Source organism: Aeromonas sp. 96A (assembly GCF_051919165.1).
GTDB classification, from domain to species: domain Bacteria; phylum Pseudomonadota; class Gammaproteobacteria; order Enterobacterales; family Aeromonadaceae; genus Aeromonas; species Aeromonas veronii.
This window is the reverse complement of record NZ_JBQBFE010000001.1, coordinates 3,830,343-3,945,685: the sequence shown is the minus strand read 5'-3', so window position 1 is coordinate 3,945,685 and position 115,343 is coordinate 3,830,343. Positions and strand designations below refer to the sequence as shown.

The window sequence follows — 115,343 nt, the reverse complement described above, 5'->3', positions numbered from 1 at the left end:
GGTGCTGGTGGCCGAAGCGGCCCGCGCCGATGGCTCGCTGGTCAAGGCGCGCAAGGGGATGGCCCGTTATCGCATCGATTTCACTGGCAAGGCGGCTCACGCGGGCAACGAACCGCAGAAGGGGCGCAGCGCCATCACCGAGCTGGGCCACTGGATCCTGGCCATCAACGCCCTGACCAACTTCGAGAGCGGCACCACCCTCAACATCGGCATTGTCGAGGGGGGCAACGGCGCCAACATAGTGCCGGCCCATGCCAGCGCCGTGGTAGACGTCCGCTTCTGGGACAATCAGGAGTACCACCAGATCGACGATCATCTGCTGACCCTGGCCGAGCGGCCCCATCTGGACGGTGTCACCATCCAGCTGACCCGCGAGGCCCACAAACCGGCCATGGTGCCGTCCGAGGGTACTCAGGCACTGATGCTGCTGGTGGAAGAGTGTGGCGCCGAACTGGGACTGCCGATCAGCTGGCAAGAGGTGGGGGGCGGCTCTGATGCCAACCTGACCGCTGCCCTCGGCATCCCTACTCTGGATGGTCTGGGCCCCATCGGTGCCGGTTTCCACAGTGACGAGGAGTATCTGGATCTGACCAGCATTGCCCCGCGCATCGAGCTGCTGGTGAAGGTACTGACCCGTCTGGCGGCCTGACAGCCTCTCACGTAAAAAAGGGCCAGCCGGTTTGCTCCGGCTGGCCCTCTGTGTATCTGCCCCCTCCCCCCCCCCCAGAATGACAGCAACCCTTCGCTATTACTCCATCGTTGGCAAGAAGCGGCGCATCACCTCATCCGTATGCCCCCCTTCCTGAAATGCCACCAGCGACTGATTGAGGATGTTCACCAGCTCGTGACCGCGGGGAGAGCCCTTGCTCACCAGCAGATAGAATCCCTTGCGGCTGGGCAGGGCGAGATTGAGCAACCCGCTCTCGCTGCGGTAGATGCCAAGGCTGATGCCTGCCACCAGAGGTTCGATTTCGCTTGGCAGAAAGTCGCAGCGATCCCGCTCCAGCATGTCGAGCGCCTGCTGCAACTGTTTGACCCGGCGTGGCTCCTGCGCAAGCCCGTAGGGGGTGTAGTTGTAGCCTATCACCCCGCACACCCGGGAGCGATTGACCGTCTGCAGATCCGGCGGTTCAGGGTAGCGGCGCTTGAGATAGAAGAAACCGAGGTGGGTGTAATAGAGGGGAACGCTGTAGAAGGCAAACTCGGCCCGCTCCGGCTTGTAGCTGGCATCCCAGGTCAGCTCGCACAGACCATTCTGGCGATAATCCGCCAGCTCCTGCTGCACCCGCGCCCAGGGCAGATAGCGGATCTGGTGCGAGAGCCCGCTCTGTTGCAGGGCATCGAGCACCAGCGTCGTCGCCGAACCTGTCAGGCGGCTGGTATCGGGCACACCGTCCTTGCGCTCCCAGTAGGTAAAGGGGGCCCACTCGTTGCCCTCCCCCAGACAGATCTTCACTGGCGGCTCTTGCCCCCATAGCGCGGGGGACAAGATGGCCATCGCCAATCCCGCCCACCATGTTGCCACTCGTTTCATCTCCCGCTCCCGGACTGTTTATCCCTCTTGCAGCTTAGCCCAGAAGGGATTTTGCTCACTTTGCAGGGGCGCTTTCATGCCACAACGTCAGCAAGTTGGCCGGAATGGCACCATAACGAAGCTGCGGTGTCTGGTGCCAGTCAGCCAGCTTTTGCAGGGCTTTCGCCAGATCCTGCGCAAGCTGACAGGTCACTCTCACCCCGGCCTCCAGATAGAGGCTCTTGATCTCGAAGATCCCCTGCTGACGATGAGCCTTGGCATCCATCCTGCCCACCAGCTTGCCGCGATGGAGCAAGGGCAACACGAAGTAGCCATACTGGCGCTTGGGGGCCGGGGTATAGCATTCGATGCGATAGTCGAAGTTGAACAGCTCACTGGCCCGTTTGCGATCCCACACCAGCGGATCGAACGGCGACAAAACGGTGGTATGGGTAGCCTTGAGACGGCCCTTCTTGGCTTGCACCAGCTCATCAGCCAGCGAGGCGTGCACAAAAGCGCCGTGCTGCCATCCCTCCACTCGTACCTGCAACAGCTCCCCCTCGTCCGCCAGTTGATGGAGCAGGGCGTCATATTTGCCGCGCCGCAGCCGGTAGTAGTCCGCCACCCAACCAGTTTTGACCAGCCCCAGCGCCCGGCAGCTGGCGCGCACCATATCCCGCTGCGCATGCTCGACGCTTGGCAGATCCCGCTGGTCGCTCCACTCGGGGATGACCCGCTCGGCAAGGTCATAGACCCGCTGAAAGTTGCGCCGCTCCCGCACCATCAGCTGACCGGTGGTAAACAATACCTCCAGATGGCGCTTCTCCGGCTTCCAGTCCCACCAGCCATTCCCCTTGCCGGTTGTGCGTTCAAAGTCAGCCGCCCGCACCGGGCCATGGTGGCGAATGCGTTCGATAAGCTGGCCAATCTCCTGCTGATGGGTAGCGAGCCAGTTGGCCGAAAACTTCCAGCCCATGGCGACGGGGTCGAGCATCCGGTGGCGCAACAGCCGATAATCCTCGCGGGGCACAAAGCAGGCCTCGTGGGCCCAATATTCGAAGATCTCGCCGTCGGCCAGCAGCTGCTCCAGCCAACGCGGTTCGTACTGGCCAAGGCGGCTAAAGAGCACCAGATAGGGGCTGCGCGCCACCACCGAGATGGTATCGATCTGCAGCAGCGCCATGCGGCGAATGGTGGCCAACAGATCGGCCGGAGTCGCCTTGCTGCGACGGGGGGCGAGCAGCCCTTGCGCCGCCAGTTGCAGATGACGGGCATCTTGCAGTGACAAATGGGTAATCGACATCAACAACCGCTCCCTGCTATCTGGCCATCGCACGCCCGGCGGATAGCCAACAAAACCGGGGGAGGCACCACGCTGGTATGCCTCCCCTCCCTGTGTGCCAGCGCCGCTATGAATGGGCCGGGGGCAAGACCAGCTGATTGACCACCAGCATGATCTCTTGATAAGTGGCCTCTACCGTCTCGGGGGTCGGCTCCAGAATGAGGTCATCGGCATAGCCGTTGATGAGGGAGGTGATCTGGCGCGCCAGTCGCCGGGCATCGCCCGCCACAAACTCGCCACTGTCGATCCCCTTTTGCAGGATCTGCTCCAGCACCTCGCGCCAGGCCAGAATGATTTTGCGGTAGCTCTCGGCAAACACAGGGTCGCGCAGTGACTCGTTCCAGGCATCCAGATAGATGGCCCAAGAGGCATCCTGACTGGTCGGCAGGTTGTCCCGTACAAAGAGCGGCAACGCTTCGCGGGCCGGCAGCGGCAACAGCCACTCCCGCTGCTCGGCTATCTCCTGATAGGTGAAACGCTCCACGGCACAGAGGCAGAGCTCCTTCCAATCCTTGAAGTAGTGGTAGACGTGACTGCGCGCCAGACCGGTGCGCTCGGCAATATCACGGGTTGACGATGCCGCCATCCCCTTCTCTCGAAACAGGGCCAATACGGCCTCGATGATCATCTCTTTGCGCTGTTCTGCTGATGGGCGTGCCATCTGACCTCCTGCGATATCAATCGATCTGCTTGACTTTGAGCAGTCGCTCAAACAAACTTTGAGCACTCGCTCAAACTTAGCGTTTCCGACATCTTAGGAGATAACCCATGACAACACCAACCACTTCGGCAGCCAGTTGCGACGAGCAGGCCACGCCGTTGCCACACTCGGCCGGTCGTTCGCTGGGGGCGATTGCGCGGGCCAATCCCCTCAAGCTGGCAGGCACCTTCTCGCTGGTGGCCCTCGAAAACATCCTGCTGGTGGTCTATCCCCTGTTTGCCGGCTTTGCCATCGACGCCATCGTCAAGGGCCAGTGGCTGCAGGCTTCAAGCTACGCCCTGATCGTGCTGCTGTTCTGGCTCATCGGCGCCCTGCGCCGGGCGGTCGATACCCGCACCTTTACCCATATCTATGCGGCACTGGCGGTGCCGGTGATCCTGACCCAGCGCCAGCAGCAGGAGGGGCAATCCACTATAGTGGCGCGGGTTACCCTGGCGCGGGAGTTTGTCGACTTCTTCGAGAAACATATCCCGATCCTGGCTACCAGCCTGATCTCCATCGTCGGGGCGGCCGTGATGCTGATGGTGATCGAGTTCTGGGTCGGCATCGCCTGCATGGGGATATTGCTGCTGTTCGGCCTGCTGCTGCCCGGCTTTTCGCGCAAGAACCAGCTGCTGCACGAGCGGCTCAACGATCGGCTGGAACACGAGGTCAAGCTGGTCACTCATGCCCAGTCAGCCAGCCTCGCCCGCCACTACCGCGCGCTGGCCTGGATCCGCATCCGGATTTCGGATCGGGAGGCGCTCGCCTTTCTGGCAGTCGGCGTCAGCGCCTCCCTGCTGTTCCTGCTGGCCATCACCATGCTGATGGCCCAGCCCCAGGTCTCCGCAGGCCATGTCTATGCTGTGATGACCTACCTCTGGAACTTTGTCACCAGCCTGGATGAGGGGCCCGGTCTTGCCGATCAGCTGGCCCGGCTGAGAGACATAGGCCGCCGGGTCAACACCGCCCAACCCGATGAAATGATTTGATATTTTGTATCTGTAACCGGAGTAGAAGATGAATCCGACCACCCTTTGCCAACGAGCGTTGACCATGTGCATCAGCTGTTTTTTCCTCGCCGCCTGCGGCCCCAAGATGAGCGACTTTGAGCCCAACACCAGCTACTGGTTCAAGGAGAAACCGACAGAGGAGAGCGCCCCGCTGGCACAAGACCTGAAGGTCGATATCGCCATCATAGGTGGCGGCTACAGCGGCCTCTCCAGCGCCTGGCATCTGGCCAAGGCCAATCCGTCGCTCAAGATCGCCATCTTCGAAGCCAAACAGGTGGGCAGCGGCGCCTCGGGCCGCAACGGCGGCATGGTGTTGCCGGGCTCAGAGGTGATGGATCTCTACGAGGAGGGGGAGGCGAGCAAGCGCCACTACGATCTCACCGTCGCCAGCATGCGCAAGCTGCAGGCGTTGGTCGCCTCAACCGGCGTCGAGGCCGACCTCAAGCTCGATGGCTATGTGGAGGCGATCCTCGATGAGGAGGATATCGCCGAGTACCGCAACTATGTGAAAACCGCCAATCGCCTCGGCATCCCGCTCCAGTACTGGAACGCCGATACCACAGAGGAAAAACTCGGCACCGATCGCTACGTGGGGGCGGTCTACGACCCCAATGGTGGTCAGGTTCACGCAATGAAACTGGTCAATGCCTTGCGCAAGGCGGTGGAGCAGGCGGGCGTCACCATCTATGAGCAGAGCCCGGTGCTGGGGATCAAGGAGGGCAAGCAGATCGAGCTCAATGTGGCCGAAAAATACAAGGTGGCCGCCGACAGCATAGTGCTGGCGACAAACGGCTATACCTCAAAACTTGGCTACTTCAGCGGCCGGGTCTTTCCGGTGCACGCCCAGAGCGCCGTCACCGAGCCGCTCAGCAAAAAGCAGCTGGCCGCCATCCAGTGGCAGAGTCGGGTGCCCTACTACGACACCCGCAACATCCTGTTCCATCTGGTGTTGACCCCGGATAACCGCATCGTCATCGGTGGCGGCAATGCCGAGTACGTCTTCAACGACGGCCTCAACTACAAGGGCGATCTTAACCGGGTCAGCGAAATGATGATGACCGAGCTGGTGACCCTCTATCCGGCCCTCAAGGGGATCAAATTTGAACAGGTATGGGATGGGGTGCTCGGCATGACCGGCGACAGCACCGAAGCGGTGGGGGTAATGGGGGAGCACAAGAACATCTACTACGCCCTCGGCTACAACGGCCACGGCATCAACCTCTCCTTCCTGTTTGGCGACATCGTGGCCAGCCTCTATCAAGGCAAGGAGCACCCCTGGTTCAACCACGCGGAGCAGAGTCTGCCGATGTGGCTGCCACCAGAGCCGTTCAAGTCAATTGGCGTCAAATCTGCCCTGATGTACTACCAGTGGCAGGACAAGGGCTACAAGGAGTAGCGCCGGGCGAACCCGACGAGTAACAGACGAAGGCACGCCTCAGGGCGTGCCTTTTTGCAATACCGCCACATCGGCGTGGGGGAAGCTGAGCTCGGCCTGCCAGCGGGCGGCCAACACCTGAAACGATGCCTCGGCAAAGAAGACGATGTGGGTCGGGTCGTGGCGATAGCGCCAGTTTTTAAACCGCTCGTCACCGAGCACCCGCTGGGTCTGCAGCACCAGCAGGCCGCCGGGCTTGAGGCAATCCCACAACTGCGCCAGCACCGTGCGCGGCTCGGCGATATGCTCGATCACCTCGGTACTGGTGATGAAGTCGTACTGGCGCGTCAGCAACTCGGGAAAGTCGGCATAGAACTTGTCATATCCAACCATGTCGTAACCCGCCTCACGCCCCATCGCCACCAGCGCCGGCCCCGGGCCACAGCCAAAATCGAGGCCACTGGCAGGTAGCGGCACTCGCGCTAGTACCTCACCAAATGCCCGCATCAGAAAGCTGCGATAACGGGGATCATCCACCTGGTTGTCGTGACCGTCATAGACCGCCTTCTCCGCCGCCTCATCCAGATGATCCGCCTCATCCAGCCAGACCAGCTCGCACGCGAGGCAGCGATGATAGCGTTTGCCCGCCACCGGCAGGGGATAACTGCGATGGCTGGCACACAGGGGGCAGCTGACGGTGGATGACATGGCGATTCCTCTTGGGGGATTCCTGTTGGATAACAGCGGCGCAGATTGCCTGCCCGTCGCGTCGCTGACAACTTTTTTTGCTCCTTAAGGGTTTCTTAAGTTTGCCCTTTTACTCTCAAACCATCGCAAGAGAAGGAGTCACCCATGACCATCGAGATCCAAGCCCCCTACCGATTGCTGCTAGCCAAGTCCCCGCAGCAGGTCATGGCGCTGCAAACCTATATCCAGGCCGCCTACACCCTCGAGTTCAACGCCCGCATCCCCCATTTCCTCCCCTGTCTGCTGGGGCTATATCGGGCGGACGGGACGCTGGTCGGTGCCTGTGGTCTCAATCATGCCAGTGAGGGGCCTCTCTATCTGGAACAGTATCTGGAGCAACCCATCGAGGCCGCCATCAACACCCGCCTCGGGGTCTACCCGGCACGCAATCGGATTATCGAAGTGGGCAATCTGGCCTGCAGCGAACCGGGCAATGCCCGCCTGATGTTCGCGGCCCTGTGTCGTCTGCTGTGTGAAAACGCCCTCGACTACGTGGTCTTTACCGGCACGGCCAAGCTGCGCAACAGCTTTGCCCGGCTGCAACTCAATCCGGTGGAGCTGGCCCCCGCCCAGGCCCATCAGGTGGGGGCCGACGCCGATGCCTGGGGCGAGTACTACCGTTGCCAACCCAAGGTGATGGTGGGCGACATCAATCAGGGGCGCGAGGTGCTGGCCCAGAGCAGCCTGCTGCTCAATCTGCTGGCCCCCATGCCAACCCTGTTTGAGGATGCCGGCAAAAGCAGTGATAACCAGACCCATCAAAAAAGGTGCGCCCAATGAGCCTGTTCGACGCCATCGCCAAACATGCCCACGAGGATCCGCAATCTCCTGCGTTGCTGAGCAGCCAGCAGCGCCTCGATTACCAGACCCTGTGGCAACAGATCCAGCGTCTGGCCAGCCAGCTGCAACAGCTCGACATCAGCCGTCTGGCGCTGCAACTGGACAACGGCCTGCCCTGGGCGCTGCTGGATCTCGCCTGCACCAAAGCCGGGATCGTGGTCATACCGGTGCCCCACTTCTTCAGCCTTGAGCAGCAAGAGTGGCTGCTGGAGAGCAGCGGTGCCGATGCGCTGGTTGGCCCGGCCCATCAGGGATGGCACTCTGCCGAGCAGCTCTTGCTAGTCAGCGGCGAACTGCCGCTCTGGCGCCGCAAACCGGCAAACCTCCCGGCATTGCCACAGGGCACGGCCAAGATCACCTACACCTCCGGCACCACGGGCCAGCCCAAAGGGGTCTGCCTCTCGCTGGCCAGCATGATGGCGGTGTGCGAATCGCTGGCCGAGCGAGTCGCGCCAGCCAAGGTAGAAAAACACCTGACCCTGCTGCCGCTGGCGACCCTGCTTGAGAACATCACCGGCCTCTATGTGCCACTGCTGACCGGCGCCTGCAGCCGCATTCCGTCCCTCGGGGAGATCGGTTTCAGCGGCTCCAGTTCGCTCAATGCAGCCATGCTGGGGGAAGCGCTGCTGCGCTGGTCGACCCACAGTCTGGTGCTGGTGCCCGAACTGCTGCGTTTGTTGCTAGCGCTCTGCACCAGCACCCCGACGCTGGCCCAGCAGCTCAAGAGCCTGCGCTTTATTGCCGTCGGTGGCGGCAAAGTAGCACCCGACCTGATCAAACATGCCCGCCAGCTCGGCATGCCGGTATACGAAGGTTATGGCCTCTCGGAGTGTGGCTCCGTGGTGGCGCTCAACAGCCTGGATGCTGACAAGCCCGGCAGCGTCGGCCGCCCCCTGCCCCACTGTCAGGTCACCATCGCCAGCGATGGCGAAATTATGGTGAGCGGCAGTGCCATGCTGGGCTATCTCGGCAGCAACGAACCGACTCCCGAACAGATCGCCACCGGCGATCTGGGTCATCTCGATGAAGAAGGCTACCTCCATATCACCGGGCGCAAGAAGAATGTCCAGATCACCGCTTTTGGCCGCAACTTCTCCCCCGAGTGGGTGGAAGCCGAAGCACTGCTCTGCCCCGCCATCGCCCGCATCGTGGTCTTTGGCGATGGTCAGCCCGCCAACGTGGCGCTGATCCAGCCCCTGCCGGGCAAAGAGGCGGATCTGCCCCGCCAGATCGCCGGTCTGAACCTGCGACTGCCCGATTATGCCCGGCTGCACCACTGGTTGCCGGTGGCACTCGACCAGCATCCCGGCCTGCTGACCGCCAACGGGCGCCCCCGTCGCAACGAGATTTACCAACACTTTTCCCGGCAAATCAGCCAATGCCTTACAGGAGAATCGTCATGAGCTTCTATCAGACTCTGCAACAAGCCACTGCCAGTGAGCGTGAACATCTGTTCAACGCCCCCATCATCGAAGCCTGTCGCCGTGGCGATATCAGCCGTGACACCTATCTCGCCTTTCTGGCGCAGGCTTACTACCACGTGCGCCACACAGTTCCGCTGCTGATGGCAACCGGCGGCAAGCTGGGTCAGGAGTACGAGTGGGTGCGCGGCGCCATTGCCGAGTACATCGACGAGGAGTATGGCCATCAGGAGTGGATCTTAAGCGATATCCGCGCCTGTGGCGGTGATGCCGAGGCGGTGCGCCACGGCCAGCCAGGGCTGCCCATCGAGCTGATGGTCGCCTTCCTCTACGACCAGATCCAGCGCGGCAACCCCATGGGCTTCTTCGGCATGGTACAGGTGCTGGAAGGCACCAGCGTGGCCATCGCCCTCACCGTCGCCGACCAGCTGAAAAAGGGTCTCGGCCTGCCACCGCAGGCGATGAGCTACCTGAGTTCCCACGGCGCCCTGGATCAGGAGCACCTCAAGTTCTTTGAATCCTTGATGGATAAGGTCGAAAGCCCGGCGGATCAGGCCGCCATCATCCACGGGGCCAAGGTGGTTTATCGCCTCTATGGCGAGATGCTCTACAACCTCACCGCCACACCGTAAGTCGGCAGCAGACAGCAAAAAGGGAATCCATACCATGAACCTTGAAGGGAAACTCGTGCTGCTCACCGGCGCCAGCGGTGGCATAGGTGAGGAGCTGGCGCAGGAGCTGGCCGCCCAGGGAGCACACCTGCTGCTGCACGGTCGTCGCGGCCCCGCACTGGAGCGGCTGTGCAAGTCACTGCCCCACCCCGAGCGCCATCAGGTGGTGCTCGCCGACCTCGGCTCTGCGCAGGAGCGGGCCAAGCTGTTGCAACACCCTGCGCTGGAGGACGGGATCGACATCCTGATCAACAACGCTGGCTGCAACCAGTTTGCCTGGCTGGAAGATCAGAGCTTCGAACAGGTGGAGCGCCAGCTGCTGCTCAATATCGAGGCGCCCATCCAGCTCACCCGTGCCCTGCTGCCAACCATGCGCAAGCCGGGGATCATCATGAACATGGGCTCGAGCCTGGGCAGCATCGGCTACCCCGGTTACAGCGTCTACTGCGCCAGCAAATTTGCCCTGCGCGGCTTTAGCGAAGCGCTGGGACGGGAGCTGGAGGGGAGTGGCATCAAGGTGCTGCATTTTTCCCCCGCGCCACCCGTACCAAGCTCAACTCCGAGGCCGCCTACGAGATGAATGCAGCGCTCGGCACCCAGACCGACAGCCCGCAGGAGGTGGCCGAAGAGGCGGTCATCGCCCTGTGCAACGAAACCCGCCGCAGCTGGCTCGGCTGGCCGGAAAAACTGTTCGTGCGGCTCAATGCCCTGCTGCCCGGCATCGTCGACAAGGCGCTGGCCAGACAGCTGCCGATCATCAAACGTTATGCCCGTCATCTTCAGCCAGGGACGGCTGATGCCGGCACAAACAGTGCGCCACAACCAGACTTGTCCCGCCCGATCCCGACCAAGAAGGAGCATTAATATGAATTTTGTCCGTCAATCAGTGACCTCTTGTGCCATCGCCATCCTGCTGGGGTCCTCCTCGGTCATGGCCGCGGGTGATGCCCTCGTCCCCATCCAGCAACAGTGGGCGGTCTGCCAGTATCAACAGACCGGCAAGGCGAAAGAGAGCTGCCTCGAAACCCTGAGCACCCAGGCCGAAGCGGCCAGCGCCAAGGAGCCCTTTCGCGCCGATCTGCTGATCTGGTCGGCCATCGTCAAGAGCACCTGGGCGGGGGCCAAAGGGGGTCTGGGGGCACTGAGTCTGGTGAAAGAGGCCAAGGCCAAGCTGGAGCTGGCGCTCAAGCAGGATCCCAAAGCGCTGGACGGCTCTGCCTACACCAGTCTGGGCTCCCTCTACTATCAGGTGCCCGGGTGGCCGGTCGGCTTTGGCGATGACGAAAAGGCAGAGCAGCTGCTCAAGCAGGCGCTGGCCATCAATCCCGATGGCATCGATCCCAACTTCTTCTACGGTGACTTCCTGCTGGATCAGGGTCGCAAGGCCGAGGCCAAAACCTACCTCGACAAGGCGCTGGCCGCCCCGGCCCGCCCGGGTCGCGAAGTGGCCGACGAAGGGCGCAGAATGGAGATCCGCGATCGGCTGACCAAGCTATAAAACCCTGATGGATCAAAGAACTATTTAAACTCTGCCCACCAGCTTGCATACTGGTGGGCAGGGTTGTTTATGCCACGGCACGCCCTGGCGCTGAGCCAGATCGCCACACCCAACAAACAGGGAGAAAAGAATGCGGATCCTGCTGGTGGAAGATGATGTGATGCTGGGGGATGGTATGCAGGATGCACTGCGCCATAGCGGCTACACGGTGGACTGGCTGCAACAGGGGTTGCCCGCTCTGGCAGCCCTCAAGAGCGACGAGTTCGCCGCCCTGATCCTCGATCTCAACCTGCCCGACATCGATGGCCTCAGCCTGCTGCGCAAGTTGCGGCGTGAAGGACACCAGCTGCCGGTGCTGATCCTCACCGCCCGCGATGCGCTGGACGATCGAGTGGTCGGCCTCGATGCCGGCTCCGACGACTACATGGTCAAGCCCTTCGCCCTGCAGGAGCTCAACGCCCGCCTGCGCGCCCTGGTTCGCCGCAGCAAGGGGCAGGCTCAGGCGGTGCTGGAGTATGGCGATATCCTCATCTATCCAGAATCCCAGCAGGTCACCTATCAGGGCGAGGCGGTCAAACTCACCCCCCATGAATACAAGTTGCTGCAGGAGCTGATCAGCCAGAGCGGCCGGGTGCTGAGCAAGGATCAGCTGCAACAGAGCCTCTACGGCTGGGATGAAGGGGCCGAGAGCAACGCGGTAGAGGTGCATATCCACCATCTGCGCAAGAAGTTCTACAGCGACCTCATCCGCAATATTCGCGGGGTCGGCTACATCATTCCCCAGCTCGAACAGCCAAGCCGGACATCCGCACGATGAAACGTCCGCGCTCCATTCGCCGCTTTCTGCTCACCGGCATTCTCACGCTGGTGAGCCTGAGTCTCACCATCAGCGCCTTTATCGGCTACATGGAGGCGAGCCACGAAATGGAGGAGCTGTTTGATGCCCGCCTCGCCCAGTCGGCGCGCATCACCAACCAGCTGCTGGCCCGCTATATGGCCCAGCAGGGGCAGCTGCCCGCCAACGGCACCGTCTATCAGGAGTGGGAAGCGAAAAATCCCGATGAGTGGCAAAAAGACCCCAGCCTCAACCTGACCGGCGAGGATCGGGAGATCACCCCCTACGGCCACGAGTTCGAACGCAATCTCTACTTCCAGCTGCTCGATGAAAAGGGCGGCTTGCTGCTGCGCGCCCCCAGCGCCCCGGATCAGCCGCTGGTCACCCTGGCCATCGGCTTCGACACGGTCGAAAAAGATAATCACCAGTGGCGCACCTTCACTCTCTACAACCCGCAGGAGCAGACCTGGCTGGTGGTGGCCGAGCGGGACGACGAGCGCAGCGAACTGGCCAGCAAGATGGCCACCCTCACCATGCTGCCGCTGCTGATCACCCTCCCCTTCCTGCTGGCCCTGCTCTGGTGGCTCATCACCCGCGGGCTGGCCCCCCTGCGTCAGCTGGCCCAGGCCATCAGTGAACGTCACCCCGCCAACCTGAGCCCCCTCAGCCTCAAGATAAGCGCTCAGGAGCTGACCCCCCTCACCAACGAGATCAACCGGCTGATGCAGGCGCTGGCGGAGACCATAGAGCGGGAGAAACAGTTCACCAACGAGGCGGCCCACGAGCTGCGCACCCCGCTGGCGGTGCTGCGGATCCACAGTGAAAATGCCCTTGCGGCCGATGATGACGCCAACCGCCAGCAATCCCTGCACAAGATGCTGCAGGCCCTCGACCGCAGCGATCGGCTGATCCGCCAACTGCTGACCCAGGCCCGTATCGACAACCAACAGGGGCTGGTATTGACCGAGCTGGAGATAGGCCACCTGCTGCAAGGCACCCTGGCGACGCTGGCTCCCATCGCGCTCAAGAAGGATCAGCAGCTGTCGCTGGAGTGTGAATTGCCACTGCTGGTGATGGGGCAGGCCACCCTGCTCGAACTGCTGTTCAGTAATCTCATCGACAATGCGCTGCGCTACACCCAGCCGGAGGGCGAGATCAGGGTGCGGGTTCAGCGAGAGGGCAACCGGGTGAGGGTGGATGTGAGCGACAATGGCCCCGGCATTCCCGCCAGCGCCTTGCCCCGGCTGTATGAACGCTTCTTTCGGGTCAATCCCCAGCAGGGGGATGGCGTCGGCCTTGGCATGGCCATCGTCTCGCGCATCGCCCAGTTGCACGGCGCCGATCTCGATGTCCACAACAGGCCGGAAGGGGGGCTGGAGGTGAGCGTCTGGCTACCGACCCACACCCACTCCCTGCCCTGATCCGAAAATAACAACGCCTCCCGAGGGAGGCGTTGTTTATAGATAATTAGCACGCTGACGCTACGCGACTTGTCGCCGCGCCATCACCGGCAGATCAGGCAAGCAGAGCATCCAGACCTGCAGTCACCGCCTCCATGCGATGCCCGCCAGAGTGTTCAATCACATAACGCTTGCCCACCTGGGAAGAGGCATCCAGCCCGAACACACCATGTTCCACCTTCTGGCTCAGCGGATCCCCGCTGGTGTTGACGTGGGTGACATTGGCATCGTCCAGCTTGTGAGCGAGGCGATCCCGCAACCCGACATGCAGCCCCATGCTGTTGAACGCCGTGACCTTGAGCCCGTGCTTGATGCCGGCATATTGCGCCAGACCGCCCCCCAATGAGTGGCCCAGCACCTCGACCTTGCCGCCATACTGCTGGGCAAAGGCCTTGACCAGCCGGTCGGCATCTTGAAACGCGCTGTCCTTGATGCCAAGGGCCGCGCCAGCATCGCTCTTCAGGGTGCCGGGACGTTTGGCAGGTTGAGTACCCACAAACGAGAGCACCATGGTATCGCCACGCTTGTAAACGGCGACCTTGAGCGCAGACCAGGCATCACCTGTCAGGATCAAGGGGTCATTCTCGTTCTTGCCCGGGGTGACATGAAGCGTCAAGGTACTCCCGGTGCCACCGGAACCATCTTCACGGCGGGCCAATATCGAAGGGGGAATATCTGCCAGCGTGGCGTGACTGTAGCCTGCCGGCATCTCCCGATAGCTGCTGGAGCAACTGACCCGCGCCAGCTGGGCCGCATCCACCACAGCTCTCGCCCCCTCGGCAGTCAGCGGCTCCTGCTGCGCCTTCGCCACGAAGGCCGGTTTGATGATCCCCTTGGCGGCACTCAAGGCCTGCTGTGAACCTTGTTGCAACCGCTCTGACATACCGAGCGGCAGATGGGAGGCCCCCTTCATCACGCTACCCGCCAACCCCAGAGAGGAGGAAGCCACCAGACGCGCCGCTGACTCGCCAAGGTTTTTCACCCCGGCCACCCCGGTCGTCACCGCACCGCTGGCCACGCTGCTGACACCACCGGTGATATTGGCCAGCCCTTTGATGATGGCGCCCGTCCAGTAACGGGCTTTGCCCTTGGCACTCTGGGCATGGGAATCATGGCCGCCCTGGATGGCGATGCCAATCTTGCGAGCCGGGGCACTGAGGGTCAACCACTTGAGCGAGGTATTCAAGACCTTGCCCGGCTGAACCCGGGAGCCGAAGCCGAGACTGGTATAGTGAGAGGCCAGATTGTGATGAACCGAGTGCTGGCGAGATGAGGATTGCACCTCGCCATGCTCATGAGAGGCCACAGCGGTAGTGCGCTGGGGTTGTCCAATGCTTTGAATAGACATCTTCTGCTCCTGATTAATACCAATAACGATCCATCAACACGGGATCATGACGCCAGATAACGGGGAGGGAATGGCAGCAGCCTCCTGCCGGGCGTTCAACGCCTGCAATTGCGTCTGCAAGGTGACGCCGAGATCAAGAAATTCGCCCAAGGCCTGCATAAACAGAGTTTTATCGAGCATTTCGATAAGAGAGGAAAAGGTCAGCACCAGATGGTTGCTGCGACTGTCCAGACTGATCTGGCTTCCCCCCGTGGTCAAACCAAACATGTTCAGCTCAAGGGCCGAGCGGGTCAGCTGCAACTGACTGGCCGCATCGTCAGGCAGACGCAGCAAGGGGATATAGAGGTAGCATGCCTGCAGATTATCGTTATCGGGCACTTCGACCAGGCACTCGCCATCCAGACCGAATGGCACACTGCAGTGGCCATCGCTGCCCAGACTCAAGGCTACGCCCTGCTGTTCGCCCGCGAGCAATAGCCATTCAGATACGATTTGTTGATAGGGTTTCACTATGATGCACTCCACGCTCAAGCCCTTGCTGGCGAACGAGCTCGCACGCTTCAGGGTTTGGTGGAGATGCTACCTCTGGCAGAGGGGCGGGGATTTAGCTGTGAAACGGCGTTTTTTAGATTCACGCCGAAATTGCCCCTAACGGCAGGCGTGCTGCACGGTAAAGGTTCGACTGGCATCCACCGGGCCCAGCTCCGCCAGCAGGCGGCGGCCCAGCAGCACCGGATAGATCATCTTGCTGCGATCCCGCAGGGTAAACCACTCCTCATACACCTTGTCCCCCAGACAGATGGACATGGTCACCGTTGGCCGCTGCTCCATGCCGCCCGCCCCGCGCACCGTCACGCTGCGCTCGACCCGCCGCTCGAACTGCTGTTTGACCAGCTTGCCGCTGTCGGCATCGGTCACCACCAGCATGAAGCGCACCCAGGGCTTGCCATCCCGTTTGAATCTGGTGATGGAGCGTGCATCGAGGGAAGAGGTGAGCGCCCCGGTGTCGAGCTTCATCTTCACCGCCACGCCGGTGGGCAAAATAAGCCCCTTCTCGATCCAGCCATAGCTGGTCGGGGTCTCAGCCAGCGCACTGCCACACAGTGCCAGCATCAGGGTGATCCCCACCATCATCTTGCTCATTTTACGGCCCTGCCTTGTCAATCCTGCGCCCAGATCTACCACAGTCCCATTGTGGGTCAATCCGATTTATTTCAGCTACTTGGATAATATCTGGCGGGTCAGGAGAGAGACGACAAATAGTGGCCGAACGGCGGCCCAAGCGGGCGGGAATATCGTAGGAGAGCAAGGCACCGAACGGTGCTGGATGAAACTGGTGGTTAACCTCAGGTTGTGACGCCAAAGGCTACCACAAGGATTTACAAATTATCAGTCTTGTTCTGAAGGGATTTTTGCCTACACTGTTGTAAACCGGAGGGCCTGAAAACCACCGGTTTTTTTGCGCCTGCCGAAAATTTGCCACTGCAAAAGTGACTTTCAACAAGGCTCAATAAGGAATTTGTAATGCGTATCGAAGAAGACTTGAAGCTCGGTTTCAAGGATGTCCTGTTCCGCCCCAAGCGCTCTACTCTCAAGAGCCGTTCCCAAGTAAGCCTGACCCGTCAGTTCACCTTTAAACACACTCAGACCCAATGGCAAGGCGTACCCGTCATCGCCGCCAACATGGATACCGTCGGCAGCTTCGCCATGGCGCGCACGCTGGCCGGTTTCGAGATGATGACCGCGGTACACAAGCACTACAGCCTTGAGCAGTGGCAAGCTTTCGTCAACGAGACCGACCCGGCGCTGCTGGGCCATGTGATGGTCTCCACCGGCACCTCGGCTGAAGATTTCGCCAAGACCCGCCAAATCCTCGCCATGTCCGAAGCGCTGCGCTTCATCTGTGTCGACGTGGCCAACGGCTACTCCGAACACTTCGTCGAGTTCGTGCGCAAAATTCGTGAAGCCTGCCCCAACCACGTCATTCTGGCGGGCAACGTGGTGACCGGCGAGATGGTCGAAGAGCTGATCCTCTCCGGCGCCGACATCGTCAAGGTCGGCATCGGCCCGGGCTCGGTCTGCACAACTCGCGTCAAGACCGGTGTCGGTTATCCGCAGCTCTCCGCCATCATCGAGTGTGCCGATGCGGCCCACGGCCTCGGCGGCCAGATCGTCGGTGACGGCGGTTGCACCTGCCCGGGCGACGTCGCCAAAGCATTCGGCGGCGGCGCCGACTTCGTCATGCTGGGCGGCATGTTGGCAGCCCACGAGGAGTGCGGTGGCGAGATCGTCGATGTAGACGGCGAACCCTTCATGAAGTTCTACGGCATGAGCTCCTCCAGCGCCATGGACAAGCACGCCGGTGGCGTCGCCGAGTACCGCGCCTCCGAGGGTAAAACAGTGCTGCTGCCCTATCGCGGCCCGGTCGAGAACGCCGTGCGCGACATTCTGGGCGGCGTGCGCTCCACCTGTACCTACGTGGGTGCCAGCCAGCTGAAAGAGCTCACCAAGCGCACCACCTTTATCCGGGTACGCGAGCAAGAGAACAACGTCTACGGCAAGGAGTAACCTGCCACAGACCGCCGTCACGCGCTGACGGTTAGAAGCCAGTCAACCGGTGTGCTACCCTGCGCACCGGTTTTTTTGCATCTGGGATCCCGAGCCATGACCACTCACCTGCCCCCGTTTGACTGGGATATCTTCTGTTGCGTCGTCGACAACTTCGGCGACATCGGTGTCACCTGGCGACTCGCCCGCCAGCTAAAGCGGGAGGGGAATATAGCGGCACATGGCGATGCGGTTCAGGTGCGGCTCTGGGTGGACGATCTGGCAAGTTTCGCCCGCATCTGCCCCGGGATCAACCCGGCACAGGATGGTCAGTGGGTCGATGGGATCTATATCCAGCATTGGCATGAGACCCTGCCGACCGACATGACACCGGCCAGGGTGGTGATCGAGGCCTTTGCCTGCGAACTGCCCGCCCCCTTTATAGAACTGATGGCGAGCCAACCCAAGCCCCCCTGCTGGATCAATCTGGAGTACCTCTCGGCAGAGAGCTGGGTCGAGGATTGCCACGCCCTCGCCTCGCCCCAGCGGGTTGGCAATAAAAGCCTCAATAAATATTTCTTCTTCCCGGGCTTTACGGCTAAAACCGGCGGCCTTTTGTGCGAACACGACCTCATCACCGAACGGGAGCAGTGGCAACAAGATGAAGCGGGACTGGCAGCCTACTGGGCCAGTCTCGGTTTGCCGCCCAGACAAGAGCACGAGCTGCGGGTCAGCCTCTTTACCTACGAGAGCGATGCACTGCAAAGCCTGGTCGAGAGCTGGTGCCAGAGCGCCACGCCCGTCACCCTGCTGCTGCCGCTGGGGCGCTCGCTGCAAGATGTGCTGCGCGGCGCGAGCCTTGAAGGGGCCATCACCACCGCCCAAGCGGGGGATCTGCTCCACTCGGGCAACCTCACCATCAAGCTGCTGCCGATGACCGATCAGGCCGGTTACGATCGACTGCTTTGGAGCTGCGGTCTCAATCTGGTGCGCGGGGAGGACTCCTTCGTGCGGGCCCAGTGGGCCGCCCGTCCTTTCCTCTGGCATATCTACCAACAGGAGGAGGAGGCCCATCTGATCAAGCTGGAGCAGTTCCTCGACCACTATCTTGCTGATCTGCCTGCCGATTGCGGCCAATGGCTGCGCCGCTTCAATCTGGCTCTCAACCGTGGTGAAAATTGCCGCGAACTCTGGGCCCAATGGCCGCAATACAGCGCGATTTGGCTGCAACATGGGCGACTCTGGTCACAGAAGCTGCTCCGGGATGGGGATCTCGTCACGAGGTTGGTGAAATTTTTGGAAAGCCGTATATAATCTGGCAGTTTTTATCCGTCCGTTTCACGAACAGGAATTTTTTACATGAAAACCGCTCAGGAAATCCGCGCTGGTAACGTAGTCATGATCGGCACCGAGCCGATGGTGGTTCAGAAGGCTGAATTCAACAAATCCGGCCGTAACTCCGCCGTGGTCAAAATGAAGCTGAAGGGCCTGCTGAACGGCAGCGCTACCGAGACCGTCTTCAAGGCCGACGACAAGCTGGACGTTGTTCAGCTGGAACGTAAAGAGTGCACCTACTCCTACTTCTCCGATCCCCTGTATGTCTTTATGGACACCGAGTACAACCAGTACGACGTAGAGAAAGACAACCTGGGTGACGTGCTGAACTACCTGGTAGACGGCATGGAAGACATCTGCGAAGTGACTTTCTACAACGAGAAAGCCATCTCCGTAGAACTGCCGACCACCATCGTGCGCGAAGTTGAGTACACCGAACCGGCTGCCCGTGGCGACACCTCCGGTAAAGTAACCAAGCCTGCCCGTCTGAAAGGCACTACCTACGAGCTGGCTGTTGCCGCTTTCGTAGAGATCGGTGACAAGATCGAAATCGATACCCGCACCGGTGAATTCAAGCGTCGCGTCAACTAATTGACCACGTTGAATTGATTGCAAAAAAGCGAGCCTTCGGCTCGCTTTTTTATTGCCTGTTCGCGGCCACAACGCCGCCTCCCCCTTCAGAAAACCCCACCGCCGCCGCTAACCCAGATAACCGGGGGAGCACACTATGGCCAGATTATCCTTATCACTGCTGTTATTGACCATGCTGGCTGGCCATGTCGCGCAGGCGAGCGACGTTGCACCGCCCATCGCGGAGCCACTCCCCCTCGATCACTGGCAAGCGAGCGACTGGAAAGGGCTGCCCGATGTAACCCGGATCGACAAGCAGACGGTGCTGTTCGCCAAACACGACAGTGAAAACTATCTGGGGCTCGCCATTTTACTGCCCGACTGGCAGCGCAGCGGCCAGCTGTGGCAACTGACTCGCGCCCTCAGCCAGCTGGGCTTTGATACCCTGCTGCTGCTCCCCTCTCCCCAGCAAACCGAGCTCGACCCTGCCGCCGAGAAGAAAGCCAAGGAGAGCGATGCCTTTCGCAAGCAACTGGCTGAGCGGATCAGCAAGCTAGCTGATGCCAAGCTGCAGGAGGGGGGCTTCAAGCTGATCCTGGCGCAAGGTACCGGCGCCGCCTGGACTGCCAACCTCATCGCCAGCGAACAGTTGCCCGCCCCCGACGCGCTGGTGCTGCTCGATGGCTTTTTCCCCAATCAGCAGAGTAACCAGACCCTGGCCAAACAGGTGGCTCAGGCGGCCATCCCCACACTCGATCTCTATCAGGAGGATGGCGGTCGCTGGCCCCTGCTGGCCGCCGAGGCCCGCAAAAGCGAGAGCCGGCGCAGCAACAAGCTCAACTATCGCCCCTACGCCCTGATGGAGCTGGAGGAGACCCCCACCCGCATTCAGGGCTGGCTCAACCATCTGGGCTGGCTCTAAACCGGCCGCTAGCGTGGCGCAATAAAGCGCGCAAGCTCACATCTGCCGGATAAAGCCCCGCCATGACATAGCGGCAGGCTGGCCCTGACTGCATCCTCTTTGGCATCATGGCCTCTCGAACCTGAACAATGGCAGGAAGGTCCATGCAGCAAATCGTATTTCTCGACAGCGATACCCTGGATGCGGGCATCACCCTGCATCACCCCGACTTCCCCCACCACTGGCAGAGCTACCCAAGTACTACCCCGGAACAGGTGGTCGAGCGGCTGAAAGATGCCAGCATCGCCATCATCAACAAAGTACGGATCGGCGCCGCCGAGCTGGCCCAGCTACCGGAGCTCAAACTCATCGCCCTGGCCGCCACCGGCAGTGACAACGTGGATCTGGAAGCGTGCCGCGCCGCCAACGTCGGGGTGTGCAACATCCGCAACTACTCGGGCCCCTCGGTGCCGGAGCACGCCATGGCGCTGATGCTGGCCCTGTCGCGCAACCTCTTCTGCTGGCGCCAGTCGCTGCTGGAGGGGCGCTGGCAACAGAGCGGCCAATTCTGCTTTTTCGACCACAACATCATGGATCTGCACGGCAAGCAGCTTGGCATCATCGGCAAAGGGACACTCGGTCAGGCGCTCGGCGAGCGGGCCAAAGGGATGGGGATGACAGTGCGTTACGCCCAGAGCCAGGTCGGCACCAGTCACGACGAGGATCGCCTCCCCCTCGACGAGTTGCTGCAAAGTTCGGACGTCATCAGCCTGCACTGCCCGCTCACCCCCTACACCCGCAACCTCATTGGCGAGCGGGAGCTGGATCTGATGAAACCGGGCGCCCTGCTGATCAACGTCGGCCGTGGCGGGCTGGTGGATGAGGAGGCGCTGCTGCAAGCGCTGGCCAACGGCCGCCTCGGTGGCGCCGGTTTCGATGTGGCGAGCGTCGAACCGCCGCCTCCCGACCATCCCTTGATGAAGGCGCTGCAATACCCCCACTTCATTCTGACCCCCCATGTGGCCTGGGCCAGCGAGGAGTCGATGCAGCGTCTCGCCGATCAGCTGATCGACAACATCAACGCCTTTGCCGCCGGTCGCCGCCAGCACCGGCTGGTGTAACCGCACGAGCGAGTCACCGCAAAATCGAGTGACCACACCATGCAAAACGGGACCAACAGGCCCCGTTTTGCATCTTCCGCACTCACTGCACACGCATCAATCGTCGTCATGCCATCTGTGCTTCTTATGCTTTTTGTACTTCTTGTGGTGCTTGTGATGGTGATGATCATCGTCATCATCGTAATAGCGATCCTGGCTCTTGTGGCCATCGCCGGTCTTGGCACCGATGGCCGAACCACTCGCCCCGCCGACCCCGGCGCCGATCAGCTGACCGGTATCGCCACCAACACTCTTGCCGATGGCGGCACCGCCCAGCGCCCCCACCGCGCCGCCAAGGGCCGCTTCATTCTTGTTGCCCTTGTTGGCCGTCGCAGCCCCACCGGCCGCACCGCCCAACGCAGCCCCCACCAGCGCACCAGTATCGCCACCCAGCTCCTTGCCGATCATGGTGCCCGCTACCCCGCCTGCACCGCCACCCAGAATGGTATTGAGGGTCTCGGAAGCATGCACGGCGGCGCTGCCAGCCAGCAAGGCGCCCAGCAGTGCCAGTGCGCGAAAAGCACGCGAATTCATCTCCATGGGTACTCCTGTCCAATCTGATTAATTTCCTCTGCACTATACAAACCGGCAGGCAGCAAACCAGTGGGTGACTAGCGGCAAGTAGATTTTCACTTGAAACCCGGCAATAGGCGTGACCGGCAAGCCCGAATTCAATCTCTTGAATAACCACAAGAAATTTTTTATTTCACAGGTATGGCGTGTCCCTCGGCAGGGGCGGGAGGCTGTTGCAGCCCCACCCCAACTACTGGCGATCGGACAGCTCCTGTCACCTGCGCAGGGTTGGGTGGCGCAATCTCAGCTGGGCTGGCAGTTCAGCGCGCCTCAACCCCGTTCACTGGGGAGCAACAGGATCGCCTATGTGCGGGGTGTTAACCCTCAGTTGAAAGTGTCACCACTGCATGTAAACGCCCGGAAGATAATCGGGTGGTATAGTCTATAGCTTGAACAACAGGGGATGGCTGGCCACAAGGCTGGCGCCCGGTGACTATCAAGCAAAGGAGATGTTATGAGCAGTCCGTTTATCGAGCAGATCAAAGCACGTCGTACCATCTATGCCCTGAGTGACCAGGTCTCCCATACGTCTGAGCAGCTGACGGCCCTGATCCAGGATGCCATCAGGCACAGCCCCTCCTCCTTCAACTCCCAGAGCTCCCGCGCCGTCATCCTGTTTGGCGCCCAGCACCACAAGCTGTGGGATATCGTCAAAGCCGAGCTGAAAAAAATCGTGCCGCCGGAGGCCTACGCCCAGAGTGAGGCCAAGGTGGATGGCAGCTTCCGCGCAGGCTTTGGCACAGTGCTGTTCTTTGAGGACACCGACGTCATCAAGGATCTGCAGCAAAAGTTCGCCCTCTATGCCGACAACTTCCCCATCTGGTCGGAACATGCCACCGGCATCGCCCAGTTTGCGGTCTGGACGACGCTGGCGCAGGAGAAGGTCGGCGCCTCCCTGCAACACTACAACCCGCTTATCGACGAGGCGGTACGCAAGGAGTGGAACCTGCCCGCCAGCTGGCTGCTGCGCGCCCAGATGCCTTTTGGCAGTATCAAGCAACCGGCCGGCGACAAGACCTTTATCGACGACGCCACCCGTTTCCGCGTCTTCAAATAACGGTCAGATAGCAAAACGCCCCCGCATCTCGGGGGCGTTTTTATTGCGGCATAGAGTGCGGATGGCGATGGTTCATAGCGCATATGCGGCCACAACCCCTTATCTCCATCGATCAGGCGGGCAGTGTCACCAGCAGGGAGTCATCTTCCCCCAACTCCACCTTCACCTCGCGCCAGTCGCGGATCACCGCCACCACTGCCGGATTAAGCGGCGCATCGCCCCCCACCTGCACCACCGCGGCGCAGCCTGCGTTCAGGGCGCTCTCGATACCGGCCGGGGCATCCTCGAACACCAGACAACGAGCGGGCGAGACACCAAGCCGTTCTGCCCCCAGCAGATAGGGCTCGGGATCGGGTTTGCCATTGACCACAGCTTCGGCCCCCACCAGCATGGCGGGCAGCGGCAAACCGGCACAATGCAGGCGGTGACGGGCAACCCGCTCACTGGCGGAGGTCACGATGGCCCAGCGCTCTGGCGGCAAGCGGCGCAGCAACTCGCCACATCCGGCGATGGCATCGCCGCCGGTATGCAGCATCTCCAGCTCGTCGAGCCGCGCCGCCTCCCGCTCCACATCCAGTTGCAGGGCCAGCGCCCGGATCACCTCCCGCGAGCGCATGCCGTGGCACATCGCCAGCACCGGCTCGGGATCAAGCAGCTGTTCACGACACCAGATCCGCCATACCTGCTCCACATCGTCGGTCGAGCAGACCAAGGTGCCATCCATATCGAGCAGCAGGGCGGATACCGACAGGGTGATCGTGTTCATGCCAGCACTCATACAGACTCTCATACAGGCACCCCGGCCAGCTCGGGCAGAGAGCCAGAGAGTGCATCGGCAAAAGCCTGCTGCTGGGCGGTACGCTCATAACAGGCGAGCGCCTGTTCGGCGCTGCCTGCCCACACCTGCAGCGGGCCGACCACAAACCCCTGTTGCAGCAGGCTGGCGAGCAGCTCCCCCGTTTCTGGCGCGGCCAGCGGTTGGGCCAGCACCAGAGAGCCTTTGATCAAAAAGAGATAGCGTTGGGTCGACATGATATGACTCCTTGTTCCAGACCGGAGGGGACTCGACTCCCCTTTCAGTGCCATTAGAACAGGGCGTTTAGATAATTTATAATGAGTAAATGGCCACTTTCGATAATCAAACGGAATGAAATTCGACCTCAAACAACTGCAGGCGTTCGTGATGCTGGCCGAGACCGCTAACTACCGGGAAGCGGCCAGCCGCCTCTTTATCACCCAGCCGGCCCTCACCAAGCAGATCCAGGGGCTGGAGCAGACGCTGGGCTGCACCCTGTTCAAACGGGGCCGCCACGGTGCCGAGCTGACAGCACTCAGTGCCCAGCTGCTCACTCAGGCGAGTGCGCTGGTCGAGCACGGTCGGGAGTTCGAAAGCCATGCGCTGGCGGTGGCGAGCGGCGTGGCCGGTCGACTCAAAATTGGCTTCGGTCTGTCGAGTTTCGCACTGGCCCCTGCGCTGGTGGCCCGCTTCAAACAGCAGGTCACGGACGTGATGGTCCATCTGCAGGATATGCCCTCCGCCATCCAGCAGGAGCAGTTGCTCTCCGGCCAGTTGCAGCTTGGCTTTATGCGCAGACCTCAGATGCCGCAGTTACAGGAGCACAGACTGCTGATCGACCGGCTGGTGCTGGCGGTGCCGACACGGATGACAGAGCCAGACCCGGCCGCATTCGACGTCCAGCAGGCACTGACCAGTCAACCCCTGTTGCAGATGGTGGGCCACCGCTGCCCTGGGCTCAGCCAGCAGATCGCCGGTTTTCTCGGCGCCAATCGGCTGACCGGCATGGTTCAGGAGGCCGAAGATATCCAGACACTGGTGGCGCTGGTCGCGGCGGGCATCGGCAACGCCATCCCGCCACGCAGCGTCAGCTTTATCGCAGGGCCCGATGTCACCCTCTATCCCCTCTCAGGCCCCAGCTCCGAGTGGGAGGTCAGCATGGTATGGAATCCGGACTTTGCCGACCCCATCCGGGATCACTTCGTCAGGCAGGTGATCGCCAGCCATCCCCTGACGGTGTCGGCCACGCCCGAACGCTGAAACCAACCCTTGCTGGTGACTAACAAATGGCCAGCCAAAACAGTGCGCCCCCATCAAGGGGGCGCATGCAGGACAAAAGCGGCAATGCGGCTCAACAGCTGGCGCAGTGACTACGGTTTTTACCCGCCCCCTTGGCGCAATAAAGCGCCGCATCGGCCGCGGCCAGCAACGCCCCTTCACCCTCCAGCAGTTGCTCTGCCGTGTAGGTGGCAATGCCAATGCTGGCGCTAAGCTGAATATTATTTGCCACCACGATGTCGAGATCGTTGATGGCCTGGCGGATCTCCTCTCCAATCCGCTGGGCCGCATCTCGATCAGTATTGCCGAGGATCAGGGCAAACTCGTCACCACCAAAACGGCAGGGCAGATCCGCCGGACGCTGGCAGAAGGATTGCAGAAGATGGCCCACCAGCTGGAGGGAGCCATCCCCCATCTGATGACCAAGATGGTCATTGCACGCCTTGAAGTTATCCAGATCCAGCATGATGAGGGAGAGGGGAGTATGTTCACGCATGCTGCGCCGCCACTCGTTATGCAAAAAGCTGTTGAACAGCCGCCGATTGGCCAGTCCGGTCAGGGGATCATGTTGGGAGAGGCTGGCAACTTCCAGCTCCAGCAGCTTGCGCTCGGTGATATTGATATGGGCGATGGAAAAATACTCGGCGTCAAGCCCGGGTACCGGCGCTACTCGCATCATAAACCAGCGCTGGGTGTCGGGGCTGTGGCAGGGGTATTCCAGATAGAACTTCTCCTGCTGATGACGGATAACCCGAAGGATCCCCTCCACGGCAGCCAATCCCGAGGGCTCGGCTTCAGCGTCACAAGCCCCCATGTAATTGACCCCAATCCAGTTATATCCCTTGGGCATGCCGTTTTGCTCGGCAAACAGATCCCAGGCGAGATTGGTGTAATGGATCACGCCATCCCGATCTATCACCGATATCTGGTCTTCCAGCGAATCCAGCAGCGCAGCCAGATAATGAGCCCGCTCGGAGAAGTGACTTCGCGGCCTCTGTATATCATCCACCATAATGGCCATCCTGTGGCAAAAGTGGCATACCGCCATCTATTAACAATTAAGTCAGCAGATAGAGTAAAGCACCCAATTTCCACTTGGCCAACTGAGACCAAATTTCACCATCGAACACTATCCGGCAAGGTTTCAGGCCAGTTTCCCTGTTCCGGATAACAAGAGCGCATCATGAGCATATGTATCTGATAAGTCACATTTAATGACCACACCACTGATTTTCACAGGGGATGCCATCTCCTTCCCCATCCATCTTGGTACCAGGGCAGTTTTGTAAAAACCAGGTTGCCTCCTCGCAGGAGGTCATCTGGGAGCAATGCTGCCGACCATCACACTGACGAATAAAGGTCGTTGTCTGTGGCGTGCTGACCGAGGTGCTGATCTCCTCCTGATTGAAAGAGGAGACCGACAATGGCGCCATCGACTCGGCCGAGAAACGGGAATAGATGGAAAAGAGGCCGACGAGCACCAGCAGAGGGATCAATTTGCCACTCCAGCTGCTCTTGCGACGTCGATAGGGGTTACTTCTCTCTCTGGTCGAGGTGGATCGTGGCGGCTGACTTGCCGCCCGAAAGGATGGCGCCGCTGATGATGCGGATGAAGGCTCGGCATCCGCCAACGTGAGCGGGCGATCGGGGAAAAAGACCTGTAACGCCCTTGGTTTGCCATCCTGGCCACTGCCGATCAGATAGGTGACACGCTCCCCTGGCACTGGCACGCGGCCATCTGATTGCAGCGCCGTAACATGCACAAACAGCCCTGCACTGCGTGCTCCATTGATTGCCTGCTCGGCGCCATTTTGCTCCGGCGTAATAAATCCAAAGCCGCGCGCCTCGTTCCAGCTCGCGATCCGTCCCTGATAACGCATCTGTCCATCCTTGTTGTTATCCATGTGAGCACTATATTGCCCGACAATCATGTTGCCCAAAAGTGCTGCGGCCCGACAGGGAGCCGCAGAGTCAATCTCAAAACAGTGATCGGGCGCAGCCTGCGTTAAGGATCAAGCCAACTGGGACACCTTGATGATCTCGGCGATGCGACCCAGCATGCGCAGCGAGGTGTGATGCTCGGTGGCATCTGCGGCGGCGCAGGCATCCTCCAGAATGGTGATGGCGTAGTCGCGATCGTGACCATCCCGCGCTGCCGCCTGAATGGCCCAGCTAGTGCTCACCCCACACAGATAGAGGTGGTCGATGTGATTGGCCCGCAGCGCAGGCTCCAGCGCCGTGCCATAGAAGGGGCTGACCCTGGGCTTGGCCAGCACCAGATCGCCGGGCTGCACATCCAGATCAGGATGAAAGTCGGTGCCGCTGTCAGCCAAAGAGAGCGCCCCCAACTGGTGAGCGCGACCAAACATGGGAGACCCCTTGGGCTGCAGCTGATAGCCGCCGTCAAAGCCCACCTTGATCAGCACCACCAGCCAGCGGTGGGCGCGGGCATGGGCCAGCGCCTGATTGGCATGCGCGATGGCATCCTGCTCCAGCACATGGGCAGCCGAGGCGGCAATGCGCCCATCGGGATGGGCAATATCGTTGATAAAATCGATCACCAGCAGTGCCTTGTTCATCACCTTTGCTCCTTCGCGCATTCAGCCCGTGTTATCTGGTTCCTACCTGTCAAACCAGCCCCAGTGCATAGCGCAGCGCCATCTCTTTGAGCGGGCCCGCCTTGTCCGCCAGATTGAGGGCCAGATTGCGGGCCAGCTTGAGGGGGCCAATCTCGTTGCTGAACACCCCGTAGAAGAGATCCATCCCCGACTGCATCAGCAGGTTGTCAGGACGACGGCGCCGCTCGTAACGCTCGGCCAACGCCAGTTGATGCCAGTCGGCGCCAGCTCCTTGCAGCAGATCAGTCCAGCAGGCCACATCCTTGAAGCCAAGGTTGACCCCCTGCCCCGCCAGCGGGTTGATGGTGTGGGCAGCATCGCCAAGCAGCACCACCCGACCGGCGTGATAGTCGTTGGCGTGGCGGCGCACCAGCGGGAAGCTCCCCTTGCCGATGACGGTGAACCCGCCGAGCCGACTCGGGAAGTGGCGGCGCACTTCGGCGGCAAGCCCTTCGTTGCTCATGGCCGCCAGCGCCCGGATCCGAGCCGGGCTGTCATACCACACCAGAGAGCCGTGCTGGCCTGGTAGTGGCAGGAAGGCGTGCGGGCCGCTCGGGGTGAACTGCTGCCAAGTGATATCTTCCTGCGCAAAGTCGGTGTCGATATTGATCAGCATGCAGTGCTGGCGGTACTCGAAGCGCGATACGCCGATACCCGCCAGCTTGCGGGTGTGGGATTCGGCACCATCGCAAGCCAGCACCCAGCGCGCGGCCAGTTCAGTGCCGTCATCCAGAGTCAGCACAGCTTCATCTGCACTCTGGCGCAGGCTGGTCACCGCCGCCGGGGTATGGGTCTGGATGGTGGGGAAATCCTCCATCCGTTTGAGCAGGGCGAGCTGCACCAACCGGTTTTCGATGATGTAGCCGAGCTGGGGCAGACCGAGATCGGCGGCATTGAAGCGGGTGGCAAAACCGTCCAGCTCCCAGGTCTCCAGTCGGCGGTAGGGGCAGAGCCGCATCTGCTGCAGATGGTGCCAGGCACCGGCCTGCTCCAGCAGCGCCACCGAGGCCTGACTGATGGCAGAGACCCGCAGATCCAGCGGCTGCTCCGGCGCGTAATGCTCCGGCAGTTGGGTCTCGATGACCCGCACCGAGAGGCCCTGAGCCGCCAGCAGACAGGCTGTGGCGGCGCCCACCATGCCGGCGCCGACGATGGCGATATCACACTGTTCCATACATTTATTCCTGAAAGGGTACGTCCGGCGACAGCGCCCGGACGTGAACCGGATGGCAACATGATAGCGCAAGGGCGGCTGATAAACAGTGAGACAAACGGGGAATTGCTGCGTCAAATCAAGGAGAAAGCTTATTGAGCTTGCTGGCAACAGGTATCGGGTGAGCACCATTGCCAGCTGGATATTAGCTAGGCAGTATCCAGATTGCGGAGTAAAATGCGCGGTCCTTTGACCATGCCGATTTCAAAACAAGTCAAGAGAAGCAATGAGCAAGAAACTTCACATTAAAACCTGGGGTTGCCAGATGAACGAGTATGACTCGTCCAAAATGGCCGACCTGTTGGATGCCAGCAATGGCTACACCCTTACCGAAGAGCCCGAAGAGGCAGATGTCTTGCTGCTGAATACCTGCTCCATCCGCGAAAAGGCGCAGGAGAAGGTGTTCCACCAGCTGGGACGCTGGAAAAAGCTCAAGGCCAACAAGCCCGGTCTGGTGATCGGCGTGGGTGGCTGCGTTGCCTCTCAGGAGGGCGATGCGATTCGCCAACGCGCTCCCTATGTGGATATCGTGTTCGGCCCGCAGACCCTGCATCGCCTGCCCGCCATGATCAAGGAAGTGCAAGAGGGCCGTGGTGCCCAGGTTGATATCGCCTTCCCCGAGATCGAAAAATTCGACAGCCTGCCCGAACCGCGCGCCGAAGGGGCCACCGCGTTCGTCTCCATCATGGAAGGCTGCTCAAAATACTGTACTTACTGCGTGGTACCCTACACACGCGGTGAAGAGGTGAGCCGTCCGCTCGACGACGTGCTCTACGAAATCGCCCAGCTCGCCCAGCAGGGCGTGCGCGAAGTGAATCTGCTCGGCCAGAACGTCAACGCTTACCGCGGCCCGACCTTTGATGGCGGCATCTGTACCTTCGCCGAGTTGCTGCGTCTGGTAGCCGCCATCGACGGTATCGATCGCATTCGCTACACCACCAGCCACCCGATCGAGTTCACCGACGACATCATCGAGGTCTACAAAGACACCCCGGAAGTGGTCAGCTTCCTGCACTTGCCGGTGCAGAGCGGCTCCGACCGTATTCTGACCATGATGAAGCGCCCGCACACCATCCTGGAGTACAAATCCAAGATCCGTCGCCTGCGTGCCGCCCGTCCCGACATCACCATCAGCTCCGACTTCATCGTTGGCTTCCCGAACGAGACGGACGAAGACTTTGAAGCGACCATGAAGCTGATCGAGGATGTGGGTTTCGACATGAGCTTCAGCTTCATCTTCAGCCCGCGCCCGGGCACCCCGGCCGCCGACATGCCCGACGATGTCGACATGGAAGTGAAGAAAGCCCGTCTGGCCCGCCTGCAGCACGTCATCAACAACCAGGCGATGCAGATTGGCCGTGCCATGCTGGGCACCACCCAGCGCATCCTGGTGGAAGGGCCCTCCAAGCTCGACCCGATGCAGCTGTGTGGCCGCACCGAAAACAACCGGGTGGTCAACTTCGAAGGCCAGCACACCCTGATCGGCGGCTTTGCCGACGTGGAGATCACCGAGGTACGTCCCAACTCCCTGCGCGGCAAGTTCATCCGCGGCGAGAGCGAGATGAACCTGCGGATCGCCACAGCACCGAGCGAAATCCTGGCCCGTCGCCCGGATAACGTACCGGACGAGCTGGGCGTTGCCGCCTTCACTCCCCATTAATCCCCTCCTCCCCATTCGCCCGACGGATGGGGAGCGCCTTGAGACGAGGATATTTTGAGCCGACACATCTCGACCCTGAATCTGCATCTGGAGCCCGCCGACAACCAGCGCCTTGCCAGCCTGTGCGGTCCCTTCGATGACAACATCAAGCAGCTGGAGCGCCGCCTCGGCGTCGAGATCAGCTACCGTGACAGCCACTTCCAGTTGGTGGGCAAACCGGCCCAGCTGGATGCCGCCGCCGTCATCCTCAAGCACCTCTATGTGGAAACCCAGCCCCTCAAGGGTGGCAAGGTGACCGACATCACCCCCGACATGGTCCATCTGGCCATTCAGGAGTCGCGGGTGCTGGAGCAGGATGACGAACCTGCGCCGAGCATCCCCTATGGCAAGGAAGTGACGGTCAAGACCAAGCGCGGTCTCATCAAGCCACGCAGCCCAAATCAGGCCCAGTACATTGCCAATATCGTGCGCCACGATATCTGCTTCGGCATAGGCCCGGCCGGTACCGGCAAGACCTATCTGGCGGTCGCGGCAGCAGTGGATGCGCTGGAGCGTCAGGAAATTCGCCGCATTCTGCTGACTCGTCCGGCGGTGGAAGCGGGCGAGAAGCTCGGCTTCCTGCCCGGGGACCTCTCCCAGAAGGTGGACCCTTACCTGCGCCCGCTCTACGACGCCCTGTTCGAGATGCTGGGCTTTGAGCGGGTCGAGAAGCTTATGGAGCGCAACATCATCGAAGTGGCGCCGCTCGCCTATATGCGCGGAAGAACCCTCAATGACGCCTTTATCATTCTCGATGAGGCCCAGAACACCACCACCGAGCAGATGAAGATGTTCCTCACCCGCATCGGCTTCAACTCCAAGGCAGTGGTCACCGGTGACATCACCCAGGTAGACCTGCCGCGCAACGCCAAATCCGGCCTGCGTCACGCGCTGGAAGTGCTGCCAGGGGTCGATGGTCTGTCGTTCAACTTCTTCGAGTCCAAAGACGTGGTGCGCCACCCGGTGGTGGCCCGCATCGTGCAGGCCTATGAGGCCTTCGACGCCAAGCAGGCAGCCGAGAAGGTGGCCAGCCAAGCAAACACCAGCAAAGAGAGCGAGCAATGAGCGTAACCCTGGATCTGCAACTGGCCAGTGCCAGCACCGACGGCCTGCCGAGCGAGGCCCAGCTGCAGGGCTGGCTCGACGGCACCATTCTCGGCTTCCAGCAGGAGGCTGAAGTGACGGTGCGCATCGTCGACGAGGCGGAGAGCAACGAGCTCAACCTCACCTATCGCGGCAAGGACAAGCCCACCAACGTGCTCTCCTTCCCGTTCGAGGCACCACCCGGTCTGGAGCTGCCGCTGCTGGGCGATCTGGTGATCTGCCGTCAGGTGGTAGAGCGCGAGGCCGAGGAGCAGGGCAAGCCCCTCATGGCCCACTGGGCCCACATGGTTGTGCATGGCAGTCTGCATCTGCTAGGTTATGACCATATCGAGGATGAGGAAGCCGAAGAGATGGAAGCGCTTGAGCGCGACATCATGCAGGAGCTCGGTTTTGCCGATCCTTATCTGAACGACGAAGAGTAAAGAACCGGATGGTCATCGTCTTGAAACAGCAGATGACCATCCTTATATAACCCGAACTATTTCAAGTGTGTTCATACGAGTAACCAAGAGAGAAAATGACCGACGATCACCCTAGTACCGGCTCGCCGAAGAAAACCTGGCTCGACAAACTCAGCCAACTCTTCCAGGGCGAGCCAAAAGACCGCAATGATTTGGTAGACGTGATAGCCGATGCCGAAGAGCGCGACCTCATCGATCAGGACACCAAGGACATGATCGAGGGGGTGCTGGAGATCGCCGATCTTCGCGTGCGCGATATCATGATCCCCCGCTCCCAGATGGTGACCATCGAGAAGTCCCAACCGGTGGATGCAATCCTGCCGGTGATCATCGAGTCCGGCCACTCCCGCTTCCCGGTGATCAACGAGGACAAGGATCATGTGGAGGGCATTCTGCTCGCCAAGGATCTGCTCCCCTTCGGGTTTGGCGGCCATCACGCCAGCGAGCCGCTGCAGCTCGAGAAAATCTTGCGCCCCACGGTGATCGTGCCGGAAAGCAAACGGGTTGACCGTCTGCTCAAGGAGTTCCGTGAAGAGCGCTACCACATGGCCATCGTGGTCGACGAATTTGGTGGCGTCTCCGGTCTGGTGACCATCGAAGACATACTGGAACTGATCGTTGGCGAGATCGACGACGAGTTTGACGACATCGAGGATGAACCGGACGAAATCCGCCGCCTCAGCAAGCGGGTCTTCTCCATCAGCGCCCTGACCGAGATCGAGGATTTCAACGACTTCTTCGGCACCAAATTCAGCGATGAAGAGGTGGATACGGTAGGTGGTCTGGTAATGCACGCCTTCAGCCACCTGCCCAAGAAGGGCGAGGAGATCGAGCTGGACGGCTACCTGTTCAAGGTGATGCATGCCGACCGGCGCCGTCTGCAGCAGCTGCAGGTGAAGATCCCCGAGCACCACGCGGCAGCGCAATCCGAGCCGCAATAAGCAGATCCGCTCGATGTGTGAAACAACGCCCCGACCTCGGGGCGTTGTGCTCTCTGCCACCGGCATCGAGGCTCGCCGTTGTCCCGCTTACAGGTTAAGATACCGGCCATTCGACCCCAGTTGCACACCAAGACGAGCACCATCGCCCGTGAGATTATCCCCTGTTACTTCCAAAATTCTGTTAAGCCTCAGTGCATTGGCCTCTGGTGCCATCGCCGTGCTGGCCTTCTCCCCCTTCGGCTACTGGCCGCTGGTGATCCCCTCCCTGCTTGGCCTCTACGCCCTGCTGGACAAAGCAACGCCGAAACAGGCCGCCTGGCGCGGTTTTGGCTACGCCATGGGACTCTTTTTACCGGGGCTGTGGTGGATCCATGTCAGCATGACCGAGTTTGGCGGCATCCCGCTGCCGGTCGCCTTCGTGCTGCTGGCCGGGCTCTCCGCCTATCTGGCCCTCTACCCGACGCTCGCATGCTGGATCTTTGCCCGCTTCTTTGGCGGCCGTCACTGGAGCCGCTGGCTGCTCGCCTTCCCGGCTCTGTGGTTAGTGGCTGACTGGCTACGTGGCTGGGTGATGACCGGTTTCCCCTGGCTCTGGTTTGGTTACAGCCAGATCGACGGCCCGCTCAAGGGATTTGCCCCCATTCTCGGGGTGCAGGGCATCACCCTCGCCCTGTTGCTGTCCGCCTCCGCTATCTGGCTGGTGTGGAAGTCCCGCTCCCCGCTCTGGCTGGCGGTGCCTGCCCTGCTGGTGGCCGGTGCCCACGGTCTGATGCAGCTCAACTGGGTGACCCGTGGCGAGCCGGTCAAGGTGGCACTGGTGCAGGGTAATATTGCCCAGTCCATCAAGTGGGATCCGGAGGCCCTGGCCCCCACGGTGCGCACCTATCAGGACTTGAGCCGCGAGAATCAGGATGCCGACATCATCATCTGGCCGGAATCGGCGATCCCGGCCATCGAGAAGGCGATGGGCCCCTATCTGGAGAATCTGGACAAGGCGATGAAGGTGAACGATACCGGCCTGCTGGCTGGGATTATTCACTACGACGAGCAGCAACAGCGCTTCTACAATACCGTGCTCGGCATGGGGGTGCAGGATGCGGATGGCAAGGAGTCCTACTTCTACAACCACTCCAACCGCTACAACAAGTACCACCTGCTGCCCATCGGCGAGTTCGTGCCGTTTGAAGATCTGTTGCGCCCCATCGCCCCCTTCTTCAACCTGCCGATGTCCTCCTTCAGCCGGGGTGACGAGGTGCAGCCCAACCTGATCGCCAAGGGGCTCAAGTTTGCCGCCGCCATCTGCTACGAGATCATCTTCCCGGAGGAAGTGCGCCGCAACGTCAATGCCGATACCGACTTCCTGCTGACCGTCTCCAACGATGCCTGGTTCGGCACCAGCATCGGCCCGTGGCAACATATGGAGATCGCTCGGATGCGCGCGCTGGAGCTGGCTCGTCCGCTGCTGCGCGACACCAACACCGGCATCACCATCGTGACCGAGATCGATGGCAGCATCATCGGCCAAATCCCGCAGTTTGAAGCGGGCGTGCTGCGCAGCGAGGTACGTCCCGCCCACGGCGAGACCCCCTACATGCGCTTTGGCAGCTGGCCCCTCTACGGTCTGACCGTGCTGCTGCTGGGTCTGGCGCTGGCGCTGCGCCCCAAGGCTCACCCCTGGGCCCGCGAGCTGTAACGCCAATCCGCAATCCCTGATAAACAACGAGGCGCCCGCAGGCGCCTCGTTTTTTTACGACAGCTAATTACGCATCTTTTTGCAGGCAGCAGATCACATAGCCGTAACTGCCCAGATATTGGCGGTGGATGGCCACTTCCCGGCTCAAGTCCTGCCAGGCGGCACTCTCCCCCAGCTCGTCTCGATAGCGCACCAGATTGACCTCGATAGGGTCCAGATAGTTGTTCCAGGCGCTCATCGGCAAGGGAGTGTGTGACAGGCAGCGGTAGCCTGCCGCTTGTACCGTCTCAAGCAGGCCCGCCAGCGTCTGCATGGCGGGATAATCCTGCTGCCAGAATGCCAATGCCTCCTCGGGCGGGTTATCGGTCAGCCAGACCGCATCACTCAGCACGATGCAAGCCTGCGGGCTCGCGAGCAGCGGGCGCCACGCCTTCAGCGCATTGGCAACCCCCATCACGTAAGCGCTCCCCTCTGCCCAGATGAGGTCGGCCGGGGCCAGATCGTCCGGCAGTGCCGCCATGTTGGCGCAGAGGGTGGAAACATGCTCAAAACCCGCCGCGCGGGCAGAGTGAGCCACGGCGGCCAGTGCCTCCTCTTCCAGATCGATGGCCACAATGTCAGCATCGGTCACCTGAGCCAGCGCCATGGTTGACGCCCCACGCCCGCAGCCCATGTCGAGGATCCGGCGCGGCCGAATGGGCAAGGCGGCAAACTGCTGCTGGGTGAAGGCGCGATCCCCCGGCCCCCAGTAACTCATGCCATCCAGCAGCTGGATAAAGTCCTTGATGTAACGCTCATGTTCATTCATGTCTTTGCTCAACCATTGCAAGTGGTAGCGATCTTTCTCGCTAAAACCCTGTTTCATCACCCACGCGAAGTAGGCCTCCGGTGCCTCGCGCTGCAGTTGCAGCTGCCAGGCCTTGAATTCCTCACCGGAGCGCGGGCGCAGCCCTGCCAGATCCGCCAACAGATCCCGGGCGCGCTGCATCCGCGCCAGCTCCTCATCCAGCTCCCTGACCCGGGCCTGCAATGCCGCCTGATCTATCTCGCCAGCCAGACAGGCGAGGCACTGCTTGAGGCTGAGGCCACCTGCCTGCAGGGCCTGCACCATCTGCAGTCGCTGCAGATCCCCCTCGTCATAGTGGCGATAGCCGTTGGCGGCCCGGGTACCGGCAATCACCCCCAGCTTCTCGTAATAGAGCAGGGTGGAGCGGGCGAGGCCGCAGCGGCGGGCCAGTTCGGATATTTTCATGGCAATCACTCACGGTGCGGGCCCTCAGGTGACCCGATAGAGACGAGCTTAAACTGTAAAGCTATAGACAGGTCAACGCCCTTTTCCAGAGATCTGCCAACAAAAACGGCCACCCGAGGGTGGCCGTTGTCAGCGATAGGGCTGCGATGCTATTGACTCAGAGACCGGCTGCCTCCAGATGCTCCACCAGCAGCTGCACGCTGCGGTTGCCGCGCCACTCGTTGACGTCAAGCCGGTAGACAAGCCGCACCCGCTTGACCGAGGCATCGGGCCAGCGCTTGAGATCGACGCCAAAGGCGATGGCATCCACCGCATGACCGGAATCGGTTGTCAGCATCATCTTGAGGTGCTTCTCCCCCACCAGCCGCTGCTGCACCAGCACGAACTCGCCGTCGAACAGCGGCTCGGGGAAGGCCTGACCCCAGGGGCCGGAGGCGCGAATAAGCTCCGCTAGCTCGAGGTTGAGCTCATCCGGCAACAACTCGCCATCAGTGAGCAGCACCCCGGTCAAAAGCTCCGGTGTCACCAGCTCGCTGATGACCGCCTCAAAGGCGCGGCTGAAAGCCTCGATATTGGCCTTGGGCAGGGTCAGCCCCGCCGCCATGGCGTGGCCGCCAAACTTGCCCATCAGCCCCGGATGGCGGGTATCGAGCAGTTCCAGTGCATCGCGCAGGTGCACGCCGGGGATGGAGCGGCCGGAGCCCTTGATCTCGGTCTCGCTGCTCTCGGCAAAGGCGATGACCGGGCGGTAGTACTTCTCCTTCACCTTGGAGGCCACCAGCCCCACCACCCCCTGATGCCACTCATTGCGGTGCAGCACTATGCCCGACGGCACCTCTCCATCGCGAAACCGGATCTGCTCAAGGGTGGCGAGGGCCTCCTGCTGCATCCCCTGCTCGATCTCCTTGCGCTCCTGATTGAGGCTGTCCATCTCGGCCGCAAGCTGGCGCGCCAGATTGAGATCATCACAGAGCAGACAGGCGACCCCGAGGGACATGTCATCGAGACGGCCCACCGCATTGAGGCGTGGCCCCAGTGCAAAACCGAGGTCGGCGGCGGTGAGGCGACGACCATCGCGGCCCGACACATCCACCAGCGCCTGAATGCCGGGGCGACAGCGCCCGGCACGGATCCGCTGCAAGCCCTGATGGACCAGAATGCGGTTGTTGCCATCGAGCGCCACCACATCGGCGACCGTGCCGAGGGCCACCAGATCGAGGTAATCCGCCACATTGGGGGCGCGCAACCCTTGCCGCTCGTACCAGCCGAGCTGACGCAGATGGGTATTGAGGGCCGCCATCAGGTAGAAGGCTACCCCGACCCCGGCCAGCGACTTGGAGGGGAAATCGCAACCGCGCTGGTTCGGGTTGACGATGGCATCGGCGTCAGGCAGTTCCTGACCCGGCAAATGGTGATCGGTAACCAGTACCTGCATGCCGGCCGCCTTGGCAGCCGCCACCCCGGCGATGCTGGAGATGCCGTTATCCACCGTGATCAGGAACTCGGCGCCGCGGGCCACCGCCAGCTCGACAATCTCGGGGGTGAGGCCGTAGCCAAACTCGAAGCGGTTGGGCACCAGAAAATCGATGTGGCGACCGCCCATGGCGCGCAGGGCCAGCACACACAGGGCCGAACTGGTGGCACCATCGCAGTCGAAGTCGCCGACAATCAGGAGCCGTTTCTGGGCGGTCAGGGCATCCGCCAGCAGCGGCACCGCCTGCTCCATGCCATAGAGGCGCTGGGGCGGCAACAGCTGGCTGGCGCTGCGCTCCAGCAGGGCGGGATCCTCTACGCCACGGCTGGCGAAGATTTGGCGAAGCAGGGGATGCAGGGTGGCAGGCAGATGGGAATCATCAACTCGCGGACGACGACGGATTTGCAGGGACATCAATATGATCCAGTATCTTGAGCAGCTGTTCGGGGCTCTGATACCCGCGCACCAGATCCCCGTCGGAGGAGACCCAGGCCGGCAGTACCTTGACCCCCAACCATTGGCTCAGGCCAATATTTTGGATAAGGGTCTCACTACATGCCGTTTGAGGCAAATAGGCTTTTAACGGATCATTTTGCAGCAGGGGATCGCTGCACCAGTCGGCGGCCCGCTCGGCGTGATCAATCACCGGATAGAGTGCCACGCTCACCCCGGATGCCTGCAAGTGTTGCAAGGTGCCGGAGAGCTGACGACGTTTGGCATCCTGCTCGCCGAGAAACAGTGCAACCCGGTGACGCTCATCACGGGCCTTGAGCACGATGGGGGCATGAGCCACCTGCGCCAGCCCAAGTCGGCGCTGCTCGCGCATACCCGAGATGGTCAGGTTCTTCATGTCGCGAGTCATATCCAGCATGACCCCCTGCACCACATAATCCCCTTTGGCATCGCTGTAGAGCACCCCCTGTGAGGTGCCCAGCATATACAACCCCGCAATCGGGGTCGGTTCAACCAGATAGACGGGAACCCCCAGCCGGGCCGTGATGGTCTGTTTCAAGGCTTGGGTATCCATCCCCGCTCTGGCAGCAAATGTGCACAAAAGCATCATTCCCAGTAGTAAATACTTCACTTGTTTACTCACGTGGTATGAATGAATCGACCCAGCAAACTACAGCAGCACAGCTCATCATTCAACCAGCTACTTACCAAAAAATTAATATCACTTTGTACCAAAAAAATGGCTCCCCCCGATTGCCAAGGACTCATAACGCCCGCAAGCTAGTCAGGACGACAGGAACAACGCGGCTTAGCCTCTGTTTTTCCTGACAAGAGTTCGCCCTTTGGCAAGGGTAATCAACGCGCTATCTTGTTTAATTTCGGAGGAAATAATGAGTCTGATTCAAGAGTTCAAAGCCTTTGCCGCCCGCGGCAACGTCATCGATATGGCGGTCGGTATCATCATTGGTGCCGCCTTCGGCAAAATTGTCTCCTCTTTTGTCGGTGACGTGATCATGCCGCCCATCGGCCTGATCCTGGGCGGCGTGGACTTCAGCGACCTGGCGGTCACCCTGAAGGCCGCAGAAGGTACAACACCCGCCGTAGTTATCGCCTATGGCAAGTTCATCCAGACCATCATCGACTTTCTGATCATCTCTTTTGCCATCTTCATGGGACTGAAGGCCATCAACACCCTGAAGAAGAAGCAGGAAGAGGAAGCCGCCGCCCCGGCAGGCCCGACCAAGGATCAGGAGCTGTTGACCGAGATCCGCGACCTGCTGAAATCCCAGCAAGGGAAGTAAGCGCCATCTCCTGTCGTGTAGAGATAAAAAAACCGCCTGCTGGCGGTTTTTTGTTTTGGGAGGCCAAGCCACTCAGGCTCTGGGGTGGTGCTCACCGTGCAGCGCCTTGAGCCGCTCGTTGGCCACATGGGTGTAGATCTGGGTGGTGGAGAGATCCGCATGGCCCAGCAGCATCTGTACCACTCGCAGATCTGCGCCGTGATTGAGCAGATGGGTGGCGAAGGCGTGGCGCAAGGTATGGGGGGATAGCTCGCAGTTAATCCCGGCCCGCTGCGCATAAAGCTTGATGCGATGCCAGAAGGTCTGGCGAGTCATCATACGGGCCTGCTTGGAGGGAAACACCACATCCGAGCTGGTGCCCCCCAGCAGCAGGGTGCGGGCCTCCCGGTAGTAACGCTCCAGCCAGTGCATCGCCTCCTCGCCCATCGGCACCAACCGCTCCTTGTTGCCCTTGCCCACAACCCGCACCAAGCCCTGACGCAAACTGACATGCTCGGCAGTGAGCCCCACCAGCTCGGAAACCCGCAAGCCGGTAGCGTAGAGCAGCTCCAGCATTGCCTTGTCCCGCAACTCCAGCGGGTCATCCACCAGCGGCGCACTCAGCAACGCATCCACCTCCGTTTCGCTTAAATCGGAGGGGAGTTTTTTCGGCAACTTGGGCCCCTCCAGCAGCACGGTCGGATCATCGCTGCGCAGCTTCTCACGGTTGAGATACTGATAGAAACGGCGCAGGGCTGAGAGAAAACGGGCGGTGCTGCTGGCCGCAAACTGGTGATCGACCCGCCAGGCGAGGTAGTGCTGGATCTCGTCCATCCCCGCCAGCAGCAGCGAGCTCCCCTGCTCGTCGAGCCAGAGGGAGAACTTCTCCAGATCGCTGCGATAGGAGCTGACCGTGTTGTCAGACAATCCCCGCTCCAGCCAGAGGGCATCGAGAAAGGGTTCAATCAGGGGGTGGGGGTCGGGCTTGCTCATGGTGCGCTGCAATCAGGGGAAAGATGGCCCATTGTAACGCGCCAACTCCTTGGAAAGACATGGCACTTTCATTGGAAAGATAAGGCTCGTTTGCCACGCCCCTTGCCGGGCGGTGAAGGTCGAATGGCAATCTGCTAGACTGGCGCCCTCCCCTTACGTTACCCATCGTGTTGCCAACATGGCGCAGCCCACACGAGCATGCGAGAACGCGCCAAAAGCAAGCGAGAAAGCGCCAACAGAGAGTAGAGCGATGAAGATTGGTCTGTTTTACGGTTCCACCACCTGCTACACCGAGATGGCTGCCGAGAAGATCCGCGCCCTCATCGGCCCCGAGCTGGTGGATATTCACAATATCAAGGATGTCTCCCTGCGCCGGATGGAGGATTACGAGATCCTGATCCTCGGCATCTCCACCTGGGATTTTGGCGAACTGCAGGAGGACTGGGAGTCCCGCTGGGAAGATATCGCCGATCTCCATCTGGAGGGACGCATCGTGGCCCTGTTTGGCCTCGGCGATCAGCTCGGTTATGGCGAATGGTTCCAGGACGCCCTCGGCATGCTGCACGATCAGCTGGTGCCAAAAGGGGTCAAGCTGGTGGGCTACTGGCCCAACGAAGGGTACGAATTCGATGCCTCCAAGGCACTGATCGACGATGGCCGTCACTTCGTCGGGCTGGCCCTTGATGATGCCAACCAATATGACCAGACCGATCCGCGCATCGAGCAGTGGGTCGAGCAGATCCTGAGCGAAATCCACGCCCTGCTCTGATCTTTCCCACGTTTTGGCAAAACGACCCTGAGCGCCTGGCCCTGGCCGCCGGGCGCAGTTATCGCACCGATTTTCTCAATCGGTATCATCGCATGACGCTATAGCGACTTTTTTGTGCTGGTCTGCAACAATGGACTCGACATTCCATAACAATCAGAGCCGGATGTCGGAAGCAAACGGACAGACCAGAAAAGGATATTCTATGACCCCATTCTCCCTGTTGGCCCCCGCCATTGCCCGTGACGTGCTCGATCACGCACTGGCGCTGGGTGCCGATTTCGCCGAGCTGTTTGTGGAGCGCAAGCGCCGCAGCCAGCTCAGCCTGCTCTCCAGCCAGATAGAGAACATCAGCGGCGGCCTCGATTTCGGCATCGGCGTGCGCCTCTGTTACGGCCACAAGGTGCTCTACGGCTACACCAATCTGGCCAACCGCGACGAACTGCTGCGCATCGTCACCCTGCTGGCGGCCAAAGACCGCCGCGACCCAGTGGTGACCGCCACCGCCTTCGATTTTACCCGCCTGAACGATCGCAACCCGGTCGCTCTGCCCCTGTCGGCAGACAAGCTGCTGGAGCAGAAGATCGCCTATCTGCACGCCATGGATGCGGCGGCCCGTGCCGAGAGCAGCAAGGTGAGCCAGTTCTCCGGCAACGTGCTGGGCTGGGAGCAGCAGGTGGAGATCTTCAACAGCGAAGGAGTGCAAGTGGCCGATCGCCGCCACTACAACCGTATCATGGCCCAGACCATCGCCATGGAAGGGAGCGAGCAGAGCGTCGGTTACGAGGCCCCCGGCGCCCTGATGGGGTGGGAGCATGCCGATCGCATCGATCCGCGCGAGCTGGCCCTCACCGCCACCCGTCAGGCACTGGTGAAGCTAGGCGCGGCTCCCTGCCCGAGCGGCACCCTGCCGGTCATCATGGAGAACGGCTTTGGCGGCGTCATCTTCCACGAGGCGTGCGGTCATCTGCTGGAGACCACCTCGGTGGCCAAGAAGGCGTCGGTGTTCCACGACAAGATGGGCCAGCTTATCGCCAATCCGGTGGTCAATGCGGTGGACGAGGGACTGCAAGGCAACGCCTGGGGCTCCATCAACGTCGATGACGAGGGGATGGCGACCCAGCATACCCAGCTCATCAAGGACGGGGTACTGACCGGTTTTCTGGTGGACAGAATGGGCGCCCTCAAGACGGGCTACGCACGCACCGGCTCCGGGCGGCGCGAATCCTACAAGTACGCCCCCACCTCGCGCATGCGCAACACCTATATCGAACCGGGCAACCACAGCCTCGACGATATGCTGGCCGCCGTCGAACATGGCATCTACGCCAAGAAGATGGGGGGCGGCTCGGTACAGCCCGGCACCGGTGAATTCAACTTCAATGTGCAGGAGGCCTACCTCATCGAGCACGGCAAAATCACCAAGCCGCTCAAGTCAGCCACCCTGATCGGTACCGGCCCGCAGGTGCTGAAAGAGATCTCCATGGTGGGCCGCAATCTGGCGCTGGCCGCCGGTATGTGCGGCTCGGTCTCGGGCTCGGTGCCCACCTCGGTGGGCCAGCCGGCGCTGAAAGTGGACAATATTCTGGTGGGAGGGAACGCCTGATGAGCCAACTTGACATGAACCAACTGCTCACCCGCCTGCTCGACAAGGTGGCCGACCTCGGCGCCGAGGCAGACATCATCGCCAATCAGGAGAAGGCCTTCTCCCTCAAGGCTGACAAGGGCGAGCTGGGTGAATACAAGGTCACCAGCAGCCAGCAACTCGGTATTCGCCTGATCAAAGAGGGCCGAGTCGGCATCGCCTACTCGGAATCCCTCGATGAGCTGGCGCTGGATACCATGCTGCAGGATGCGCTCGATGCCAGCCGCTTTGCCAAGGTGGATGCGGATCAGCGCATCTCGGTGGCCAATAGCCGGATCACCACAGATTGCGCCGAGATCAACCAGCCCGATACCACGCCGGTTGAGGAGAAGATCGCCCTGGCCCTGCGCCTCGAATCAGACATGCTGGCCATGCCCGATGTGAGCGGCGCCCCCTACAACAGCTTCTTCGAAGGGGAGAGCCAGCTCTGGCTCGCCAACAGTCAGGGCACCCTCTGCCAGCACGGCGAGTTCAGCGTCGGCTGCTACACCTCGGCGCTGGTGGAACGGGATGGCCGCCAGTCGATGCACTCGCAGGGGCAGTATGGCCGTCGCTTCGACGAGCTGGATAGTCAGGCCCTGATCGAGCAAATCTACGCCATCGCCGATGGTCTGCTGCCCGGTGAAGCGGTGCCAAGCGGTCGCTACAGCGTCATCTTCAGTACCAACTGCTTTGCCAGCCTGTTTGGCTGCTTTCAGGGCGTGCTATCAGGCAAGTGGGCCCAGCAGGGGATCAACCCCTGGCGCAGCAAGGTCGGCCAGAGCGTGGCGTCACGCTGGCTCACTCTGGAGAGCCGGGTCTATATGCCAGGCGGCATGAACATCAAGGCGTTTGATGGCGAGGGGGCGGCCAGCTCGGATCTGCTGCTGATTAGCGAAGGGGAGCTGAAAACCCTGCTCCACAACAGCACCACGGCCCGCCACTTTGGCGTCGCCAGCAACGGATCGGCCGCCCGCGGTGCCCGCAGCGCCCTCGATGTGACCGCTCGCCACCTAGTGTTTGGCGCGGGCCCTCACTGTGAAGCGGAGGTGCAGAGCGGCGACTATCTGGAGCTGGTCAAGCTGGATGGCCTGCATTCGGGTGCCGATGCGGTGAGCGGTGACTTCTCCTTTGGCGCGTCGGGCTTCCTCTGCCGCGATGGGGTGCGACTGCAGCCGGTGCGCGGCATCACGGTAGCAGGCAACTTCTACCGCCTGCTGGGCGAGCTGGAAGCGGTCGGTGACACCATGCACCACAACGACAGCAAGGGCTTCTACGCCCCGCAGATCCGTTTTGGCGGCCTCTCCGTCGCGGGCAAGTAAACGCCCCGACGAAATCTGCAAGCAAGAAAAAGGCGCCTGATGGCGCCTTTTTGCTCGTTATCTCATCCGCATTGATGGCATGACTCAGGGCGAGAGCGGCTCGCGGTGATATTCGGCGCAGCCACATTCGGGGCAGGTATCGAGCTGCTCGGGGTGCAGCACGGTATGGCGCCAGCCACACTGGTCGCACACCATGACCCCGAGCCCCACCCAGTCACCCGCTTCGTAAACCCCCTTGTGCTCCAGCTCGTCGGCCAGCTCCCGCCACTCCACCTGGGCGCGGTCAGTCACATCCGCCAGCCAGGACCACACGGTGTCTTTGAGGGCCAGCATAAAGGCAGACTCTTCCACCTGCGCACTATCGTCATGGCGCCCCTCGTCATAGTTGCCCAGATCCCGCTTCACGTACTCGGCGATGAGCGCCAGTTCGTCCTGAGTCAGGTCGCTGGCAGCCTCCAGATAGGCCTGCACCTTGGCAATCATCCGGTTGAGGCGCTCCCCCTGGAACTCTTCAGTCTCTTGCCACTGTTTTTGCAGCTCGGCAATGAAGGCTTCGTACCCTTTTTGACGTTTGTCCATGGCTCTAACTCCTCTACTAAACCCTGATCTGGCCCGGCTTAAGGCCCAAGGGACGCTGGCGGTTGTTGCCGCCGCAGGATATGGGTATTCTATTGCGATTTCCCAGCTGATTTATCTATTCATTTCACAGATCCGGATGTCACCAATGCAAGAGCAATACGTTCCCCAATCAATCGAACCAGCAGTGCAAAAGCACTGGGATGCCAAGAAAACCTTCAAGGCCGTGGAGAAGGTAGACAAGGAGAAGTTCTACTGCCTGTCCATGTTCCCCTATCCGTCTGGTCGACTACACATGGGGCACGTTCGTAACTACACCATAGGTGATGTGATCTCCCGTTATCAACGCCTCAATGGCAAGAACGTGCTGCAACCCATAGGTTGGGATGCATTCGGTCTGCCGGCCGAGAACGCCGCGATCAAAAACAATACCGCACCGGCGCCCTGGACCTACGAAAACATCGAATACATGAAGAACCAGCTGAAGATGCTGGGTCTGGGTTATGACTGGGATCGTGAAGTCGCCACCTGCAAACCGGATTACTACCGCTGGGAACAGTGGTTCTTCACCAAGCTCTACGAAAAGGGTCTGGTCTACAAGAAGACCTCCTCCGTCAACTGGTGCCCGAACGACATGACCGTACTGGCCAACGAGCAGGTTGTCGACAACTGCTGCTGGCGCTGTGACACCCCGGTGGAGCAGAAAGAGATCCCCCAGTGGTTCATCAAGATCACTGACTACGCCGAAGAGCTGCTCAGCGATATCGACAATCTGGAAGGCTGGCCAGAGATGGTCAAGACCATGCAGCGCAACTGGATTGGCCGCTCCGAAGGGGTCAACATCAGCTTTGCCATCGAGGGTCAGGCTGAGCAGCTGGAGGTCTACACCACCCGTCCGGACACCTTCATGGGCGTCACCTATGTCGGTATCGCTGCCGGTCACCCGCTGGCGCTGCAGGCAGCCCAGAACAATCCGGAGCTGGCCGCCTTCATCGAAGAGTGCAAGAACACCAAGGTAGCCGAAGCGGAACTGGCCACCATGGAGAAGAAGGGCATGGCCACCGGCCTCTATGCCATTCACCCGCTGGATGGCCGCAAGGTACCGGTCTGGGTCGCCAACTTCGTGCTGATGAACTACGGCACCGGCGCCGTGATGGCAGTTCCGGCTCACGACCAGCGTGACTTCGAGTTCGCCACCAAATATGGCCTCGACATCAAGGCGGTGATCAAGCCGGTTGATGGCGACGTCGACGTGAGCGAAGCGGCTTACACCGAGAAGGGCGTGCTGTTCAACTCTGGCGAGTTCGACGGTCTCGACTTCCAGGGCGCCTTCGATGCCATCGCCAGCAAGCTGGAAGGGCTCGGCAAGGGCAAGCGCACCGTCAATTACCGCCTGCGTGACTGGGGTGTCTCTCGTCAGCGCTACTGGGGTGCCCCCATCCCGATGCTGACCCTGGCTGATGGTACCGTAGTGCCGACGCCGGAAGACCAGCTGCCGGTGCTGCTGCCGGAAGATGTGGTGATGGATGGTATCCAGAGCCCGATCAAGGCTGACGCCGAGTGGGCCAAGACCACCTACAACGGTCAGGAAGCGTTCCGCGAGACCGATACCTTCGACACCTTTATGGAGTCCTCCTGGTACTACGCGCGCTACTGCTCCCCGGACTACGACAAGGGCATGCTGGATCCGGCGGCTGCCAACCACTGGCTGCCGGTGGATCAGTACATCGGCGGTATCGAACACGCCTGTATGCACCTGCTCTATGCCCGCTTCTTCCACAAGCTGCTGCGTGACGCGGGTCTGGTCAACAGCGACGAGCCGTTCAAGCGCCTGCTCTGCCAGGGCATGGTGCTGGCCGACGCCTTCTACTACAAAGACGAGAAAGGCGGCAACGTCTGGGTCAGCCCGACCGACGTCAAGGTAGAGCGTGACGAGAAGGGTCGCATCACCAAGGCCATCGACAACGAAGGTCGTGAGGTAATGCACTCCGGCATGACCAAGATGTCCAAGTCCAAGAACAACGGCATCGACCCGCAGCTGATGGTCGAGCGTTACGGCGCCGATACCGTCCGTCTGTTCATGATGTTCGCCTCTCCGGCCGAGATGACACTGGAGTGGTCCGACTCCGGCGTAGAGGGGGCCCAGCGCTTCCTGCGTCGCCTGTGGCGCGTCACCTTCGAACACGTCTCCGGTGGCGCCGTTGCCGCACTGGATGTAGCGGCTCTCACCAACGAGCAGAAAGCGGTACGCCGTGAACTGCACAAGACCATCGCCAAGGTGAGCGATGACGTGGGTCGCCGTCAGACCTTCAACACCGCCATCGCCGCCATCATGGAGCTGATGAACAATCTCTCCAAGCTGGGCAACGACGAGCAAGACCGCGCCCTGATGCAGGAAGCGCTGGAAGCCGTGGTAGTCATGCTCTACCCCATCACCCCGCACATCGGCTTCGAGCTGTGGAAGATGCTGGGCAAGGGCGACGACATCGATCACGCAGCCTGGCCGGTGGCCGATGAAGCGGCCATGGTCGAAACCGAGAAGCTGGTGGTGGTACAGATCAACGGCAAGATGCGCGGCAAGCTGACCGTGCCGGCCGAGATCAGCCAGGCCGACGTCGAGAAGCTGGCGATGGCCGATGCCTCCGTGCAGAAGTTCACCGACGGTCTGACCGTGCGCAAGGTGATCTATGTACCTGGCAAGCTGCTCAACATTGTCGCTAACTAATTGGCTGCCAACTGATTGGTTACCAACTGATCATTGCCAATCTGTAACAGCAAACGGATGATAACGGCGGGCCCTGCGCCCGCCGCTTTCCCTTAATGCAAAGAGGATTTTCTATGGGCACCATCTTCACCCGCTGGATGGCCATCGTGCTGGCTGGTCTGCTGCTGCAAGGCTGCGGCTTTCACATGCGCGGCAACGGCATTCCGAGCGAGCTGATGACCATGAAGGTCGTGGGCGACAACAAGAGCGACTTCTACCGGATGGTTACCACCCGTCTGAAGGCCTCTGGCGTGACCCTGGCCGACAAGGAGGGCATTCCGGTGCTCACTCTGGGCGGTGTAGGCAGCACCAGTCAGGTTGCCTCGGTCAACGCGCTGGGGACGGACACCGAATATGTGCTGGGCTTTGGTACCCAGTTCACCATCTCGGTACCGGGCAAGCCAACTCAGGTCTTCCCCATCAACTTCAACCGCAGCTTCCTCAACAAGCCGGATGCAGCGCTCGCCTCCTCCCGTGAGCAGGAGCAGCTCAACCGCGAAATGCAGGAGCAGGCGGCCAATCAGGTGATCCGGCAGTTGAGTCAGGTCAGCTTCTGATGCGAGTACTTTGATGAGAGTCTACCCTGAGCAATTTGGTGACCACCTCAAAGCAGGGCTTCGGCCCTGCTATCTCGTTTTTGGCGACGAGCCCCTGCTGCGACTGGAGGCCATCGATGCCATCCGTCAGGTCGCCCGCAAGCAGGGTTTCGATGAGCGCCACACCTTCGTGGTGGAACAGGGGCTGGACTGGAATCAGGTCTACGATGCCTGTCAGGCCATGAGCCTCTTCTCCGCCCGCCAGATCATCGAGCTGGAGCTGCCCGCCAAGGTGGACAAGGATCTCGCTGCCCGCATCAGCGACATTGGCAAGCAGCTTCATCCCGACCTGCTGCTGGTGCTGAGTGGCGGTCGCCTCAACCAGACCCAGATGAAGGCAGCCTGGTTCGACAAGCTCTACCAGATTGGCACCTATGTGCCGGTCAACCATCCGGAGCCCAAGTTTTTCCCGCGCTGGATGAGCGCCCGTTTTGCGCGTTTCGGCCTCAAGGCGCTGCCGGATGCCATCAACTTCATGTGCCACTCCTACGAGGGCAACCTGCTGGCCGCCAGCCAGGAGATCGAGAAGCTGACCCTGCTCTCGCCGCCCCAGCCCATCAGCGTCACCTATCTGCAAGAGACCATTATCCGCCACGCCCACTTCACCCCGTTCCAGCTGGTCGATACCCTGCTGGAGGGCAAGGTGAACCGGGCCCAGCGCATTCTGGCCGCCCTGCGGGCCGAAGGCACCGAGCCGGGGATGCTGGCCTGGACCCTCTGCCGCGAGCTGGAGCAGCTGACCGAGCTGTCGTTGGCGATGCGCAACGGCCAGCCGCTGGGTGAGCACTTCAGCCGCCTGCGCATCTGGCAGAGCCGCCAGCAGCTCATTCAGCAAGCGCTGACCCGACTGCCATTTGCCAAGTTGCAGCAACTGTGGCAACTGATGGCCCAGCTGGACGATGCCCAGCGCCGCTTCGATACCGAGCAGGCCTGGCTGATGCTGCAGACCATAGCTCTCGGCTTTCGGGACGGTACGCCCCTGCCGCTGGCGATGGAGAGTGCGCCATGCTAAAGGCGCCTATTGGCCTGCTGGGGGGCACGTTCGACCCTATCCATATCGGCCATCTGCGCCCCGCCATCGAGGCGCGCGATGCCATTGGTCTGGCCGAAGTGCGGCTGATCCCGAACCATATACCGCCCCACCGCGCCAACCCGCACTGCTCCAGCGAGCAGCGTCTGGCCATGGTCAGGCTGGCGGCGGCAGAGAACCACCACTTTGTGGTAGATGAGCGTGAGCTGAGACGGGACAAGCCCTCTTACACCATCGAGACCCTTATCGAGCTGCGTCATGAACTGCCCGATACGCCGCTCTGTTTTCTGATGGGGATGGATTCCCTGCTGAGCCTGCCAAGCTGGCACCGCTGGCAGGAGCTGCTCGACCATGCCCATCTGGTGGTGAGCGTACGGCCGGGCTGGCAACCGGATTATCCGGCCGAGGTAGCGCAGTTGCTGGCGCGCCATCACACCACGGATGCCAACGCGCTGCATCTGCGTCTGTCCGGCCATATCTGGCTGGCGGACAACCAGCCCATCGAACTGTCAGCCACCCGACTGCGGGCCTTGCTGGATGGGGGGCAAGACACCCGCTACCTCTTGCCCGAGTCGGTTGCGCACTATATTGATCAACAGGGGCTCTACCGCGCCAACCGCCGCTAGCCCCTGTCGTAATCCCGCCCCACCCGATGGGAAACGGGAGTGACCATGATATAATCCGCCGCCCTGACGCAAACGCTGCGCGCCGGAATACAGGAGAGACTCATTGCAAGGCCAAGAATTGCATGCCTTTATCATCGACAAGATCGATGACATGAAAGGCCGCGACATCATCACCCTCGATGTACGCGGCAAATCCAGCATTACTGACACCATGATCATCTGTTCCGGCAACTCCAGTCGTCACGTCAGCGCCATTGCCCACCATCTGGCCAGCGAGGCCCGCCACGCGGGTCTGGATCTGCTGAGCGTGGAAGGGCAACTGAGCGGTGAATGGGTGCTGGTAGATATGGGCTCGGTGATCGTGCATGTGATGCAGGATGAACATCGTGACTTCTACCAACTGGAAAAGCTGTGGAGCGGTGCCGCTCAAATGAATACGTAATAAGAGCACAAGTGTAACGACCATGAAGATCCAGTTGATTGCGGTGGGCACCAAGATGCCCGCCTGGGTAGAGCATGGCTTCGAAGAGTATCGTCGCCGCTTCCCGAAAGACATGCCGTTTGAACTCGTCGAGATCGGCGCAGGCAAACGGGGAAAAAATGCCGACATTCCCCGCATCCTGCAGAAGGAAGGGGAAGCCATGCTGGCGGCTGCGGGGCGCTCGCGCATCGTCACCCTCGACATTCCGGGCAAGCCCTGGACCACGGAGCAGCTGGCTACCCAGCTGGAGGCGTGGAAACTCGATGGCCGCGATGTCGCCCTGCTGGTAGGCGGGCCGGAAGGCTTGTCCCCCGAGTGCAAGGCTGCCGCTGAACAGAGCTGGTCACTGTCACCGCTCACCCTGCCCCATCCGCTGGTGCGGGTGCTGGTGGCAGAGAGCCTCTATCGGGCCTGGAGCATCACCACCAATCATCCGTATCATAGAGAGTGAGCCATGCGTCTCTGGAGTCTCACCGCTCATATTCACCCCTATCACAGAGAGTGAACAATGCAGTTCCTGCTCTTATTGCCCCCAAGGGTCTTGAGGTAAAGGCATGCTGAAACAACGCATCGAAATGCGCGATCACAGTGCCGAGGGCAATCTGTTCTTCCGGCGCACCCTGGTAGCCTACATCGGCATCGTCGTGCTGATGCTGGTGCTGCTGGGCAATCTCTATTATCTGCAGGTCGAGTCCTACGACACCTACCAGACTCGCTCCAACTCCAACCGTATCCGCGTGGTGCCGGTGGCGCCGCCACGGGGCCTCATCTATGACACCAACGGTGTGCTGCTGGCGGAAAACCGCCCGGTCTACAGTCTGGAAATTGTGCCGGAAGAGACCAAGGATCTCGAAAAAACCGCCGACCAGCTGATCACCCTGCTGGGTCTGCCGGAAGGCACCAAGGAGAAGTTCCTCGCCGAAGTGAAGCGCCAGCGCCGCTTCAAGCCGGTCCCCCTCTACGAGAAGCTGACCGAATATCAGGTAGCCCTCTTCTCGGTCAACCAGCATAACTACCCGGGCGCCAGCATCGAGGCCTACCTCAAGCGCTACTACCCGTTTGGTGACACCCTCACCCACGCTTTGGGCTATGTGGCCAAGATCAACACCCGTGACGTGGAGCGCCTCGAGAAGGAAGAAAAACTCGCCAACTACGCGGCCACCAAGGATATCGGCAAGCAGGGGGTGGAGAAGTATTACGAGGATGAGCTGCACGGTGTGGCGGGCTATCAGGAGGTCGAGGTGAACAACCGCGGCCGGATTGTCCGCACCCTCAAGTTCCAGCCACCTATTCCGGGCAAGGATATCTACCTCAATATCGACGTCCGGATGCAGCTCAAGGCCCAGCAACTGCTGGCTGGCCAGCGCGGTGCCATCGTGATGATGGACCCGAAAACCGGCGCCATCCTGGCCCTGGAGTCGAGCCCGAGCTACGACCCCAACCTGTTCGTGACCGGTATCTCCAGCGCCAACTACTCGGCGCTGCTCAACGATCCCGCGCGGCCGCTGGTGAACCGCACCACTCAGGGCATTTATGCACCTGCCTCCACCGTCAAGCCCATGATGTCCATCATGGGTCTCAACGAGGGGGCCATCACCCCGGGCTACCGCTATTTCGGCGGCCCGAGCTTCTCCATTCCCGGTACCACCAAGAAGTTTCGCGACTGGCGCCGCTGGGGTCATGGCTGGCTCGACGTCTATCGCGCCATCGAGGTCTCGGCAGATACCTACTTCTACGATCTCGCCTATCGAGTCGGCATCGACAAGATCCACAGCTACATGACCAAGTTTGGCTTCGGTCAGTACACCGGGGTCGATCTCTATGAAGAGACCAAGGGTGTCATGCCGTCCCGTGACTGGAAGATGGCCCGCTGGCGCCAGCCCTGGTATCAGGGTGACACCATCTCTGTCGGTATCGGTCAGGGATACTGGAGCGCCACCCCGCTCCAACTGGCCAAAGCGATCAGCATCCTGACCCAGAACGGTCACGACGTCACCCCGCACCTGCTCAAGAGCACCGCCTCCCAGGCGGGGGTGGTCGATGCCCCCATCAACCCCAATATCGCCCTCAAGCTCAAGAACGACAGCTTCTGGAAAGTGGCGCAGGATGGGATGTGGCGAGTCAACCATGGCAGTGAAGGCAGTGGCCGTCACTCGTTTGCCAAGGCGCCTTACTCCTCAGGCGGCAAATCGGGCACAGCCCAGGTAGTCGGTTTGAAGGAAAATCAGGTTTACAACATCAAGACGGTCAAGGCGGAGCATCGCGATAACGCTTTGTTCGTTGCTTATGCCCCCTTCGAGGCACCCAAAGCGGTGGTAGCTCTGGTACTGGAAAACTCCATCGGAGGTGGTGGTGGTCGAGCTGCATCGCCCATTGCACGCCAGATGCTGGATGCCTATCTGCTGCCCCCTGATCCGCAACTGCCACCGGCACCGGAAAAGCCGTCCCAACCGAGTGAGGTCGCTCCCAATGAGTAATTCTGCCCGCCAGCAGAGCATCTGGTACAAGCTGCATATCGACTTGCCCCTGCTGCTCGGTCTGCTGGCCGTGATGACCCTCTCCATGGTGGTGCTCTACTCCGCCTCCGGTCAGGACATGGACTCCATTGTGCGCCAGCTGGTGCGCGGCGGTCTCGCCTTTGCCCTGATGATCGGCCTGGCCCAGCTGCCCCCCTCCCTCTACGCCCGCTGGTCGGTGCCGCTGTTCGCCGTGGTGGTGCTGATGCTGATTGCGGTGGACGTGTTCGGCCACATCGGCAAGGGGGCCCAGCGCTGGCTCGATCTGGGCTTTATGAAGTTCCAGCCCTCCGAGGTGATGAAGCTCTCCATGCCGATCATGGTGGCCGCCTGGCTCAGTCGCCACTCGCTGCCCCCCAAGTTCAGCCATGTGGTGATCGCCCTCATCATGGTGCTGCTGCCCACCCTGCTGATCGCCGCCCAGCCTGACCTTGGCACCTCCATTCTGGTGGCTGCCTCCGGCTTCTTCGTCATCTTCCTGGCGGGGCTCAGCTGGTGGCTGATCGGCTTGGCGGTCCTGCTGATGCTGGCCTTTATGCCGGTGCTCTGGTTCTTCCTGATGCACGACTACCAGCGCCAGCGGGTGCTGATGCTGCTCGACCCGGAAAAAGACCCGCTCGGCCGCGGCTACCACATCATCCAGTCCAAGATTGCCATCGGCTCCGGCGGCGTCTTTGGCAAGGGGTGGTTGCAAGGGACCCAGTCCCAGCTGGAGTTCCTGCCCGAGCGCCATACTGACTTCATCTTCGCGGTATTCAGCGAGGAGTTCGGTCTGGTAGGGGTTGCCCTGCTGCTGGTGCTCTACCTCTACGTCATCAGCCGCTGCCTGTTTATCTCGATGCAGGCCCAGAACAGCTTCGAGCGACTGCTGGGTGGCGCCATCACCCTCACCTTCTTCGTCTATGTGTTCGTCAACATGGGCATGGTGAGCGGCATCTTGCCGGTGGTGGGGGTACCCCTGCCGCTGGTGAGCTATGGCGGCACCTCCATGGTGACCCTGATGGCTGGCTTTGGCATACTGATGTCCATCCAGACTCATAGAAGACTACTCGCCTGATGAGACGGGTCGGATTGCTGCTCTCGCTCGCCACCACGATGGCGACCGCCGCCGTAGCGCCGGATCGGTTGGCCCTGCTCGCCGACCAGCAGCAGGTGCCGCTGGCGGAGCTGCAGGCGGCCGTCGCCCGAGCCCAATTACGGCAGGAGGTGCTCGACACCATCAGCAAGCCGTGGGAGGCCAAACCCTGGCATCGCTACCGGCCGCTGTTCGTTACCCCGGATCGCATCCGTGACGGCCAGCAGTTCTGGCAGCAACATGCCGAGACACTGGCCCGCGCGGAGCAGACCTATCGGGTGCCCGCCTCGCTCATCGTGGCCATAATAGGGGTCGAGACCTTCTATGGCCGCCAGATGGGTCGTCATCCGGTGCTCGATAGCCTCTACACCCTGGGGTTCCACTACCCGGAGCGCAGCGACTTCTTTGCCAAGGAGTTTGCCCAGCTTGTGGTGCTGGCCAAAGAGGAAGGGTGGCAACTCGATACCCTCAAGGGCTCCTATGCCGGCGCCATGGGGATGGGGCAGTTCATGCCCTCCAGCTATCGCCACTACGCCGTCGATTTTGACGGGGATGGCAAGCGGGATCTGTTTGCCAACCCGGTCGATGCCATCGGCAGCGTGGCCAACTATTTTGCCAGTCACCAGTGGCGCTGGGGCGAATCCGTGGTGGAACCGGCCCAGATCGGGTTGATGGCAGTCGAACCTCTACTCAGGCCTGAGCCCGAGTTAACACAACAGTGGTCAGAACTGGCGGCGGCAGGGATTGAGCTCGCCACGCCGCTGGCCCCACAGACGCCGGTCAAGTTGCTGGCGTTTGCCCAAGCCGATGGACCGGAATACTGGGTCGCACGGCATAACTTTTATGTGATCACCCGTTACAATCGCAGCCCACTCTATGCGATGGCGGTGTATCAACTTAGCCAAGCCATTCAGGAAGCGTATGCATCTTCGTCACAAACTCCTCCCGCTCAGCCTGAGCTTGTTGCTGGCCGCCTGTAGCAGCCAGCCGGAACAAAGCGCCCCCGTCGAGCCGCAAGCACCGGTCAGCAAGCCACCCGTTATCGAGATCCCGCAAGCCACCGGCGCCATTCCGCGCCCCGAGTCCCTGAGTGCCAGCGGCAACCGGGACTACTGGATCGGCAAGCAGAAGCACGAGGTGTGGCGCGACATCAAACACTACAGCGAAGAGGGCACCGCCAGCTGGTTGTCGCCGGATCTGGACGGCCAGAAGACCGCCAACGGCGATGTGCTGGACAGCAAGCTGTTCAGTGCCGCCCACCGCAACCTGCCCATCCCTAGCTATGTGCGAGTCACCAATCTGGACAACGGGCTGGAGACCATAGTGCGGGTCAATGACCGCGGCCCGTTCAACAGCCCGCGCCTGATCGACCTATCCTACGCAGCGGCCAAGCAGCTGGAGATGGTCGACAGTGGTGAGGCCAGAGTACGACTGGAACTGATCAGCGACACCCCGGATCAGATGGTGATCATGGAGCCGATGAAGCCCATCGAAATGACTCCGACCACCCCAGCTGCGGCCTCCAACACGCTGTCGCAAGATGGCTTCCTGGGTGAACCGACCGCGCTGGCGATGGCCACTCCCGCTGCCGATCCGGCTCCTGTCAAGGCACCCGCCGCCAAGCCCGCCAAAGCGGCGCCTGTCAAACCAGCGCCAGCCAAGGCCGCAGCGCCCGCCAGCAGTGGGAATGGTAAGATGATCCAGGTACTGGCCAGCGGCTCCCGGGATCGGGCCGAGGCGATGGGCAAGGTGATGACCCAGCGTTACGGCGTGCCCTACCGAATCGATGCCCATGGCGCCATTTTCCGGGTGCTGATTGGCCCGGTCGCCGCCGACCAGCAGGCAAGTGTGCTGGAAAAAGTACGTCAGGGCGGGCTGGAACAGGCCTTTATCGTGCCCTGATCGCCCCCCTTTGCTGCGGATGTGACTAACCGCTTACTCACTGTCATCACGTCGTTTTATGGCGTGATGACAGGGAGTGATGGATAAAAAACCAGTTCTGATCGCCATCTCGGGCTATAACCTGCGGGCGCATCTGGTATAGTTAGGCCCGCATTTTATCCCCATCTGGCTCGCAGGAATTTCAAGATGTCCAAATTTGCCCGTTCAGTTCTTCTGGCCTCACTGATCAGCGTAACCGCCCAGGCCAATACGCCGGTGCCGACACCGACCCCGAATGCCATGCCCATGGTGGTTCCCGCCGCGCCGGAGATCTCCGCCAAGGCCCATATTCTGATCGACTACTACTCCGGTCAGGTGCTGGCCGAGCAGAACGCCGAAGAGCGTCTGCCGCCCGCCAGTCTGACCAAGATGATGACCTCCTACATCATCGGCCAGGAGCTGCTGAAGGGGAACATCAAGCGCACCGACATGGTGACCATCAGCCAAAACGCCTGGTCCAAGAACTACTCCGACTCTTCCAAGATGTTTATCGAGGTGGGCAAGCAGGTCTCCGTCGATGATCTCAACAAGGGCATCATCATCCAGTCCGGCAACGACGCCTGCGTCGCCATGGCCGAGTTCCTGGCGGGCAGCACCGACTCCTTCGCCAGCCTGATGAACAGCTGGGCCGCCAAGCTTGGCATGAACGACAGCCACTTCATGAACCCGCACGGCCTGGATGCGGAAGGTCACTACAGTACCGCTCACGACATGGCCCGTCTGGGTCAGGCGCTGATCCGCGACCTGCCGGAGGAGTACAAGATCTACTCCCAGAAATCCTTCGTCTTCAACGGCATCACCCAGCACAACCGCAACCGTCTGCTGTGGGATCAATCCCTGCAGGTGGATGGCATCAAGACCGGCCACGTCAGCCAGGTCGGCTATAACCTGGTCTCCTCTGCCACCAACAACGAAGGCATGCGCCTGATCGCCGTGGTACTGGGCGCCAGCAGCGAAGCCTCCCGCGCCGCCGAGAGCAAAAAACTGCTCACCTATGGCTTCCGCTTCTTCCAGAGCCTGACCCCGTACAAGGCAGGCACCGAGCTGGTCACCCAGAAGATCTGGATGGGCGACAAACCGGAAGTGAAACTGGGCGTCGACCAAGATGTCTCCGTGCTGGTCACCCGCGGTCAGGGCAACAACCTGAAGGCTGACTTCCAGCTCGACAACTGAAAGCGCCGCTGGCCAAGGGGCAGCGCGTCGGTACCGTGTTCCTGAAACAGGGCGACAAAGAGATCAAGCAGGTGCCGCTGGTTGCCCTGGAAGAGGTGCAGGAAGGTGGCTTGATGAGCCGTCTGTGGGACTACCTGGTACTGCTGGTCACCAGCTGGTTCAAGTAATCCAACGCACGATCCTCACCAAACAGCGGCGCCAACAGGCGCCGCTGCTGTCTGTGACCGGCAAAGGCAGTGAATAACCCTGTAAACTGCAGGTTCCGCCTTACCCTGATTTGTGGTAAAAAGCAGCACTTCCATCCTTGTCTGACCGATCCTGGCCTTGATCCCGGTCCGGGCAGCGCCCATATAGTTATGAGCCGTGCCCATATAGACTTGAAATGGCGGCCTCCACAGGCCATCGGCCACTAGCCATCCAAGATGAAGTCATCCCGGTGATGACGCAAAAGGTGAGTAAATGAATACCAAGTTTGATGAACTGCTGGAGTTTCCCTGCAAATTCCCGTTCAAGGTACTCGGCGTTGCCGACCCGGCACTGCCGGAAATGGTGGTTGAAGTGCTGCAGCAGCACGCCCCCGGCACCTACAGCCCGACAGTCCAGCCCAGCTCCAAGGGCAACTACCACTCGGTCCGCGTGACCGTGACTGCCCAGAGCAAGGAGCACATCGAAGCGATGTACCACGCCCTTGGCAAGATCGAGCTGGTGAAATACGTACTGTAATTTCTCTCTCGCCCCGTTCTGCGGGGCGACTGTTTTTGGCCGCAGCACGCCGCGAGGACGCCATGTCATCCCAGATCCCCGCCCAGTCCAGTCTGATTGTCAGGCAGCTGGGTCGCCGCCCCTACCAGCCGGTATGGGACGCCATGAAAGCCTTCACCGACAACCGCACCAGCGACACCCCGGACGAGTTCTGGGTGGTCGAGCACGATCCCGTCTACACCCAGGGTCAGGCCGGCAAGGCCGAACACCTGCTCAATCCGGGCAATATCCCGGTGGTGCAGAGCGATCGCGGCGGTCAGGTGACCTATCACGGCCCGGGCCAGTTGGTGCTCTACGTACTGGTGGATGTCCGCCGCTGCAAATTCTCGGTTCGCGAGCTGGTGACCGCGCTGGAGACAGCCATCATCAACACCCTCGCCAAAAGCGATATCCAGGCTTATGCCAAGGCCGATGCCCCCGGGGTCTATGTGAAAAATGACCTTGGCATGGAGGCAAAACTGGCCTCGCTGGGGCTGCGCATCCGCAAGGGGTGCTCGTTCCACGGGCTGGCCCTCAACATCAACATGGACATGACCCCCTTCCTGCACATCAATCCGTGCGGCTATGCGGGCATGGCCATGACCCAGACCAGCGCCCTGGGCGGCCCGCAAAGCGTGGCCGAGGCGCAATCCATTCTGGTGGCCGAACTGGCCAACCTGATTGGCTACCAAACAATAACAAACACCGAGAGTGAATCATGAGCAAACCCGTTCGTATGGAGCCGGGCGTCAAGCTGCGCGATGGCGACAAGATGGCCCTGATCCCGGTGAAATTCATGCCGGATCCCAACGAAGAACTCCTTCGCAAGCCGGACTGGATGCGGATCAAGCTGCCCCCCTCCAGCCAGAAGATCGAACACATCAAGAGCACCTTGCGCAAGAACAAGCTGCACTCGGTGTGTGAAGAGGCCTCCTGCCCCAATCTGGCGGAGTGCTTCAACCACGGCACCGCCACCTTCATGATCATGGGCGCCATCTGCACTCGTCGCTGCCCCTTCTGCGACGTGGCCCACGGCCGCCCGCTGGCACTCGATCCGGAAGAGCCGAAGAAGCTGGCGCTGACCATCAAAGAGATGAACCTCAAGTATGTGGTGATCACCTCGGTGGACCGCGACGATCTGCGCGACGGCGGTGCCCAGCACTTCGCCGACTGCATTCGCGAGATCCGCGAGCACAGCCCGCAGACCCGCATCGAGATCCTGACCCCGGACTTCCGTGGCCGGATGGAGCAAGCGCTGGAGGTGTTCCGCGAAACCCCGCCGGATGTCTTCAACCACAACCTGGAAACCGCACCGCGCATGTATCGCGTCGCCCGCCCGGGTGCCGACTACAAGTGGTCACTGGAGCTGCTGCGCCGCATCAAGGAGATGCACCCCCACGTTCCGACCAAATCCGGTCTGATGATGGGCCTTGGCGAAACCAACGAAGAGATCGTCGAGGTGCTCAAGGATCTGCGCGCCCACGGCGTCAACATGCTGACCCTGGGTCAGTATCTGCAGCCGAGCCGCCACCACCTGCCGGTGAAACGCTACGTGCCGCCAGCAGAGTTTGACGAGCTGAAAGATGTCGCCATGGAGTTGGGCTTTACCCACGCAGCCTGTGGTCCTTTCGTTCGCTCTTCCTACCATGCTGATCTGCAAGCCAAGGGCGAAGAGGTCAAATGATCTCGCACGACAGAGTGGCCAAGTAACCACCACCCTCGCAATAAAAAAGAGCGCCCATTGGCGCTCTTTTTGTTGGTATCACTGACCGTTGCGGCTTGATCTACTCATCAGCCGTGGTCGAAGATCCCCTGCTGATGCCAGCGTTGCAGTTGGGCCAGCACCCGGGTCTCTCGCGCCGTCCACTGGGGACAGGGCCCCGCCAGCTGGGTTTTGTTGGTCTGCAGCGCTTCGTCGAGGGCAAACCAGCCGGGTACGAAGCCAAGGCGGATCTCGTAGGGCTGTGGCTGCGGGGCCACCAGCTGATCGCCAATCCGGCACAAGTAGTAGAGCGAGCGGATGCAGTAGGCATCGAACCCCGGCTCGCGGGCGGCGCGATATTCACGGGTCTCTCCAAGCAGGCCCCCCACTTCCCGCAGCTCGGCACCGCACTCCTCCAGCAGCTCGCGAGCGAGCGCCACATGGTGGCTCTCCCCCGCTTCAATGCCGCCCCCGGGGAACATCAGATCGCCGTTGACCCGGGAGTGAACCAGCAGCAGCTCGTCGCCACGGGGCACCACGGCGCGCACCGTGAGGCGCTCCAGGGTGCGGCCATCGGTACGTACCTCGCCATGAACGAAAGAGAGATCGAACGGAGTGTGCCAGCAGTTGGCCGGGGAGAGCATCGTCATCACTGCCTCAGGGCCGGTAGTTGCCATGCTTGAGCTGCTCGACAATTTCGGCAGCCCGCACATCGTAACCATCCTGCTCTGTCTTGCTCAGGGTGTGGTAGATGCCAAAACGCTTGGCGGAGACCTCGGGGCTATCCTGAAACGACTCGCTCACCTTGCCCCACAGATAGGCCAGCCCATACTGTTTCTGGCCCATATAGAGGGTGCTGAGGGAGGTGAATATGCGGCTGTTCACCTTGTCCCCCTCCTGATAGAGGGAGAGCCCGTGCTGCAGAGTGGCAATGGCCTTTTCGGGGTCGCTCTTGGCGTAGATACCACCGAGCGCTAGTTGCAGCTCGGGTTCATCCAGCGCCTTGGTGCCTTCCAGCGCCATAAACTGCTGACGAGCCAGCTCGTTGGTGTTGTTGGTCCAGTGCCAGAGCAGCAGGTAGGGATCTTGTGAATTGCGGGTCGCCGCATCGAGCTGGGCCAGCTGTTCGCCAGCCGCCAGCATGCCCTCGACCCGTGGACTCTTCTGCTCGCGGGCATTCTTATACTCGATGTTGGTAGAGCGCTCGGCACACTTAAGATAGCGCTCAAGGTTGCGCATCAGCTCGTACTTGCGCCGATCCGTTCCCTCCTCCTTGAGATAGAAGCGACTGCGGATCACATCGGTACGCTCGTAGCGACACCAGCCATCGTCCACCAGATCCTGACAGAGCTCGGCATGGTTGCTGCAGATATTGTGGATCCGATCGTCATTGCAGCCAGCCACGGCAAGGCCGACTGAAAACATGATGAAGGTCTGTCGCAGGGGGAAATTGGCCATGGTTCACATCTTGTTGGTAACGCGGGTTGGTAACAACTGGCGCCTTTACGGGCCACCTCCGGCTAGCAAACCGGTTACATATCCATTACAATGCGCGCACCATATAAGGCCGCGATTGCAGAATAATATAACGAAATATACACCCCTACACTGATCTGCATTCGACGAATTTTCTATTTACACCAACAACGTGAAATAAAGGATCTGGTCAATGACCCACGAGCACTACTTGCAAGCGTGGCAGGAGAGCCAGGAGCTCGCCGAAGCCATGCAGCCCTTGATTGGTCGCCTCTACCGACAACAAGGGGTCGAGATCACCCTCTACGGCCGCCCGCTGCAAAACGCCTCCACCATCGATATCCTCAAGGCCCACCGGGTCGTCCGCCGCCACCAGGGCGCTCCCCTCCCCATCCAGCAAAGCTTCCCCCTGCTTCAGGCCATCGTTGCCCTCAAACCCACCGCCGCCGAGGTTGACCTTGGCAAGCTGGCAGTCGGCTACTGGCAGGATCATCAGGATGAAGCGGGGATCGAGGACTATCTGCAAGCGCGACTGGCACCGGCCCTTGGCCGCAGCCAGATGCCGCAGCCGACCGACGTGGTGCTCTACGGCTTTGGCCGTATCGGTCGCCTGCTGGCCCGCCTGCTGATCGAGCGTACCGGCGCCGCCAATCCGCTGCGCCTGCGCGCCATCGTGGTACGCGGTGGTCGCGACGGGGATCTGGAGAAACGTGCCAGCCTGCTGCGACGCGACTCAGTGCACGGCCCCTTCAATGGTTCCATCGAGGTGGATGTTGAGCGCAGCGCCATCATCGCCAACGGCACCTTCATTCAGGTGATCTACGCCAATAGCCCGGCCGACATCGACTACACCGCCTACGGCATTCACGATGCGCTGATCGTCGACAACACCGGCGTCTGGCGTGACGAGGCAGGCCTCTCCGAGCACTTGAAGGCGCGCGGTGCCGGCAAGGTGCTGCTGACTGCCCCCGGCAAAGGGGAGATGAAAAACGTGGTGTTCGGGGTCAACCATGAGGTGATAGGCCCGGATGACAGGATCATCTCCGCCGCCTCCTGTACCACCAACGCCATCACCCCGGTGCTCAAGGTAATGCAGGAGCGGTTCGGCATCCGCCACGGCCACGTGGAGACGGTCCACTCCTACACCAACGATCAGAACCTCATCGACAACTATCACAAAGGCGAGCGCCGCGGTCGCAGCGCCGCCCTCAATATGGTGATGACCAGCACCGGCGCCGCCAAGGCGGTGGCCAAGGCGCTGCCCGAACTCAAGGGCAAGCTGACCGGCAACGCCATCCGGGTGCCGACCCCCAATGTCTCGCTGGCAATTATCAACCTGTCGCTGGAACAGGCCACCGATCGGGAGAGCCTCAACGCCTATCTGCAGCAGATGGCGTTAAGCTCGGCCCTGCACCGCCAGATCGACTTCAGCGCCAGCACCGAGCTGGTCTCCTCCGACATGGTAGGTTCCCGTTATGCGGGCATCGTCGACTCCCAGGCGACCATCGCCGAAGGGGATCATTGTGTGCTCTACGTATGGTATGACAACGAGTTCGGGTACAGTTGTCAGGTAGTGCGGGTGATGGAACAGATGGCTGGCGTAGTCCGCCAGGATCTGCCTGCATAGACCGATAGAGTCTACCTGCATGACCCGTCAGATCCCGCAGTTTATGGCTCAATAGTTCAAGGAGAAGGCCGGATGTCGTTTCAACAGGGTGAGTTTTTACAAGCTATCAGGCTGATGCCCGCAGAGGTGTACGAGCGGCTCAAGACCGCAGTCGAGCTGGGCAAGTGGCCCGATGGCAAGCCCCTGACCGACGAGCAGAAGGCCACCTCCCTGCAAGCCGTGATGGCCTGGCAGGCGATGCATCTCGACAACCCGGAGCATATGAACATAGGTCGTGACGGCGAGATCGTGATGAAGAGCAAGAGCGAGCTCAAGCGTCAGTATCGCGACGAGGAAGAGATAGTGCGGGTCGACCTTAACCATTGAACCTGACCCGGCAGGCCGCCCGCGGCGGCCACAGCAAAGAGGGGAGCCATCGTGGCTCCCCTCTTTTTCCACTCTCCCCCTGGTAGGGAGGTCAGAAGCTGTTCACGACCTGTAGCGAGAAGACGTCAGCAAGGTGAAGAGCAGCGCAGGAACCGGAGCGTATAGATATACGTGAGGATTCCGAGCAGCACATGAGCCTTGATCACGGCTTCGCAGTAAGGTCGCGGACAGTTTCTCAGGGAGTCAGCTCCCCGCGCAGGGATTGTTGCATCAACTCGCGAATGCGGTGGAATGGCAAGTCTTGGCTCAACAGGAAGTGCAGCTTGGTGAGGGCAGCCTCGGCGGTCATGTCAAAGCCCGAGATCACCCCGGCCCGCGACAGGGCGTTGCCGGTAGCATAACCCCCCATATTGACCTTGCCGTGCAGGCACTGGCTCAGGTTGACGATGATGACGCCGCGGGCTGAGGCCTCGGAGAGCAGCGCCAGCATGGCCGGGTTCTGCGGCGCATTGCCGACCCCGAACGAGAGCAGGATCAGCGCCTTCACAGGCTGTTGCAGGATGTTGGCGATCACCTCGCTGGAGATCCCCGGATAGAGGGTCACCACGCCGATGGGCTGGGGGGTGATGTCGTGCAGCACCAGCGGCCGCTCGGAGGGCACGCCCAGCTCGCCCGCCTCCAGCGAAATGGCGATCCCGGCATTGAGCAGCGGCGGATAGTTGGGCGAATCGAAGGCGTGGAAGCCATCGGCGTGCACCTTCTTGCTGCGGTTGCCGCGATAGAGCTGGTTGTTGAAGAACAGCGTCACCTCGTGGATCGGGTAGTTGGCCGCGATATAGAGGGCGTTGAGCAGGTTCTGCTGACCGTCGGAGCGCAACTCGGCCAGCGGGATCTGGGAACCGGTGATGATGACCGGCTTGTGCAGATCTTCCAGCATGAAAGAGAGCGCCGAGGCGGTGAACGACATGGTGTCGGTGCCATGCAGGATCACGAAGCCATCGTATTTCTCGTAGTTGTCGCGAATGTCCTCGGCGATACGCTGCCAATCCGCCGGGGTCATGTCGGAGGAGTCGATGAGGGGCGCATATTCGTGGATATGATAATCCGGCATCTCGGGGCGGTGGAACTCGGGCATCCGCGCCAGACAGTCTTCCATAAAGCCCGCCATCGGCACGTAGCCGTGATCGGAACGCTGCATCCCAATGGTGCCGCCTGTGTAGGCAATGTAGATAGACTTCTTCACACCCTCTCCTCTTGATGAAGTGAACACCGCCAAAACATGAACCATGTCGGGGTGAACCACAATGTCAACGCCCGCCAGAGCCTCTGCATGCAGCGGAAACCGGCGAATTATAGAGACTGGCGCCCCAAATGACAGCCGTTCCATGCACCCTTTTCGGCTTTTCTGCCCTCTACCCACATAGTGTTAAATGTCACAATAAACCACTAAAACGAGCATTAATACGACAAAGATGGAATTAAACGATGCTTTTTGCTACAATCCGCCGGATTTTACTAAAATCTCATCTGGATGCCTGAGCATTTCAGGCCCGCACAAGCCCCATCTTTCCTGGGGCGGGGAGATGTTTCCCCTTCTTTGCTGGCACATAAGCCACACTGTTTTCATCCCGGCTGAATCTGTAAGTCTTTTGCTATGAAAGACACAGCCAATCAACATGGGAGTACTGAATGTTACAACTTGATTCCTACGCAACGCTGGTCGCTGCCACTCTGGTATTGCTGCTTGGCCGGGTGTTGGTTACCCGAGTCGGGCTGCTGCGTACCTTCAACATCCCCAAACCGGTAGCCGGCGGCCTGGTGGTCGCGCTGGTACTGCTGCTGCTGCGCTCCACCCTGCAGATGGAGCTGCAATTTGATACCAGCCTGCAAACCCCGCTGATGTTGGCCTTCTTCGCCTCCATCGGTCTCTCCGCCGATCTCGCCAGCCTGAAACGCGGCGGCAAGGCGGTGGTTACCTTCCTGATGGTGGTCACCGGCCTGCTGCTGGTGCAGAACAGTCTGGGTGTCGGTCTGGCGACCCTGCTCGGTCTGGATCCCCACATGGGGCTGCTGGCCGGCTCCATCACTCTCTCCGGCGGCCACGGCACCGGGGCGGCCTGGAGTGCCACCTTCTCCGAGAAATACGGGGTGCAATCCGCCGCCGAACTCGCCATCGCCTGTGCCACCTTCGGTCTGGTGCTGGGCGGCCTGATCGGCGGCCCGGTGGCTCGCTATCTGGTGAAGAAAGTGCAGGTGCCCGGTGAGGAGCACAATCAGGATGAGGCCCCCCAGGGCTTCGAAATGCCCGACATGGAGCGCCCCCTCACCACTTTCAGCGTCATCGAAACGCTGGCACTGATCGCCATCAGCCTCAAGGGCGGCGAGCTGCTCTCCGCCTCGCTCAAAGGGGGCGCCTTCGAGCTGCCGATCTTCGTCTGCGTGCTGTTTGTCGGCGTACTGCTGCGCAACGTCCTGACCCTGCTGAACTGGCATGAAGTGAGCGATCGAGAAGTCTCCCTGCTGGGCAACGTCAGCCTGTCGCTGTTCCTCGCCATGGCACTGATGAGCCTGAAACTGTGGGATCTGGCCAGCCTGGCGCTGCCTATCTTCATCCTGCTGGCCGCCCAGACAGTGGCGATGGCACTCTACGCCATCTTCGTCACCTTCCGGGTCATGGGCAAAAATTACGATGCGGCCGTGCTGGCGGCAGGTCACTGCGGCTTTGGCCTGGGGGCCACCCCGACAGCCATCGCCAACATGCAGGCCATTACCCAGCGCTTCGGTCCCTCCCACCTGGCGTTTCTGGTGGTGCCCATGGTGGGCGCCTTCTTTATCGACATCATCAACGCCATGGTGATCAAGCTGTTTATGGCGATGCCATTCCTGTAATTCCCTTTCCGTCAGACGTATATGATCAGAGCCCACCTTTCGGTGGGCTCTTTGCTTGCTCTCTACTCGCCAGCAGACGCAGGCAGAGCCGGGGCTCGCATCCGCCACCAAGGTGGCCCGCGAGCAACTCAGAAAACCCGGAATCCCCACATCCCGCACTCCCCCGAACAACAAAAAGCCCCGCACTCGACAGAGGGCGGGGCTTGTTTATCTCAGCCGGAACAGGCCGGGACGTGCACCTTACAGGATAAAGGTCGACACCTGCTGGTTAAGGTCAGCAGCACGCCCTTTGAGGCTGTGGGCCTGATCCAGATCGCGCATGGCAGATGCGGTGATCTCGTCACTCACATCCTTGATGGCGGTGGTGTTCTGGGTGATCTCACCGGTCACCTGAGTCTGCTCCTCGGCGGCGGTGGCGATCTGGCCCGCCATGTCGGAGATGAGGGAGATGGCGCTGGTGATCTCTTCCAGAGCGCGCACCGCCTGATCCGCATCCTGCACGCTGTTGTCCGCCAGCCCCTGACTGGTCTGCATCAGGCTCACCGCGCGGGCAGTGGTCTGTTGCAGGGTCTCGATGGTGGACTGGATCTGCTGGGTGGAGTCCTGGGTACGGCGCGACAGCACCCGCACCTCATCAGCGACCACCGCAAAACCACGCCCCTGCTCACCGGCACGGGCCGCTTCAATGGCCGCGTTCAACGCCAGCAGGTTGGTCTGCTCGGCAATCCCCTGGATGGTGGAGAGAATGCTGGTGATGGCCTGCGCGTGACGGCTCAGCTCTCCGATCACCTCGGTAGCCTGCCCCACCTCTTCGGCCAGACCATTGATGGACTGGCGGGTCTTGTTGACCAGCATCTTGCCCTGCTCACTGCTCTGGGCAGATTGCTGGGCAGCGGCGGCGGTGTTCTCGGCGTTGCCGGCGATCTCCATGGTGGCGCTAGCCATCTCGGTGACCGCCGTGGCGACCATGGTCACCTCCTGCTGCTGACGCTGCAGCTCGTCCACCGCGGCCTGGTTGGTCACCAGACTGCGCTCGGCATCGGCGTTCAACTCGTTGGCCAGCTGACGGATATTGCCGATCAGCTGATGCTGGCTGCCGACGAAACGGTTGAAGCTGTTGGCCAGTTGGCCTACTTCGTCGTTGGCGTCGATCTTGATGCGCTGGGTCAGATCGCCATTACCATCGGCAATGCGGGCCAGTGCTTGGGAGACCTTGGTGAGCGGGCCAAGCAGCATGCTGACCAGCCAGGAGATAGCGAGGATGCTACCCACCAGCACCAGCAGCGCCATCCCCAGCTGGGTCATCAGCAGGGAGGAGAGCGGCGCTTCCAGCGCGGCCTTGTCCAGCACCAGTACCAGTTCCCAGTCTGTGTCGGGGATATCAACCGCCCACAGCAGCTTGTCGCGACCTTCGTTGTCGAAATAGGCCGGCACCAGATCCTTGCTCGACTTGCTCTGCTCGATCAGCGCGTTGGTCAGATCGTTGTCGATCTCGCTGGCCGGTTTCATCGCCTTGGCAGCATCCTTGTAGGCGATGATGGTGCCATCCTTGTGCATCATGATGGCGAAACCGTCGGCAGGCAGCTGCATCTTGGTCACGTCTTCCACTAGCGAGGCGATGGAGAGGTCACCACCGACTACCCCGCCAGAAACCGGCTGGGCCAGAGTCACCACCATGATGTTGTAAGCCACGTCGAGATAGGGTTTGGTGACAATCAGGCCACCTTTGCTCATCGCCTCCTGATACCAGCCACGAGAGCGCGGGTCGTAGCCATCGCGGTTGATGGAAGGATCTGAGTCATTCATCTTGCCGCTGCTCTCACCGAAATAGGTGAGCTGGAAACGGCCGGAAACTTGTGCCTGTTGCAAGGCATTGAGGGGGTCGGCACCGGCCTTGTTGCCGAGCGCCTGGATCACGTCGCGACGGGCGGCGAGCCAGTCGCTGACACGCTCGGCCTGCTGGGTACCCAGCCGTTGCAACTGCTCCTGGCTGCCTTGCAGCAACAGGGACTTCTGGCTGCTATAGCTCTGCCAGGAGAGCAACAAAATCACCAACGAAAGGGCGATCACCACTGACAACAGTATCTTCTGCTTGAGTGACAGGTTTTTCATCATGTGTTCTTCTTATTGAGGTGAGGAGCGGGTTTTTCCCTAAATTGCACAACACTACACGTAGTCATTAGCGACCCGAATGGCCAAAACTGAACCTGAAAATGGGTCGGCGGGCGATATTTTCTACCGAGGTGGAGAAAAGTGCACCAGAAATTGACGGCATGAGCCGCACAAGCCAAGGCAACCCTGTTTATTCCTTCCACAATTGGCTAGAATATCCCGTTTTTAAATCACATCGACCCTGAGAGTTTTCACGATGTTCGAAGTTAATCCCGTATTAAATAAACTTAAGGAGCTGTCTGAGCGGACCGAGCTTCTTAGGGGGTACCTTTGACTATGACGCCAAGAAAGAGCGTCTAGAAGAGGTCAACGCCGAGCTGGAACAGCCGAACGTATGGAATGAACCCGAGCGCGCACAGGCGCTGGGCAAAGAGCGCGTTGCGCTGGAAAACGTGGTCGGCACCATCGACACCCTGACCCAGGGCGTGGATGACGTCGAGATGCTGGTGAGCCTGGCCGTGGAAGGGGAAGACGAAGAGACCTTCAACGAAGCCATCGCCGAATCCGAACAACTGGAAGCCAAGCTGGTGGATCTCGAGTTCCGCCGCATGTTCTCCGGTCAGCACGACGGCTCCGACTGCTATATCGATATTCAATCCGGCTCCGGTGGTACCGAAGCACAGGATTGGGCCAACATGGTACTGCGCATGTACCTGCGCTGGGGCGATGCCCACGGCTACAAGCCCGAGCTGATTGAATGCTCCGAAGGCGACGTGGCTGGTATCAAATCCGCCACCATCAAGTTCACCGGCGAATATGCGTTCGGCTGGCTGCGTACCGAAACCGGCGTACACCGTCTGGTTCGCAAGTCTCCGTTCGATTCCGGTGGCCGCCGTCACACCTCCTTCTGTTCTGTGTTCGTCTACCCCGAGATCGACGACGATATCGATATCGAGATCAACCCGGCGGATCTGCGGATCGACGTCTACCGTGCCTCCGGTGCCGGTGGTCAGCACGTTAACCGAACCGAATCCGCGGTGCGTATTACCCACGTTCCGACCGGTGTCGTGGTACAGTGCCAGAACGACCGTTCCCAGCACAAAAACAAAGACCAGTGTATGAAGCAGCTGAAAGCCAAGCTCTACGAGCTGGAAATTCAGAAGCAGAACGCTGAGAAACAAGCCCTGGAAGAGACCAAGTCTGATATCGGTTGGGGCAGCCAGATCCGTTCCTATGTGCTGGATGACTCCCGTATCAAGGATCTGCGCACCGGCGTCGAAACCCGTAATACCCAATCGGTGCTCGACGGTGACTTGGACAAGTTTATCGAAGCCAGCCTGAAATCAGGTCTGTAAACAAGCAGGAATCACCATGTCTGAACAAACCATCACTCCGGAAGTCGACCAAACTCTCGAACTCAACAACGAGATGACCGAGCGTCGTTCCAAGCTGGCCGCCCTGCGCGCCCAGGGTAATCCTTTCCCCAACGACTTCCGTCGCGACAGCCTCTCTGGCGATCTGCACGCAGAGTTCGACGACAAAAGCGCCGAGGAGCTGACGAGCCTGGGTAAACGGGTGAAGATTGCCGGTCGCATCATGACCCGCCGGATCATGGGCAAGGCTTCTTTCGCCACCCTGCAGGACATGGCCGGCAAGATCCAGGTCTACGTCACCCGTGACGACCTGCCGGAAGGTTTCTACAACGAGCAGTTCAAGAAGTGGGATCTGGGCGACATCGTGGGTGTCGAAGGTACCCTGTTCAAGACCCAGACCGGTGAGCTCTCCGTTCACGTTTCCGATATCCGCCTGCTGACCAAGGCGCTGCGTCCGCTGCCCGAGAAGCACAAAGGCCTGACCGACCAGGAAGCTCGCTGCCGCCAGCGCTACCTGGATCTGATCGCCAACGAAGAGTCCCGCAAGACCTTCATGATCCGCACCCAGGTGGTTGCCGGTATCCGCAAGTTCTTCAACGAAAAGCGCTTCATGGAAGTGGAAACCCCGATGATGCAAGTCATCCCGGGTGGTGCCTCCGCGCGTCCGTTCGTCACTCACCACAATGCGCTGGACATCGACATGTACCTGCGTATCGCTCCGGAGCTCTACCTGAAGCGTCTGGTGGTTGGTGGTTTCGAGCGTGTCTACGAGATCAACCGCAACTTCCGTAACGAAGGTATCTCGGTTCGTCACAACCCCGAGTTCACCATGATCGAGTTCTACATGGCCTACGCCGACTACATCGATCTGATGGACCTGACCGAAGAGCTGCTGCGCACCCTGGCGCAGGACATCCTGGGCGACACCAAGATCCGTTACGCCAAAGAGGGCGAAGAGGGCCTGACCATCGATTTCGGTCAGCCGTTCCAGCGCCTCACCATGGTCGAGTCCATTCTGAAGTTCAATCCGGATGTGACCCTGGATGATCTGGCTACCCTCGAGAGCGCCAAGGCCGTTGCCAAGCGTCTGCACATCGAGCTGATGAAGGGTTGGGAGCTGGGCCACGTGATCACCGCGATCTTCGAAGAGACCGTGGAGCACATGCTGCTGCAACCGACCTTTATCACCGAGTACCCGGCCGCCGTTTCTCCGCTGGCTCGCCGCAACGACGTGAACCCGGACGTAACCGACCGCTTCGAATTCTTCATCGGTGGCCGCGAGCTGGCCAACGGCTTCTCCGAGCTGAACGATGCTGAAGATCAGGCCAAGCGCTTCCAGGATCAGGTTGATCAGAAAGAAGCTGGCGACGACGAAGCCATGTTCTACGACGCCGACTTCGTCACCGCGCTGGAACACGGCCTGCCGCCGACTGCCGGTCAGGGTATCGGTATCGACCGTCTGGTCATGCTGTTCACCAACAGCCACACCATCCGCGACGTAATCCTGTTCCCGGCCCTGCGTCCGCAGAAATAAGGTTCATGCCCGCCGGGATCCATCCCGAGCGCGATAGCTTGAAAACGCCCCGCAACAGCGGGGCGTTTTTCTATCTTCTTTACCGCCAAATCACTTTATAAATTCAATAATGGAATAAAGAAGATATTTTTATTCTTTGTTGTTATCCAACACGCCCTTTAATCTGGCCAAAAATCAGACCATGGAAGACGCGTGTGATGCAATTGAAGGATTCCCCATTCAACCTATCCCCCCTCTCTGACGAGCAGCAACGTCAGCTGGGCCAGGTACTCTCGACCCTTAATACCCAGCAACTGGCTTGGGTGAGCGGATATCTCTACGGCCTCTCCCAGACCGGTCAGCAGAGCGTTGCAGCCAGCGCCGCCGTGGCTGCGCCCAGCGGCAGCCTGACCATTCTCTACGGCTCCCAGACTGGCAACGCCAAAGGGGTCGCCACTGCCATCAAGGCGCAGGCCGAGGCCCGCGGTCTACCGGTCACCCTAGCGTCGATGGCCGACTATAAACCCAAGCAGCTCAAGAAAGAGAGCCATCTGCTGGTGGTAGTGAGCACTTACGGGGAGGGTGAACCGCCGGAGAGCGCCGTCGATCTGTTCGAGCAGCTTAAAAAAGGCAAGATTGGCAAGCTGGACGGCCTCAAGTTCGCGGTGCTGGGGCTGGGTGACAGCTCCTACGAATTTTTCTGCCAGACCGGCAAAGATTTCGACGACTTCCTCGCCAAAGCAGGGGCTGAGCGCATTTATGAGCTCGCCAGCCTCGATGTGGGTTATCAGGATGCGGCCAAGAGTTGGGGCGAGCAGGCACTCAACGCCATTGCCACGACCCTCTCTACCGGTGTGGCCAGCAGCAGCGTAGCCAACGCGGTGCAGCAGGCGGTTGGCCACAGCCAATACAGCAAGGAGAACCCCTTCCCTGCCCACCTGTCGGTCAATCAGAAGATCACCGGCCGGGATTCCACCAAGGATATCCGCCATATCGAGATCAATCTGGCCGACTCCGGCATCACCTATCAACCGGGTGATGCCCTCGGTGTCTGGTTCGACAATGACGCCGAACTGGTGGGCGAAGTGCTGGCCCTGACCGGCCTCTCTGGCGATGAAGCCACGGCCCACGGCTCCTTGCGCGCAGCCCTGACCAGTCACTTCGAACTGACCCGGCTGCACGGCAGCTTTATCACAGGGCTCGCTGACATATCGGATAATGCGGCGCTGAAAGATCTGGCTGGCGACAAGGCCCAGGTCAATGCACTGGTCGCCTCTGCCCAGGTGGTGGATGTGCTGAAACGCTTCCCGACCGCCCTCACTGCCGAGCAGCTGGTTGGCCTGCTGCGCCCCCTCACCCCGCGCCTCTACTCCATCGCCTCCGCCCAGAGCGAGGTGGAAGAGGAGGTGCACCTGACCGTCGGCGTGGTGCGCTATCCACAGGAAGATGGCACAGTGCGCAGCGGCGCCGCCTCCTCCTATCTGGCGGATCGGCTGATTGAGGATGGCGAGGTGCGGGTATTCGTGGAGCACAACGACAACTTCCGCCTGCCTGCCAACCCAGATACCCCCGTCATCATGGTGGGTCCGGGCACCGGCATCGCCCCGTTCCGTGCCTTTATGCAGGAGCGGGAAGCCCAAGGTGCCGAGGGCAAGAACTGGCTCTTCTTCGGCAACCCCCACTTTACCCAGGATTTCCTCTATCAGGTGGAGTGGCAGCGTTATGTGAAATCGGGGCTGCTGTCGAAGATCTCCCTGGCCTTCAGCCGGGATCAGGCCAACAAGATCTATGTGCAGGACCGTCTGCGTGAGGCAGGGCTTGAGCTCTATCAGTGGCTGGAAGCAGGCGCTCACTTCTATGTGTGTGGCGACGCCAACAAGATGGCCAAGGATGTGCAGGAGGCCCTGCTGGATGTAATTGCCGAACACGGCCACAAGAGCCGTGAGGAAGCAGAAGAGTATTTGAGCGAATTGCGTCGTGCCAAACGTTATCAAAGGGATGTCTATTGATGAGCAAACAACCTCTTTCTCACCCAAAAGCGGGACCGGTCGAAGGGCCGCTGGCCGACAACGAGCGCCTCAAGCGCGAGAGCAACTTCCTGCGCGGCACCATAGAGCAAGATCTGCAGGACCCGCTCACCGGCGGCTTTAACGGCGACAACTTCCAGCTGATCCGCTTTCACGGCATGTATCAGCAGGATGACCGCGACATCCGCCCGGAGCGCGCCGCCCAGAAGCTGGAGCCACTGCACAACGTCATGCTGCGTGCCCGCCTGCCGGGTGGGATCATCACCCCGGCCCAGTGGCAGATCATCGACAAGTTCGCCGAAGAACACAGCCTCTACGGCAGCATCCGCCTGACCACCCGACAGACCTTCCAGTTCCACGGGGTATTGAAGCGCGACATCAAGCTGATGCACCAGACCCTCAACAGCACAGGTATCGACTCCATCGCCACCGCGGGCGATGTAAACCGCAACGTGCTCTGCACCAGCAACCCGGTGGAGTCCGAGCTGCATCAGGAGGCCTACGAGTGGGCCAAGAAGATCTCCGAGCATCTGCTGCCCAAGACCCGCGCCTACGTGGAAATCTGGCTGGACGGTGAAAAACTGGGGCAGGACGAGGAGCCGATCCTGGGGTCCAACTACCTGCCGCGCAAATTCAAGACCACTGTGGTGATCCCGCCCCACAACGACGTTGACATCCACGCCAACGATCTCAACTTCGTAGCCATTGCCGAAAGTGGCAAGCTGGTGGGCTTCAACGTGTTGGTGGGCGGGGGTCTGGCCATGACCCACGGCGACACCAGCACCTATCCGCGCAAGGCGAGCGATTTTGGCTTTATTCCTCTCTCTCACGTGCTGGAGGTGGCGGCCGCCGTGGTCAGCACCCAGCGCGACTGGGGCAACCGGGTCAACCGCAAGAACGCCAAGACCAAGTACACCCTTGAACGGGTGGGGGTCGAGGCCTTCAAGGCCGAGGTGGAAAACCGCGCCGGCATCCAGTTCGAGCCGGTTCGTCCCTATGAGTTCACCAGCCGGGGCGATCGCTTCGGTTGGGTCGAGGGGATCGACGGCAAGCATCACCTCACCCTGTTTATCGAGAATGGCCGCCTGCTTGACTTCCCGGGCAAGCCGCTCAAGACCGGCATGCTGGAGATCGCCAAGGTGCATCAGGGGGATTTTCGCCTGACCGCCAACCAAAACCTGATCATCGCCGGGGTGCCTGCCAGCGAGAAAGCCCGCATCGAAGGGCTGGCACGCCAATACGGCCTGCTGGATGACGGCGTGAGCGAGCAGCGCAAGCAGTCCATGGCCTGCGTGGCCCTGCCCACCTGCCCGCTGGCGATGGCCGAGGCTGAGCGCATGCTGCCCGCCTTTGTCACCGACATCGAAGGGCTGCTGGCCAAACATGGGCTAGCGGATGACGCCATCATCTTCCGGGTCACCGGTTGCCCCAACGGCTGCGGCCGCGCCATGCTGGCGGAAGTGGGTCTGGTGGGCAAGGCGCCGGGCCGCTACAACCTGCATCTGGGGGGCAATCTGGAGGGGACCCGCATTCCGCGCCTCTATCAGGAGAACATCACCGAGCCGCAGATTTTGGCCGAACTCGACGCGTTGATCGGCCGCTGGGCCACCGAGCGAAATCAGGGTGAGTGCTTCGGCGACTTCGTGATCCGGGTTGGGGTGATTGCGCCCGTTATCGATTCTGCGAGGGACTTCTATGCCGCTTAATGTCACTGAAGATGGCCGCCTTGACCTGCAGGCACTGCTGGCCCTCGGCCGTGAAGAGCAAGTCGAGGCGCTGGCGCCCCTCAACCGGGAGCTGGATACCATGAGCGCCCCAGAACGGGTGCGCTGGGCCCTGGCCAATCTGCCGGGGGAGCATGTGCTCTCATCCAGTTTCGGCATTCAGGCAGCGCTGATGCTCCATCTGGTAAGCCGCGAGCGAGCCGACGTGCCCGTGGTGCTGACCGATACCGGTTATCTGTTCCCGGAGACCTACCGCTTTATCGACGAGCTGACCGAACGTCTCGCGCTCAACCTGAAGATCTATCGAGCCGAGCTCAGCCCGGCCTGGCAGGAGGCGCGCTTTGGCCTCCTGTGGGAGCAGGGGGTAGAGGGGATCACCCGCTACAACCAGCTCAACAAGGTGGAGCCGATGGACCGCGCCCTGCGTGAGCTGGAGGCCCAGACCTGGTTCTCCGGCCTTCGCCGGGAGCAGTCCGGCAGCCGTGGCAAGCTGCCGGTGCTGGGCATCCAGCGCGGCCGCTTCAAGTTCCTGCCGGTGATCGACTGGAGCAACAAGGATGTCTTCTACTACTTCAAGGAGTTCGACCTCCCCTACCACCCGCTGTGGGAGCAGGGTTATCTCTCGGTGGGCGATGTCCACACCACCGCCAAGTGGGAGCCGGGCATGAGCGAGGAGCAGACCCGCTTCTTCGGCCTCAAGCGCGAGTGCGGTTTGCACGAGGAAAGTGGCGAGAACGACGGCTCAGGCATCTAATCCCATCTTGAAAACCCAACAAAACAACAAGGGCATCCGAAGATGCCCTTGTTGTTATTTGCCCATTGGCATTCGTCCGTCAGCGGCGCTGCCAGGTCTCGAAGCTATAGGGGTGCGGGTTCTTCTCATCGGCAGGGTGGCTCTCGCAATCAACGCGTTGCCACTGACCATCGTCAAAAGCAGGGAAGCGGGTATCCCCCTCCACCGCCAGATCGATGCGGGTCAGGTAGAGACAATCCGCGCTCGGCAACATCTCGGCATAGAGATGACCACCACCGATCACCATCAACTCCTCCACCGAGCTGCCTGCCAACAGCGCCAGCGCCGCCTCGACGGAGCCCACCACCTCAATGCCCTCAGCCTGATAGTCGGGATTGCGGCTGATCACCAGATTGCGCCGTCCGGGCAGCGGTCGACCGATGGATTCGAAGGTTTTGCGCCCCATCAATACCGGTTTACCGAGGGTGACACGCTTGAAGTGAGCCAGATCGGCAGGCAGATGCCAGGGCATCTGGTTGTCCTTGCCGATCACCCTGTCGTGGGCCATGGCGGCAATCATGGAAATCTTCATGGGGCCTCTCACCGTCTGTCAGATTATGGGGCGGTTACGGTACACGACCAGAGAGGGGATCGCCAAACCGAAACTGAGGGCACCGACGATAAACAGCGCCTTGAGGCCGTTCTCCACCGCACTCTGGATCAACTCCATGGTCACGCCGTTGATATTGAGCTCTACCACCGCAATCATGGTTTTGAACGCATAACTGCCCGGGATCATCGGAATGATGGAGGCAACGCTGAACACCGGACGCGGTGCCAGCAGACGGCGCGACCAGTAGACGCAGACAAAGCCGACCGTGGTCGCCGCCGCCAGCGTCGCCCACTCGATGGGCATACCATAGTGGATCAGCAAGGTACGCAAGCTGTGAGCCAGCGCGCCGCCCATGGCGCAATACTTCAGCATCCGTGGCGGCACGTTGAACAGCATGGCAAACCCCACCGCCGGAATGGAGGACCAGAAGGCATCCTTGGCCAGTAGCCAGAGCAAATCCATCATACTTTCCACCCCCAGATCCCGGTGACCGACATGGCCAAAATGATACCTATGGCGGCGCTGATGGTCAGCAGGGTCGCGGTCCCCCAGCGGGCCAGCCCCATGTTGAAGTAGCCCTTCACCATGTCGGAGACCGCATTGATCAGCGGAAAGCCCGGCACCAGCAGCAGCACGCTGGCCGCCATGGCGAGATAAGGCTGGTCACCCCAGTTGAAGAAGGTGGCGCAGGAGGAGAGCAAAGTAGCGATAAAGCCGGTGGCGGCAAAGTTGATGAGCGGGCTATGGTGATGGCGGGCCATCAGTTGGCGCACCCGCATCGCCACGGCAGACGAGAAACAGGTCACCAGGAAGATGGGCCAGTCACCGCCAAACAGCAGGCTAAAGGCACCACAGGAGAGCCCCACCATGGGGACCACCAGCCAGGGGTGATAGTGAAAGGGGACGATGGCCTCGAGCCGCTGGCGCACTTCACGGGCACCGATCAGCTCTTTCTCCGCCATGATGCAGATCCGCTGGATCTCGCACACCACCTGCATGTTGATGCCATGTTCACGCACCCGCCGGGTAGTGGTAACACAGCCCCCCTGATAGAGGCTGGTGAGCACGATGGCACTGGAAGAGATGGCCATCTCGACACTCTCCAGCCCCAGCGCCATCCCCAGCCGCACCGTGGTCTGCTCGATGATCCGGCTCTCCGCCCCGAACTGGGCCAACATCTGACCCACCTTGACGATAATGCGGGTGATCTCTGTCTGTTGCTCCCGCGACAACACCCGTCTTGGTGTGATACTTCTCATAATCCCTTCGAGTCGTAGCAATAAAAATTTCGGCCATATTAGCCTAACTTTTACTGTTATTCATCCACCCCTATCACAACCTGACTAATAAGTTATTACAAGAAGGAGAAAAGAGATTACATCACAAATACATTACGACTAACATTAAAAACCATAACAATCAGGTCGCCAATAATCCCCTTTATTATGGCCTCACCGATTTGGCTGAAATATCATTCAAGGGGGGTTATTGCAGATTATTTACGACGTCGATAGTCCGTCAGATGGATTATTTTACCACTGCCATCGCTTTCAGGCGGAGGGTCCCCCTCTTCTCTGAACTGGCTCATTTCGCTGCGCATCAAATAAAAAGATTCCCGCATCATGTTGGTAATCCGGATACAGCTATCAAGATTGTTTTTCGCCAGACGGCGCTGACCATCAATCTTGAACTGCAACCCGCGCAGACGGCGCTGCTGATCGGGGCTCGCTCGGGCCATCAACTGGTCGATCTGCTGCTCCAGAATCGCATCCAGCCGGGAGGGCTCACTCGCAGCCAACTCCTTCAGGGTGTCAAAATCAGGCAACTCCATATGCCCTCCTTGGCGACTATTGCTGGCAACACACTGCGGTACCACACCATCACGTCCCAGCCATATAAATCTGTATATACGACGCGGCTAAAAAGGGTTCAATCCATCCACTGGCGACTAAACCGGACAATGGTCACTACGAGGGTGTATATCTATTTTAATTGTGTTTGGAAACAAGCGATTGTTTTTAATTCAAGCGGGATAAAACACTTATACATTTTAGGTTGTGATTTTCTGTTTTTTATTGCAAATAAAAATCCGGGTGGCCTTATTTTGCTTCATTCGACACTTTATTCTTCCCTCACCGACCCGCGTCATCTCCTGACGGTTTAACATATCTCACTGATTATGTTATTTTAATTGCCACTTTTATCGGACATTCAAGAGCAGACCATGAGCAAGGCAAAAATCGGTATCGTCACCGTCAGCGATCGCGCCAGCGCGGGCATCTATGAAGACCTCTCCGGCAAGGCCATCATCGACACCCTGAACGCCTATCTGACCTCGGAGTGGGAACCTGTCTATCAGGTGATCCCCGATGAGCAGGAGCTGATTGAAGCGACCCTGATCCAGCTGGCGGATGAGGAGCAGTGTTGCCTTATCGTCACCACAGGCGGCACCGGCCCGGCCAAGCGGGATGTCACGCCGGAAGCGACCGAGGCGGTATGTGATCGCATGATGCCTGGCTTTGGCGAGCTGATGCGGGCCGAATCCCTCAAATTTGTGCCGACCGCCATTCTGTCGCGCCAGACTGCTGGACTGCGCGACGATACCCTGATCGTCAATCTGCCGGGCAAGCCCAAATCAATCCGCGAATGTCTGGATGCAGTCTTCCCCGCCATCCCCTACTGTATCGATTTGATGGAAGGGCCGTATCTCGAGTGCGATGAAACTGTCATCAAGCCGTTTCGGCCGAAAAAATAGCGAACCCGACCATAAAAAATAATGGCGAGCCACGGCTCGCCATTATTTTTAACTCATCTGTCTGCGCAGAAAAACCACATCAATTATTTGCGGCCGAATACTTTTACGCCCGCTTTGCTGCGCTCTGAATTACCGTACACTTCGATTTTTTTCACACAACGGCGCGAGCCCAGTGATTTCCACTCGGTCTCTTTATCACTGCTCATTTCCCGATCGAAACGAATGGTCTTGGTACGATCACCACCATAGGTCACCACCACCCGATCCAGGGTCAAATCACGCTCTGCCTTCACCTTGATATATTTGGTCTGACGGCAAACCACCAAAGGAATTGTCGCACCATGATCACCGGCTCCCAGCAAAATAGTCCGCCCCAGCGTGAACTGATCGTCACCGGCATGGCTGGCTGACGCCACCACCAGCAAGGCACCACCCAGCAAGCTGCGTGCAGAAAAACGGGAATTCCAGATAGACATCAAGGACATAACACCTCCAATAAAAAATGGAGTGTGATGATAAGGGTTAAACCATAACGGAAGCTGTATCACAGCTGAATTTGCTGCGAATGTGCGGGGATCAACAGAGAAAACAGCGCGACTTTTCGGCAAAAAGAGAAGAGCCGCAGATAGCGGTCCTTGCGGCAAGAGAGCGCTTAGCGCTCCATGATTTGGGTCACGTCATCTTTCTTGATCATTACCTCGCGCCCTTCATGATCGTAATAGCGATACATGCCGGTGCTCTCGTCCAGCTTGGGTTTGCTCTCTGTGGTGATCATCTTGCCATCCTTGGTGCTCATGATGTATTGGGAGCTGCATGCCACCAGCCCCAGGGCGCACACCAGGATCATCATCAGTTTTTTCATTGCGGCCTCTTCTGCGATCATCCTCACCACGAGGATGTTTCTTGAAGCCTAGTTCAATCGCACGGCACGGGATGGCGGGATGAGCAAAGCGGGATCGCCGTCAATAATCAGCGACTTAGCCTCGCTATCTGGCCGGGTGGCGAGCGCAATGAAAAAGGCCGGACATCTCTGTCCGGCCTCTTCTGTTCAGAGCAAGTACGCAATCATGACTTGGCAGGCTGACGCTCACCGGTCACGGTCGGGTTCTTGGGATCGGAACTCCACTCGTACCAACCACCGTCGTAGACGCTGATCTGTTTCCAGTCCATCAGCCAGGCGTAGAAGAAGGCCTCGGAGGCGCGCCAGCCGGTACCGCAGTAGAACGCCGCCTGCTGGGTTGGCTCGATGTTCCACTGGTCCCACATGGCGAGGATCTCGCGGGCCGGCTTCATGGTGCCGTCCGGGTTGTGGAAGTCGCTCATGCTGTTGGCATCGACGCCACCATGACCCCATTTGGCCCCCGGGATATCGCCCTTCGGCTTGATGTAGCTGTAACCTGAGGTGTTGCCGACAAACTCGTCCCAGGTACGCACACTGACCAGCGCGCTATCGGGCTTCTTGAGCAGCTCTTTCGCCTGACTTAGCGTGGTGTAGTACTCGGGGTGAGCGGGAATGGCCACGCCAAACTCCTTCACCGGCTCATATTTGTTGGGCAGACCGGTTTCGGTGCGCAGGTGCTGGATAAACCAGGCATCCAGACCACCGTCCAGCAGGCGCACATCTTCCACCCCCGCATACATCATCAGGTGCGCGGCACGGGCAGCCGCCATGGTGTTGCGACCATAGAGGATAACGGTGGTGTCGTGACGGATGCCGTTATCCAGCAGCAGCTTCTTGAGTGCTTCGTCAGAGACCTTGTTCCACAGCGGCTCCTCTTCGAGGCTGTTGGTATCGATATAGCCGGCCCCCGGGATGTGGCTTATGAGGTAGGCCTTGGGTGAACCCCAATCCACTTCAAACAACTTCCAGTCACCCTTGGGCGCTGCGGCGACCGGCTTGCCCTCTTGCAGGTCCGCCAACCAGCGCGGATAGACTAGCTGCTGCCAGCGTGCCAGCGACTCGCGCGGTGCAGCTTGCCACCCTTGCAGCTCGAACAGCTGCTTTATCCCCTGCTTGCGCAGCAGACGTGCCACCTCGGCCACTTCGCGGGACGCACCGTAGAGGGCAACCGGACGATCGGCCTTCAGCCCCTTGATCTCGAGCGCCTTTGGCCACTCTTCATCGCTGTATTTCCACTCAGCTGAGAGGTTCTCGGCGCCCGCTACATGGCCGCCCTGCTTCTCCCCTTCCATCGGCCACCCCTGATAGAAGTAGCTGGCGCGGGTATCCAGGATGACAGCCTGTTTGGCCTTGGCATCGGCCAACGAGAGCGGTGGCAACTCCCCTGCCACGGCGGGCAGGGCACACCAGAGCAGTAAGGTCGCCAGCGCGGCCTGCAGGAAGCGAAGATGTCGTTTCATGGTGATTTCTCGATTCATAGTGAACAAGGTTAAAAAATGGAGCGACCCAGCCGCTCGGCCAGCAGCTCCAGCGCCGCCGTGCCCGCCAGCGAGTTGCCGGCTTTGTTGAGCTCCGGCGACCAGACACAGACGCAGAGCTCGCCCGGGATCAGGGCGATGATACCGCCGCCAACACCCGATTTGCCCGGCATGCCGACCCGATAGGCAAAATCGCCCGCCTCATCATAGAGACCGCAGGTGGCGAGCAGGGCGTTGACCTGTTTGGTGGTACGGGCGGGCAGCAGCGGCACGCTCTCACCCATTGGCACACCACGGTTGGCCAGATAGATGAATGCCCGCGCCAGATCGACGCAGCTCATGCGAATGGCACAGGCATTGAAGTAGCTTTGCAGCACCTTGTCCACTTCGTTTTCGAAGTTGCCATAGGCCTTCATCAGATAGGCGATGGCGGCGTTGCGGGCAGAGTGCTGATATTCGGAGCGGGCGACGACCTGATCCGCCATGATGGCCGGATTGCCGGAAAGACGGCGCACCAGCTCAAGGGTACGTTGACGCGGCGCAGTGAGGCGGGTCTCCAGCAGATCGCTCACCACCAGCGCCCCGGCATTGATAAAGGGGTTGCGGGGAATTCCCTGCTCGAACTCGAGCTGCACCAGCGAGTTGAAGGGCTGGCCGGAGGGCTCCTTGCCAACCCGGGCCCAGATCTCCTCCTCCTGATAGAGGGTGAGCGCCAGGGTCAGGCTCAGGGCCTTGGAGATACTTTGGATGGAGAAGGGTTCAAAAGCGTCACCGGCGGTGAACAGCTCCCCCTCGACGGTACAGACTGCAATACCAAGCCGATCGGCCGGTACCTGAGCCAGTGCCGGAATGTAGTCGGCCACCTTGCCTTGTCCCAGCAACGGGCGCACCTCTTCAAGGATGCTGGCCAGTAATTCGGATGACAACACCATAAGCAATAAGCGATTCCATGACTAAAACAGCGGTGGAGATCCCATCCCCACTGACAAAAATCCCGCCAGCGGCGGGATTTTTCAGTTACCCACAACAAGGCGCCAGATGCGGCAGCCTTGTATCAGGCCGGTTCACCGTACCAGAGGTCGAACAGCTCGGTAACGACCACGGCTTCCATCCCCTTGCCTTCCAGCCAGGATTTGACGGCAGCGCGGTCTTCTTCGGTACACTTGCCCAGTTGCTGGGTGCAGATCATCCCTTCCCAGGCCAGGTGACCGGAGCCGGCAAAAGCCAGTTTACGGGGTTCAACAACCTCATCGATCATCGCATCGACTACCGCATCGATGGTCTCTTCGGCAGTGCCGACCGGGAAGTTGAAACTGATGTCGAAACCCATTTCCTGGAATTCATCGACGCGCAGTTTCTTGCGCAGGCGGCGGCTACGATTGGCCATGATAGCTCCTCAAGTTAGTTGATACGCTAGGTGTGTTGACGTGCCAGCTTAGCTGACACGCTTGAAAATCAGATCCCAAACCCCGTGGCCGAGACGGTGGCCACGTTGTTCAAATTTGGTCAGCGGACGCCAGTCCGGACGAGGCACCCAGTTGCCGGTGGCAGAGGTGTTCTCGTAACCCTCGGCGGCGCTCATCACTTCCAGCATGTGCTCGGCATAGTTTTCCCAGTCGGTCGCCATGTGGAACACGCCACCGATGGCCAGCTTCTGGCGAATGTCCTGGGCAAATGCAGGCTGTACGATGCGGCGCTTGTGGTGACGGCTCTTGTGCCAGGGATCCGGGAAGAAGAGCTGCAGGCAGGAGAGTGAACCATTCGGGATCATGTGCTCCAGCACCTCGACCGCATCGTGGCAGATCACTTTCAGATTGGTGACCCCCGCTTCCTGAGCGGTACCCAGACAGGCGCCCACGCCAGGGGAGTGCACTTCAATGCCAATGAAGTTCTTCTCGGGGGCATTCTTGGCCATCTCCACCAGAGAGGCGCCCATGCCAAAGCCGATCTCCAGCACCACAGGTGCTTCACGGCCAAACAGTGCGACCAGATCGAGCTGCTTTGGCTCGAAATCGATGCCCATGACCGGCCAGAGCTCTTCCAGGGCCTTCTCCTGCCCTTTGGTCAGGCGGCCTTCGCGACGGACAAAGCTGCGGATCTTGCGCATGAACTTGCCGTCTTCGTTAAATACATCTTGGGTCACAGGCATAATGGTCTCGTTATTTCATCAATCCGGGTAATACATCTTGTGTTCGATCCCGAGCGGGACCGCTCGCGGTTCATCATTTCATCGACCCGCGAAAACAGGGGAGCGAATTATCCCAAGATAGGCCCAAGGCGCAAGTGTTTCGCGCAACAAATATTCCGGCCATCCACTTCCCTGCGCCTTCACTGGCATCACCACACCGACTAACCGTCCAATATAATCCGCAGTAGAGTCGTTCCAGCCCTTTTTTGGCGATTTTTGTGACAATCATTGCCTCATTTCTGAAATCTGATACAAACGGATAACCTGGCGGTCGAATGGAGCGACCGCCCACATGCCGAGAGAATTGTCTATGCAGCCGTTTTTTGCCCAGCGCTTCGAGAAGGTCGAGCCTTCCTTTATCCGTGAAATCCTCAAAGTTGCCGCCAATCCGGAGATCATCTCCTTCGCCGGTGGCCTGCCCAATCCCCACCTGTTTCCGGTCAAGGCGATCGATCAGGCCTGTCAGGATGTGCTACGCGAACAGGGGGCTGCCGCCCTGCAATATGCGGCGACCGAAGGCTTCGCCCCGCTGCGCCAATATATTGCCGACCGCTATCTGACCCGCCACGGCATGCAGGTCAATCCGGACAACATCCTCATCACCAGCGGCTCCCAGCAGGCGCTGGATCTGCTGGGCAAGGTGCTGATCGACGAGGGTCAGGATCTCATCATCGAAGAGCCGGGTTACCTTGGCGCAATTCAGGCCTTTTCTGTCTACCAGCCCACCTTCAAGCCGATCACCCTTGAAGAAGAGGGGCTGGACCTGGCGGCGCTGGATGCGCTGCTGGCAAGCGGATCCAATGCCAAACTGCTCTACGGCGTGCCCAACTTCCAGAACCCGAGCGGTGTCTCCTACAGTCGTGCCAACCGCGAGGCACTGGCGGAGCGGCTGATCAGCCACGAGCTGTTGATGGTGGAAGATGATCCCTACGGCGAGCTGCGCTTCGAAGGGGAGCATCTCCCCCCGATTGCCAAGCTGGCGCCAAACAATACCGTGCTGCTCGGCTCTTTCTCGAAAACCGTGGTGCCTGCCTTCCGTCTGGGCTGGATGGTGATGCCGGAGTGGCTGCGCAAGAAGGTGACCATCGCCAAGCAGGCGACCGATCTGCACAGCAACGCCTTCAGCCAGCAGGTGCTGCACCGCTTCCTGACCGACAACTCCCTCGACGCTCACTTGGAGAAGATCAAGGAGGTCTATGGCCGCCAGCGCGCTGCCATGGAGGCCGCTTTGGCCCGTCACTGCCCGCCCGGTGTCAGCTACACCCGACCGGAAGGGGGTATGTTCCTCTGGCTGACTCTGCCAGCCCACATCAGTGCCATGGCGCTGTTTGACGAGGCGATCAAGGAGAAGGTGGCCTTCGTACCCGGGGCCCCCTTCTACGTGCGCCCCGAGATCAAGAACACCCTGCGCCTGAGCTTCTCCTGCGTCGATGAAGCGACCATCGAGGAGGGGGTCAAACGCTTGGCCCGCGCCCTCCAGCGCATGCTCTGATCGCCCAAGCCAAACCGTACCAACAAAAAACCAGCGAGCGATCGCTGGTTTTTTTATGCTCCCCATTTAACCGTTCAGCCAAACAGGGTCTTGCAAAACTGCTTCATCGGGATGGGGCGGCTGTAACGATACCCTTGCAGATAGTCAACGTGGCGCGCCCGCAGGTAGTCCGCCTGCGACTGCTTCTCGACCCCCTCCGCGATCAGGATCAATTCAAGTCGCTTCGCCAGATCAATCACGTTTTCAACGATATGGCTGGAGAGTGCATCCGTGCCGATCATCTCCACAAAGCTCCGGTCAATCTTGATTGCATCGACCTGAAACTGTTGCAGATAGGTGAGACTGGAGTGACCGGTGCCAAAGTCATCGATAGAGATCAACACGCCCAGTTTGCGCAATTCGGCAAACATCTGAGCGGTTGTTTCATCAGCCACCAGCAGCTCCCGCTCGGTCAGCTCCAGCCCCAAATCAACGGGATTGTCCTTAAACGCGTCGAGAAAGGCCTTGCAGTCAGCCAACAAGTCGAGATCCTGAAAGTGCTTGGCGCTGATATTGAAGCAAAAATGAAACTTTGCCGGCAGCTTGCGGGCATAAGGGGAGAAGTGGTCGCGCACCTGCGCCATCAACAGGCTGGTCATGGGCACGATCAACCCGCTATCTTCCGCCAGCGGAATAAAGCGATCCGGCGAGATCATCCCCTGCTTGGGATGCTGCCAGCGCATCAGCACCTCACAGCCACGCCACTGCTCGTCATCGCCGGAGACCACCGGCTGCAGATAGGGGATAAACTCCTCCTCGATCAACGCCCGCTTGAGCTCTTCCGCTGGTGAGCTGCTACGCCCCATCAGCCTGAAGGTGCCGAATCCAATCAGCAGCGCCAGCAACGGAGAGAGGATCAAGGTATATCTGGAGTATCGCCATGCGTGGCTCCAGTAGTCATGCACCGTGACCCGGGTGACGACCTGATAGGGGAAATCAGCCGAAGCGAGGGCAATATAACCCTCTTCTGTCGGAGAGGGCGCCGCCCCAACCTGACCTGAGCCAAACAGTGCCCTCTGCCCCACCACCAGAGCCATCGGGGAGTTCTTGCTGGAGATCTCCAGGGTATTGCGCAGGTAGTAGCCATCTACACCGATCAGCACACTCCCCTTGTCCGTTTCATGACGCAGCACGATCAAGGGGCGATCCGGTGTGACCTCATTGCCAGGCAGCAGTTGCAACCTGCCATCCACATAGCGGTCGGGATTGAAGGGGCCATCGTAGTCACCATAGAGCGAAGTGCAATAGATGTGGCTGCCTACAGCCAGATTGGCGGAACGGACATAAGGCACCGTGGCCACCTGTTCGCGCAGCAGTTGTGCCGCCTCCTTGCACGAGTGACCAAGCATCCCCTTCACATTGATGGCCGCTTGCCGGGCATGGCCGATGGAGCGCTCAAACATCACACGGGCATGCTGCAACCGTGAATCGGCATCACGCTCTGTCTCCGTCACCGTCTGCCAGATAACGGCAACAACCCCCAGCAGCAGGATCCCGCCCCCCATCAGCAGCGCCAAGAGAATCCTCGAGTAAAGCTGACGAAGTTTCAAACGACGAAATGGCATGGCGGCCTCTTTGATGCTCGGATAATGGGTGACAGCCTCGGTGGACAGGCGAAAAGGGTCGCCATAATAGCGATTGTTCAACAAATGTCCACCCAACAAAAATCAATCAATTCAAACTATTGTTCAACAATATGTCGTAAGAAGAGGATAGAGTTAACAAACGTCAAACAGAAAACTCCCGAAGCACGTCTCACTTGTTGAAGGGAAGCCACACCATTAAAGTTGAGCAAACGGCAGCAGGAGCATGCAGCGATGAAGATTCTTATTACCGGAGGGACCGGCTTTATCGGCCGCAAGCTGGTTGCCCATCTCAAGGTCAATCACGAGGTCGTGGTATTGAGCAGGCAGGGGAGTCGCGCTTACTCCCTGCTCGGCCACGATATCAAGGTATTGGATAACCTCGACCGGCTTGATGACCTCAATGACGTGGATGCGGTGATCAATCTGGCCGGTGAACCTATCGCCGCCGGACGCTGGAGCGAGTCGCGCAAACAGCTGCTCTGCGATAGCCGCTGGCTGTTGACCGAGCAGCTGGTGGATCTCATCAAGCTATCCAGCACGCCGCCCAAGGTGCTGATCAACGCCTCCGCCATCGGCTGGTATGGCAGACAGGGCACCGAAACCCTCGACGAGCAGTGCCGCTCCCCCAACGATGAGTTTACCCACCAGCTCTGCCAGCAGTGGGAAACCCTGGCGCAGGAGGCCCAGAGCCGCCAAACCCGGGTCTGTATCGTGCGGATCGGGCTGGTGCTTGGCATGGATGGCGGCGCCCTGCCCAAAATGCTCCCCCCCTACCGACTCGGACTCGGCGGCCCCATGGGATCGGGCAGCCAGATGATGAGCTGGATCCATGTGCAGGATCTGGTGCGCGCCATACTGTTCTTGCTGGATCACGAAGAGTGCAGCGGCATCTTCAACGGCACTGCGCCCCATCCGGTCAGCAACCGGGAGTTCAGCCAAACCCTTGCCACCACGCTGCACCGTCCACACCTCTTCTTCGTCCCGGCGCCGCTGTTGCAACTGGTGATGGGGGAGGCGGCAGATCTGCTGCTGACCGGACAAAAGGTGATACCAGCACGGCTGCAACAGGCCGGTTTCCACTTCAGCTATCCCGAGCTGTCGAGCGCCCTCACCAATCTGCTGCGCGAGCCCCGCTAACTCACACCCGCTCGCGGCGTCCGCTCGTCAGCTCCTCGCATAGCAAGCAGCCCGGCCAATGGCCGGGCTGCTTGTTTATGGTGGCTGCGCTATTGCACCTTGTATGCATCGGCTCGCGCTGGCGGGATTACAACAGGCCCTGACCCAGCCCTCGCAACCGATCGCTCAGGGTGCCAGCCAGCAGCTGGCGCTGCATCCCCTGCCCCGCCAGCGTCACCAGCAGCGCCCCCAACGTTGGCAGGCCGAGCCAGATTGCCCAGTGGAACTGCCACTGCCCCTCGAACCACCACCACTGCAGGCCAAAGGAGCAGAGCTCCACCACCATGGCGGCACAGAGCCCCGCCAGCGCACCACTGGCCACCAACTCCCAGCGCAGCATCTTCCTGAGCAGATCGCTGCTGGCGCCCAGAGTGCGCATCAGCAACAGCTCGCGCCGACGCTGAGCCATGCTGGCCTGGGTCTGGGTCAGCAGCACCAGCAGTGCGGCCACTGTCACCAGCCCCAGCATCAGCGCCAGCGCCCGGCTCACCTGCTCCGATACCTGAGTGAGCCGCGCAATCAGGTCATCCACATCGATAAGGCTCACCGTGGGGTGACGGCGGATCAACTCCACCTCGGCAGAGCGCCCCGCCTCGGGCAATCGGTAACTACCAAGCCAGGTTCGGGAGAAGGGTGCCAGCAGATCCTCGGAGAAGATCATGTAGAAGTTGGGGCGCATGTTGTCCCACTTGATGCTGCGCAAACTGGTAACCCTGGCGCCAAAGCTGCGCCCCTCGATAGTAAAGGCGAGCATGTCCCCCAACTTGATATCGAGCCGCTTGGCCAGCTCGTTATCCACCGACACCTCGCCGGGCCCGGCAAGCCATTTCCCGGCCACCAGCTTATTGTCGATTGGCAGGGTCGCCGTGGTAGTGAAGTTAAGCTCCCGATCGACCCCTTCACGACCACTACTCGCTCCCTCGCCCACCGCCTCACCGGCGATATGAGTCAGCCGGCCACGCACCATGGGATAGAAATCGGAAGTGGTGGCCCCGGCTGCCGCCAGTTCGCTCAGGATCCCCTCCCGCTCGTTCTCGGCCACATTGACCAGAAAACGGTTGGGCGCATCGACGGGAAGACGAGCCGAAAACTCATCCAGCAGATCGACCCGGGCCGCCCAGAGCAAGCCAAACAGCATCAGCGCCAGCGCAAAGCCCGCCAGCTGAAACAGGCCGCTGCTGCGCTCGCGCGACAGGTGGGCCAGCGCCAGCCGCAAGGCATGAGGTCCGCTCACTTTCGTCCCCAGCCGCAACATCAGGGCTGCCAGCAGGGCCAACAGCCCCATCAGCAAGCCCATGCCCCCCACCAGCCCCAGCGCCAGCCGCACATCGGCGGTAAAGCCCCAGACCAGCGCAAACAGCCCGAACAGGCCGACCGGCAGGGCCAGCCAGGGGGGAATACCCGCCTCCAGCTCCCGGCGCAATACCCGCAGCGGCGGCACCTTCAGCAGACGCAAGAAGGGCACAAAAGCGAGCAGCAGGGTGATAAAGAGCGCCACCGCAACCCCCAGCGCAAAGGGGCGCCAGGAGGGGGGGGGCAGATCCGGCGGCAGCAGGTCCCCCAGCAGTTGCAAGGTGATCCACTGCATGACGGTGCCCGCTACCAGACCCAGCAGCGCACCGATCAGCGTCAGCGACAGCAGCAGGGTTCCCATCAGTTGCCAGAGCGAGCGACGTGATGCCCCCAGCGTCTTGAGCAGCGCCACCATATTGGTCTGGCGCTCGGCAAAGTGGCGCACCGCAATCCCCATCGCCAACGCCCCCAGCAACACCCCGCTTAGCGAGGCGAGCCGGAAGAAACGCTCGGCATTGGCCAGCGAGCGGCCCACTTGGGATTCGCTGTCATCCGGTTTGATCCACTTCTGTCCGGCCTGCAATTGCGGCAGCAGCCATTGCTCGTAACGGGCCAGCGACTCTCTCGGCCCCTTGAACAGATAGCGCCACTGCTGGCGGCTACCGGGAAGCAGGGCACCGGTCGCCTCGATATCGGCACTGTGGATCAGCGCCCGCGGCGCCAGCAGGAAGGGGCTGAAGCCCTGATCCGGCTCCTCGCCAAGCAGGCCTGCCACCTTGAGCACCGTATTGCCCACCTCCAGCTCATCCCCCGTTTTAGCCTTAAGCAGCTGCATCACCCGGGCGGAGAGCCAGATCTCGCCGGGAGCCGGGGCGCGGGCAGGTTCCAGAGTGAGCTTGCCGTAGAAAGGGAAACCGTCTGGCACAGCCCGAATGGAGGCAAGCTGCAGCGCGTCGCCGTGAAACAGCATGCTGTTGAAGCTGACGGTGGTCTGCACCGCCAAGCCATCCTGTTTCGCTCGTTCCAGCCAACCATCCGGCAGAGCAGCGGCAGTACGCAGCACCCGATCCGCCCCGATAAAGTCGCGGCCCGACGCCTTGAGTCCGGCATCGAGCCGATCCGCCACCAATGCCACACTCAAGACACACGCCACGCTAAGCGCTAGCGCCAGCACAAACCAGCGCAGCTCGCCGCTGAAACCTTCCCGGCGAAGCAGTCGCCATCCCAATCGCCACTGCATCATCCCTTGCATCTCCCGCCTGATCCGCAGCTCACCCCGTTACACCACATCATGGGCCACCTCGCGATCCAGTCTGCCCGCCGTCATGACCACTTGCCGCTGGCAACGCTCGGCCAGCTGATGATCATGGGTCACCACCACTAGCGTGGTGCCGTGCTTGCGATTGAGTTCAAACAGCAGCTCGATCACCTTCTCGCCGGTCTTGCTGTCGAGGTTGCCGGTCGGCTCGTCCGCCAGCAGCAGACTGGGGCGGGTCATAAAGGCACGGGCGATGGCCACCCGCTGCTGCTCACCGCCGGAGAGCCGTGGCGGCAGATGGTGCAACCGCTCGCCAAGCCCGACCGCGGCCAGCAGCTCGCGGGCTCTTGGTTCGCAATCCCGCTCGCCGCGCAGCTCGGCGGGCAGCATCACATTCTCCAGCGCCGTCATGGTCGGGAGCAGCAGGAACGACTGGAACACAAAGCCGATCTGCTCGGCGCGCAATCGGGCCCGCCCCTCCTCATCCAGCTCACCAAGGGATTTGCCGAGGATCTCGATCTCCCCCTGACTCGGCAGATCGAGCCCGGCCAGCAGCCCCAGCAGGGTCGACTTGCCGGAGCCGGAGGCACCGACCAGCGCCACCGTCTCGCCGCTATTGACTTGCAGATCGATCCCTTCAAGGATGGTGAGGCTTTCCTGGCCGAGGCGAACCGATTTGCCGAGGCCCTTGACGACAATAATGGGGGTTGAACTCATGCTCTGTATCCTTTGTTCCAATCCCTTGATGACAATCCATAGCGGGAGTTGAATTGATGGTGCGTATTCTGTTTGTCTTGTTCGTTGGCCTCGGCAGCCTGCTCTCGTCGGCTCAGGCCCAGACCCTGCTAGTGCTGGGAGACAGCCTGAGCGCTGGCTATCAAATGCAGGTTGAGCAGAGCTGGCCTGCCCTGCTCAACCAGAAATGGCAGGAGAGAGGGGGAAAACACACCCTGCTCAATGCCAGCATCAGCGGTGAAACGACCCAAGGGGCGCTGGCCCGTCTGCCCGCGCTGCTGAAGGAGCACAAGCCGGACTGGCTGCTGATCGAACTGGGGGGCAACGATGGCCTGCGCGGCTTCGCACCGACCATTACCCGCCAAAATCTGGCCAGCATGATCGCGCTCGCCAAGGAGCAGCAGACCCGTGTGGTGTTGACCCAAATCCAGCTGCCCCGCAACTACGGTGCCCGCTATTTGCGCCAGTTCGAACAGATCTTTCCCGAGTTGGCCCAGGCTAACGATCTGCCGCTGCTGCCCTTCTTTATGGATGATATTGCGCTGCGCCCTGAACTTATGATGAACGATGGTATTCATCCCACCCCGGCGGCCCAGCCACAAATCCGCGATAAAGTCGCCCGCTTTATGGAGCCGCTGCTCAGCCAATAAGCCCGCCGTCTATCGCCAATATCCCATAACAAAATATCCCGCCAAAATCGGATGTTTTGAATGGTCGACGATCTCTGCGTGGCACCTTGATTCAACCAATCCATCGCCAATACCCAATAACAACACATCCCGCCGAAGCGGGATGTGTTGTTATTGATTTAGCATAACCGGCAGGCAACTTCTCAGCTTTCCAGCACCTGACGCAGCCGCTCCTGGGCCACGCCGACCAGCAAGTCGGGCTGGAATTTGGAGATAAATCGGTCGCACCCCACCTTCTTGACCATTGCTTCGTTGAAGTTGCCGCTCAGGGAGGTGTTGAGGGTGATAAAGAGATCGGACATGCGCGGATCGCTGCGCACCTCGTGGGTCAGGCGGTAGCCGTCCATCTCCGGCATTTCGGCATCGGTGATCATCAGCAGGATCTCGTCGGTCACCTTCTTGCCAGCATCGCACCACCCCTTGAGCAGGGTCAGTGCCTGCAAACCATCCTGACACTCGATCACCTCAAGCCCAAGCTGGCCCAGGGTCTCGCGCACCAGATTGCGGGCGGTGCTGGAGTCATCGACGATCAGCACTTTGCGGCCATGCATCTCGGGCAGGATCTCCCGGTCCAGCACCTCCTCGGAGATGCGGATGTCATAGGTGATGATCTCCGCCAGCACCTTCTCCACATCGATGATCTCGACGATCTGATCCACTCCATCTTCGGGAATGCGGGTGATGGCGGTGAGGTAGTTGGCGCGCCCGGCAGAGCGCGGCGGCGGCAGTATATCCTTCCAGGTCATGTTGACGATGTTGGCCACCTGCCCCACCAGAAACCCCTGAATGGTGCGGTTGTACTCGGTGATGATGAGGTTGGATTCACTGTCGATGGGCATGGGACGCATACCGATGGCGCTGCGCAGGTTGATCACCGGGATCGAGGTACCGCGGATATTGGCCACCCCACTGATATTGTGATGGGAGCCCGGCATCTTGCTCAGATGGGGCAACTTGACCACTTCCCGTACCTTGAAGACGTTGATGGCGAACATCTGACGGGTGCCGAGACGAAACATCAACAACTCGAGGCGGTTTTCACCCACCAGTTGAGTTCGTTGATCAACGGAATCCAATATACTCGCCATACGCTGATATCCATCTGATTATTAATCGACTCTATTATAGAGGCTGCCCGCCAGGAAAGGCAGGCGCATTTTCAACCAGAGCGACCAACCAGACAAAAAAAGTGAGGCCGAAGCCTCACTTATCTCATTGATTTTAAAATCAATAGCTACAGATAGACTTCCAGCTGCCATCGGTTGCCTTGGGCTCGCTGCTGGTCCACCAGTTCGCCTGCCACACTACCTTGTTATGGGTGATGCGATCGCCGCCATTGGCATGATCCCCCTGCGGCCAGCTCGGATAGGCCTTGTAGGCCGCCGGATTGACGTTCTGGCTGCTGCAGCTGGTGCCCGGATTCTCGCCGCCCCCCGAACCCAGCACAGCCTCCGGCAAGGTCGGGAACTCGGCCTTGAGACCAATGGTCTGGCTGCCGCTGATGATGCGCATGCCGCTTGGCACGCCAGCGGCGGGCAGGTAGTAGGTTATGGCGACTTCAATCTCGGCCCCCGGCGCCAGAGTCTGCCAGCCCGGCAGGTTCATGGCGACCTTGTGGAAGTCCTTCTCGCCCGCAATGCCTTCCGAGTTGTCGTTGCCACCGCTCTCCACCACTTTCAGGCCCATGCCACTCTGATCCGTGATGGTGTCAGAGGTGGAGGTGGGCACCAGAAACTCGATGCGCGCGCCGCCCGGAATGGTCTGGGTCGACTTGTTGACCAGCTTGAGTTTCGGGTTGATCGGGTAGTTGGAGTCCCCTTCCTTAAAGCCGGAGAGGCTGACCTGGATGTCGAGCTGGGCGCTCGGCGCGGCCAGATCGTTTTGCTTGGTGTTGTACGGGGTTGCCTTGGCAAACTTCTCATAAGCCAGGGTGGTCAGGGTACTGCCCATGCCGTACTCGTTCTTGGCCGGATCGAAGGCATAATCACCCGCCATCTCCCAGAACATCACGCCACCCAGACCGCGCTTGATGATGTAGTCGAGCTTGTGGCCCATGGACTCTTCATCTTCGGTTGAGAGGAACACCTTCTTCTCTTCATTCCACAACCAGGGCGCGTGGGCCTTCTCATCGTAGTAACGCACATACTTGCCCTGCATCACGTGAGCCGGATTGTTGGGATCCAGACCCCAGGCAGAGCCATAACTCGGCAATGTGGTGATGCCAAGGCTGGCCGCATGCTCCAGGTTTTTGGCATGCCACATGGGCACGGCGCCACCGCCGATCTCTTTGCCGTTCTTATCCAGATCATGCCAGATGTTGTCGATGCCGACCGCCCCGTTGCCGCACGGAATGGTGCTGCCACCAGTGCCCGGCTGGCACTCGTTCTGGCTCGGCAGGGCTGCCTTGCCACCCAACCCGTGACTGCCACCGCTCACCCCCTGCCAACCGCGGGTGTAATAGGGCACGCCAACGTTGATCTTGCCAGCCGCCAGCGCACCGCGGAAGTAGTGGGCAGACCAGGCGGCGTTGAGGTAACCGATGCCGCCAAACTGGGTCTGGGTATAGACGCCCCAGTGGGAGAGCTCGGGGTCGGCATTGTTGTCGAACAGGGCCGCGTTGTGACCGACAAAGTGGTTCCAGGCACCGTGGAAGTCATAGGTCATCAGGTTGACGTAATCGAGGTACTGGGTGACCTGGAAGTTCTCCATCCCGCGCAGCAGATAGGCCGAGGCCGGTGAGGCGATGGTCAGCATATACTTGCGGCCATCTTCGTTACCGGCGTTGTCGAGCCGCGCCCGCAAGGTCTTCATCAGCACCTCGTAGTTGGCAAACAGCTTGGCCCGGCACTGGTTGGAGAGCGGGAAATCGTTGGGATTGCCCGCATCCTTCATCGAGGTGGGGTATTCGTAGTCGATATCGACCCCATCAAAGCCGTACTGGCGGATAAAACTCACCGCCGAGTCAGCCAGGGTGTTGATACCGGCAGTATTGACCGAGCAGTCACCCTTGGTTGTGGCCGTGTAGAAACCGCGCGTATCGGCCCAGCCCCCGACCGAGATGAGGGTCTTCACGTCCGGATACTGCTTCTTGTACTTCGACAGCAGGTTGAAGTGGCCCTTGTAGGCAAATTCAGGATCCATCTCGGCACCCGGCACGCCATCCCAGGTCATCTTGGTGGCTGCATCGTCCACCTTGATGGTGTGGCTCTGCTCATCCACCGCCGCGAAGGCATAGTTGATGTGGGTGATCTTGTTCCATGGAATATCGCTCACCAGATAGGCGGGCAGGCCGTTCTTGCCGGTGCGCCAGGAGGTGAAGTAGCCGATGACCCGGCGGGCATGGTCATCCCCCATGCACTCGTAACCATCCGGACGATAGATCTGGCGAATGTCACAAGAGAGGTTGCCACCGGTGGGCGGCAGCGCGGCCTCCTCGACATTGACGGTCACCGCAGCCGACTCGCCGCTCAGATTGCTCTTGTCGGTGGCCACCAGCTTGAGGGCGGCACTGCCTTTGACATCCGGCGTCCAGTTCACCTGCCAGGGGGCAATGGTATCTTCGCCCACCTTCTTGCCGTCGACATAGAGCTCGACTTTGGCCACATCGTTGTTGGCATCTGTGACGTTGCCGCTCACCGCCACACTGCGACCCAGCGTCACCTTGGCACCATTGGCCGGGCTGCTGATGCTCACCTTGGGCGCCTCGGGCGCCACCACGGCGGCGACGTTGAAGCTAGAATCCGCCTCGCTCAGCACCTTGCCGTCTTTATCCAGCGCCCGTGCCTTGAGGGTATGACCTCCCACTCCGGCGGCGCTCCAGCTGGCACTCCAGGGCGAGGCGCTTGCCGTGGCCACCAGCTTGCCGTCGACAAGATATTCCACCCGGGCCAACGCCGTTACCGGTCCGCTCAGGCTCACCGCCAGCGCCACGCTGGCTCCTTCGTTGAAGCTGGCGCCAGCAGCTGGCGAGCTGACGGCTACGCCGAGTGCAGGAGGGGGCTCCTCGCCACCATAGGGCTTCCAGGCATCAGCCCAGACCACACCGACACCCGGCTCATAGTGATAGGGGGATGCCCCGCACCAGCCTGAATAGGGAAATTCTTTGCACTCGTAGAGGGCACCGACGTTGCTGACGATATCGCCAGCCTTGTAGGCAGTACCGGATTTATAGGCGGGATAAGCGGCCTGAGCCCAGGCGGGCGCAGCCGCAAGGGCGACCAGCATGGCAAGCCTGCTGGGTCTGAAGAGCTGTTGCATATTGTTATCTTCCTTGTTTTGTCTTGGCTTGGTCACCAAGGCAAAGAACAATCGCAACCTGCATGATGGGCGCAGACAACTGGCAATGGACCTGCCACAAAAACCACCCCTCACCCAGGGAAACCCCGCTATCTGGATCCACGATCGAGACCGGAAGCATTGCGCCCCGACATCACTGCCGGTTTGCCCTTTACCTGGGTTCCGTGAGGAACGAACCCAGTATAGGAAGGCGACAAGACCCCCTCAATCTTTATTCTCAAAGAGAATTATCCCCTGCCACGAAAGCGTCATGATCACATGGTTAAAATTGATTGAATTATCAAAAAAATCATACTGTTACTGGGATCATAAAAACGCTTTTCCTCATCTTCCCAGATTCGTTTAATGTGCGTTGGCTCACTGGTATGACATGCCAGAAATGTGACAATGCGCGCCCTTGGTCAACGAGCCAAGGCTATGGAATCACTGGCAAAAATAAAAAAGGAACTCCTATGAAAGGTACTCGTACCCTGCTGTCGCTGGCCGTGGGGCTGGCACTTGCATCCTCAGGCGCCCATGCCGCTTACGTCTGCCCAAATGACACTACCCAACTGACTTCGATTCCAACCCTGCAGGGAAGTGGTTCCAGCAGCCCATTCGCCACAATCCCGACGGCCAACGGCGCCATAAGCCTTGGCACATTTCACGTAAAAGGGATCGTCACGACTCTGGGTCAGAGTCTGACCAAAGGCTTCTACCTGACTGACCCGGGGAGATGGCAACACGATTACCTCGGATGGCATCTTTGTCTACCTCAAGGATGCTCGTTCTGATATCAAGGTGGGCACAGAGCTTTGCCTGGAAGCGCAGGTCGAGGAGTTCTTGGGCGGCACCCAGCTCAAGCTGAAATGGGATGGTACTTCGCCCCGGATACAGGTCCTCGGGCAGGGCAAAAACGTTCCGGTAAGCGTGCTCAAAGTCAATGACGATGAAAGCCTAAAACAAGCCCTCAATCGCCACGAAGGGATGCGGGTACGTCTCGACAGCAGCAGCGATCTTCACCTGACCCGCAACTTCAGCTTCGACTACAAGGCCTCTCGCACTAACCTGGAACTCTCCCATAAGGCGCCGCTTATCAAGCCGACCCAGCTCCATGTCGCCAGCAGCCCGGAAGCGGTGGCACTGGCGGCCCAAAATGGCAGCAACCGTCTGGTCGTCGAGTCTGATTTCAAAGTACAAAATGGAGCCCTGCCTTGGTTCCCTGCGCTAGATGCAGATCAGGGCTATCTGCGTATCGGTGATCAGCTCAATGGCCTGGAAGGGGTGGTGATTTACAACAAGGATGCCTTCCGTCTGGTGGTACCCAGCGATGTCACCCTGAGCGCCGGCTCCCTGCTGCGCACACCGGAAGATGACCGCCAGCCGGCTCCCGCCCGGGTCAGTGGCAGCGATCTGCGGATCGGCAGCTTCAACGTGCTCAACTACTTCACCAGCCACTCCAGCATTGGCGGCGCGCTCAACGTCTTGTGCAAAGATCAGGCGGATGCAGATAACACAGATCCAAAAGTAAACAGTTGTAACCGCGGTGCCAAGACCCTGGTCGGGTTCGACAAACAGCGCACCAAAATCGTTAATGCCATTACCGAAATGGATGCCGATCTGCTCGGCCTGATGGAGATGGAGAACAACGGCTTCGAGGATAACTCGGCCCTCCACAATCTGGTGACCCGCCTCAACGAACAGCAGAAGGATGCGAGCAAACACTACGCCTATGTGCGTCTGCCGGTCACTGCCCTTACCGATGGCAAGTTCTTCGGCGGCGACGCCATCATGGTGGCGATGATCTACCGTCCTGCCCTGCTCACCCCCAGCGGAGATGCCAGCGTCATCAAGCTGCCGGAGCAGCGCTACACCACTGGTGGTGTGGCCAAGACAGCCGGTCAGCGCGACTCGCTGGTTCAGACCTTCACCCTCGCCAAGAGCAAGGAGCCGCTGACGCTGGTGGTCAACCACCTCAAATCCAAGGGGTCAGGCTGCTACGAAAATGGCGATGGCAAGACAGAACCGGCCGATCTGCAGGGCAAGTGCACCGAGTTCCGGGTCTCTGCCGCCAAGGTGCTGGGTGAAACGGTCAGCAAACTGCCGGGCCAGGTGCTGCTGGTGGGCGACTTCAACTCCTACGCCAAGGAAGATCCGATCCGGGTACTGACCGACTACAACCCGGCCACCAGCGAGCGGAAGATCGTATCAGCCTCCCACACCTTTATCGGTGAGCAGTCCTATGAACAGCTCGGTCGCGAAGTGACTCGCAGCTACGGCCTGATCGATCTCAACGTCAAATTCAACAAGGAGAAAGCCATCTCCTACAGCTACGACGGGGAGCTGGGCACCCTGGACTATGCCCTGGCCAACCCGGCGCTGGCCAGCAAGGTGGCAGGTGTCGCCGACTGGCACATCAACTCCTTCGAAAGCTCCCTGTTCGAGTACGGCAGCCAGTACACCGGCGCCCTGCTCAAGTCTGACAACCCCTTCAGTGCCTCCGACCATGATCCCATCATCGTCGACCTGAGACTGGAGAGCGATGCCACCAAACCGGACACCTCCTCAGGCGGTGGTGCACTGGGACTCGGCCTGCTGGCACTGTTGCCACTGGCCTGGCGACGTCGCCGTTAATCACAAGCGCATCTGAATAGTGCAAGCAAAGCCCGCGAGTCTCGCGGGCTTTTTCATTCAGGTCATTGGATGTACAAATGAAAGGCGCGGACGTATGGAGAAAATAAATGATGGAGAAAACAAAAAGGCCACCGCGATGCGGTGGCCTTTTTGCTTCTTGTAACAAGAATTTGGTGGAGCTACGCGGGATCGAACCGCGGACCTCTTGCATGCCATGCAAGCGCTCTCCCAGCTGAGCTATAACCCCGATTTGTGTGAATGACCGGCAGTCACTCTGAATTTGGTGGAGCTACGCGGGATCGAACCGCGGACCTCTTGCATGCCATGCAAGCGCTCTCCCAGCTGAGCTATAACCCCAAATTCGGTACTGAATGAATGGTTCTGGCGGCCATTCATCCTAAATAATGGTGGAGCTACGCGGGATCGAACCGCGGACCTCTTGCATGCCATGCAAGCGCTCTCCCAGCTGAGCTATAACCCCACAAAGGTCGGCCTAGGTGATACACACCACACTGCCCTGGGTACTTCATGTCAATCAAGAATCTGGTGGAGCTACGCGGGATCGAACCGCGGACCTCTTGCATGCCATGCAAGCGCTCTCCCAGCTGAGCTATAACCCCTTTGATTCCAGATTGTTCGAGGAGAATTTGGTGGAGCTACGCGGGATCGAACCGCGGACCTCTTGCATGCCATGCAAGCGCTCTCCCAGCTGAGCTATAACCCCAACTCACCTCGGCGCTGACGAAGTTATCTCCGGCAACGGAGGCGCATGATAGGCATCACCCGCTTTGCTGTCAACCCTAAAATAACCACGACTGATTCGTTTAGTCAAAATTGCAGCAGTTCGCTGTTTTTACCAGCAAGACGCGTGCTATCTCTCTGTTTTATGTCACAAATCGGCTCAAGCAGCTATACAGGAGAGGCCGTGCAGCAAGCCTCTTTCCCCGTGCAACGCCCCCCGCTCTCAGACCTCTTTATGCTGGCTGGTAATCAGCTTCTCCCCCGTCACCTCGGGAAAGCCTTTCCATAAAGGGCATTGCATTTGAAAACCCTTTCCATGATTTTTGTAAATTTGCAACACGGAAAGTTGATCTGGCTCACAAATGACCATAGGATCAAACCGTGACCTAGGTCACACACCATAACCATAAATGACAGAGCGATGAGGTAAACCATGTTTGAGAATCTGGCAGTCCTGTTCCACCTGCGCGGTGCAACCACCAAGAACGGCGTTGTAGAGAAAGATGCCTATGCCCCCTCCACCCGTGAATACTACTTCCGCTACGGCAAGTAATTGCTGAAAGCCTTTCACGGAAAACGTAATAAAACTACAACACACATCATCACACAGCCCTTTCGAGGCGCTGTCCTGTCCGGGCCAGATGTTCCACGGCCAAACCTGAACTCCACCAAACAAGAATGGGGCCCGCAGGCCCCATCTTTTATTGCTCCAGACTGTGATTACACCAGATAGTGCGCTGGCTAATCGGTAAGCCTTGTAACCCTGAAACGGCTCAGAGCTTGATCCAGGCATCGGCCCAGGCCGTACCCTTGCCCGGCTCATAGGCCCAGGCAGCACCTGCGCACCAGCCGGTGTAGGGGTGCGGTTTGCACTCGTAGCTGGCACCGCCGTTGCTGACCCGCTCGCCCGCCTTGTAGGGAGTCCCCTCTTTATAGACGGGATAGTCAGGCGGCGTTACGCCCCCTTCCTCCCCTTTCACCAGCAGGCTATGGGTGGCGCTACGGCTCAAGCTCCCTTCATCGGTCACCGTCAGTGTGATGTCCAGCTTGGTATCGCTGGTCGGCTTGGGCAGGGTCAACTCCAGAGTGACCTGATCCAGAGCCGGGGCAGAGGCACCGGCTGGGATTGTCCAGGCATAAGTCAGCGGCTTGCCTTCCGGATCGCTGGAGTGCTGGCCGGAAAGGGTCACCTTGCTGCCACCTTCGGCCTGCGCCGGGCCCGTGATATTGGCCACCGGTGGCAGGTTGGTGCCACCGCCGTTATCCTCGATCACCACCTCCGGATAGAAGTGCTGAACGCAGCGGCTGTAATCCCCTGCCTTGAAGGCGCTGAAACGGGTCTGGTAGCCCACCAGCTTGCAAGCGTAACTCTTGCCGCCGTTGGGGTTCTCTGCCACATAGCTCCAGTCCTGCTCCCAATAGATGGGCAAGGCACCGGCGCCATTGTCGTCAAACACCTTCATGTTCTTGCAACCCAGCACCTCGTCGGATGGCACCGCCACCCCGAGGTAGTTGGCAAACTCGCGGTAGTAATTGATGCGATTCTGGGACTGGGCGTGCTCGACCGGGCCACCGCACTCCACCCCACCATTGATGATCTGGGTGGTGACCCCGAAGCCCGGCACCAGACCGTTCTGCTTGTCATGGTCATTCGGCTGCCAGGTGCCATCGATGACGTGGAGCATGGAAGGCTTGGGCGGCTGCGGATAGGTATAGAAGAACACCGCACTGGCGAGGTTCAGCCAGGTGTCGGCCACCAGATCGGGGCGGTCGAGCAGGGTGCGCACCGTGCCGAACATCGCCTCGGAGAAGGGGCCATAGTTGTAGTTGTAGGAGAGCTGCTTGGCACCGCGGCCAAAGTAGCTCTTGAACTCGCCATTGTCGAACGTACCGCACGGCCACTGCTGACCCTGCCACACATCGGGACGGCACTCGGCGTTGTAACCGCCGCGCATGGTCTCATTCCATCCCATCTCGCGCACGTAGACCAGCGCCTGACGCCACTCGGCCTCCGGGCGCCAGTTTTCATGGCCACCGGTCTCCTGGGCGAAGTGGGCGAACATGGTCGCCAGGGTCTTGCGGCAGATGGCGTCAGCATCGCGGCCGTCGCTGTAGTCGCTGCACAGGGCCGGGAACTTGGCCGCCGCCTGCAACAGGCCACGATAGGTGTACTCGGGGGCGCGTAGCGGGAACAGGTAGTTGAACTGGCTCTCGCTCAGCAGGCTTTCGACCCGCTTGACGTTGCCCGGGTTGTCGGCACGGCCCGGCTGCACCGCCTCGACCACCAGATTGTCCCGGGTAGCGATGGAGGCCTTGACCGCTTCCATCGCCGGGAAGTCGGTCAGCGCCTTCTCTTTGGCATCCAGCTCGGCCTGGCTCATATAGACGGGGGTGGTGCTGCCATCCGGCGGGGTAGGCGTCGGCGGATTGGGCTTGTCATCGCCACCGGTGTCCGGCGGGGTCACTTCCCCTTCGCCGACAAGCTTCCACGGGGTATCCCACTCATTGGCGGCCGCCATGCCCGGAGTCTGACCCGGGTTGACCCACCACTTGGCCTCGAAAACCTGGCCGTTGTAATTGACCTGGCTGCCGCCCGGGTAGGATTTGTTGATGTCGTATGCCTCGGCCGCCCACAGGTGGCCGCTCAGCATCATGCCGGCAAGCAGAAGGGTGATGCGGTTTTTTTTCATTATTGTTGCTCTCTATGGTTTTGTGGCAAAAGGCGGAGCCTGCCTGAACAGGCTCCGCCATCTTCATCATGGACTCAACCTAGGGGCAGCTTGCCGCCCCGACATCCAGCCAGACATCGTGTTTGCCCGGCTCGTTGCCTTGAGTCCACCACTTGGCCTTCCACTGACGGCCGTTGTGGTTGGTCAGCTCACCGCCGTTGTAGGCAACGGTCGCGCTCCAGCCCAGCTCAACCTGACTCGCCAGCGCCCACTGATCGGCGACGCGGCCCGGTTCATTGCCCTGAGTCCAGTACTTGGCACGCCATACCAGCTGGTTGTGGCTCACCTTGTCGCCACCGTTGTAGACCTTGCTGGCCTGCCATGCGGGAACGTTGGCCGCTTCCGGGTCGGTGGTGTTGCAAGAGCCGTCGACCACGGGCTCCAGCGTCAGCACGACGCGCCCTTCGCTCTGATGTACCCCATCCGAGACGCTCACACTCAGCTCATGCTGCTCGCTGGTGGTGACAGCCGGCGGTAGCAGACGCAGGCTGGCACTGCTCTCGCCTTCTACCTGCCAGCCCGTCGGGAAGTGCCAGCGGTAGCTCAGCGCATCCCCCTCGGGATCGCTCGCCTCGGCAGTGATGGTCAGCCACTCACCGCCGATGCCGCCGAGCTGCGCCGGCACGGTCACCACCGGAGGCTGGTTTTCCACCACGCCCTGCTCCAGCGGCCGCCCGTTGACGGTAAAGGAGAGGGTCTGCTGCGGTGGCAACAAGCTCTGCTGTACCAGTGTCTGGCCACGGCACTGGATAGTGGCGCGACCGGGCTCGCTGGCGGTAGGCAGGTTGATGTGGAACTTGTTCATGACGCTGCTGGCCGCTCTGTGATTGGCCAGCCTGAAGCGCTGTAGACCATCGCGGGTCTCCACCTGCAACTGGCAGTCATTGACGGACAGGGTGCTGCTGTCATCCGGGTAGGTGAAACCATAGGCGCCGTGCAGAGCCGGATAGATGTAGCTGCGCAGGGCTCCTTGCGGATCGTAATAACCCACCAGGGTGGTCACCGGCACGCCGAACTGCTCGGGCTTGCGCGCAACCTTGGTATCGATGGGGGAGACATCCACCCAGCTCTGGCCATCCGAGGTGAAGCTCTTCTTGAAGCCCCTGCTCACCAGGATATCCTTGCCGTTGATAAAAAGGTGGCTGTTGTAACCGGCCCCGTGATCGATGGTCAGACTGCGCCCACGGTTGTCCGCAGAGGCAATCGGCACCCGGATATCACGGGTCCAGCGACCATCCCACATGGCGACCCTGACCAAGCCGTAATCCGCCAGCAGGGCACTCAGTCCTGCCTCGCTCAGGGCATCCATGGGGGCATCGACCTTCTCGATCCCCTCGATTGTGTGCTGATAGGGCTCCATCCAGGCCGTCGCACTGTTCCACTTGCTAAAGCCGGTGGCCGAGTTGGCATCGAACACCGCCTTGCTCTCCAGAAAACGCTGGATGATGGCGGCAGAATTGGGGGTATAGAGGGTGAAACGGTTGGCGCCGGAGAGAGGGCGGCCGCCTGCCATCGCATCGTGGCCAAACTTGCGGCCATCGAACGGTGGCTGGCACTGGCCATCCAGACAGGCATCCTCATTGGTGCGGATCGGTGAGAAGTTGGGGATGAAACGGTGTTTGTCACTGTCCCAGCCCCAGCTGGAGTTGAGCTGATCGGCACTGCGATGAACCGAGCCGCGGAAACCATCCACATAGTGGCCAAGGCCGAAGTTGTGGCCCACCTCGTGGCTGAACTCGTTGCCCAGCGAATCATCCAGCGTGACGATGCCACCGCCACCGGAACCTCCGTGCACCTGAACTCCATTGGCATACTTGCCGCGACTGTTGTGCGCCGTCAGCTGGGCCGCCACAAAGGGATGGCTTCCTTCCCCTTCACCGGCACTGCTGTTGATGCCGTAGTTGGCATTGTCGATACCGTGGGAGATAAGCTCCTTGCCGATGCGCTGGCGCATGGTGCCGCCATGCCAGCCCCCTTCGCTCGGGTCAAAGTCGGTCAGTAATGTGCCATTGGGCAGCATCACCTCAGGCAGGGAGAGCGGTGCATACTGACTGACGATCAACCGGCTGGCCGGAATGGTCTGGAAGTATTCGCGATGGGCCTCCTTGTCATTGGCAAAGGCAAAGCGATCCCGTGGCGTGGTGAGCATGCCGATGTCGATGGTGTGCAGCAGCAGCTCGCCGGGGGCGCCGACTTTGATATCACGCAGTTCACCACTGAGATTGCCCTGACGAACGGAGAGGTTCAGTCCGGGCTGGATCCACTCGGCAGGCAGCTCGCCGCTCCAGGTATCCGCTGCATAGGTGATGCGGTTGTTCTCCAGCTCCCCCTCGCGGAACCACTGCCCATTGGCAAACTTGAACTGCAGGGTCTGGCCACGGGAAACGGTCACCTGTCGCTCGCCATAGAAGGCCGTCGAGTTATAACCGGCGCTGGAGCGGATCCGCACCATCTTGCCCTCCAGCTCCGGGCTCACGGGCAGGTAGATATCCCGAACCCAGCGGCCGTCGGCGGTCTGGATCTCCACCAGCGCGCGACCAGTGAGCCGCTCCTTGAGGAAGGCGCCGCTCTTGTCGCTCAGTTTGGCCAAATCAGCACTGCTGCTGATGACGGCAGTGGTGCCGCTCTCCGGGACGAAGCTCACTCCCCCTTCGGGAACCCCCGCGAGGTGGTAGACAGTCTCTGGCAGCGCCGATGGCGGCAACAAGGTCAGGGTGCCCAGCAGCTTGCCGCTGCCGTCACGGGCCTCCACCGTTATGGGGGTCACCCCGTCGGCCTGGAGCGGTTTCACCAGCAGCAGGCTCTTGCGCAGGCTGGTCAGGATGGGTTGGCGATCCCCCTCTTTGGGATGGGAAGGCAGGATCTGGCTCTGGGCAAACTGCACTCTGGCAGCCAAGCTACCCGCCAGATCGCTTTGCGGTGTCGTGTCATTGAATATCAGGGGCGAGGTGGCGGCAGACAGGGGGCCAGCCGCCAGGGTTGCCATGATGAGGGCAGCGATTCGGGTCACATTTGTGGTCATTGTCGGGTTCTCGTTCATATTGCTACCGGGAATGAGGGGCATGTCGCCATGCCCCGTCATCGGTGAGGAGGCCTCAGTTACAGCTTGCTGCCCCGATATCCAGCCAGACATCGTGCTTGCCCGGCTCATTGCCTTGAGTCCACCACTTGGCCTTCCACTGACGGCCGCTGTGGTTGGTGAGATCCCCGCCGTTGTAGGCAACGGCTGCGTTCCAACCCAGATCAACCTGACTCACCAGCGCCCACTGATCGGCGGCGCGGCTCGGCTCATTACCCTGAGTCCAGTACTTGGCCTGCCATACCAGCTGGTTGTGGCTCACCTTGTCACCGCCGTTATAGACCTTGCTGGCCTGCCATGCGGGGACGTTGGCCGCTTCCGGATCTGTGGTGCTGCAAGAGCCCCCCTCACCACCTTCGTTGATTGGCGTGACGGTGAGACGGGTGGCCGCGTTGGTGTCGAGTGCGCCATCGGAGACGGTCACTGAAAGGTCATAACCGGTTTCGGTATCCACCGCCGGGGCGGTGACCACCAGGGTGGCACTGTTCTGGCCGGTCGCCGTGATACCGGCAGGCACTTGCCATTGATAGATCAGCTCGTCGTCATTGGGGTCGGATGCCTTGGCAGTAATGCTCACCTGTTTGCCGGCTTCCACCTTGACGCTGGCAGGCAATGTGACCACTGGTGGCAGGTTGGGTTGCGGCGCCTTGTTGGTCACCACTACCTGATCCTTGGCGGTCAGTTGATGGTCATCGGTCACCGTCAGCTCGAACACCAGCGCGGTATCTGCGCTCACGGCATTCACATCGACCCGCACCTTGGCCTGCGTGGTATCACCCAGCACGGCTTGCGGACCGGAAACCTGCTTCCAGCTGTAGGTCAGAGAGCCTTTTTCCGGATCGTGGGAGGCTGAGCCATCCAGCGTCAGGGTAGCCGGGCCGGTCACCGCCACATCGCTGCCCGCGTTGGCGACCGGCGGCTTGTTGGCTGGCGGAGTGACCCCTTCGCCGTGGCCGAGACCTTCATGCATGGCGTTGAGGATGTCACCGTTGTCGGCATCGATCTCCCAGGAGAAGAGCCCGCCCAGCTTGTTGGCCAGCACGTATTGGCCTTTCGCCTTGACCGAGCGCTCGTCGTCATAGGTGATCAGCTCGCCGGTGGAGGGCTTGAACAGGGTGGCCGCTTCGGCAGTCTCGTCGTAGTTGTACTCCCAGCCTGCGCCCATATGGCTGTTGACGATGTGGCGATAATCCAGCACGCCATCTTCCCAGGAGCCCTTGATCTTGCCGGTGGCGGTGCCGGTGAAGGGATCGTTGCCCTGATATCCGCTCACCCCTTTCCAGCCGCGACCGTAGGCGGCGGCACCGATCACCAGCTTTTCCGAGTCGACCCCTTGCGCCAGCAGTTGCTGTACCGCTGCATCAGTGTTGTAGCGCTTGTTGGCCGAGCCGTTGGTGGCCTGATAGAGGTTGGCCTGATGACCCAGGGAGGTATTGCTCCAGGCACCGTTGTAGTCGTAGCTCATCACGAAGAGGTGGTCCATGTACTGCTGGGCAGCCTTGTAATCCACATCCTCAATCTTGTCGTAACCGGCCCCGATGGCGGAGGTGAGCTGATAGGTGCGACCGGTCTCGGCCTCCAGCTCGTCGAGCATGGCGCGCAGATCCTTCATGATCAGCACATAGGTTTCCCCATCTTTGGTCTTGTCCCCCAGATTGGGGTTGGCACCGTCGCCGCCCGGGAACTCATAGTCGATGTCGACACCGTCGAAGAACTTCCAGGTCTGCAGGAACTCTTTGACCGAGGCGACGAACACGTCACGCTTGGCCTTGTCATGCATGAAGAAGAAGGGGTCGGAAAGGGTCCAGCCACCGACGGAGGGGAGGATCTTCAGGTCCGGATAAGCCTGCTTGAGAGCCATCAGATTGCCGAAGTTGCCCTTGTAGGGCTCATCCCAGGCGACCAGTGACCCCTGCCCTTTTTGCAGCGTAGCCCAAGGATCGTGAATGGCGACCTGGAAATCCTTGCGCCCGGCACAGGCACGTTGCAGCGCCTGGAAGCTGCCGGCAATCTCTTTGAGGCTGTCGTTGAGGCCATCACCGCCACAGATCGGGGTGAAGCCATAGAGGATATGGGTCAGGTTCTGGGCCGGCAGCTTGTCCACGGTGAAGTTGCGATCATAGACCCCCCACTCCACATAGTAGGTACCGACCACCTTGCCGGACTTGTTGACATAGGGTTTGTTATTCTCCTGCAGGGCAGGCTTGAGCGGCGCAAGGTGGCTGCCATCGGTATCGGCGACCACGATCTCCTTGGCATCAGACAGGGTGCAGCCATCGCCGTTGCATAGCGCGACCTGCATCTGATAGCGGCCCCCCTTGTGCACCTTGAAGGTGGCGGTGCCCGCGGCGGAAGAGGGACCGGACCACACCTCCTTGCCATCCAGCAGCACCTTGGCACTCTGGCCAATATCGCCGTTCCAGAGATTCCAGGTGACGGTCACATCGGCGCCATCCTTCACCTTGACCAGCTCGTTATAAGCGGTCGCGGACTGGCTGATTTCGACGATGGCAAACTTGGTGGGGCCCCAACCGATAGCGGGTTTGCCGGGAGCTGCCGCATAAGCGGCGGAGGAGGCGAGCAGGGTGCCGACCATCATGGCCAGCAGTGCGGGTTTTGGACTTAGCATATTGCTTTCCTTTTCGTTATTGGAAAAACGAAAGGGCAACGCAACACGACAGGTGACACAAAAACGGCCACCCCTTGGCAAAGGCAGCCTGCATTCTACTGTGGTGGCCCCGCTATCCTAGGTCGTCTTGACCCTTAGACCGGAAGCTTTGCGTCCCGACTTTTCAATCGGTTTGCCCTTGTCACAACGTTATTTCTGGCGATAAATAATCGCCGATTGACTGTAGGGTAATTCTGATAAGTAAGCGAATCGGACCATTGCCAGCCCACCGGTTACCAACCCCGACAATTACCCACTTTCAAGAAATTAATGTTTAAAAAACAGCCGGATATGCAGACATAATCTCATCACCACCAACCAGATACCTCACACCATTTTTTTGATCTGCATCACACCAAATTGAGAAAAATCAATGAGTAAGAACAATATGCGACAAAAGACCCATCTGTATCGCAACTAATGAATTTATAATCGCCGCTTTGCATGGCCAGCAGGTGTCTTCATGCCCAGCGAATTGCCCTCACGCACCCGGTTATCCAGATACGACAAATTTGTTCGTTTGACGATTTATGCCTTGCCACTGGCCGGGATGATCTGGCTTATCAACAGCCTCAATGGCTGGCAAAGGGCGCCGCTTGCCAGCACCTTGCTAGTCCAGAGCTACCTTATCTGCACCTTCTGGCTCTATCGCCACTACCGCTACCATCTGCACCGCCAGTGGCAGCATCTGAGTGAGGCGCTCAAGATCAACGAAACCACCGCCGAACTGGCCCGCAACTCGGCGCAATACCAGACCGAAGAGGCCTTTCTGGAGGACCTGCTCAGACGAGCAGTGATGTTGATCCCAGGAGCCGAGATGGGCTGCCTGATCAAGCTGCTGCCGGGCACAGGCATGTTGAGGTATGAAGCCGCCATCGGCATGGATCTGGTGAAACTGCGGCGGATCAATCTGCCGCTGGAGCACACATTTCAGTACAAGCTGACTCAGGGGCGCTGCAACAAAACACTGCTGATCAACGACCTGTCGAAGATAAATGCCACCATGCCCCTATCCGAACAGGACAGAGAGCTGCTGGTCAACTGCACCGACCTGCCCATCCAGGCCACGCTGGCGACCCCGATCCATATCGATGGTCAGCTCTACGGCATGATCAATATGGACAGCAGCAAACGTAATGCCTTTACCCGCTACGACAGCCACCTGATGGCGATCCTGGCGCGGGATATTCGCCACGCCATCACCATCTATCAGCAGTCCCGCCGAATCTATCAGCTGGCCAATACCGACCAGCTGACCGGGCTCGCCAATCGCCAGCAATTCGAACTCGCTCTGCAGGGGCAGCCGGAAGGCACCCTGCTGCTGATCGACATGGACAATCTCAAGCAGCTCAATGACAGCAGTGGCCATTTGGCCGGTGATCAGGCCCTGCGCCTTATCGCTGCTGGGATACGCCAGCACTTTGGTCAGGGAGTGATTGCCGCCCGCTTCGGCGGGGATGAGTTTGTGCTGCTCACCACTCTGACATCGACCGAACTGCAACAGGCGATGATCAGGCTGACCACCATGCTGGCCAGCGCCTCCCCCACTATCTCGTGCAGCATGGGGATGGCCCCCTATCGCGGCGACTTTGCCGCTGCGTTTGCCAGAGCCGATGCCGACATGTACCAACACAAGCGGCACCACAAAGAGCAACGTGCGGCACCGATGCCAGCTATCGGGGAGAGCATTAATCACTAGTTCGGAAGGGCTGCTTTGCAGGCACAAAAGAGAAGCTGGGTGGGGAAACCGGTTGGCAGACCCGCCAGAATGTGGCGAAGCAGGGAGAAAAAACGGGGCATGACCGGCATGCCCCGCCACCATTCAATGCTTATTTACAGCTGGCGGCTCCCACATCCTGCCAGACGTCGTGTTTGCCGGGCTCATTGCCCTTGGTCCAGTACTGCGCCTTCCACTGACGGCCGTTATGGGTGGTGAGCTCGCCACCGTTGTAGGCCACATTGGCATCCCAACCCAGTTGCACCTTGCTCACCAGCAGCCACTGATCCGCGGTGCGGCTAGGTTCGTTGCCCAGGGTCCAGTACTTGGCCTGCCACACCAGCTGGTTGTGGCTCACCTTGTCACCGCTGTTATAGGTGCTTGCCGCTTTCCAGACTGGCCAGTTGGCCGCATCCGGATCGGTCGCCGTGCAACCACCGCCGCTGCTGGCCGGTTTGACCGTCAGACGGGTTGCCGCGCTGGCATCCAGCCCGCCGTCGGAGACGGTGACGCTCAGGTCATAGCTGGTGTCGCTGGTGACGCTCGGGCCGGTGACCACCAGAGTGGCGCTGTTCTGACCCGTTGCGGTGATGCCTGCCGGCACACTCCACTGATAAGTCAACGGATCACCGTTCGGATCAGAGGCGGTCGCCTTGATGGTCACCTGCTTGCCCGCCTCCACAGAGGCCGTGGCAGGTAGACTCACCACCGGCGCCAGATTGGCCTGCGGCGCCTTGTTGGTCACCACCACCTGATCCTTGGCACTCAACTGCTGGTCATCGGTCACCGTCAGCTCGAACACCAAATTGATGTCGGCGGACACGGCATCGAGTACAACCCGGGCCTTGGCCTGAGTGGCATCAAGCAGAGCGGCCTGCGGGCCGGAGACCTGCTTCCAGCTATAGGTGAGGGCGCCATTTTCCGGGTCATGGGACGCGGAGCCGTTCAGCGTCACCTCGGTCGGGCCGGTGACACTCAGATCGCTGCCCGCGTTGGCCACTGGCGGCTTGTTGGCTGGTGGAGTCGTCCCCTCGCCGTGGCCCAGCCCTTCATGCATGGCATTGAGGATGTCGCCGTTGTCGGCGTCGATCTCCCATGAGAAGAGGCCACCGAGCTTGTTGGCCTGCACATACTGCCCCTTGGCCTTGACCGAGCGCTCGTTGTCATAGGTGATGAGATCGCCGGTCGCCGCCTTGAACAGATAGGGCGCCTCGGCCACCTCGTCGTAGCCCTTCTCCCAGCCAGCCCCCATCCGGTTGTTGACGATGTCGCGGTAATCCACCACCCCGTCCTCCCAGGTGCCTTTCACCTTGCCAGTCGCCTTGCCGGTGAAGGGGTTGTTGCCCTGATAACCGCTCACCCCGGTCCAGCCACGGCCATACATGGCGGCACCGACCACCAGCTTGCCCGGTTCAACCCCCTGCGCCAGTAGCTGATTGACCGCCTTGTCGGTGGTGTACTTGGTATCGGGATCCCAGCTCGCCGCATAGAGGTTGGTCTGGTGGCCCAGCTCGGTGTTGCTCCAGGCACCGTTGTAGTCGTAGGTCATCATGAAGATGTGGTCCATGTAGGGCTGGGCCGCCTTGTAGTCCACATCCTGGATCTTGTCGCCCCCCGCGCCAATGGCGGAAGTGAGCTCATACTGGCGACCAGTCTCGGCCTCCAGCTCGTCGAGCATGGCCCGCAGCTCCTTCATCAGGGCCACATAAGTGGCACCATCACTCGGGCTGCCCAGTTTCGGGTTGGCCCCCTGTCCGCCCGGGTACTCCCAGTCGATATCCACACCATCGAAGAACTTCCAGGTCTGCAGGAACTCTTTCACCGAGCCGACAAACACATCGCGCTTGGTTTTGTCACCGAGGAAATAGAAGGGATCGGAGAGGGTCCAGCCGCCGACCGAGGGGAGAATCTTGAGGTTTGGATAGGCCTGCTTGAGCGCCATCAGGGCGCCAAAGTTGCCCTTGTAGGGCTCGTCATGGGCAGTGAGGCTGCCTTGCGGCATCTGGATGGCGGCCCAGGGATCGTGCATCGCCACCTTGAAGTCGGCCCGGCCGGCACACGCCCGCTGCAGCGCCTGGAAGCTCCCTTCGATCTCCTTGAGGCTGTCGTTGAGGCCATCCCCGCCGCAGATGGGGGTGAAACCATAGAGGATATGGGTCAGGTTCTGGGCCGGGATCTTGTCCACCGTAAACTTGCGGCCATAGACCCCCCACTCCACATAGTAAGTCCCCACCACCTTGCCGGACTTGTTGGCGTAGGGCTTGTTGTTCTCCTGCAGCGGCGCCTTGAGCGGCGCCAGATGGCTGCCATCGGTATCGGCGACCACTATCTCCTTCTTGTCGGAGAGAGTGCAGCCATCGGCGTTGCACAGCGCTACCTGCATCTGGTAGCGCCCCCCTTTCTTCACCTTGAATTTGGCGCTGCCCGCTGCGGCCGAGGGGCCAGACCACACCTCCTGACCATTGAGCAGCACCTTGGCACTCTGGCCCAGATCGCCGCTCCAGAGGTTCCAGTTCACCTCCACATCAGCGGCATCCTTTACCTTGACCAGATTGTTGTAGGCAGTGGCCGCCTGATCGACTTCAACGATGGAAAACTTGGTGGGGCCCCATCCGATGGTGGGCTTGCCGGGCGCCGCAGCATAAGCGGACGAGGCGCAGCACAGACCGACCGCGAGGGCCAGCATGGTAGGCTTTGGACTTAGCATTTTTATATTTCCCTATTTCGTTATGTTGGCAACGAAAAGGGCTACGCCCTGACAGGTAACGCAGACGGCAGTGCGGCCTCTTGGCAAAGGTGCACAACAACCTGTGGTGGCCCCGCTATCTCAAGTACGGCTCATCCCTGGACCGGAAGCTTTGCGTCCCGATCTTGCGATCGGTTTGCCCTTCGGTTACTTCATTTGCGATGCAAAAAATCGCATCCCGACTATAGAGTGAGCCAATCCGGTCTGCCACTGTCGGCGTTCACCGACAGTGGCAAGCCAATACTGTAACTGGCGGCGATTGCGCAGGAAGATGAAGATATCTTCGCCAATAAATCTCTGTTATCGGCATTCATCCATGACCAGGGTCCACGGGATCATTGCACGGTTTTGTGAGCCGGTTCACGGCTAGCTGCCCCGGATGCGGCTAGCGCAGCAGCAGGCTGTTCATCAGGGCTCGCAGTTTGAGCGGTTTGACCGGTTTGCTGATGTAGCCATACCCCCGCTCGCGGATCTGCGCCTGCAGCTCGCTCTTGCGATCGGCACTGATGATGATGCCTCCCAGTTCATCGCCACACACCCGCTGCAGGGCAGCGAGCGCCTCCAACCCGGTCTTGCCATCGTCGAGGTGGTAATCGGAGAGCACCAGCCGTGGCACAAACCCCTCTGCTATCAGCGCCTCGGCTTCGGCCAGATCGACGGCGCAGCGCACCTCGCAGCCCCAGCGGCCGAGCAGGGTGCTCATGGCGGTCAGAATGTCCCGCTCGTTGTCGATACAGAGCACGGCTACACCTTCCAGCTGGCTGTCGCGCGCCACCGGCGCAGCCAGCTGATGGGCCGTGACCGGCCGGGTCGCCAGATTGAGGGTCACCGCAAAGACCGACCCCTTGCCCGGCCAGCTCTGCAATGTGAGCTGATGACCGAGCACCTGCGAGATGCCGCGGGCGATGGCAAGCCCCAGACCCAGCCCCTGCTCCTTGGCGGTACGGGAGTGATCGAGGCGGGAGAACTCGTCAAAAATAGCCTCCTGCTTGTCCTGCGGGATGCCGGGGCCGTTGTCCCATACCTCGATGCGGATCTTCTCCCCCATCCGGCGGCAACCAAGTAGCACCCTACCGCCCGGGTTGTAGCGAAACGCATTGGTCAGGAAGTTCTGCAGCACCCGGCGCAGTAGCCGCACATCGCTGTGTACCGCATGCTTGCTCTCCACCACCGAGAAGTGGATCCCCCCCGCCTGCGCCAGCACGCCAAACTCCGCCTTGAGGTTGTCGAGCAGATCGCGCAGGGCAAAGTCGAGCTTCTTGGCCTTGAACTTGCCCGCTTCGAGCCGCGAGATATCGAGCAAATCGGTGATGAGATCCTCGGTCGCCCCCAGCGCATCATCGATATGGCGGGCGATGCGGGCCTGCTCGCCAGCATCGGGCAACATCTCCAGCAGTGAGGAGGTAAACAGCTTGGCGGCATTAAGGGGTTGGGTCAGATCGTGGCTAACCGCAGCCAGAAAACGGCTCTTGGATTGATTGGCCCGCTCCACCTGCTGGTTCACCAGCAGCAGTTGGCGGTTGAGTTCGGAGAGCTCACGGGTACGCTCGGCCACCCGTGCCTCCAGATGTTCGTTCGCTTCGCGCAGCACCCGCTCCGCATCGCGAAACGGCGTGATATCGGTAAAGGTCATGACAAAACCGCCGGCTGGCATGGGGTTGCCCTGCATCTCGATCACCCGCCCATCCGGGCGCTCCCGCGCCGAGATATGGGCGCTGCCGCGCTTCATAAAGGCGACCCGCCGCGCCACGTGATCCTCGATATCACCGGGGCCACAGAGCCCTTGCTGGGCGTTGTAGCGGATGATTTCTTCAATGGGACGCCCTGCCTGAATAAGCCCCGGCGGATAGTGGAACAGCTCGATGTAACGGCGGTTCCAGGCCACCAGCCGAAGCTCCCTGTCCACCACCGAGATCCCCTGCCCGATATGCTCGATCGCCCCCTGCAACAAGCCTCGGTTGAAGCGAAACACGTCGGAGGCCTCATCGACGATGGTGGCGATCTCCTCGAGCTGCATGTTGCGCCCCTGCAGGGCAGAGGCGAGCACCAGCCGTGCCGAGGAGGTACCAAACACCCCCGCCAGCAGCCGCTCGGTGTGTGCGATAAGCTCGGCCGAAGCCTGCATCTGTGGCGCAAGGGTGCCGCCCCGCTCTCCGGCGAAGCGACCAAAGGCACGCTTGACCCGGCTTGAGCCGACAAAGCGGGCCGCCAGCATCTCCAGCTCCTTGACCGAGACCCGCGCCTGATAGAGGGCAGCGGTATCGCGACTCGGCTTGCCGACAAAGTTGGCCGCCTGCAGCCGCTCGCTCACCGCAGGGCGCGACAGCAGCGAGCCCGCCACATAACCGAGCAGGTTGAATAGCAGACTCAGGAAGATGCACCAGGCCCCGAGACTCAGCTCGCGAAACGCAGGCCAGTCCGGCGGCGCCAGCAGTTCAGCCAGCGGTGAACCGGCCAGCAACCCGCTCTCCACCAGCAGGGTCACGAACCAGAGGCTCACCCCGAGGCTCAACCCAAGATAGACCCCCTTGCGATTGCCGTGACGCCAGTAGAGACCGAGCAGCAGGGCCGGTGCAAACTGGGCCACCGCGCCAAAGGAGAGATAGCCGATGCGGGAAAGGCTGGTGAGATCGCCGAGCCAGAGGTAGAGCCCCCAGGCCGCCAGCAAGATCAGCAGGATGGCGCCACGGCGCACCTGCAGCAGCAGCCGCACCAGCCGCTCGTCGCGCCCCTGCCGCCAGAAGCGGCGCAGCAGCACCGGCAGCACCAGATCATTGCTCACCATGATCGCCAGCGCTATGGTGCAGACGATCACCATGCCGGTGGCCGCCGAGGTGCCGCCGAGAAACGCCAGCATCGCCATGCCATCGAAACCGAGGGCCATCGGCAGACTGATCACATAGGTGTCGGAGGCCATATCGGCACCTACCCACTGCTTGCCCGCCAGCGCCAGCGGCCAGATAAAAAGCCCCATCACGAACAGGTAGAGCGGGAAGATCCAGCGTGCCCAGTGCAGATCCTGCCCCTGATTGTTCTCCACCACAGTCACATGAAACTGGCGCGGCAGGCAGATGACGGCGCACATCGCCAGCACCGTATAGATGGCAAGCTCCAGCAGGTTGCCGGGGCTCACCGCCACCACCTGCGCAAAAAAGTCACGGGTCACCTGTTCGTGAGCCTCGCCCGGTTTGCTCAGGATCAGCCAGAGGGCAAAGCCCCCCACCGCGATAAAGGCCAGCAATTTGACCACCGACTCGAAAGCGATGGCCACCACCATCCCCCTGTGGTGCTCGGTGGCATCGAGATGGCGGGTACCGAACAGGATGCTGAACAGCGCCAGCAGCAGAGTGACCCCGAGCGCCAACTCGCTGGTATTGCTGGTCGGGCTGATGCCGCCGCTGTTGACCATCAGCAGATCCAGCCCGGTGACGATGGCTTTAAGCTGCAACACCAGATAGGGGAGGATCCCCATGATGGCGATGAGGGCGATCACCATGGCGAGCCGCTGGGATTTGCCGTAACGGGCGGCGATAAAGTCTGCGATGGAGGTGATGTGCTCGCGCTTGGCCACCAGAATAAGGCGGGCCAGCAGCCGCCAGCCAAACAGAAAGACCAGC

The 115,343-nt window shown here is 60.4% G+C and carries 94 protein-coding genes, 5 tRNA genes, 3 pseudogenes and 3 riboswitches (2 of these 105 cut by a window edge); of the genes and pseudogenes, 54 read left to right on the top strand and 48 right to left on the bottom strand.

Translation table 11 applies throughout. The features are described 5' to 3' along the window. Window positions 1-649 carry the 3' portion of a M20 family metallopeptidase gene (locus ACTG2W_RS18335; protein ID WP_368194693.1) on the top strand. It extends 476 nt beyond the left edge of the window, so the window shows 649 of its 1,125 coding nt (coding positions 477-1,125); the start codon falls outside the window, past its left edge; its stop codon occupies window positions 647-649. A 99-nt stretch (window positions 650-748) separates the two neighbouring features. On the opposite strand, the gene ACTG2W_RS18330 is transcribed toward ACTG2W_RS18335, so the two are convergent. From ACTG2W_RS18330 to ACTG2W_RS18320, 3 genes are all read right to left on the bottom strand, one after another. After that, the gene (locus ACTG2W_RS18330) at window positions 749-1,498 is read right to left on the bottom strand and encodes a substrate-binding periplasmic protein (protein ID WP_330125265.1); all 750 of its coding nucleotides are present in this window, start codon (window positions 1,496-1,498) and stop codon (window positions 749-751) included. A 91-nt stretch (window positions 1,499-1,589) separates the two neighbouring features. Beyond that, the gene (locus tag ACTG2W_RS18325) at window positions 1,590-2,816 is read right to left on the bottom strand and encodes a winged helix-turn-helix domain-containing protein (protein ID WP_440016452.1); all 1,227 of its coding nucleotides are present in this window, start codon (window positions 2,814-2,816) and stop codon (window positions 1,590-1,592) included. Window positions 2,817-2,922: 106 nt separating this feature from the next. Beyond that, on the bottom strand, window positions 2,923-3,516 hold the full coding sequence (locus ACTG2W_RS18320) for a TetR/AcrR family transcriptional regulator (RefSeq protein WP_005335070.1): 594 nt from the start codon (window positions 3,514-3,516) through the stop codon (window positions 2,923-2,925). A 107-nt stretch (window positions 3,517-3,623) separates the two neighbouring features. Between ACTG2W_RS18320 and ACTG2W_RS18315 the strand changes: the two genes are divergently transcribed. Further along, window positions 3,624-4,547, top strand: coding sequence for an ABC transporter six-transmembrane domain-containing protein (locus ACTG2W_RS18315; RefSeq protein WP_106842808.1), 924 nt, complete (start codon window positions 3,624-3,626; stop codon window positions 4,545-4,547). Between the two features lie 28 nt (window positions 4,548-4,575). After that, window positions 4,576-5,964: an NAD(P)/FAD-dependent oxidoreductase gene (locus ACTG2W_RS18310; protein ID WP_245147631.1), complete on the top strand. Its 1,389-nt coding sequence runs from the start codon at window positions 4,576-4,578 to the stop codon at window positions 5,962-5,964. Window positions 5,965-6,003: 39 nt separating this feature from the next. On the opposite strand, the gene ACTG2W_RS18305 is transcribed toward ACTG2W_RS18310, so the two are convergent. Continuing rightward, window positions 6,004-6,651 carry a class I SAM-dependent methyltransferase gene (locus ACTG2W_RS18305; RefSeq protein WP_440016451.1) on the bottom strand — a complete coding sequence of 216 codons (648 nt, stop codon included), beginning with the start codon at window positions 6,649-6,651 and terminating at the stop codon, window positions 6,004-6,006. Window positions 6,652-6,795: 144 nt separating this feature from the next. Between ACTG2W_RS18305 and ACTG2W_RS18300 the strand changes: the two genes are divergently transcribed. The 7 genes and pseudogenes from ACTG2W_RS18300 to ACTG2W_RS18270 all read left to right on the top strand — a co-directional run bounded on the left by ACTG2W_RS18300 (window position 6,796) and on the right by ACTG2W_RS18270 (window position 13,376). Then, on the top strand, window positions 6,796-7,470 hold the full coding sequence (locus tag ACTG2W_RS18300) for a thermostable hemolysin (RefSeq protein WP_120415578.1): 675 nt from the start codon (window positions 6,796-6,798) through the stop codon (window positions 7,468-7,470). After that, window positions 7,467-8,933, top strand: a complete 1,467-nt coding sequence (locus tag ACTG2W_RS18295; RefSeq protein ID WP_279490364.1) for an AMP-dependent synthetase/ligase — start codon at window positions 7,467-7,469, stop codon at window positions 8,931-8,933. Before ACTG2W_RS18300 ends, ACTG2W_RS18295 begins: the two co-directional genes overlap by 4 nt. Next, window positions 8,930-9,583, top strand: coding sequence for a TenA family transcriptional regulator (locus ACTG2W_RS18290; protein WP_088868663.1), 654 nt, complete (start codon window positions 8,930-8,932; stop codon window positions 9,581-9,583). Before ACTG2W_RS18295 ends, ACTG2W_RS18290 begins: the two co-directional genes overlap by 4 nt. A 34-nt stretch (window positions 9,584-9,617) precedes the next feature. Then, a pseudogene (locus ACTG2W_RS18285) lies at window positions 9,618-10,486 on the top strand (SDR family oxidoreductase). 1 nt (window position 10,487) lies between these two features. Next, a complete protein-coding gene (locus ACTG2W_RS18280; protein WP_440016450.1) occupies window positions 10,488-11,120 on the top strand; it encodes a tetratricopeptide repeat protein in 633 nt (210 codons plus the stop codon). Window positions 11,121-11,250: 130 nt separating this feature from the next. Next, window positions 11,251-11,937 carry a response regulator gene (locus ACTG2W_RS18275; RefSeq protein ID WP_042082687.1) on the top strand — a complete coding sequence of 229 codons (687 nt, stop codon included), beginning with the start codon at window positions 11,251-11,253 and terminating at the stop codon, window positions 11,935-11,937. Continuing rightward, entirely contained in the window at window positions 11,934-13,376 is a 1,443-nt protein-coding gene (locus ACTG2W_RS18270) for an ATP-binding protein (RefSeq protein WP_440016449.1), read from the top strand. The genes ACTG2W_RS18275 and ACTG2W_RS18270 overlap by 4 nt, the downstream gene beginning before the upstream one ends. 94 nt (window positions 13,377-13,470) lie before the next feature. Here the strand turns inward: ACTG2W_RS18270 and ACTG2W_RS18265 are convergent, their stop codons facing one another. The 3 genes from ACTG2W_RS18265 to rloA3 form a co-directional block, all read right to left on the bottom strand. After that, on the bottom strand, window positions 13,471-14,763 hold the full coding sequence (locus ACTG2W_RS18265; RefSeq protein ID WP_245147637.1) for a phospholipase: 1,293 nt from the start codon (window positions 14,761-14,763) through the stop codon (window positions 13,471-13,473). 33 nt (window positions 14,764-14,796) lie between these two features. Continuing rightward, on the bottom strand, window positions 14,797-15,273 hold the full coding sequence (locus ACTG2W_RS18260) for a CesT family type III secretion system chaperone (RefSeq protein ID WP_234829634.1): 477 nt from the start codon (window positions 15,271-15,273) through the stop codon (window positions 14,797-14,799). A 138-nt stretch (window positions 15,274-15,411) separates the two neighbouring features. Then, window positions 15,412-15,906 carry a retropepsin-like aspartic peptidase RloA3 gene (rloA3, locus tag ACTG2W_RS18255; RefSeq protein ID WP_106842818.1) on the bottom strand — a complete coding sequence of 165 codons (495 nt, stop codon included), beginning with the start codon at window positions 15,904-15,906 and terminating at the stop codon, window positions 15,412-15,414. Window positions 15,907-16,287: 381 nt separating this feature from the next. On the opposite strand from rloA3, the gene ACTG2W_RS18250 reads away from it, so the two are divergent. The 5 genes from ACTG2W_RS18250 (at window position 16,288) to ACTG2W_RS18230 (ending at window position 21,237) form a co-directional block, all read left to right on the top strand. Further along, the gene (locus ACTG2W_RS18250; RefSeq protein ID WP_005348017.1) at window positions 16,288-17,331 is read left to right on the top strand and encodes a GMP reductase; all 1,044 of its coding nucleotides are present in this window, start codon (window positions 16,288-16,290) and stop codon (window positions 17,329-17,331) included. Window positions 17,332-17,427: 96 nt separating this feature from the next. Further along, window positions 17,428-18,624, top strand: a complete 1,197-nt coding sequence (earP, locus tag ACTG2W_RS18245) for an elongation factor P maturation arginine rhamnosyltransferase EarP (RefSeq protein ID WP_106842819.1) — start codon at window positions 17,428-17,430, stop codon at window positions 18,622-18,624. A 45-nt stretch (window positions 18,625-18,669) separates the two neighbouring features. Next, window positions 18,670-19,236: an elongation factor P gene (gene efp, locus ACTG2W_RS18240; RefSeq protein WP_005362323.1), complete on the top strand. Its 567-nt coding sequence runs from the start codon at window positions 18,670-18,672 to the stop codon at window positions 19,234-19,236. Between the two features lie 136 nt (window positions 19,237-19,372). Next, window positions 19,373-20,137 (top strand): DUF3530 family protein, encoded by a 765-nt coding sequence (locus tag ACTG2W_RS18235; RefSeq protein ID WP_106842820.1) that lies wholly within the window; start codon window positions 19,373-19,375, stop codon window positions 20,135-20,137. Between the two features lie 143 nt (window positions 20,138-20,280). Continuing rightward, complete coding sequence (locus ACTG2W_RS18230; RefSeq protein ID WP_021229760.1) at window positions 20,281-21,237, top strand: D-2-hydroxyacid dehydrogenase; 957 nt, start codon at window positions 20,281-20,283, stop codon at window positions 21,235-21,237. A gap of 96 nt (window positions 21,238-21,333) precedes the next feature. On the opposite strand, the gene ACTG2W_RS18225 is transcribed toward ACTG2W_RS18230, so the two are convergent. Then, window positions 21,334-21,816 (bottom strand): YMGG-like glycine zipper-containing protein, encoded by a 483-nt coding sequence (locus ACTG2W_RS18225; RefSeq protein WP_106842821.1) that lies wholly within the window; start codon window positions 21,814-21,816, stop codon window positions 21,334-21,336. 487 nt (window positions 21,817-22,303) lie between these two features. Here ACTG2W_RS18225 and ACTG2W_RS18220 point away from each other — a divergent pair, with 487 nt between their 5' ends. Then, window positions 22,304-22,906 carry a nitroreductase family protein gene (locus ACTG2W_RS18220; RefSeq protein ID WP_106842822.1) on the top strand — a complete coding sequence of 201 codons (603 nt, stop codon included), beginning with the start codon at window positions 22,304-22,306 and terminating at the stop codon, window positions 22,904-22,906. Window positions 22,907-23,018: 112 nt separating this feature from the next. On the opposite strand, the gene ACTG2W_RS18215 is transcribed toward ACTG2W_RS18220, so the two are convergent. Next, the gene (locus ACTG2W_RS18215) at window positions 23,019-23,672 is read right to left on the bottom strand and encodes an HAD-IA family hydrolase (RefSeq protein ID WP_181281576.1); all 654 of its coding nucleotides are present in this window, start codon (window positions 23,670-23,672) and stop codon (window positions 23,019-23,021) included. Between the two features lie 20 nt (window positions 23,673-23,692). After that, window positions 23,693-23,938 (bottom strand): hypothetical protein, encoded by a 246-nt coding sequence (locus tag ACTG2W_RS18210; protein WP_106842824.1) that lies wholly within the window; start codon window positions 23,936-23,938, stop codon window positions 23,693-23,695. 115 nt (window positions 23,939-24,053) lie between these two features. Here ACTG2W_RS18210 and ACTG2W_RS18205 point away from each other — a divergent pair, with 115 nt between their 5' ends. Continuing rightward, a complete protein-coding gene (locus tag ACTG2W_RS18205; protein ID WP_440016448.1) occupies window positions 24,054-24,962 on the top strand; it encodes a LysR family transcriptional regulator in 909 nt (302 codons plus the stop codon). 91 nt (window positions 24,963-25,053) lie between these two features. Here the strand turns inward: ACTG2W_RS18205 and ACTG2W_RS18200 are convergent, their stop codons facing one another. The 4 genes from ACTG2W_RS18200 to ACTG2W_RS18185 form a co-directional block, all read right to left on the bottom strand. After that, window positions 25,054-25,992 (bottom strand): sensor domain-containing diguanylate cyclase, encoded by a 939-nt coding sequence (locus ACTG2W_RS18200; RefSeq protein ID WP_106842826.1) that lies wholly within the window; start codon window positions 25,990-25,992, stop codon window positions 25,054-25,056. 199 nt (window positions 25,993-26,191) lie between these two features. Then, window positions 26,192-26,860 (bottom strand): excalibur calcium-binding domain-containing protein, encoded by a 669-nt coding sequence (locus ACTG2W_RS18195; protein WP_106842827.1) that lies wholly within the window; start codon window positions 26,858-26,860, stop codon window positions 26,192-26,194. Window positions 26,861-26,992: 132 nt separating this feature from the next. After that, window positions 26,993-27,559, bottom strand: a complete 567-nt coding sequence (locus tag ACTG2W_RS18190) for a cysteine hydrolase family protein (RefSeq protein ID WP_106842828.1) — start codon at window positions 27,557-27,559, stop codon at window positions 26,993-26,995. A gap of 49 nt (window positions 27,560-27,608) precedes the next feature. Next, window positions 27,609-28,772, bottom strand: coding sequence for an FAD-dependent oxidoreductase (locus tag ACTG2W_RS18185; protein ID WP_106842829.1), 1,164 nt, complete (start codon window positions 28,770-28,772; stop codon window positions 27,609-27,611). A gap of 265 nt (window positions 28,773-29,037) precedes the next feature. Between ACTG2W_RS18185 and miaB the strand changes: the two genes are divergently transcribed. The 5 genes from miaB to lnt all read left to right on the top strand — a co-directional run bounded on the left by miaB (window position 29,038) and on the right by lnt (window position 34,709). Further along, window positions 29,038-30,471: a tRNA (N6-isopentenyl adenosine(37)-C2)-methylthiotransferase MiaB gene (gene miaB / locus ACTG2W_RS18180; protein ID WP_005335132.1), complete on the top strand. Its 1,434-nt coding sequence runs from the start codon at window positions 29,038-29,040 to the stop codon at window positions 30,469-30,471. A 54-nt stretch (window positions 30,472-30,525) separates the two neighbouring features. After that, the gene (locus ACTG2W_RS18175) at window positions 30,526-31,575 is read left to right on the top strand and encodes a PhoH family protein (protein ID WP_440016447.1); all 1,050 of its coding nucleotides are present in this window, start codon (window positions 30,526-30,528) and stop codon (window positions 31,573-31,575) included. After that, a complete protein-coding gene (gene ybeY, locus ACTG2W_RS18170; RefSeq protein ID WP_236380149.1) occupies window positions 31,572-32,036 on the top strand; it encodes an rRNA maturation RNase YbeY in 465 nt (154 codons plus the stop codon). Before ACTG2W_RS18175 ends, ybeY begins: the two co-directional genes overlap by 4 nt. A gap of 95 nt (window positions 32,037-32,131) precedes the next feature. Next, window positions 32,132-33,016: a CNNM family magnesium/cobalt transport protein CorC gene (gene corC / locus ACTG2W_RS18165; protein WP_005354092.1), complete on the top strand. Its 885-nt coding sequence runs from the start codon at window positions 32,132-32,134 to the stop codon at window positions 33,014-33,016. Between the two features lie 148 nt (window positions 33,017-33,164). Beyond that, window positions 33,165-34,709 carry an apolipoprotein N-acyltransferase gene (gene lnt / locus ACTG2W_RS18160; protein ID WP_106842831.1) on the top strand — a complete coding sequence of 515 codons (1,545 nt, stop codon included), beginning with the start codon at window positions 33,165-33,167 and terminating at the stop codon, window positions 34,707-34,709. Window positions 34,710-34,776: 67 nt separating this feature from the next. On the opposite strand, the gene ACTG2W_RS18155 is transcribed toward lnt, so the two are convergent. From ACTG2W_RS18155 to ACTG2W_RS18145, 3 genes are all read right to left on the bottom strand, one after another. Next, entirely contained in the window at window positions 34,777-35,961 is a 1,185-nt protein-coding gene (locus ACTG2W_RS18155; RefSeq protein ID WP_106842832.1) for a MerR family transcriptional regulator, read from the bottom strand. A gap of 157 nt (window positions 35,962-36,118) precedes the next feature. Next, on the bottom strand, window positions 36,119-37,849 hold the full coding sequence (gene recJ, locus ACTG2W_RS18150; RefSeq protein ID WP_106842833.1) for a single-stranded-DNA-specific exonuclease RecJ: 1,731 nt from the start codon (window positions 37,847-37,849) through the stop codon (window positions 36,119-36,121). Next, entirely contained in the window at window positions 37,815-38,462 is a 648-nt protein-coding gene (locus tag ACTG2W_RS18145; protein WP_005335146.1) for a disulfide isomerase DsbC N-terminal domain-containing protein, read from the bottom strand. The genes recJ and ACTG2W_RS18145 overlap by 35 nt, the downstream gene beginning before the upstream one ends. A 316-nt stretch (window positions 38,463-38,778) precedes the next feature. Here ACTG2W_RS18145 and mscL point away from each other — a divergent pair, with 316 nt between their 5' ends. Continuing rightward, on the top strand, window positions 38,779-39,189 hold the full coding sequence (gene mscL / locus ACTG2W_RS18140) for a large-conductance mechanosensitive channel protein MscL (RefSeq protein ID WP_042054731.1): 411 nt from the start codon (window positions 38,779-38,781) through the stop codon (window positions 39,187-39,189). Window positions 39,190-39,261: 72 nt separating this feature from the next. Here mscL and xerD read toward each other — a convergent pair whose 3' ends face one another. Further along, window positions 39,262-40,161 (bottom strand): site-specific tyrosine recombinase XerD, encoded by a 900-nt coding sequence (gene xerD / locus ACTG2W_RS18135; RefSeq protein ID WP_106842914.1) that lies wholly within the window; start codon window positions 40,159-40,161, stop codon window positions 39,262-39,264. A gap of 250 nt (window positions 40,162-40,411) precedes the next feature. Here xerD and fldB point away from each other — a divergent pair, with 250 nt between their 5' ends. The 3 genes from fldB (at window position 40,412) to ACTG2W_RS18120 (ending at window position 43,873) form a co-directional block, all read left to right on the top strand. Then, the gene (fldB, locus tag ACTG2W_RS18130; RefSeq protein WP_005335151.1) at window positions 40,412-40,930 is read left to right on the top strand and encodes a flavodoxin FldB; all 519 of its coding nucleotides are present in this window, start codon (window positions 40,412-40,414) and stop codon (window positions 40,928-40,930) included. A 202-nt stretch (window positions 40,931-41,132) separates the two neighbouring features. Beyond that, complete coding sequence (locus ACTG2W_RS18125) at window positions 41,133-42,533, top strand: TldD/PmbA family protein (protein ID WP_106842834.1); 1,401 nt, start codon at window positions 41,133-41,135, stop codon at window positions 42,531-42,533. After that, window positions 42,533-43,873 carry a TldD/PmbA family protein gene (locus tag ACTG2W_RS18120; RefSeq protein ID WP_106842835.1) on the top strand — a complete coding sequence of 447 codons (1,341 nt, stop codon included), beginning with the start codon at window positions 42,533-42,535 and terminating at the stop codon, window positions 43,871-43,873. Before ACTG2W_RS18125 ends, ACTG2W_RS18120 begins: the two co-directional genes overlap by 1 nt. Before the next feature lie 84 nt (window positions 43,874-43,957). Here ACTG2W_RS18120 and ACTG2W_RS18115 read toward each other — a convergent pair whose 3' ends face one another. Continuing rightward, a complete protein-coding gene (locus ACTG2W_RS18115; RefSeq protein ID WP_106842836.1) occupies window positions 43,958-44,452 on the bottom strand; it encodes a zinc ribbon-containing protein in 495 nt (164 codons plus the stop codon). A gap of 145 nt (window positions 44,453-44,597) precedes the next feature. On the opposite strand from ACTG2W_RS18115, the gene leuS reads away from it, so the two are divergent. The 14 genes and pseudogenes from leuS (at window position 44,598) to lipA (ending at window position 59,076) form a co-directional block, all read left to right on the top strand. Beyond that, the gene (leuS, locus tag ACTG2W_RS18110) at window positions 44,598-47,174 is read left to right on the top strand and encodes a leucine--tRNA ligase (protein WP_106842837.1); all 2,577 of its coding nucleotides are present in this window, start codon (window positions 44,598-44,600) and stop codon (window positions 47,172-47,174) included. 113 nt (window positions 47,175-47,287) lie between these two features. Continuing rightward, window positions 47,288-47,770 (top strand): LPS-assembly lipoprotein LptE, encoded by a 483-nt coding sequence (locus ACTG2W_RS18105; protein WP_005335160.1) that lies wholly within the window; start codon window positions 47,288-47,290, stop codon window positions 47,768-47,770. Between the two features lie 13 nt (window positions 47,771-47,783). After that, a complete protein-coding gene (gene holA, locus ACTG2W_RS18100; RefSeq protein ID WP_106842838.1) occupies window positions 47,784-48,821 on the top strand; it encodes a DNA polymerase III subunit delta in 1,038 nt (345 codons plus the stop codon). Then, on the top strand, window positions 48,815-49,465 hold the full coding sequence (gene nadD / locus ACTG2W_RS18095; protein WP_106842839.1) for a nicotinate-nucleotide adenylyltransferase: 651 nt from the start codon (window positions 48,815-48,817) through the stop codon (window positions 49,463-49,465). The genes holA and nadD overlap by 7 nt, the downstream gene beginning before the upstream one ends. Window positions 49,466-49,568: 103 nt before the next feature. Continuing rightward, a complete protein-coding gene (rsfS, locus tag ACTG2W_RS18090) occupies window positions 49,569-49,907 on the top strand; it encodes a ribosome silencing factor (RefSeq protein ID WP_106842840.1) in 339 nt (112 codons plus the stop codon). Between the two features lie 22 nt (window positions 49,908-49,929). Next, window positions 49,930-50,397, top strand: coding sequence for a 23S rRNA (pseudouridine(1915)-N(3))-methyltransferase RlmH (rlmH, locus tag ACTG2W_RS18085; protein WP_005335166.1), 468 nt, complete (start codon window positions 49,930-49,932; stop codon window positions 50,395-50,397). Between the two features lie 103 nt (window positions 50,398-50,500). Then, window positions 50,501-52,423 carry a penicillin-binding protein 2 gene (gene mrdA, locus ACTG2W_RS18080; RefSeq protein ID WP_103250745.1) on the top strand — a complete coding sequence of 641 codons (1,923 nt, stop codon included), beginning with the start codon at window positions 50,501-50,503 and terminating at the stop codon, window positions 52,421-52,423. Next, the gene (gene rodA, locus ACTG2W_RS18075; RefSeq protein WP_005335170.1) at window positions 52,416-53,519 is read left to right on the top strand and encodes a rod shape-determining protein RodA; all 1,104 of its coding nucleotides are present in this window, start codon (window positions 52,416-52,418) and stop codon (window positions 53,517-53,519) included. Before mrdA ends, rodA begins: the two co-directional genes overlap by 8 nt. Further along, window positions 53,519-54,517, top strand: coding sequence for a lytic murein transglycosylase B (mltB, locus tag ACTG2W_RS18070; protein ID WP_064340797.1), 999 nt, complete (start codon window positions 53,519-53,521; stop codon window positions 54,515-54,517). The genes rodA and mltB overlap by 1 nt, the downstream gene beginning before the upstream one ends. Next, a complete protein-coding gene (locus tag ACTG2W_RS18065) occupies window positions 54,459-55,439 on the top strand; it encodes a septal ring lytic transglycosylase RlpA family protein (protein WP_440016446.1) in 981 nt (326 codons plus the stop codon). Before mltB ends, ACTG2W_RS18065 begins: the two co-directional genes overlap by 59 nt. Before the next feature lie 186 nt (window positions 55,440-55,625). Continuing rightward, a pseudogene (locus ACTG2W_RS18060) lies at window positions 55,626-56,818 on the top strand (serine hydrolase). 292 nt (window positions 56,819-57,110) lie between these two features. Next, window positions 57,111-57,374: a DUF493 family protein YbeD gene (gene ybeD, locus ACTG2W_RS18055; RefSeq protein ID WP_005335178.1), complete on the top strand. Its 264-nt coding sequence runs from the start codon at window positions 57,111-57,113 to the stop codon at window positions 57,372-57,374. 62 nt (window positions 57,375-57,436) lie between these two features. Then, the gene (gene lipB, locus ACTG2W_RS18050) at window positions 57,437-58,114 is read left to right on the top strand and encodes a lipoyl(octanoyl) transferase LipB (protein ID WP_106842844.1); all 678 of its coding nucleotides are present in this window, start codon (window positions 57,437-57,439) and stop codon (window positions 58,112-58,114) included. Continuing rightward, window positions 58,111-59,076, top strand: a complete 966-nt coding sequence (gene lipA, locus ACTG2W_RS18045) for a lipoyl synthase (RefSeq protein ID WP_005335190.1) — start codon at window positions 58,111-58,113, stop codon at window positions 59,074-59,076. Before lipB ends, lipA begins: the two co-directional genes overlap by 4 nt. A gap of 107 nt (window positions 59,077-59,183) precedes the next feature. On the opposite strand, the gene ACTG2W_RS18040 is transcribed toward lipA, so the two are convergent. Together ACTG2W_RS18040 and ACTG2W_RS18035 are read right to left on the bottom strand one after the other, a co-directional pair. Next, complete coding sequence (locus tag ACTG2W_RS18040) at window positions 59,184-59,744, bottom strand: NUDIX domain-containing protein (RefSeq protein ID WP_440016445.1); 561 nt, start codon at window positions 59,742-59,744, stop codon at window positions 59,184-59,186. A 7-nt stretch (window positions 59,745-59,751) separates the two neighbouring features. After that, window positions 59,752-60,552, bottom strand: a complete 801-nt coding sequence (locus ACTG2W_RS18035; protein ID WP_106842846.1) for a DUF2989 domain-containing protein — start codon at window positions 60,550-60,552, stop codon at window positions 59,752-59,754. Between the two features lie 211 nt (window positions 60,553-60,763). Here ACTG2W_RS18035 and ACTG2W_RS18030 point away from each other — a divergent pair, with 211 nt between their 5' ends. Both ACTG2W_RS18030 and ACTG2W_RS18025 read left to right on the top strand, forming a co-directional pair. After that, window positions 60,764-62,197 (top strand): glyceraldehyde-3-phosphate dehydrogenase, encoded by a 1,434-nt coding sequence (locus tag ACTG2W_RS18030; protein WP_021229728.1) that lies wholly within the window; start codon window positions 60,764-60,766, stop codon window positions 62,195-62,197. A 72-nt stretch (window positions 62,198-62,269) separates the two neighbouring features. After that, window positions 62,270-62,563 carry a YeaC family protein gene (locus ACTG2W_RS18025; protein ID WP_106842847.1) on the top strand — a complete coding sequence of 98 codons (294 nt, stop codon included), beginning with the start codon at window positions 62,270-62,272 and terminating at the stop codon, window positions 62,561-62,563. Between the two features lie 235 nt (window positions 62,564-62,798). On the opposite strand, the gene ansA is transcribed toward ACTG2W_RS18025, so the two are convergent. Further along, the gene (gene ansA, locus ACTG2W_RS18020; protein ID WP_106842848.1) at window positions 62,799-63,806 is read right to left on the bottom strand and encodes an asparaginase; all 1,008 of its coding nucleotides are present in this window, start codon (window positions 63,804-63,806) and stop codon (window positions 62,799-62,801) included. A 446-nt stretch (window positions 63,807-64,252) separates the two neighbouring features. Here ansA and gltS point away from each other — a divergent pair, with 446 nt between their 5' ends. Continuing rightward, a complete protein-coding gene (gene gltS / locus ACTG2W_RS18015; RefSeq protein ID WP_005348115.1) occupies window positions 64,253-65,452 on the top strand; it encodes a sodium/glutamate symporter in 1,200 nt (399 codons plus the stop codon). A 240-nt stretch (window positions 65,453-65,692) separates the two neighbouring features. On the opposite strand, the gene ACTG2W_RS18010 is transcribed toward gltS, so the two are convergent. Continuing rightward, the gene (locus ACTG2W_RS18010; RefSeq protein WP_106842849.1) at window positions 65,693-67,564 is read right to left on the bottom strand and encodes a methyl-accepting chemotaxis protein; all 1,872 of its coding nucleotides are present in this window, start codon (window positions 67,562-67,564) and stop codon (window positions 65,693-65,695) included. 256 nt (window positions 67,565-67,820) lie between these two features. Here ACTG2W_RS18010 and prfB point away from each other — a divergent pair. The 5 genes from prfB to ACTG2W_RS17985 all read left to right on the top strand — a co-directional run bounded on the left by prfB (window position 67,821) and on the right by ACTG2W_RS17985 (window position 74,955). Further along, window positions 67,821-68,919, top strand: a protein-coding gene (prfB, locus tag ACTG2W_RS18005; RefSeq protein ID WP_106842850.1) for a peptide chain release factor 2 whose coding sequence is annotated in 2 segments (ribosomal slippage) — window positions 67,821-67,895 and window positions 67,897-68,919 — 1,098 coding nt in all. Because the reading frame shifts where the segments join, the coding sequence is not laid out codon by codon here. A gap of 16 nt (window positions 68,920-68,935) precedes the next feature. Then, window positions 68,936-70,471 (top strand): lysine--tRNA ligase, encoded by a 1,536-nt coding sequence (gene lysS, locus ACTG2W_RS18000; protein ID WP_005335201.1) that lies wholly within the window; start codon window positions 68,936-68,938, stop codon window positions 70,469-70,471. A gap of 197 nt (window positions 70,472-70,668) precedes the next feature. After that, window positions 70,669-72,459: an assimilatory sulfite reductase (NADPH) flavoprotein subunit gene (locus ACTG2W_RS17995; RefSeq protein ID WP_440016444.1), complete on the top strand. Its 1,791-nt coding sequence runs from the start codon at window positions 70,669-70,671 to the stop codon at window positions 72,457-72,459. Then, complete coding sequence (cysI, locus tag ACTG2W_RS17990) at window positions 72,459-74,183, top strand: assimilatory sulfite reductase (NADPH) hemoprotein subunit (RefSeq protein ID WP_159164184.1); 1,725 nt, start codon at window positions 72,459-72,461, stop codon at window positions 74,181-74,183. Before ACTG2W_RS17995 ends, cysI begins: the two co-directional genes overlap by 1 nt. After that, on the top strand, window positions 74,173-74,955 hold the full coding sequence (locus ACTG2W_RS17985) for a phosphoadenylyl-sulfate reductase (RefSeq protein WP_440016443.1): 783 nt from the start codon (window positions 74,173-74,175) through the stop codon (window positions 74,953-74,955). Before cysI ends, ACTG2W_RS17985 begins: the two co-directional genes overlap by 11 nt. A gap of 79 nt (window positions 74,956-75,034) precedes the next feature. Here ACTG2W_RS17985 and folA read toward each other — a convergent pair whose 3' ends face one another. From folA to ACTG2W_RS17965, 4 genes are all read right to left on the bottom strand, one after another. Then, window positions 75,035-75,526, bottom strand: coding sequence for a type 3 dihydrofolate reductase (gene folA / locus ACTG2W_RS17980; protein ID WP_047438078.1), 492 nt, complete (start codon window positions 75,524-75,526; stop codon window positions 75,035-75,037). Between the two features lie 18 nt (window positions 75,527-75,544). After that, on the bottom strand, window positions 75,545-76,012 hold the full coding sequence (locus ACTG2W_RS17975; protein WP_026035076.1) for a threonine/serine exporter family protein: 468 nt from the start codon (window positions 76,010-76,012) through the stop codon (window positions 75,545-75,547). Next, complete coding sequence (locus ACTG2W_RS17970) at window positions 76,009-76,806, bottom strand: threonine/serine exporter family protein (RefSeq protein ID WP_042054756.1); 798 nt, start codon at window positions 76,804-76,806, stop codon at window positions 76,009-76,011. The genes ACTG2W_RS17975 and ACTG2W_RS17970 overlap by 4 nt, the downstream gene beginning before the upstream one ends. A 236-nt stretch (window positions 76,807-77,042) precedes the next feature. Continuing rightward, complete coding sequence (locus tag ACTG2W_RS17965; protein WP_047438081.1) at window positions 77,043-77,378, bottom strand: DUF3135 domain-containing protein; 336 nt, start codon at window positions 77,376-77,378, stop codon at window positions 77,043-77,045. A 393-nt stretch (window positions 77,379-77,771) separates the two neighbouring features. Here ACTG2W_RS17965 and mog point away from each other — a divergent pair, with 393 nt between their 5' ends. Next, window positions 77,772-78,302 carry a molybdopterin adenylyltransferase gene (mog, locus tag ACTG2W_RS17960; protein ID WP_021229718.1) on the top strand — a complete coding sequence of 177 codons (531 nt, stop codon included), beginning with the start codon at window positions 77,772-77,774 and terminating at the stop codon, window positions 78,300-78,302. A gap of 83 nt (window positions 78,303-78,385) precedes the next feature. Here the strand turns inward: mog and ACTG2W_RS17955 are convergent, their stop codons facing one another. The 6 genes from ACTG2W_RS17955 to trmB form a co-directional block, all read right to left on the bottom strand. Continuing rightward, window positions 78,386-78,787, bottom strand: a complete 402-nt coding sequence (locus ACTG2W_RS17955) for a DUF2541 family protein (protein WP_005335217.1) — start codon at window positions 78,785-78,787, stop codon at window positions 78,386-78,388. A gap of 167 nt (window positions 78,788-78,954) precedes the next feature. Next, window positions 78,955-79,164, bottom strand: coding sequence for a YgdI/YgdR family lipoprotein (locus ACTG2W_RS17950; protein ID WP_005335219.1), 210 nt, complete (start codon window positions 79,162-79,164; stop codon window positions 78,955-78,957). Between the two features lie 203 nt (window positions 79,165-79,367). Next, complete coding sequence (locus tag ACTG2W_RS17945; RefSeq protein ID WP_064335634.1) at window positions 79,368-80,663, bottom strand: sulfurtransferase; 1,296 nt, start codon at window positions 80,661-80,663, stop codon at window positions 79,368-79,370. A 29-nt stretch (window positions 80,664-80,692) separates the two neighbouring features. Continuing rightward, window positions 80,693-81,613, bottom strand: a complete 921-nt coding sequence (gene glsB, locus ACTG2W_RS17940; RefSeq protein ID WP_323886377.1) for a glutaminase B — start codon at window positions 81,611-81,613, stop codon at window positions 80,693-80,695. A 122-nt stretch (window positions 81,614-81,735) separates the two neighbouring features. Next, window positions 81,736-82,068 (bottom strand): YggL family protein, encoded by a 333-nt coding sequence (locus tag ACTG2W_RS17935; protein WP_005348158.1) that lies wholly within the window; start codon window positions 82,066-82,068, stop codon window positions 81,736-81,738. Window positions 82,069-82,116: 48 nt separating this feature from the next. After that, entirely contained in the window at window positions 82,117-82,830 is a 714-nt protein-coding gene (trmB, locus tag ACTG2W_RS17930) for a tRNA (guanosine(46)-N7)-methyltransferase TrmB (RefSeq protein ID WP_005335228.1), read from the bottom strand. A gap of 349 nt (window positions 82,831-83,179) precedes the next feature. Here trmB and ACTG2W_RS17925 point away from each other — a divergent pair, with 349 nt between their 5' ends. Beyond that, window positions 83,180-84,361: an aminotransferase-like domain-containing protein gene (locus ACTG2W_RS17925; protein ID WP_159164187.1), complete on the top strand. Its 1,182-nt coding sequence runs from the start codon at window positions 83,180-83,182 to the stop codon at window positions 84,359-84,361. 74 nt (window positions 84,362-84,435) lie between these two features. On the opposite strand, the gene ACTG2W_RS17920 is transcribed toward ACTG2W_RS17925, so the two are convergent. Continuing rightward, entirely contained in the window at window positions 84,436-85,965 is a 1,530-nt protein-coding gene (locus ACTG2W_RS17920) for an EAL domain-containing protein (protein WP_440016442.1), read from the bottom strand. 252 nt (window positions 85,966-86,217) lie between these two features. Here ACTG2W_RS17920 and ACTG2W_RS17915 point away from each other — a divergent pair, with 252 nt between their 5' ends. Then, entirely contained in the window at window positions 86,218-87,123 is a 906-nt protein-coding gene (locus ACTG2W_RS17915; RefSeq protein WP_236296932.1) for a TIGR01777 family oxidoreductase, read from the top strand. Between the two features lie 127 nt (window positions 87,124-87,250). On the opposite strand, the gene ACTG2W_RS17910 is transcribed toward ACTG2W_RS17915, so the two are convergent. Together ACTG2W_RS17910 and ACTG2W_RS17905 are read right to left on the bottom strand one after the other, a co-directional pair. Then, entirely contained in the window at window positions 87,251-89,698 is a 2,448-nt protein-coding gene (locus ACTG2W_RS17910) for an ABC transporter permease (RefSeq protein ID WP_440016441.1), read from the bottom strand. 36 nt (window positions 89,699-89,734) lie between these two features. Further along, window positions 89,735-90,430 (bottom strand): ABC transporter ATP-binding protein, encoded by a 696-nt coding sequence (locus ACTG2W_RS17905; protein WP_021229711.1) that lies wholly within the window; start codon window positions 90,428-90,430, stop codon window positions 89,735-89,737. A 56-nt stretch (window positions 90,431-90,486) separates the two neighbouring features. Between ACTG2W_RS17905 and ACTG2W_RS17900 the strand changes: the two genes are divergently transcribed. Then, entirely contained in the window at window positions 90,487-91,098 is a 612-nt protein-coding gene (locus ACTG2W_RS17900; RefSeq protein WP_440016440.1) for an arylesterase, read from the top strand. A gap of 182 nt (window positions 91,099-91,280) precedes the next feature. Here ACTG2W_RS17900 and ACTG2W_RS17895 read toward each other — a convergent pair whose 3' ends face one another. Beyond that, complete coding sequence (locus ACTG2W_RS17895; protein ID WP_005335238.1) at window positions 91,281-92,225, bottom strand: chemotaxis protein CheV; 945 nt, start codon at window positions 92,223-92,225, stop codon at window positions 91,281-91,283. Between the two features lie 139 nt (window positions 92,226-92,364). Next, window positions 92,365-95,394, bottom strand: a complete 3,030-nt coding sequence (locus tag ACTG2W_RS17890; protein WP_420093696.1) for a glycosyl hydrolase family 18 protein — start codon at window positions 95,392-95,394, stop codon at window positions 92,365-92,367. 115 nt (window positions 95,395-95,509) lie between these two features. After that, a riboswitch (cyclic di-GMP riboswitch) is annotated at window positions 95,510-95,592 on the bottom strand. A gap of 293 nt (window positions 95,593-95,885) precedes the next feature. Here ACTG2W_RS17890 and ACTG2W_RS17885 point away from each other — a divergent pair. Beyond that, window positions 95,886-98,046 (top strand): annotated as a pseudogene (locus tag ACTG2W_RS17885) (ExeM/NucH family extracellular endonuclease). A gap of 171 nt (window positions 98,047-98,217) precedes the next feature. Here the strand turns inward: ACTG2W_RS17885 and ACTG2W_RS17880 are convergent. From ACTG2W_RS17880 to ACTG2W_RS17845, 8 genes are all read right to left on the bottom strand, one after another. Next, window positions 98,218-98,293: transfer RNA gene (locus ACTG2W_RS17880), tRNA-Ala, on the bottom strand. 34 nt (window positions 98,294-98,327) lie between these two features. Then, window positions 98,328-98,403 (bottom strand) — tRNA-Ala (locus tag ACTG2W_RS17875). Window positions 98,404-98,451: 48 nt separating this feature from the next. Continuing rightward, window positions 98,452-98,527: transfer RNA gene (locus tag ACTG2W_RS17870), tRNA-Ala, on the bottom strand. Window positions 98,528-98,590: 63 nt separating this feature from the next. Beyond that, window positions 98,591-98,666, bottom strand: a tRNA-Ala gene (locus tag ACTG2W_RS17865). 28 nt (window positions 98,667-98,694) lie between these two features. Beyond that, a tRNA-Ala gene (locus ACTG2W_RS17860) sits at window positions 98,695-98,770 on the bottom strand. A gap of 790 nt (window positions 98,771-99,560) precedes the next feature. Next, entirely contained in the window at window positions 99,561-101,477 is a 1,917-nt protein-coding gene (locus ACTG2W_RS17855) for a glycoside hydrolase family 19 protein (protein ID WP_106842864.1), read from the bottom strand. A gap of 79 nt (window positions 101,478-101,556) precedes the next feature. Further along, window positions 101,557-104,538: a M66 family metalloprotease gene (locus tag ACTG2W_RS17850; RefSeq protein WP_235656982.1), complete on the bottom strand. Its 2,982-nt coding sequence runs from the start codon at window positions 104,536-104,538 to the stop codon at window positions 101,557-101,559. Between the two features lie 73 nt (window positions 104,539-104,611). After that, window positions 104,612-107,224 (bottom strand): glycosyl hydrolase family 18 protein, encoded by a 2,613-nt coding sequence (locus ACTG2W_RS17845; protein WP_106842866.1) that lies wholly within the window; start codon window positions 107,222-107,224, stop codon window positions 104,612-104,614. Between the two features lie 99 nt (window positions 107,225-107,323). Then, a riboswitch (cyclic di-GMP riboswitch) is annotated at window positions 107,324-107,411 on the bottom strand. 315 nt (window positions 107,412-107,726) lie between these two features. Here ACTG2W_RS17845 and ACTG2W_RS17840 point away from each other — a divergent pair. Beyond that, window positions 107,727-108,962 (top strand): sensor domain-containing diguanylate cyclase, encoded by a 1,236-nt coding sequence (locus ACTG2W_RS17840; RefSeq protein ID WP_106842867.1) that lies wholly within the window; start codon window positions 107,727-107,729, stop codon window positions 108,960-108,962. Window positions 108,963-109,092: 130 nt separating this feature from the next. On the opposite strand, the gene ACTG2W_RS17835 is transcribed toward ACTG2W_RS17840, so the two are convergent. Further along, the gene (locus ACTG2W_RS17835) at window positions 109,093-111,687 is read right to left on the bottom strand and encodes a glycosyl hydrolase family 18 protein (protein ID WP_106842868.1); all 2,595 of its coding nucleotides are present in this window, start codon (window positions 111,685-111,687) and stop codon (window positions 109,093-109,095) included. A gap of 102 nt (window positions 111,688-111,789) precedes the next feature. Next, window positions 111,790-111,877, bottom strand: a riboswitch (cyclic di-GMP riboswitch). Window positions 111,878-112,111: 234 nt separating this feature from the next. Next, on the bottom strand, window positions 112,112-115,343 hold the 3' portion of the coding sequence (locus ACTG2W_RS17830) for a hybrid sensor histidine kinase/response regulator (protein ID WP_106842869.1). Its footprint extends 224 nt past the window's final position; the window shows 3,232 of its 3,456 coding nt (coding positions 225-3,456); its start codon lies off the right edge, out of view; its stop codon occupies window positions 112,112-112,114.

Coding starts and splice junctions, on each gene's coding strand:
- ACTG2W_RS17945 (WP_064335634.1), bottom strand. CDS start 80,663: ATGAAACGACATCTTCGCTTCCTGCAGGCCGCGCTGGCGACCTTACTG.
- ACTG2W_RS17955 (WP_005335217.1), bottom strand. CDS start 78,787: ATGTCCTTGATGTCTATCTGGAATTCCCGTTTTTCTGCACGCAGCTTG.
- ACTG2W_RS17845 (WP_106842866.1), bottom strand. CDS start 107,224: ATGCTAAGTCCAAAACCCGCACTGCTGGCCATGATGGTCGGCACCCTG.
- xerD (WP_106842914.1), bottom strand. CDS start 40,161: ATGAGCAAGCCCGACCCCCACCCCCTGATTGAACCCTTTCTCGATGCC.
- ACTG2W_RS17850 (WP_235656982.1), bottom strand. CDS start 104,538: ATGACCACAAATGTGACCCGAATCGCTGCCCTCATCATGGCAACCCTG.
- ACTG2W_RS18200 (WP_106842826.1), bottom strand. CDS start 25,992: ATGGTGGATGATATACAGAGGCCGCGAAGTCACTTCTCCGAGCGGGCT.
- ACTG2W_RS17935 (WP_005348158.1), bottom strand. CDS start 82,068: ATGGCCAATCGTAGCCGCCGCCTGCGCAAGAAACTGCGCGTCGATGAA.
- ACTG2W_RS18210 (WP_106842824.1), bottom strand. CDS start 23,938: ATGTCGACCCAACGCTATCTCTTTTTGATCAAAGGCTCTCTGGTGCTG.
- rodA (WP_005335170.1), top strand. CDS start 52,416: ATGAGTAATTCTGCCCGCCAGCAGAGCATCTGGTACAAGCTGCATATC.
- ACTG2W_RS18215 (WP_181281576.1), bottom strand. CDS start 23,672: ATGAACACGATCACCCTGTCGGTATCCGCCCTGCTGCTCGATATGGAT.
- ACTG2W_RS18290 (WP_088868663.1), top strand. CDS start 8,930: ATGAGCTTCTATCAGACTCTGCAACAAGCCACTGCCAGTGAGCGTGAA.
- trmB (WP_005335228.1), bottom strand. CDS start 82,830: ATGCCTGTGACCCAAGATGTATTTAACGAAGACGGCAAGTTCATGCGC.
- ACTG2W_RS18065 (WP_440016446.1), top strand. CDS start 54,459: ATGCATCTTCGTCACAAACTCCTCCCGCTCAGCCTGAGCTTGTTGCTG.
- ACTG2W_RS18250 (WP_005348017.1), top strand. CDS start 16,288: ATGCGTATCGAAGAAGACTTGAAGCTCGGTTTCAAGGATGTCCTGTTC.
- rloA3 (WP_106842818.1), bottom strand. CDS start 15,906: ATGAGCAAGATGATGGTGGGGATCACCCTGATGCTGGCACTGTGTGGC.
- ACTG2W_RS18315 (WP_106842808.1), top strand. CDS start 3,624: ATGACAACACCAACCACTTCGGCAGCCAGTTGCGACGAGCAGGCCACG.
- miaB (WP_005335132.1), top strand. CDS start 29,038: ATGAGCAAGAAACTTCACATTAAAACCTGGGGTTGCCAGATGAACGAG.
- leuS (WP_106842837.1), top strand. CDS start 44,598: ATGCAAGAGCAATACGTTCCCCAATCAATCGAACCAGCAGTGCAAAAG.
- ACTG2W_RS18195 (WP_106842827.1), bottom strand. CDS start 26,860: ATGCGTTATCAGGGACGGATCGCGAGCTGGAACGAGGCGCGCGGCTTT.
- ybeY (WP_236380149.1), top strand. CDS start 31,572: ATGAGCGTAACCCTGGATCTGCAACTGGCCAGTGCCAGCACCGACGGC.
- ACTG2W_RS18275 (WP_042082687.1), top strand. CDS start 11,251: ATGCGGATCCTGCTGGTGGAAGATGATGTGATGCTGGGGGATGGTATG.
- ACTG2W_RS18320 (WP_005335070.1), bottom strand. CDS start 3,516: ATGGCACGCCCATCAGCAGAACAGCGCAAAGAGATGATCATCGAGGCC.
- ACTG2W_RS18025 (WP_106842847.1), top strand. CDS start 62,270: ATGTCGTTTCAACAGGGTGAGTTTTTACAAGCTATCAGGCTGATGCCC.
- ACTG2W_RS18040 (WP_440016445.1), bottom strand. CDS start 59,744: ATGACGATGCTCTCCCCGGCCAACTGCTGGCACACTCCGTTCGATCTC.
- ACTG2W_RS17890 (WP_420093696.1), bottom strand. CDS start 95,394: ATGCAACAGCTCTTCAGACCCAGCAGGCTTGCCATGCTGGTCGCCCTT.
- ACTG2W_RS17905 (WP_021229711.1), bottom strand. CDS start 90,430: ATGAGTTCAACCCCCATTATTGTCGTCAAGGGCCTCGGCAAATCGGTT.
- ACTG2W_RS18125 (WP_106842834.1), top strand. CDS start 41,133: ATGACCCCATTCTCCCTGTTGGCCCCCGCCATTGCCCGTGACGTGCTC.
- corC (WP_005354092.1), top strand. CDS start 32,132: ATGACCGACGATCACCCTAGTACCGGCTCGCCGAAGAAAACCTGGCTC.
- ACTG2W_RS18295 (WP_279490364.1), top strand. CDS start 7,467: ATGAGCCTGTTCGACGCCATCGCCAAACATGCCCACGAGGATCCGCAA.
- ACTG2W_RS17920 (WP_440016442.1), bottom strand. CDS start 85,965: ATGCCATTTCGTCGTTTGAAACTTCGTCAGCTTTACTCGAGGATTCTC.
- mltB (WP_064340797.1), top strand. CDS start 53,519: ATGAGACGGGTCGGATTGCTGCTCTCGCTCGCCACCACGATGGCGACC.
- ACTG2W_RS17925 (WP_159164187.1), top strand. CDS start 83,180: ATGCAGCCGTTTTTTGCCCAGCGCTTCGAGAAGGTCGAGCCTTCCTTT.
- lipB (WP_106842844.1), top strand. CDS start 57,437: ATGTCATCCCAGATCCCCGCCCAGTCCAGTCTGATTGTCAGGCAGCTG.
- folA (WP_047438078.1), bottom strand. CDS start 75,526: ATGAAGATTTCCATGATTGCCGCCATGGCCCACGACAGGGTGATCGGC.
- ACTG2W_RS17985 (WP_440016443.1), top strand. CDS start 74,173: ATGCCGCTTAATGTCACTGAAGATGGCCGCCTTGACCTGCAGGCACTG.
- ACTG2W_RS17965 (WP_047438081.1), bottom strand. CDS start 77,378: ATGGAGTTGCCTGATTTTGACACCCTGAAGGAGTTGGCTGCGAGTGAG.
- mscL (WP_042054731.1), top strand. CDS start 38,779: ATGAGTCTGATTCAAGAGTTCAAAGCCTTTGCCGCCCGCGGCAACGTC.
- ACTG2W_RS18035 (WP_106842846.1), bottom strand. CDS start 60,552: ATGGCCAATTTCCCCCTGCGACAGACCTTCATCATGTTTTCAGTCGGC.
- lysS (WP_005335201.1), top strand. CDS start 68,936: ATGTCTGAACAAACCATCACTCCGGAAGTCGACCAAACTCTCGAACTC.
- ACTG2W_RS18325 (WP_440016452.1), bottom strand. CDS start 2,816: ATGTCGATTACCCATTTGTCACTGCAAGATGCCCGTCATCTGCAACTG.
- ACTG2W_RS17895 (WP_005335238.1), bottom strand. CDS start 92,225: ATGGCGAGTATATTGGATTCCGTTGATCAACGAACTCAACTGGTGGGT.
- ACTG2W_RS17855 (WP_106842864.1), bottom strand. CDS start 101,477: ATGAAAAAAAACCGCATCACCCTTCTGCTTGCCGGCATGATGCTGAGC.
- efp (WP_005362323.1), top strand. CDS start 18,670: ATGAAAACCGCTCAGGAAATCCGCGCTGGTAACGTAGTCATGATCGGC.
- ACTG2W_RS17970 (WP_042054756.1), bottom strand. CDS start 76,806: ATGAGAAGTATCACACCAAGACGGGTGTTGTCGCGGGAGCAACAGACA.
- ACTG2W_RS18115 (WP_106842836.1), bottom strand. CDS start 44,452: ATGGACAAACGTCAAAAAGGGTACGAAGCCTTCATTGCCGAGCTGCAA.
- ACTG2W_RS18145 (WP_005335146.1), bottom strand. CDS start 38,462: ATGGATACCCAAGCCTTGAAACAGACCATCACGGCCCGGCTGGGGGTT.
- holA (WP_106842838.1), top strand. CDS start 47,784: ATGAGAGTCTACCCTGAGCAATTTGGTGACCACCTCAAAGCAGGGCTT.
- ACTG2W_RS18225 (WP_106842821.1), bottom strand. CDS start 21,816: ATGGAGATGAATTCGCGTGCTTTTCGCGCACTGGCACTGCTGGGCGCC.
- lipA (WP_005335190.1), top strand. CDS start 58,111: ATGAGCAAACCCGTTCGTATGGAGCCGGGCGTCAAGCTGCGCGATGGC.
- fldB (WP_005335151.1), top strand. CDS start 40,412: ATGAAGATTGGTCTGTTTTACGGTTCCACCACCTGCTACACCGAGATG.
- cysI (WP_159164184.1), top strand. CDS start 72,459: ATGAGCAAACAACCTCTTTCTCACCCAAAAGCGGGACCGGTCGAAGGG.
- rlmH (WP_005335166.1), top strand. CDS start 49,930: ATGAAGATCCAGTTGATTGCGGTGGGCACCAAGATGCCCGCCTGGGTA.
- recJ (WP_106842833.1), bottom strand. CDS start 37,849: ATGTCCCTGCAAATCCGTCGTCGTCCGCGAGTTGATGATTCCCATCTG.
- ACTG2W_RS18120 (WP_106842835.1), top strand. CDS start 42,533: ATGAGCCAACTTGACATGAACCAACTGCTCACCCGCCTGCTCGACAAG.
- ACTG2W_RS18310 (WP_245147631.1), top strand. CDS start 4,576: ATGAATCCGACCACCCTTTGCCAACGAGCGTTGACCATGTGCATCAGC.
- ACTG2W_RS18105 (WP_005335160.1), top strand. CDS start 47,288: ATGGGCACCATCTTCACCCGCTGGATGGCCATCGTGCTGGCTGGTCTG.
- ACTG2W_RS18185 (WP_106842829.1), bottom strand. CDS start 28,772: ATGGAACAGTGTGATATCGCCATCGTCGGCGCCGGCATGGTGGGCGCC.
- gltS (WP_005348115.1), top strand. CDS start 64,253: ATGTTACAACTTGATTCCTACGCAACGCTGGTCGCTGCCACTCTGGTA.
- ACTG2W_RS17950 (WP_005335219.1), bottom strand. CDS start 79,164: ATGAAAAAACTGATGATGATCCTGGTGTGCGCCCTGGGGCTGGTGGCA.
- ACTG2W_RS17975 (WP_026035076.1), bottom strand. CDS start 76,012: ATGATGGATTTGCTCTGGCTACTGGCCAAGGATGCCTTCTGGTCCTCC.
- ACTG2W_RS18230 (WP_021229760.1), top strand. CDS start 20,281: ATGCAGCAAATCGTATTTCTCGACAGCGATACCCTGGATGCGGGCATC.
- ACTG2W_RS17835 (WP_106842868.1), bottom strand. CDS start 111,687: ATGCTAAGTCCAAAGCCTACCATGCTGGCCCTCGCGGTCGGTCTGTGC.
- earP (WP_106842819.1), top strand. CDS start 17,428: ATGACCACTCACCTGCCCCCGTTTGACTGGGATATCTTCTGTTGCGTC.
- mrdA (WP_103250745.1), top strand. CDS start 50,501: ATGCTGAAACAACGCATCGAAATGCGCGATCACAGTGCCGAGGGCAAT.
- ACTG2W_RS18280 (WP_440016450.1), top strand. CDS start 10,488: ATGAATTTTGTCCGTCAATCAGTGACCTCTTGTGCCATCGCCATCCTG.
- ACTG2W_RS18330 (WP_330125265.1), bottom strand. CDS start 1,498: ATGGCCATCTTGTCCCCCGCGCTATGGGGGCAAGAGCCGCCAGTGAAG.
- ybeD (WP_005335178.1), top strand. CDS start 57,111: ATGAATACCAAGTTTGATGAACTGCTGGAGTTTCCCTGCAAATTCCCG.
- glsB (WP_323886377.1), bottom strand. CDS start 81,613: ATGGTGTTGTCATCCGAATTACTGGCCAGCATCCTTGAAGAGGTGCGC.
- ACTG2W_RS18265 (WP_245147637.1), bottom strand. CDS start 14,763: ATGTCTATTCAAAGCATTGGACAACCCCAGCGCACTACCGCTGTGGCC.
- nadD (WP_106842839.1), top strand. CDS start 48,815: ATGCTAAAGGCGCCTATTGGCCTGCTGGGGGGCACGTTCGACCCTATC.
- ACTG2W_RS17900 (WP_440016440.1), top strand. CDS start 90,487: ATGGTGCGTATTCTGTTTGTCTTGTTCGTTGGCCTCGGCAGCCTGCTC.
- ACTG2W_RS18270 (WP_440016449.1), top strand. CDS start 11,934: ATGAAACGTCCGCGCTCCATTCGCCGCTTTCTGCTCACCGGCATTCTC.
- ACTG2W_RS17840 (WP_106842867.1), top strand. CDS start 107,727: ATGCCCAGCGAATTGCCCTCACGCACCCGGTTATCCAGATACGACAAA.
- ACTG2W_RS18235 (WP_106842820.1), top strand. CDS start 19,373: ATGGCCAGATTATCCTTATCACTGCTGTTATTGACCATGCTGGCTGGC.
- mog (WP_021229718.1), top strand. CDS start 77,772: ATGAGCAAGGCAAAAATCGGTATCGTCACCGTCAGCGATCGCGCCAGC.
- ACTG2W_RS17915 (WP_236296932.1), top strand. CDS start 86,218: ATGAAGATTCTTATTACCGGAGGGACCGGCTTTATCGGCCGCAAGCTG.
- ACTG2W_RS18300 (WP_120415578.1), top strand. CDS start 6,796: ATGACCATCGAGATCCAAGCCCCCTACCGATTGCTGCTAGCCAAGTCC.
- ACTG2W_RS17995 (WP_440016444.1), top strand. CDS start 70,669: ATGCAATTGAAGGATTCCCCATTCAACCTATCCCCCCTCTCTGACGAG.
- ACTG2W_RS18190 (WP_106842828.1), bottom strand. CDS start 27,559: ATGAACAAGGCACTGCTGGTGATCGATTTTATCAACGATATTGCCCAT.
- ACTG2W_RS18030 (WP_021229728.1), top strand. CDS start 60,764: ATGACCCACGAGCACTACTTGCAAGCGTGGCAGGAGAGCCAGGAGCTC.
- ACTG2W_RS17910 (WP_440016441.1), bottom strand. CDS start 89,698: ATGATGCAGTGGCGATTGGGATGGCGACTGCTTCGCCGGGAAGGTTTC.
- ACTG2W_RS18205 (WP_440016448.1), top strand. CDS start 24,054: ATGAAATTCGACCTCAAACAACTGCAGGCGTTCGTGATGCTGGCCGAG.
- ACTG2W_RS18305 (WP_440016451.1), bottom strand. CDS start 6,651: ATGTCATCCACCGTCAGCTGCCCCCTGTGTGCCAGCCATCGCAGTTAT.
- ACTG2W_RS18155 (WP_106842832.1), bottom strand. CDS start 35,961: ATGAAAATATCCGAACTGGCCCGCCGCTGCGGCCTCGCCCGCTCCACC.
- ACTG2W_RS18010 (WP_106842849.1), bottom strand. CDS start 67,564: ATGAAAAACCTGTCACTCAAGCAGAAGATACTGTTGTCAGTGGTGATC.
- ACTG2W_RS18220 (WP_106842822.1), top strand. CDS start 22,304: ATGAGCAGTCCGTTTATCGAGCAGATCAAAGCACGTCGTACCATCTAT.